This window comes from Sinobaca sp. TMA16-18, from assembly GCF_059510535.1.
Window position 1 is genome coordinate 1 of sequence record NZ_JCAKFM010000004.1, and the last position, 112576, is coordinate 112576.

At 44.2% G+C, this 112576-nt stretch carries 124 protein-coding genes, 2 pseudogenes and 1 riboswitch (1 of these 127 cut by a window edge); of the genes and pseudogenes, 42 read left to right on the plus strand and 84 right to left on the minus strand.

All coding sequences use genetic code 11. The features are described from left to right. The first annotated feature begins 441 nt into the window (after positions 1-441). Positions 442-798, plus strand: coding sequence for a YgzB family protein (locus AC5W14_RS08365; protein WP_120193598.1), 357 nt, complete (start codon positions 442-444; stop codon positions 796-798). Positions 799-831: 33 nt separating this feature from the next. On the opposite strand, the gene perR is transcribed toward AC5W14_RS08365, so the two are convergent. From perR to bcp, 4 genes are all read right to left on the minus strand, one after another. Beyond that, positions 832-1269: a peroxide-responsive transcriptional repressor PerR gene (gene perR / locus AC5W14_RS08370; protein ID WP_120193967.1), complete on the minus strand. Its 438-nt coding sequence runs from the start codon at positions 1267-1269 to the stop codon at positions 832-834. Positions 1270-1377: 108 nt separating this feature from the next. Beyond that, positions 1378-1671: a cyclic-di-AMP receptor gene (locus AC5W14_RS08375; RefSeq protein WP_496060482.1), complete on the minus strand. Its 294-nt coding sequence runs from the start codon at positions 1669-1671 to the stop codon at positions 1378-1380. 12 nt (positions 1672-1683) lie between these two features. Further along, on the minus strand, positions 1684-2646 hold the full coding sequence (locus tag AC5W14_RS08380; RefSeq protein WP_496194117.1) for a D-2-hydroxyacid dehydrogenase: 963 nt from the start codon (positions 2644-2646) through the stop codon (positions 1684-1686). Further along, the gene (bcp, locus tag AC5W14_RS08385; protein WP_496060480.1) at positions 2636-3115 is read right to left on the minus strand and encodes a thioredoxin-dependent thiol peroxidase; all 480 of its coding nucleotides are present in this window, start codon (positions 3113-3115) and stop codon (positions 2636-2638) included. The genes AC5W14_RS08380 and bcp overlap by 11 nt, the downstream gene beginning before the upstream one ends. A gap of 205 nt (positions 3116-3320) precedes the next feature. On the opposite strand from bcp, the gene AC5W14_RS08390 reads away from it, so the two are divergent. Next, positions 3321-4616: a glutamate-1-semialdehyde 2,1-aminomutase gene (locus tag AC5W14_RS08390; RefSeq protein WP_496194118.1), complete on the plus strand. Its 1296-nt coding sequence runs from the start codon at positions 3321-3323 to the stop codon at positions 4614-4616. A gap of 88 nt (positions 4617-4704) precedes the next feature. Continuing rightward, positions 4705-5793 (plus strand): FUSC family protein, encoded by a 1089-nt coding sequence (locus AC5W14_RS08395; protein WP_496060478.1) that lies wholly within the window; start codon positions 4705-4707, stop codon positions 5791-5793. A 32-nt stretch (positions 5794-5825) separates the two neighbouring features. Here AC5W14_RS08395 and AC5W14_RS08400 read toward each other — a convergent pair whose 3' ends face one another. From AC5W14_RS08400 to fabL, 3 genes are all read right to left on the minus strand, one after another. Continuing rightward, positions 5826-7607 (minus strand): ABC transporter ATP-binding protein, encoded by a 1782-nt coding sequence (locus tag AC5W14_RS08400; protein WP_496194119.1) that lies wholly within the window; start codon positions 7605-7607, stop codon positions 5826-5828. Next, positions 7604-8131, minus strand: coding sequence for a nucleoside tri-diphosphate phosphatase (ntdP, locus tag AC5W14_RS08405; protein ID WP_496060476.1), 528 nt, complete (start codon positions 8129-8131; stop codon positions 7604-7606). The genes AC5W14_RS08400 and ntdP overlap by 4 nt, the downstream gene beginning before the upstream one ends. Before the next feature lie 65 nt (positions 8132-8196). Next, entirely contained in the window at positions 8197-8949 is a 753-nt protein-coding gene (gene fabL / locus AC5W14_RS08410) for an enoyl-[acyl-carrier-protein] reductase FabL (RefSeq protein ID WP_496060475.1), read from the minus strand. 145 nt (positions 8950-9094) lie between these two features. On the opposite strand from fabL, the gene AC5W14_RS08415 reads away from it, so the two are divergent. Then, complete coding sequence (locus AC5W14_RS08415) at positions 9095-10249, plus strand: aminotransferase class I/II-fold pyridoxal phosphate-dependent enzyme (RefSeq protein WP_496194120.1); 1155 nt, start codon at positions 9095-9097, stop codon at positions 10247-10249. Between the two features lie 64 nt (positions 10250-10313). Continuing rightward, positions 10314-10634 carry a hypothetical protein gene (locus tag AC5W14_RS08420; protein WP_496060473.1) on the plus strand — a complete coding sequence of 107 codons (321 nt, stop codon included), beginning with the start codon at positions 10314-10316 and terminating at the stop codon, positions 10632-10634. 101 nt (positions 10635-10735) lie between these two features. Here AC5W14_RS08420 and AC5W14_RS08425 read toward each other — a convergent pair whose 3' ends face one another. The 4 genes from AC5W14_RS08425 to AC5W14_RS08440 are packed head-to-tail and all read right to left on the minus strand — an operon-like array spanning position 10736 to position 14528. Next, on the minus strand, positions 10736-12349 hold the full coding sequence (locus tag AC5W14_RS08425; protein ID WP_496194121.1) for a gamma-glutamyltransferase family protein: 1614 nt from the start codon (positions 12347-12349) through the stop codon (positions 10736-10738). Between the two features lie 12 nt (positions 12350-12361). After that, on the minus strand, positions 12362-13120 hold the full coding sequence (locus AC5W14_RS08430; protein WP_496194122.1) for an SDR family NAD(P)-dependent oxidoreductase: 759 nt from the start codon (positions 13118-13120) through the stop codon (positions 12362-12364). Between the two features lies 1 nt (position 13121). Then, positions 13122-14216: an A/G-specific adenine glycosylase gene (gene mutY / locus AC5W14_RS08435; RefSeq protein WP_496060470.1), complete on the minus strand. Its 1095-nt coding sequence runs from the start codon at positions 14214-14216 to the stop codon at positions 13122-13124. A gap of 21 nt (positions 14217-14237) precedes the next feature. Continuing rightward, on the minus strand, positions 14238-14528 hold the full coding sequence (locus AC5W14_RS08440) for a hypothetical protein (RefSeq protein ID WP_496194123.1): 291 nt from the start codon (positions 14526-14528) through the stop codon (positions 14238-14240). 146 nt (positions 14529-14674) lie between these two features. Here AC5W14_RS08440 and AC5W14_RS08445 point away from each other — a divergent pair, with 146 nt between their 5' ends. Further along, positions 14675-15661, plus strand: a complete 987-nt coding sequence (locus AC5W14_RS08445; protein WP_496194124.1) for a metal-dependent hydrolase — start codon at positions 14675-14677, stop codon at positions 15659-15661. Positions 15662-15675: 14 nt separating this feature from the next. On the opposite strand, the gene AC5W14_RS08450 is transcribed toward AC5W14_RS08445, so the two are convergent. From AC5W14_RS08450 to recX, 3 genes are read right to left on the minus strand one after another with little or no spacing between them, the layout of a single operon-like run. Beyond that, the gene (locus tag AC5W14_RS08450) at positions 15676-15945 is read right to left on the minus strand and encodes a YfhJ family protein (protein ID WP_496194125.1); all 270 of its coding nucleotides are present in this window, start codon (positions 15943-15945) and stop codon (positions 15676-15678) included. Further along, positions 15938-16261 (minus strand): YfhH family protein, encoded by a 324-nt coding sequence (locus AC5W14_RS08455; protein ID WP_496194126.1) that lies wholly within the window; start codon positions 16259-16261, stop codon positions 15938-15940. Before AC5W14_RS08455 ends, AC5W14_RS08450 begins: the two co-directional genes overlap by 8 nt. 11 nt (positions 16262-16272) lie before the next feature. After that, positions 16273-17082: a recombination regulator RecX gene (gene recX, locus AC5W14_RS08460; protein WP_496194127.1), complete on the minus strand. Its 810-nt coding sequence runs from the start codon at positions 17080-17082 to the stop codon at positions 16273-16275. 107 nt (positions 17083-17189) lie between these two features. On the opposite strand from recX, the gene AC5W14_RS08465 reads away from it, so the two are divergent. The 4 genes from AC5W14_RS08465 to AC5W14_RS08480 all read left to right on the plus strand — a co-directional run bounded on the left by AC5W14_RS08465 (position 17190) and on the right by AC5W14_RS08480 (position 20826). Then, complete coding sequence (locus AC5W14_RS08465) at positions 17190-18095, plus strand: TIGR01777 family oxidoreductase (RefSeq protein ID WP_496060464.1); 906 nt, start codon at positions 17190-17192, stop codon at positions 18093-18095. A gap of 371 nt (positions 18096-18466) precedes the next feature. Continuing rightward, positions 18467-18982 carry a diaminobutyrate acetyltransferase gene (gene ectA, locus AC5W14_RS08470; protein WP_496060463.1) on the plus strand — a complete coding sequence of 172 codons (516 nt, stop codon included), beginning with the start codon at positions 18467-18469 and terminating at the stop codon, positions 18980-18982. A gap of 114 nt (positions 18983-19096) precedes the next feature. Then, the gene (gene ectB, locus AC5W14_RS08475) at positions 19097-20383 is read left to right on the plus strand and encodes a diaminobutyrate--2-oxoglutarate transaminase (RefSeq protein WP_496060462.1); all 1287 of its coding nucleotides are present in this window, start codon (positions 19097-19099) and stop codon (positions 20381-20383) included. Positions 20384-20439: 56 nt separating this feature from the next. After that, positions 20440-20826, plus strand: a complete 387-nt coding sequence (locus AC5W14_RS08480; protein ID WP_496060461.1) for an ectoine synthase — start codon at positions 20440-20442, stop codon at positions 20824-20826. A 65-nt stretch (positions 20827-20891) separates the two neighbouring features. Here the strand turns inward: AC5W14_RS08480 and ald are convergent, their stop codons facing one another. From ald to AC5W14_RS08510, 6 genes are all read right to left on the minus strand, one after another. Further along, positions 20892-22022, minus strand: coding sequence for an alanine dehydrogenase (gene ald / locus AC5W14_RS08485; protein ID WP_496060460.1), 1131 nt, complete (start codon positions 22020-22022; stop codon positions 20892-20894). A 112-nt stretch (positions 22023-22134) separates the two neighbouring features. Beyond that, positions 22135-23361, minus strand: a complete 1227-nt coding sequence (locus AC5W14_RS08490; RefSeq protein WP_496194128.1) for a PucR family transcriptional regulator — start codon at positions 23359-23361, stop codon at positions 22135-22137. 12 nt (positions 23362-23373) lie between these two features. Next, positions 23374-24093 (minus strand): hypothetical protein, encoded by a 720-nt coding sequence (locus AC5W14_RS08495; protein WP_496060458.1) that lies wholly within the window; start codon positions 24091-24093, stop codon positions 23374-23376. Positions 24094-24129: 36 nt separating this feature from the next. Next, positions 24130-25536, minus strand: coding sequence for a 23S rRNA (uracil(1939)-C(5))-methyltransferase RlmD (gene rlmD, locus AC5W14_RS08500; protein WP_496060457.1), 1407 nt, complete (start codon positions 25534-25536; stop codon positions 24130-24132). A 13-nt stretch (positions 25537-25549) separates the two neighbouring features. Then, positions 25550-26125 carry a DNA-3-methyladenine glycosylase family protein gene (locus AC5W14_RS08505; RefSeq protein WP_496194319.1) on the minus strand — a complete coding sequence of 192 codons (576 nt, stop codon included), beginning with the start codon at positions 26123-26125 and terminating at the stop codon, positions 25550-25552. Between the two features lie 9 nt (positions 26126-26134). Further along, complete coding sequence (locus AC5W14_RS08510; RefSeq protein ID WP_496194129.1) at positions 26135-26428, minus strand: hypothetical protein; 294 nt, start codon at positions 26426-26428, stop codon at positions 26135-26137. A gap of 361 nt (positions 26429-26789) precedes the next feature. Here AC5W14_RS08510 and AC5W14_RS08515 point away from each other — a divergent pair, with 361 nt between their 5' ends. Next, positions 26790-28325, plus strand: coding sequence for an AbgT family transporter (locus AC5W14_RS08515; RefSeq protein ID WP_496060455.1), 1536 nt, complete (start codon positions 26790-26792; stop codon positions 28323-28325). A 66-nt stretch (positions 28326-28391) separates the two neighbouring features. On the opposite strand, the gene AC5W14_RS08520 is transcribed toward AC5W14_RS08515, so the two are convergent. The 6 genes from AC5W14_RS08520 to AC5W14_RS08545 form a co-directional block, all read right to left on the minus strand. Continuing rightward, the gene (locus AC5W14_RS08520) at positions 28392-28991 is read right to left on the minus strand and encodes a histidine phosphatase family protein (protein ID WP_496060454.1); all 600 of its coding nucleotides are present in this window, start codon (positions 28989-28991) and stop codon (positions 28392-28394) included. A 2-nt stretch (positions 28992-28993) separates the two neighbouring features. Then, positions 28994-29191 (minus strand): SE1561 family protein, encoded by a 198-nt coding sequence (locus AC5W14_RS08525; protein ID WP_496060453.1) that lies wholly within the window; start codon positions 29189-29191, stop codon positions 28994-28996. 25 nt (positions 29192-29216) lie between these two features. After that, positions 29217-30581, minus strand: coding sequence for an MATE family efflux transporter (locus tag AC5W14_RS08530; protein ID WP_496060452.1), 1365 nt, complete (start codon positions 30579-30581; stop codon positions 29217-29219). Between the two features lie 32 nt (positions 30582-30613). After that, positions 30614-30994, minus strand: coding sequence for an OsmC family protein (locus AC5W14_RS08535; protein ID WP_496194130.1), 381 nt, complete (start codon positions 30992-30994; stop codon positions 30614-30616). Positions 30995-31140: 146 nt separating this feature from the next. Next, positions 31141-31941 (minus strand): VLRF1 family aeRF1-type release factor, encoded by an 801-nt coding sequence (locus AC5W14_RS08540; RefSeq protein ID WP_496060450.1) that lies wholly within the window; start codon positions 31939-31941, stop codon positions 31141-31143. Between the two features lie 83 nt (positions 31942-32024). Then, positions 32025-32495 carry a hypothetical protein gene (locus AC5W14_RS08545; protein WP_496060449.1) on the minus strand — a complete coding sequence of 157 codons (471 nt, stop codon included), beginning with the start codon at positions 32493-32495 and terminating at the stop codon, positions 32025-32027. A gap of 512 nt (positions 32496-33007) precedes the next feature. On the opposite strand from AC5W14_RS08545, the gene AC5W14_RS08550 reads away from it, so the two are divergent. Continuing rightward, complete coding sequence (locus AC5W14_RS08550; protein WP_496060448.1) at positions 33008-33157, plus strand: FbpB family small basic protein; 150 nt, start codon at positions 33008-33010, stop codon at positions 33155-33157. 41 nt (positions 33158-33198) lie between these two features. Here AC5W14_RS08550 and AC5W14_RS08555 read toward each other — a convergent pair whose 3' ends face one another. The 21 genes from AC5W14_RS08555 to AC5W14_RS08655 form a co-directional block, all read right to left on the minus strand. Further along, on the minus strand, positions 33199-33633 hold the full coding sequence (locus AC5W14_RS08555) for a ferritin-like domain-containing protein (protein ID WP_496060447.1): 435 nt from the start codon (positions 33631-33633) through the stop codon (positions 33199-33201). A 123-nt stretch (positions 33634-33756) separates the two neighbouring features. Further along, positions 33757-34185: a peptide-methionine (R)-S-oxide reductase MsrB gene (gene msrB, locus AC5W14_RS08560; protein ID WP_496060446.1), complete on the minus strand. Its 429-nt coding sequence runs from the start codon at positions 34183-34185 to the stop codon at positions 33757-33759. Next, positions 34185-34718, minus strand: coding sequence for a peptide-methionine (S)-S-oxide reductase MsrA (gene msrA, locus AC5W14_RS08565; RefSeq protein ID WP_496060445.1), 534 nt, complete (start codon positions 34716-34718; stop codon positions 34185-34187). Before msrA (AC5W14_RS08565) ends, msrB begins: the two co-directional genes overlap by 1 nt. A 100-nt stretch (positions 34719-34818) precedes the next feature. Beyond that, positions 34819-35331, minus strand: a complete 513-nt coding sequence (locus tag AC5W14_RS08570; protein ID WP_496060444.1) for a type 1 glutamine amidotransferase domain-containing protein — start codon at positions 35329-35331, stop codon at positions 34819-34821. Positions 35332-35415: 84 nt separating this feature from the next. Next, positions 35416-36414, minus strand: coding sequence for an LLM class flavin-dependent oxidoreductase (locus tag AC5W14_RS08575; protein WP_496060443.1), 999 nt, complete (start codon positions 36412-36414; stop codon positions 35416-35418). Positions 36415-36439: 25 nt separating this feature from the next. Beyond that, a complete protein-coding gene (gene rnhA, locus AC5W14_RS08580) occupies positions 36440-37033 on the minus strand; it encodes a ribonuclease H (RefSeq protein WP_496194131.1) in 594 nt (197 codons plus the stop codon). A gap of 15 nt (positions 37034-37048) precedes the next feature. Next, the gene (locus AC5W14_RS08585) at positions 37049-37432 is read right to left on the minus strand and encodes a hypothetical protein (protein WP_496060441.1); all 384 of its coding nucleotides are present in this window, start codon (positions 37430-37432) and stop codon (positions 37049-37051) included. Between the two features lie 138 nt (positions 37433-37570). After that, positions 37571-37720 (minus strand): hypothetical protein, encoded by a 150-nt coding sequence (locus AC5W14_RS08590; RefSeq protein WP_496060440.1) that lies wholly within the window; start codon positions 37718-37720, stop codon positions 37571-37573. Positions 37721-37813: 93 nt separating this feature from the next. Further along, entirely contained in the window at positions 37814-39118 is a 1305-nt protein-coding gene (locus tag AC5W14_RS08595; protein ID WP_496194132.1) for a lysine N(6)-hydroxylase/L-ornithine N(5)-oxygenase family protein, read from the minus strand. Positions 39119-39152: 34 nt separating this feature from the next. Beyond that, a complete protein-coding gene (locus AC5W14_RS08600; protein ID WP_496194133.1) occupies positions 39153-40448 on the minus strand; it encodes a Na+/H+ antiporter family protein in 1296 nt (431 codons plus the stop codon). A 76-nt stretch (positions 40449-40524) separates the two neighbouring features. Next, positions 40525-40755, minus strand: coding sequence for a hypothetical protein (locus tag AC5W14_RS08605; protein WP_496060437.1), 231 nt, complete (start codon positions 40753-40755; stop codon positions 40525-40527). A gap of 1 nt (position 40756) precedes the next feature. Continuing rightward, positions 40757-41512, minus strand: coding sequence for a TspO/MBR family protein (locus AC5W14_RS08610; RefSeq protein WP_496194134.1), 756 nt, complete (start codon positions 41510-41512; stop codon positions 40757-40759). A 47-nt stretch (positions 41513-41559) separates the two neighbouring features. After that, on the minus strand, positions 41560-42924 hold the full coding sequence (locus tag AC5W14_RS08615) for an MATE family efflux transporter (RefSeq protein WP_496060435.1): 1365 nt from the start codon (positions 42922-42924) through the stop codon (positions 41560-41562). A 38-nt stretch (positions 42925-42962) separates the two neighbouring features. After that, the gene (locus tag AC5W14_RS08620) at positions 42963-44648 is read right to left on the minus strand and encodes a M20/M25/M40 family metallo-hydrolase (protein WP_496194135.1); all 1686 of its coding nucleotides are present in this window, start codon (positions 44646-44648) and stop codon (positions 42963-42965) included. An 85-nt stretch (positions 44649-44733) separates the two neighbouring features. Further along, positions 44734-45192, minus strand: a complete 459-nt coding sequence (locus tag AC5W14_RS08625) for a precorrin-2 dehydrogenase/sirohydrochlorin ferrochelatase family protein (RefSeq protein WP_496060433.1) — start codon at positions 45190-45192, stop codon at positions 44734-44736. Next, a complete protein-coding gene (locus AC5W14_RS08630) occupies positions 45185-45955 on the minus strand; it encodes a sirohydrochlorin chelatase (protein ID WP_496194136.1) in 771 nt (256 codons plus the stop codon). Before AC5W14_RS08630 ends, AC5W14_RS08625 begins: the two co-directional genes overlap by 8 nt. Before the next feature lie 24 nt (positions 45956-45979). After that, positions 45980-47413 carry a uroporphyrinogen-III C-methyltransferase gene (cobA, locus tag AC5W14_RS08635; protein WP_496194137.1) on the minus strand — a complete coding sequence of 478 codons (1434 nt, stop codon included), beginning with the start codon at positions 47411-47413 and terminating at the stop codon, positions 45980-45982. 130 nt (positions 47414-47543) lie between these two features. Further along, positions 47544-48149 carry an adenylyl-sulfate kinase gene (gene cysC, locus AC5W14_RS08640; RefSeq protein WP_496060430.1) on the minus strand — a complete coding sequence of 202 codons (606 nt, stop codon included), beginning with the start codon at positions 48147-48149 and terminating at the stop codon, positions 47544-47546. Positions 48150-48179: 30 nt separating this feature from the next. Continuing rightward, entirely contained in the window at positions 48180-49325 is a 1146-nt protein-coding gene (gene sat, locus AC5W14_RS08645; RefSeq protein ID WP_496060429.1) for a sulfate adenylyltransferase, read from the minus strand. A gap of 24 nt (positions 49326-49349) precedes the next feature. Then, positions 49350-50054 (minus strand): phosphoadenylyl-sulfate reductase, encoded by a 705-nt coding sequence (locus AC5W14_RS08650; RefSeq protein WP_496060428.1) that lies wholly within the window; start codon positions 50052-50054, stop codon positions 49350-49352. A gap of 242 nt (positions 50055-50296) precedes the next feature. Further along, a complete protein-coding gene (locus AC5W14_RS08655) occupies positions 50297-50419 on the minus strand; it encodes a hypothetical protein (protein WP_496060427.1) in 123 nt (40 codons plus the stop codon). 248 nt (positions 50420-50667) lie between these two features. On the opposite strand from AC5W14_RS08655, the gene lplA reads away from it, so the two are divergent. Both lplA and mreBH read left to right on the plus strand, forming a co-directional pair. After that, positions 50668-51663 (plus strand): lipoate--protein ligase, encoded by a 996-nt coding sequence (gene lplA, locus AC5W14_RS08660; RefSeq protein WP_496194138.1) that lies wholly within the window; start codon positions 50668-50670, stop codon positions 51661-51663. A 149-nt stretch (positions 51664-51812) separates the two neighbouring features. After that, the gene (mreBH, locus tag AC5W14_RS08665) at positions 51813-52820 is read left to right on the plus strand and encodes a rod-share determining protein MreBH (RefSeq protein WP_496060425.1); all 1008 of its coding nucleotides are present in this window, start codon (positions 51813-51815) and stop codon (positions 52818-52820) included. A 327-nt stretch (positions 52821-53147) separates the two neighbouring features. Here the strand turns inward: mreBH and msrA (AC5W14_RS08670) are convergent, their stop codons facing one another. Further along, entirely contained in the window at positions 53148-54275 is a 1128-nt protein-coding gene (gene msrA, locus AC5W14_RS08670; RefSeq protein WP_496194139.1) for a peptide-methionine (S)-S-oxide reductase MsrA, read from the minus strand. Between the two features lie 258 nt (positions 54276-54533). Between msrA (AC5W14_RS08670) and treP the strand changes: the two genes are divergently transcribed. The 4 genes from treP to AC5W14_RS08690 all read left to right on the plus strand — a co-directional run bounded on the left by treP (position 54534) and on the right by AC5W14_RS08690 (position 59551). Next, positions 54534-55952 (plus strand): PTS system trehalose-specific EIIBC component, encoded by a 1419-nt coding sequence (gene treP / locus AC5W14_RS08675; RefSeq protein ID WP_496194140.1) that lies wholly within the window; start codon positions 54534-54536, stop codon positions 55950-55952. 107 nt (positions 55953-56059) lie between these two features. Continuing rightward, the gene (gene treC / locus AC5W14_RS08680; protein WP_496194141.1) at positions 56060-57745 is read left to right on the plus strand and encodes an alpha,alpha-phosphotrehalase; all 1686 of its coding nucleotides are present in this window, start codon (positions 56060-56062) and stop codon (positions 57743-57745) included. 17 nt (positions 57746-57762) lie between these two features. Next, entirely contained in the window at positions 57763-58476 is a 714-nt protein-coding gene (gene treR, locus AC5W14_RS08685; RefSeq protein WP_496194142.1) for a trehalose operon repressor, read from the plus strand. A gap of 115 nt (positions 58477-58591) precedes the next feature. Next, entirely contained in the window at positions 58592-59551 is a 960-nt protein-coding gene (locus tag AC5W14_RS08690) for a PD-(D/E)XK nuclease family protein (protein ID WP_496194143.1), read from the plus strand. A 39-nt stretch (positions 59552-59590) separates the two neighbouring features. Here the strand turns inward: AC5W14_RS08690 and manA are convergent, their stop codons facing one another. Beyond that, positions 59591-60559, minus strand: a complete 969-nt coding sequence (gene manA, locus AC5W14_RS08695) for a mannose-6-phosphate isomerase, class I (RefSeq protein WP_496060420.1) — start codon at positions 60557-60559, stop codon at positions 59591-59593. A 117-nt stretch (positions 60560-60676) separates the two neighbouring features. On the opposite strand from manA, the gene AC5W14_RS08700 reads away from it, so the two are divergent. Then, positions 60677-61114, plus strand: a complete 438-nt coding sequence (locus AC5W14_RS08700) for a DUF6884 domain-containing protein (protein ID WP_496194144.1) — start codon at positions 60677-60679, stop codon at positions 61112-61114. On the opposite strand, the gene AC5W14_RS08705 is transcribed toward AC5W14_RS08700, so the two are convergent. Together AC5W14_RS08705 and AC5W14_RS08710 are read right to left on the minus strand one after the other, a co-directional pair. Further along, on the minus strand, positions 61111-61662 hold the full coding sequence (locus AC5W14_RS08705) for a cysteine hydrolase family protein (RefSeq protein ID WP_496194145.1): 552 nt from the start codon (positions 61660-61662) through the stop codon (positions 61111-61113). The genes AC5W14_RS08700 and AC5W14_RS08705 overlap by 4 nt on opposite strands. A 13-nt stretch (positions 61663-61675) precedes the next feature. Then, the gene (locus tag AC5W14_RS08710; protein ID WP_496060417.1) at positions 61676-62434 is read right to left on the minus strand and encodes an SDR family NAD(P)-dependent oxidoreductase; all 759 of its coding nucleotides are present in this window, start codon (positions 62432-62434) and stop codon (positions 61676-61678) included. A 197-nt stretch (positions 62435-62631) separates the two neighbouring features. Here AC5W14_RS08710 and ytvI point away from each other — a divergent pair, with 197 nt between their 5' ends. The 3 genes from ytvI to AC5W14_RS08725 all read left to right on the plus strand — a co-directional run bounded on the left by ytvI (position 62632) and on the right by AC5W14_RS08725 (position 65507). Then, positions 62632-63732 (plus strand): sporulation integral membrane protein YtvI, encoded by a 1101-nt coding sequence (gene ytvI, locus AC5W14_RS08715; protein ID WP_496194146.1) that lies wholly within the window; start codon positions 62632-62634, stop codon positions 63730-63732. A 73-nt stretch (positions 63733-63805) separates the two neighbouring features. Then, entirely contained in the window at positions 63806-64582 is a 777-nt protein-coding gene (locus AC5W14_RS08720; RefSeq protein WP_496194147.1) for an SDR family oxidoreductase, read from the plus strand. 28 nt (positions 64583-64610) lie between these two features. Then, positions 64611-65507, plus strand: coding sequence for an aldo/keto reductase (locus AC5W14_RS08725; RefSeq protein WP_496060414.1), 897 nt, complete (start codon positions 64611-64613; stop codon positions 65505-65507). A 43-nt stretch (positions 65508-65550) separates the two neighbouring features. On the opposite strand, the pseudogene AC5W14_RS08730 reads toward AC5W14_RS08725, so the two are convergent. From AC5W14_RS08730 to AC5W14_RS08760, 7 genes and pseudogenes are all read right to left on the minus strand, one after another. After that, a pseudogene (locus AC5W14_RS08730) lies at positions 65551-66369 on the minus strand (SDR family oxidoreductase); the annotation flags it as partial. A 174-nt stretch (positions 66370-66543) separates the two neighbouring features. After that, complete coding sequence (locus AC5W14_RS08735) at positions 66544-66669, minus strand: hypothetical protein (RefSeq protein WP_496194148.1); 126 nt, start codon at positions 66667-66669, stop codon at positions 66544-66546. A 298-nt stretch (positions 66670-66967) separates the two neighbouring features. Beyond that, positions 66968-68161: an MFS transporter gene (locus AC5W14_RS08740; protein WP_496060411.1), complete on the minus strand. Its 1194-nt coding sequence runs from the start codon at positions 68159-68161 to the stop codon at positions 66968-66970. A 67-nt stretch (positions 68162-68228) separates the two neighbouring features. Further along, complete coding sequence (locus tag AC5W14_RS08745) at positions 68229-69125, minus strand: ROK family protein (RefSeq protein ID WP_496060410.1); 897 nt, start codon at positions 69123-69125, stop codon at positions 68229-68231. A gap of 25 nt (positions 69126-69150) precedes the next feature. Then, positions 69151-70524, minus strand: a complete 1374-nt coding sequence (locus AC5W14_RS08750; RefSeq protein WP_496194149.1) for a hypothetical protein — start codon at positions 70522-70524, stop codon at positions 69151-69153. Between the two features lie 103 nt (positions 70525-70627). Then, positions 70628-72040, minus strand: a complete 1413-nt coding sequence (locus AC5W14_RS08755; RefSeq protein WP_496060408.1) for a sucrose-specific PTS transporter subunit IIBC — start codon at positions 72038-72040, stop codon at positions 70628-70630. 97 nt (positions 72041-72137) lie between these two features. Then, entirely contained in the window at positions 72138-73130 is a 993-nt protein-coding gene (locus AC5W14_RS08760) for a LacI family DNA-binding transcriptional regulator (RefSeq protein WP_496060407.1), read from the minus strand. Positions 73131-73403: 273 nt separating this feature from the next. Here AC5W14_RS08760 and AC5W14_RS08765 point away from each other — a divergent pair, with 273 nt between their 5' ends. After that, positions 73404-74792 carry a peptidoglycan-binding protein gene (locus tag AC5W14_RS08765; RefSeq protein WP_496194150.1) on the plus strand — a complete coding sequence of 463 codons (1389 nt, stop codon included), beginning with the start codon at positions 73404-73406 and terminating at the stop codon, positions 74790-74792. A gap of 106 nt (positions 74793-74898) precedes the next feature. Here AC5W14_RS08765 and mnmH read toward each other — a convergent pair whose 3' ends face one another. Beyond that, on the minus strand, positions 74899-75915 hold the full coding sequence (gene mnmH / locus AC5W14_RS08770; RefSeq protein WP_496194151.1) for a tRNA 2-selenouridine(34) synthase MnmH: 1017 nt from the start codon (positions 75913-75915) through the stop codon (positions 74899-74901). 27 nt (positions 75916-75942) lie between these two features. After that, complete coding sequence (locus AC5W14_RS08775) at positions 75943-76863, minus strand: ketopantoate reductase family protein (RefSeq protein ID WP_496194152.1); 921 nt, start codon at positions 76861-76863, stop codon at positions 75943-75945. Positions 76864-76973: 110 nt separating this feature from the next. On the opposite strand from AC5W14_RS08775, the gene AC5W14_RS08780 reads away from it, so the two are divergent. Beyond that, a complete protein-coding gene (locus tag AC5W14_RS08780) occupies positions 76974-77405 on the plus strand; it encodes a hypothetical protein (RefSeq protein WP_496194153.1) in 432 nt (143 codons plus the stop codon). Here AC5W14_RS08780 and AC5W14_RS08785 read toward each other — a convergent pair. Both AC5W14_RS08785 and AC5W14_RS08790 read right to left on the minus strand, forming a co-directional pair. Next, positions 77402-77851: a nucleoside deaminase gene (locus AC5W14_RS08785; protein ID WP_496060402.1), complete on the minus strand. Its 450-nt coding sequence runs from the start codon at positions 77849-77851 to the stop codon at positions 77402-77404. The two genes, AC5W14_RS08780 and AC5W14_RS08785, sit on opposite strands and share 4 nt — an antisense overlap. Before the next feature lie 10 nt (positions 77852-77861). Continuing rightward, entirely contained in the window at positions 77862-78527 is a 666-nt protein-coding gene (locus tag AC5W14_RS08790; protein WP_496194154.1) for an MBL fold metallo-hydrolase, read from the minus strand. A gap of 102 nt (positions 78528-78629) precedes the next feature. Here AC5W14_RS08790 and AC5W14_RS08795 point away from each other — a divergent pair, with 102 nt between their 5' ends. The 3 genes from AC5W14_RS08795 to AC5W14_RS08805 all read left to right on the plus strand — a co-directional run bounded on the left by AC5W14_RS08795 (position 78630) and on the right by AC5W14_RS08805 (position 82194). After that, positions 78630-79004, plus strand: coding sequence for a DUF1499 domain-containing protein (locus AC5W14_RS08795; RefSeq protein ID WP_496194155.1), 375 nt, complete (start codon positions 78630-78632; stop codon positions 79002-79004). A 161-nt stretch (positions 79005-79165) separates the two neighbouring features. Then, entirely contained in the window at positions 79166-80152 is a 987-nt protein-coding gene (locus AC5W14_RS08800; RefSeq protein WP_496060399.1) for an ABC transporter substrate-binding protein, read from the plus strand. A gap of 2 nt (positions 80153-80154) precedes the next feature. Further along, the gene (locus AC5W14_RS08805) at positions 80155-82194 is read left to right on the plus strand and encodes an iron ABC transporter permease (protein ID WP_496194156.1); all 2040 of its coding nucleotides are present in this window, start codon (positions 80155-80157) and stop codon (positions 82192-82194) included. A gap of 29 nt (positions 82195-82223) precedes the next feature. Here the strand turns inward: AC5W14_RS08805 and AC5W14_RS08810 are convergent, their stop codons facing one another. Further along, positions 82224-83018 carry a hypothetical protein gene (locus tag AC5W14_RS08810; protein ID WP_496060397.1) on the minus strand — a complete coding sequence of 265 codons (795 nt, stop codon included), beginning with the start codon at positions 83016-83018 and terminating at the stop codon, positions 82224-82226. A 4-nt stretch (positions 83019-83022) separates the two neighbouring features. Next, positions 83023-83862 (minus strand): ABC transporter ATP-binding protein, encoded by an 840-nt coding sequence (locus tag AC5W14_RS08815; protein ID WP_496194157.1) that lies wholly within the window; start codon positions 83860-83862, stop codon positions 83023-83025. 201 nt (positions 83863-84063) lie between these two features. On the opposite strand from AC5W14_RS08815, the gene AC5W14_RS08820 reads away from it, so the two are divergent. Continuing rightward, positions 84064-84228: an SE1832 family protein gene (locus tag AC5W14_RS08820; protein WP_496060395.1), complete on the plus strand. Its 165-nt coding sequence runs from the start codon at positions 84064-84066 to the stop codon at positions 84226-84228. A gap of 83 nt (positions 84229-84311) precedes the next feature. Here AC5W14_RS08820 and AC5W14_RS08825 read toward each other — a convergent pair whose 3' ends face one another. Beyond that, positions 84312-84719, minus strand: a complete 408-nt coding sequence (locus tag AC5W14_RS08825; protein ID WP_496060394.1) for a hypothetical protein — start codon at positions 84717-84719, stop codon at positions 84312-84314. Positions 84720-84840: 121 nt separating this feature from the next. On the opposite strand from AC5W14_RS08825, the gene brnQ reads away from it, so the two are divergent. After that, the gene (gene brnQ / locus AC5W14_RS08830) at positions 84841-86151 is read left to right on the plus strand and encodes a branched-chain amino acid transport system II carrier protein (protein WP_496060393.1); all 1311 of its coding nucleotides are present in this window, start codon (positions 84841-84843) and stop codon (positions 86149-86151) included. 41 nt (positions 86152-86192) lie between these two features. Here the strand turns inward: brnQ and AC5W14_RS08835 are convergent, their stop codons facing one another. From AC5W14_RS08835 to AC5W14_RS08860, 6 genes are all read right to left on the minus strand, one after another. Then, positions 86193-86402, minus strand: a complete 210-nt coding sequence (locus AC5W14_RS08835; protein ID WP_496060392.1) for a hypothetical protein — start codon at positions 86400-86402, stop codon at positions 86193-86195. 213 nt (positions 86403-86615) lie between these two features. Then, a complete protein-coding gene (locus AC5W14_RS08840; RefSeq protein WP_496060391.1) occupies positions 86616-86939 on the minus strand; it encodes a helix-turn-helix domain-containing protein in 324 nt (107 codons plus the stop codon). A 171-nt stretch (positions 86940-87110) separates the two neighbouring features. Then, positions 87111-87233, minus strand: coding sequence for an anti-repressor SinI family protein (locus AC5W14_RS08845; protein ID WP_496194158.1), 123 nt, complete (start codon positions 87231-87233; stop codon positions 87111-87113). Positions 87234-87262: 29 nt separating this feature from the next. After that, positions 87263-87349: riboswitch (cyclic di-GMP riboswitch) on the minus strand. Between the two features lie 84 nt (positions 87350-87433). Next, positions 87434-88327 (minus strand): diacylglycerol/lipid kinase family protein, encoded by an 894-nt coding sequence (locus tag AC5W14_RS08850; protein ID WP_496194159.1) that lies wholly within the window; start codon positions 88325-88327, stop codon positions 87434-87436. A gap of 118 nt (positions 88328-88445) precedes the next feature. Further along, on the minus strand, positions 88446-88934 hold the full coding sequence (locus AC5W14_RS08855) for a hypothetical protein (protein ID WP_496194160.1): 489 nt from the start codon (positions 88932-88934) through the stop codon (positions 88446-88448). Between the two features lie 15 nt (positions 88935-88949). Continuing rightward, positions 88950-89270, minus strand: coding sequence for a DUF2325 domain-containing protein (locus AC5W14_RS08860; protein WP_496060387.1), 321 nt, complete (start codon positions 89268-89270; stop codon positions 88950-88952). 158 nt (positions 89271-89428) lie between these two features. Here AC5W14_RS08860 and AC5W14_RS08865 point away from each other — a divergent pair, with 158 nt between their 5' ends. Next, positions 89429-89935 carry a cupin domain-containing protein gene (locus tag AC5W14_RS08865; RefSeq protein ID WP_496194161.1) on the plus strand — a complete coding sequence of 169 codons (507 nt, stop codon included), beginning with the start codon at positions 89429-89431 and terminating at the stop codon, positions 89933-89935. Positions 89936-89952: 17 nt separating this feature from the next. Further along, a complete protein-coding gene (locus AC5W14_RS08870) occupies positions 89953-90960 on the plus strand; it encodes an NADP-dependent oxidoreductase (protein ID WP_496194162.1) in 1008 nt (335 codons plus the stop codon). Positions 90961-91159: 199 nt separating this feature from the next. Here AC5W14_RS08870 and AC5W14_RS08875 read toward each other — a convergent pair whose 3' ends face one another. The 7 genes from AC5W14_RS08875 to cshA form a co-directional block, all read right to left on the minus strand. After that, entirely contained in the window at positions 91160-91702 is a 543-nt protein-coding gene (locus AC5W14_RS08875; RefSeq protein ID WP_496194163.1) for a 3-dehydroquinate synthase II, read from the minus strand. 3 nt (positions 91703-91705) lie between these two features. Next, the gene (locus AC5W14_RS08880) at positions 91706-92035 is read right to left on the minus strand and encodes a winged helix-turn-helix transcriptional regulator (protein ID WP_496060383.1); all 330 of its coding nucleotides are present in this window, start codon (positions 92033-92035) and stop codon (positions 91706-91708) included. A 122-nt stretch (positions 92036-92157) separates the two neighbouring features. Further along, positions 92158-93501, minus strand: coding sequence for an ATP-binding protein (locus AC5W14_RS08885; protein ID WP_496194164.1), 1344 nt, complete (start codon positions 93499-93501; stop codon positions 92158-92160). Beyond that, positions 93491-94189 (minus strand): response regulator transcription factor, encoded by a 699-nt coding sequence (locus AC5W14_RS08890; protein WP_496060381.1) that lies wholly within the window; start codon positions 94187-94189, stop codon positions 93491-93493. Before AC5W14_RS08890 ends, AC5W14_RS08885 begins: the two co-directional genes overlap by 11 nt. Positions 94190-94304: 115 nt before the next feature. Beyond that, positions 94305-95105 (minus strand): TerC family protein, encoded by an 801-nt coding sequence (locus AC5W14_RS08895; protein ID WP_496060380.1) that lies wholly within the window; start codon positions 95103-95105, stop codon positions 94305-94307. Positions 95106-95383: 278 nt separating this feature from the next. Next, positions 95384-97252 (minus strand): ABC-F family ATP-binding cassette domain-containing protein, encoded by a 1869-nt coding sequence (locus tag AC5W14_RS08900; RefSeq protein ID WP_496060379.1) that lies wholly within the window; start codon positions 97250-97252, stop codon positions 95384-95386. Positions 97253-97381: 129 nt separating this feature from the next. Continuing rightward, the gene (gene cshA, locus AC5W14_RS08905; protein ID WP_496194165.1) at positions 97382-98854 is read right to left on the minus strand and encodes a degradosome RNA helicase CshA; all 1473 of its coding nucleotides are present in this window, start codon (positions 98852-98854) and stop codon (positions 97382-97384) included. A gap of 274 nt (positions 98855-99128) precedes the next feature. On the opposite strand from cshA, the gene AC5W14_RS08910 reads away from it, so the two are divergent. Beyond that, the gene (locus AC5W14_RS08910) at positions 99129-99353 is read left to right on the plus strand and encodes a hypothetical protein (protein ID WP_496060377.1); all 225 of its coding nucleotides are present in this window, start codon (positions 99129-99131) and stop codon (positions 99351-99353) included. A 25-nt stretch (positions 99354-99378) separates the two neighbouring features. On the opposite strand, the gene AC5W14_RS08915 is transcribed toward AC5W14_RS08910, so the two are convergent. Both AC5W14_RS08915 and AC5W14_RS08920 read right to left on the minus strand, forming a co-directional pair. Beyond that, positions 99379-100512, minus strand: a complete 1134-nt coding sequence (locus AC5W14_RS08915) for a DEAD/DEAH box helicase (protein ID WP_496060376.1) — start codon at positions 100510-100512, stop codon at positions 99379-99381. A gap of 114 nt (positions 100513-100626) precedes the next feature. Next, positions 100627-101040, minus strand: a complete 414-nt coding sequence (locus AC5W14_RS08920) for an organic hydroperoxide resistance protein (RefSeq protein WP_496060375.1) — start codon at positions 101038-101040, stop codon at positions 100627-100629. A 171-nt stretch (positions 101041-101211) separates the two neighbouring features. On the opposite strand from AC5W14_RS08920, the gene AC5W14_RS08925 reads away from it, so the two are divergent. From AC5W14_RS08925 to AC5W14_RS08950, 6 genes and pseudogenes are all read left to right on the plus strand, one after another. Next, the gene (locus tag AC5W14_RS08925; RefSeq protein ID WP_496194166.1) at positions 101212-102342 is read left to right on the plus strand and encodes an NADH-dependent flavin oxidoreductase; all 1131 of its coding nucleotides are present in this window, start codon (positions 101212-101214) and stop codon (positions 102340-102342) included. A gap of 122 nt (positions 102343-102464) precedes the next feature. Beyond that, positions 102465-102650: pseudogene (locus AC5W14_RS08930) on the plus strand (PAS domain-containing protein); the annotation flags it as partial. A 370-nt stretch (positions 102651-103020) separates the two neighbouring features. Next, positions 103021-103221, plus strand: a complete 201-nt coding sequence (locus tag AC5W14_RS08935) for a cold-shock protein (RefSeq protein ID WP_120193703.1) — start codon at positions 103021-103023, stop codon at positions 103219-103221. A 140-nt stretch (positions 103222-103361) separates the two neighbouring features. Next, positions 103362-104207 carry an SDR family oxidoreductase gene (locus AC5W14_RS08940; RefSeq protein WP_496060372.1) on the plus strand — a complete coding sequence of 282 codons (846 nt, stop codon included), beginning with the start codon at positions 103362-103364 and terminating at the stop codon, positions 104205-104207. A 12-nt stretch (positions 104208-104219) separates the two neighbouring features. Continuing rightward, on the plus strand, positions 104220-105287 hold the full coding sequence (locus tag AC5W14_RS08945) for a PQQ-dependent sugar dehydrogenase (protein ID WP_496060371.1): 1068 nt from the start codon (positions 104220-104222) through the stop codon (positions 105285-105287). Positions 105288-105308: 21 nt separating this feature from the next. Beyond that, complete coding sequence (locus AC5W14_RS08950; RefSeq protein ID WP_496060370.1) at positions 105309-106025, plus strand: NAD-dependent deacylase; 717 nt, start codon at positions 105309-105311, stop codon at positions 106023-106025. Here the strand turns inward: AC5W14_RS08950 and AC5W14_RS08955 are convergent. Both AC5W14_RS08955 and AC5W14_RS08960 read right to left on the minus strand, forming a co-directional pair. After that, positions 106022-106927 carry a cation diffusion facilitator family transporter gene (locus tag AC5W14_RS08955; RefSeq protein WP_496194167.1) on the minus strand — a complete coding sequence of 302 codons (906 nt, stop codon included), beginning with the start codon at positions 106925-106927 and terminating at the stop codon, positions 106022-106024. The two genes, AC5W14_RS08950 and AC5W14_RS08955, sit on opposite strands and share 4 nt — an antisense overlap. A gap of 54 nt (positions 106928-106981) precedes the next feature. Continuing rightward, positions 106982-107572, minus strand: coding sequence for a TetR/AcrR family transcriptional regulator (locus AC5W14_RS08960; protein WP_496194320.1), 591 nt, complete (start codon positions 107570-107572; stop codon positions 106982-106984). 109 nt (positions 107573-107681) lie between these two features. Between AC5W14_RS08960 and AC5W14_RS08965 the strand changes: the two genes are divergently transcribed. Then, on the plus strand, positions 107682-108245 hold the full coding sequence (locus AC5W14_RS08965) for a nitroreductase family protein (RefSeq protein WP_496194168.1): 564 nt from the start codon (positions 107682-107684) through the stop codon (positions 108243-108245). Between the two features lie 33 nt (positions 108246-108278). On the opposite strand, the gene AC5W14_RS08970 is transcribed toward AC5W14_RS08965, so the two are convergent. Further along, positions 108279-109145 (minus strand): SDR family oxidoreductase, encoded by an 867-nt coding sequence (locus tag AC5W14_RS08970; protein WP_496060367.1) that lies wholly within the window; start codon positions 109143-109145, stop codon positions 108279-108281. A 258-nt stretch (positions 109146-109403) separates the two neighbouring features. On the opposite strand from AC5W14_RS08970, the gene AC5W14_RS08975 reads away from it, so the two are divergent. Together AC5W14_RS08975 and AC5W14_RS08980 are read left to right on the plus strand one after the other, a co-directional pair. Continuing rightward, positions 109404-110288 carry a TetR family transcriptional regulator gene (locus AC5W14_RS08975; RefSeq protein ID WP_496060366.1) on the plus strand — a complete coding sequence of 295 codons (885 nt, stop codon included), beginning with the start codon at positions 109404-109406 and terminating at the stop codon, positions 110286-110288. A 12-nt stretch (positions 110289-110300) separates the two neighbouring features. After that, positions 110301-111740, plus strand: a complete 1440-nt coding sequence (locus AC5W14_RS08980; RefSeq protein ID WP_496194169.1) for an MDR family MFS transporter — start codon at positions 110301-110303, stop codon at positions 111738-111740. A 21-nt stretch (positions 111741-111761) separates the two neighbouring features. Here the strand turns inward: AC5W14_RS08980 and AC5W14_RS08985 are convergent, their stop codons facing one another. Next, positions 111762-112367: a DNA-3-methyladenine glycosylase gene (locus AC5W14_RS08985; RefSeq protein WP_496060364.1), complete on the minus strand. Its 606-nt coding sequence runs from the start codon at positions 112365-112367 to the stop codon at positions 111762-111764. A gap of 160 nt (positions 112368-112527) precedes the next feature. Here AC5W14_RS08985 and AC5W14_RS08990 point away from each other — a divergent pair, with 160 nt between their 5' ends. After that, positions 112528-112576 carry the 5' portion of a helix-turn-helix domain-containing protein gene (locus AC5W14_RS08990; RefSeq protein ID WP_496060363.1) on the plus strand. The gene runs 308 nt beyond the window's last position, so 49 of the gene's 357 nt are visible here — the first part of the coding sequence; it begins with the start codon at positions 112528-112530; its stop codon lies off the right edge, out of view.

Consider the following 112576-nt stretch of genomic DNA (forward strand, 5'->3'; position numbering starts at 1 on the left):
GCCAAGATCAAACTCTCCATGAAAGTTGATGCTTAGGTCATGCTGGTCTTACATTGCGCAGCAGGCCTTGCCTGCCGCGACTTGATATTTCGCGCGTTGTTTTCATTCCATTTTCAAAGGACACTATTTTTGATACTGTCGTGTTTTGGCGACTTTTATAAGATACCATTTTCAATAGTTAATGTCAATGACATTTATAAAATTAATCTGCTGTGTTTCTTTAGAGCAGGAAGCCGTTTGGCGACAATGTGTAATATACCATTATATAAAATAGATAGTCAATAGTTATTGATAAAATTATTATAGAAAAATGATTCTGAAGAATCTGCTTCTATTATATTTACTGTTTATTTATATGGCGCATCTTCTATTATCATGTGAGAAGACAGTTTTTGCAAGCACTTTCATGTGATATAATCATTATATCCGGGAGGTAATAAAATGGCGCTGAAAGCTTCAAATAAAATTAATCGTATTCGAACATTTGCTTTATCCCTTGTATTTGTAGGTATTTTCATTATGTATATTGGCATCTTTTTCAGGACTTCTCCTATTATAATGACAATCGCTATGATATTAGGCTTTATTTTTGTTATTTCAAGCAGCGTAGTTTATTTTTGGATTGGCATGATTTCTACAAGTACAGTGCAGGTAACCTGTCCCAACTGCAATAAAACAACGAAAATTCTCGGCAGAGTGGACGCATGCATGTACTGTGATGAACCGCTGACTCTTGATAAAACCCTGGAAGGAAAAGAATTTGATTCCGCCTACAATAGAAAGCATACAAAAAGCTGACCCGTCACCGGGCCAGCTTTTTGTATGGATGAATTAATGTCTCGAAATTGGTGCACAGTCAGGACATTTGCCGTAAATCTCCATACGGTGTGTGTTGATCTGAAATCCTGTGACATGTTCTGCAAGTGATTCCACTTCATCCAGACCCGGATAATGAAAATCAACGATCTTTCCGCAATCTGAACAAACAACATGATAATGATCAGATGTTACACAGTCGAAACGGCTTGAGGAATCGCCGTACGATAATTCTCTTACGATCCCTACTTCTTTGAAAACACGAAGATTATTATAAACCGTAGCAACGCTCATATTCGGGAATTTCCCTTCGAGGGCCTTATATATGTCATCTGCGGTCGGGTGGCTCATCGAATCATATAAAAATTCCAAAATAGCATGACGCTGCGGTGTCATGCGGATCTTCGTACTTTTCAATGAATGCACCACTTCCTGAAGGCGTTCGTTCGCCATCGTCATGCACCTCACTTTCTTTTATACAACAATTCTTTAATTATAATTCTTATAATTAAATATTATCCGAATGATCTATCGGTTGTCAATCATTGTCCCTTTGAGGTTTTATGAGACCGGCAGCCCTGAAGCATTTTTCGCGTCTATTAAAAAACTAATAAACCTGTGCGTCCGTTCCTGCTTTTTTCCTTTTTTCTTCTCATAGTCCAGACATATACTTTTCAGGGATTCAGTCAGCACATCTACTTCTTTTTCCTGTATTCCAAATAAAAACGTCGTGCTTCCCTTCCGTAGAAAGCTTCCACTGCTCGAAAGCTTTGTCATCCGATACCCCAGTCTTTTTGTGCGGCTTTCAATCTCATCTACATAATAATCATCTACCACACATATCATTAATTTCATAATGACTGCCCCCTAATATCCTTTTTTAACGTCTACTACATTAATCATAGATTCCGGGTGACGAAGAAATGATTTCAGGTTTTGTTCGAAGATATCCATAGCTCTAGGTATATACCCTGAAGAAATACCTGAAATATGCGGAGTGACCGTTACGTTTTCCATTTCCCAAAACGGATGACTCTCTCCCAGCGGCTCCTGATTAAATACATCCAGAACTGCGTGATGGATGGATCCCTTCTGCAGCGCATCTATAAGATCCTCTTCCAGCACAGTCGCACCTCTTCCGATGTTAATGAATACCGCTTCTTCTTTCATCGCTTCAAATACATGCTGGTCCATTATATTTTCCGTTTCCTCTGTAAGCGGCAGGACGTTCACTACATAATCAGCCGAAGAAACCGCTTCTTTGAGCTGAGAAGTACTGTACATTTTGTCAAAGTAAGAAGCCGCTCCGCCTTTTGTATTTACTCCTGTAGTATGCATGTCAAACCGCTTAACGGCTTTGGCTGCTTCTGTCCCAATCGAGCCCGCTCCGAGAATCGTTACGTTTCTGCCTTCCACCTCAACCGGTACAGCACGGCGGCTCCATATTTTCTCCTGTTCCTGCTTATAGTACTGTTTCCCCTGCCTGGCATGCTGCAGTATTGCAAAAATTGTATACTCTGCCATAGGCTTACCATGGATTCCTTTGACGTTAGTTACTTTTATTCCCTTTTGTTCTATCGCTTCAAACGGCATTTTGTCCATTCCTGCTGAAATAACCATAATCCACTGCAGGCGGGAAGCAGCAGTTATGTCTTCGGCCGTCAGGTCTTCTCCATAGGTAAGAATAATATCCGCTTTATGCAGATAGTCTCTCGCCTCTTCTATAGACTTTGACCAGACAAACACCGCCTCTGGAAAAGATTCGTTTAAATGTTCTTTAATAACCGATTTCATTTTGGTTGTCGATACGATAACTGGTTTATTTTCCATACCCAGAAGACTCCTTTAACGAATGCAGAACCTGTTCTGCGTGATTTTTCACACGAACATTTCTCCACTCTTTTATTAGAATGCCTTCTTCGTTAATTAGAAAAGTAGAGCGGACAATACCCATATATTCTTTACCGAATGTTTTCTTTAGCTGCCAGACCCCGAACGCTTCCGCTGCCGTCTTTTCTTCATCAGACAGTAAAGGGAACGGCAGTCCATGCTTTTCAATAAACGCTTCATGTTTTTTTAACGGATCCGGACTAACACCTAGTACGACGGCATTAGCTTTCTCCCATTCCTCTGATAAGTCTCTGAAATCGCAGGCTTCGGTGGTGCAGCCGGGAGTCATGTCTTTCGGGTAGAAATAGAGTACAATGTTTTTTCCTTTATAATCTTCCAGGGATATGTCTTTTCCACTGCTTGCCGGCAGAGTAACAGACGGTACTTTTTCTCCAATATGTATAGTCAATGGTTTTCCTCCTTATTAGTGGTTGTACATAAATTATTACAGCAACTTCTGCTTTTCGCAACATCGGAAGGGTGGATATGGAAAAATCTTCATTTATATATGCTTTTTCTTTTATTATATAGATAAAAAAAGGAAAAGTAAGATAAAATAGAAAGCTGAACCGTATGACTGCACACTAAAGCCATTTATCAAAAGGATGAGTAAAATGAACAAACGCATAGAATCTGAAGCATTATACAATGAAGCAAAAAATATTATTCTCGGCGGCGTGAACAGCCCTTCCCGATCTTTTAAAGGAGTCGGCGGCGGAACACCTGTGTTTATGAAAAATGGGAAAGGCGCTTATTTGTATGATGAGGATGGAAACAAATACATCGATTATTTAGCGGCTTACGGTCCTATCATTACCGGACACGGCCATCCCGCTATCACAAAGGCTGTTACAAAGGCTGCCGAAAACGGCACGCTCATTGGGGCCCCGACGAAGCTCGAAAACCAGTTCGGACACCTTCTTCGTGATGCCATCCCCTCCCTTGAGAGAGTCCGATTTGTTAATTCCGGCACCGAAGCTGTCATGACTACTATCCGCGTGGCACGTGCCTATACAGGCAAAAATAAAATCATAAAGTTTGAAGGCTGCTATCATGGACATTCCGACCTGGTCCTAGTCGCAGCCGGCTCGGGCCCTTCTACTCTGGGGTCTCCTGATTCTGCCGGAGTTACTAGAAATATAGCAGAAGAAGTGATTACCGTACCTTTCAATGACCTGGACGGCCTGAAAGCCGCATTGGAGCAATGGGGAGATGATATTGCTGCCGTTATGGTAGAACCAATCGTTGGAAATTTCGGTATGGTTATGCCTGAACCTGGTTTCCTCGAAGGCGTAAATGCATTAACCCATCAGGCGGATGCTCTCGTTATTTATGACGAAGTCATTACCGCTTTCCGCTTTATGTATGGCGGTGCCCAAAACCTGCTCGGTGTTACGCCGGACATGACAGCACTTGGTAAAATTATCGGCGGCGGTCTGCCCATTGGCGCCTACGGCGGCAGACAGGATATTATGGAAGAAGTAGCACCGATGGGACCTGCTTATCAGGCAGGGACGATGTCCGGCAACCCTGCCTCCATGAGTTCCGGCATTGCCTGCCTGGAGCTTCTTCAACAGCCTGGTCTTTATGAAAACCTTGACCGCCTCGGGGAAAAACTCGAAAAAGGACTTCAGGAGGCTGTGGATGAATACAGTATTCCCGCTTCCATTAATCGAATCAAAGGAGCCCTTACGCTTTATTTCACACCTGATAAAGTGAGAAATTACCAGGATGCCAAGCAGGGCAGTGACGTATTATTTTCCGCCTTCTTTAAAGGCATGCTTGATAAAGGGATTCACCTGGCTCCATCTAAATACGAAGCATGGTTTTTGACGACAGCCCACACAGAGGCTGACATTGATGATACGGTAGAGGCAGCCAGAGAAGTTCTTGCCTCTCTCGCCACTTGATGAAGCCGGTATTATTGTGTATAGTATCGAATGGCTGAAAAATATGCCATCAAATACAGTTCTATAAAGAAAGGAATTATGCATTCCCATGAAATTAGGGGCACGTATATTTAAAACCGGGCTCGCCATCGTTATTGCTATTTACATTTCCACCTGGGCTGGTCTGGAACCTGCTTTTTTTGCTGCCATCTCGGCCACCTTTGCTATTCAGCCTTCTGTTTTCCGATCCTACCAGACTATTCTTGAACAGATTCAGGCTAATATTATTGGGGCCGGCTTAGCTATCATTTTTGCGCTGACGTTCGGATTTGAACCGGTGATTATCGGAGTTACGGTAATGGTAACGATCGCCATTATTTTAAAAATAAGGCTTGATGCTTCTTCTATTCCCATAGCTTTAGTTACAGTTATCATCATTATGGGAAACCCGGCTTCGCAGACTAACTTTCTTATTTTTGCCGGTGAACGGTTCCTCCTTATTTTACTTGGGGTACTGTCGGCTTTTATTGTAAATTTAATTTTTCTGCCGCCCAAGTATGAAACCAAGCTCTATCACAAAATATCAGACCATACCGTGGATGTTATCCGCTGGATTCGTTTAAAAACAAGATTTGAAACGAATCATTATTCCTTGAAAAAGGATCTGCCGGTCATGAACGAAACATCTTTAAAAATAGATAATTTATTTGCACTTTATAAAGAAGAGCGTACGTACTTTTTAAAAAGCAAGTGGAGCAAGGCGCGTAAAATTGTTTTATTCAAAGAAATGATTTCCGCCCACCGCAAAGCGCTCTCCATCCTAAAAACGCTGGATAAACACGAGCACCAGCTTCAGGGCATGCCTGAAGACATGCAGACGTTTATTCAAAGGCAGCTGGATCATTTAACGGAGTATCATGACCGTATTCTCATGCGGTACGTAGGCAAAGTGAATGTGCAGCTGACCGATCGCATGGAAGAAGAAGTAGAATCAGGCGAAAGCCGCCTGACCGATTCATTCATGGACTTGTATGACCAGCAGTATGTAACGCGGGACGAATGGCTTCATCTTCTCCCCGTCGTCTCCCACATTGTAGAATACAACGAACAGCTCGATCATCTGGCGACGTTAGTAGAAAGTTTCTTTAACTATCACCAGAAAGAAAATACCGTCACAATTAAAAATCCGGAAGAATAGCAAAAAGCACGCCCCCTTAGAGGCGTGCTTTTTTACGTATGCTGCACATTATAAAGTTTGTGATACGCACCCTGCGCATTCATCAGCTCTACATGCGAGCCGCTTTCGCTCACTTTTCCATTTTCAATGACGACAATCCGGTCAGCATGGGTAATAGTCGAAAGACGGTGTGCCACAATAAATGTTGTTCTGTCTTTGGATAAAAGGCCCATTGCCTCCTGGATTAGGTGTTCGCTTTCCAAATCAAGTGCCGATGTGGCTTCATCAAATATCAGCATAGGAGGATCCTTAAGAAAAACCCGCGCAATGGCTACTCTCTGCTTTTGACCGCCGGAGAGCTTTACGCCGCGTTCTCCTACCGGAGTATCATACCCCTGCGGAAGGTTCATAATAAACTCGTGGGCATTTGCCGCTTTTGCCGCAGCTATTACTTCCTCATCCCCTGCATCGGGATTCCCCATAAGAATATTTAATTTAACCGAATCGCTGAATAAAATATTATCCTGCAGTACAATTCCTATTTTATCTCGGAGAGAATGTATCGTGTAGTCGCGGATATCGGTTCCGTCCAGCTTGATCGAGCCGCTGCTCACATCATAAAACCTCGGCAGAAGACTTACAAGCGTACTTTTCCCGCCGCCGCTCATACCGACAAGGGCGACGGTTTCTCCCATTTTCACTTGAAGGTTAATATCTTTTAATACTTCTTCTCCACCTTCTTCATAAGCGAATGTTACATGGTCAAACTGAATTTTCCCATCTGTTCTGTGGAGAATTTCAGCGTCTTTTTTATCTTTTATATCGTATTTTTCATCTACAAATTCAAAGACTCTATCCATAGAGGCGATTGACTGTGTAATGGTCGTTGACGAATTCACGAGACGGCGCAATGGGCCATACAGCCTTTCAATATACGCGATAAACGCTACCATTTCGCCTATCTGCAGCCCTCCATTTATAACAAGGTAGCCGGCTGCCAGAATAACAATCAACGGTGCAATATCTGTAATCGTATTCACGACAGCAAACGTTTTTGCATTCCATTTGGAATGATCTATCGCTTTATCCAGAAAGTTCGTGTTCCGCCTGTCAAACTGGCCCTGCTCGTAATCTTCCAGTCCAAAGCTGCGGATCACATTCATCCCCTGCACCCGTTCGTGAAGATGCCCCTGCACATCTGCGAGAGCCTGGGACCGGACTCTTGTTAAGTGACGGAGCCGGGAATAAAAGTATTTAATGGAAAGTGCATATAGCGGAAACAGTGACACAGCGACCAGCGTCAGCCAGCCGTTCATCGTCAGCATAATAATGATGACAATGATGATCGTCACCAGGTCCAGCCATACGTTCATTAACCCGGTAATAACAAAGTTCTTTGTCTGTTCTACATCATTAATAACTCTGGAAATCACTTCGCCGGCTTTTCGGTTCGAATAAAAACGGAGACTGAGTTTTTGAATGTGTGCAAACAGCTGATCTCTTATATCATAGAGAACTTTACTGCCGGTCCATTGGGCAAAGTACTGGCGGTAATACTCTACCGGAGGGCGAATGATCAAAAATACAACGATCGCACCGCCAAGCAGCCATAAAAGCGTACTTGTTTTTTCTGCATTGCTTATGCCATCTGCCAAAATCAAATCGTCAATAACATAGGCCATAATAAGAGGAGTTAAAAGAGGAATTCCAAATTTAAGCACTCCAATTAAAATAGTAAATACGATAATCCATTTATATGGTTTAACAAAGGTTAAGTAACGTCGGATACTCCCTTTGACTTTCTGCTTTTTCGGTTTGTCTGTTCCGTATTTCATCGAAAGAATAAATACCTTTCATACCACTGCTCCACAAACTGCGGGGCAAACGGGCCCTTTCCCTGGTAAATCCAGGACTGCAGCTCTCTTACCCCATTCCAGACTTTTTCATCTACCATAGGGGGATAGTTCATTGTTTTGCTGTGCTCTTTGTACTCTTCTTCATCCAGCAAATTGTACGTCATATCCGGCAGTACTTTAATATCAAGATCGTAATCAATATATTTTAATGCCTCTTCATCCCAGACGAAAGGCGTGCCGACATTGCAGTAATAATGGATACCGTCCGAGCGGATCATTCCAATGACGTTAAACCATTTTTCCCAGTGGAAGTAGCAGATGGCCGGTTCTCTCGTCCGCCATACTCTGCCGTCTGACTCATGCACAAGAATTCTATCATTGCCGCCGATAATTTCTTTAGAGGTTCCTTTTAAAATAAGGGTCTCTTCCCAAACGCGGTGCAGTGTTCCATTGTGCTTATAGCTCTGTATTTCGATCGTCTTTCCGGTTGCGGGGAATTCCATGCATTTCTCCTTCCTATAGCCTCCATAATTATATTTGTCCTTTGTTTATTGTTGGCCGAAGGACTTTATGTGAGAAGCGATATACCTCCATCAACAATAATAGTCTGCCCGCGGATCATTGAGGCCTGCGGGGAAAGCAGGAACATAACTCCGTTTGCAAGGTCTTCTTTATCTACCATCCGTCCGGCAGGTGTTCTTTTCTTAGCATCTTCAAGCATTTCCTCTTGATTCGGGAAATGATTTAAGGCATCTGTATCGACTACGCCGCCGGATACAGCATTGACTACGATGTTTTTTGAAGCAAGTTCAACCGCCAGATAGCGGGTGAGCGATTCAACCGCCGCTTTGGATACGCCGACCGCTGTATAGTTATCAAGCACTCTCTGGGCTCCAAGTGAACTGAGGCTGACGATAGAGCCGCCGTCGTTTTTTTCCATCAGCTTTGCTGCCTCCTGGCCGCAGAATAAAAGAGCCTTGCTGTTAATACCCATCGTCCAGTCCCAGTGGTTTTCTTCCAGCTCCATGAGCGGCTTTAATACACCGGACGCCGCATTATTTACAAATACGTCCAGCCTTCCGAAATGCTCATCAATCTCTGCAAATAACTCTTTTATTTTTTCTACTTTCCCGACGTTTGCTTTAACGACAAGTACTTCTGCACCTTTTGCACGAAGCTCTTCTGCCGTTTCCTCTGCTGCTTTTTTGCTGCGGGCATAGTTAATGACGATATTATATCCCTGATCTGCCAGCTTATGGGCAATATGCTTTCCTATTCCCCTGCTGCTTCCTGTTACGAGCGCTACCTTATGACTGTTCATCTTTTCTCCTCCATTTTACAATAACACTTTATCCTTACACAGTATAACGTATTTCCTCTTCAAGCAAAAACACCGTCTTTTCGCTTCCTTATTTTTATCATTTTCTTTTATACTGAATGCAGTATGTAAAAGGAGGAGCTTTATTATGATACAACCAGCTGAACGAACAAAATCACTCGGAGCCAGCGTATTTACTGAAATGGCCCGTCATAAGGAAAAAGCAGTCTCTAAAGGCATCGATATGATTGATCTAAGTGTCGGAAGCCCGGATCTGCCGCCCCCGGCCGGTGTCCGTTCTGTTTTATCTGAAGAAGCGGAGCAGGAACACAATTACGGGTACGCGCTGCAGGGGCTGAATGCATTTAACGAAGCAGCCTCAAGCTATTGCAGAGACCGTTTTGATATATCTGTTCACTCCCATGAAGTGCTGCAGCTGCTCGGCTCCCATGACGGCCTGTCGCACCTGGCACTGGCCTATTTAAATCCCGGGGATTATATTATCATTCCCGATCCCGGTTATCCGATTTATTCTGCCTGCGCAGATCTTGCCGGAGCCTATACATACTCTGTGGCACTTAATGAAGAAAATCAGTTTATGCCTGATATAACTGCCGTGCCTGACCATATTCTGGAACGGACCAAGATTCTTATTATGAATTATCCCGGCAATCCCGCTTCTGCCCGGGCAACAAAAGACTATTTTGAGAAAGTCATTCAGCTGGCACTGAAGCACTCTATCCTCGTTGTTCATGACTTTGCTTACGCAGAGCTCGATTTCACTGAAAATAAACCGCTCAGCATCTTTCATATAGACCAGGCAAAAGAAACAGCGCTTGAGTTTCACTCCCTTTCAAAAAGCTTCAATATGGCCGGGGCCCGTATCGGGTTTGTTACCGGAAAAGAAGAGTTCCTTGAGCCGCTGGCAGATATTAAATCCAATATTGATTACGGCGTGTTTTACCCTATTCAAAAAGCCGCTATTCATGCGCTGCTTTACGAGCAGCCGTTTCTCTATACGCAGAAACAAACATTCAGACACCGCCGCGATGTATTCTGCAGCGCACTTCATGAACAAGGATGGAACGTGACTGTTCCGGATGGCGGGATGTTTGTCTGGGCAAAGCTTCCTTCTCCCATTACATCAATGGCATTTGCGCTGAAGGCTTTGGAGGCCGGCGTCGTCGTAACGCCGGGCCACGCTTTTGGCAAGGCAGGGGAAGGATATGTGCGGATCGCATTGGTTCAGGAAGAAACCCGGCTTAAAGAAGCGGCTGAACGCCTTACTTCTATTATTTTGTAGTGTATATTTCAGCTTCGATGGGTAAAGAAGGAATAAAGCGCTTTACTTAAAAGGAGAGAGACAAATGCAGAAGAAACGTTATTATGTGGAAATGGAACAGTCAGGTATGGGGCTTTCTGAAGTACAAACCGGCGAAAATACGATACAATATGCTGTCGATGTTACACCGGAAGAAAAAGAAAAACTCGAAAAGCAGATTGATGAAATAAAGCATGAAAATGCCTCCAGCGGAGACATTGTAGCTAGAGCCGTGAATGAAAGAAACGCAGACGCTGCCAAAGATAAGATGCAGGGAAAAATGGATAACCTGTATATTATGATATTTGAATTAGGAACACCGGAAACAAAGGATTTCATTCGTGAAATCCGAAGCGACCTCGTGTAACATGGAAAACCAAATTTCTCTGCCAGCTGAAAAAAACCTATAAAAACGGCCCCCACTATTAGTGGGGGCCGTTTTTCAGCTGTTAACATCTATCTTTCTTGCTACCAGGCCGAAATACTGCCGTCGGTTCTTGATTCTGTTCCAGCTGCATAAACCCCGGAGTCTTTATCCCTCCAGATAATCTGGCCGCGGCCGAAACTGCCCGAATGGTGCGCTGTCTCCATTTGATGCCCTCTGGCTGCAAGCTGTTGGATCGTAGAGGCTGGAAACGCATGCTCAATGCTTACCTTTTTCCCGCTCAGCCACTGCCATCTCGGAGCATCAAGCGCAGCCTGCGGATTCATGCCAAAATCTATCGTATTCATTACCACCTGCATATGGCCCTGCGGCTGCATAAATCCTCCCATTACTCCAAAAGGACCGACCGCTTTTTTCCCTTTTGTGAGAAAACCGGGAATAATCGTATGGTATGTTTTCTTCCCGCCTTCCAGCGCGTTATCATGACCGGGATCCATGGAGAAATTATGCCCTCTGTTCTGCAGAGCAATTCCTGTATCCGGCACAACCGTGCCGGATCCGAATCCCATGTAGTTACTTTGAATGAACGATACCATATTGCCCTCATTGTCAGCGGCGGCCAAGTAAACGGTTCCTCCTTTTGGAGGGATGCCTGCCTGAGGATCCACTGCTTTTTCTCCAATCAGACCGGTTCTTTCTTTTATATAGGCTTCAGATAGAAGAGCGGCAGTGCTTTTTTTCATTTTGGAATCATCTGTAATATATTCCAGACCGTCAGAAAATGCCAGCTTTAACGCTTCTATCTGTTTATGCAGCGTCTCTTCGTTATCTCTTTCTTTTAAAGAATGGCTTTCGATCATTTTCAAAGCCTGCAGTGCGACAAGGCCCTGCCCGTTTGGCGGGATTTCCCACACCTCATATCCTTTATAGGAAACATGAATCGGATCCACCCACTCCGCCCGGAAAGAGGCCAGGTCATCTTTTGAAAGAAAGCCGTCATGGGCAGCGGAGAAATCTGCTATTTCTTCTGCTATACTGCCTTCATAAAACGAACGGTCTCCATCTTCAGCCAGGCGCTTCAGCGTCCTCGCGTGACCCGGTGACTTCCACATTTCCCCGGCCTGAGGCACTTTTCCTCCCGGCATAAATACACGGAACCACTCATCGAACTCTTTGCCTTTCAGCTTTTGTTCAAAAGAAGCCGCTCCTTTCCCCCAAAACTCGGCCAGAACCGGTGACAACGGATATCCATTTTCGGCGTACTCGATCGCCGGCTGCAGCAGATCGGAAAATGGCAGCCTGCCAAAACGCCGGGAAAGCTCTCCCCAGGCAGAAGGTGCGCCCGGAACGGTAACAGGAATCAATCCGTGTACAGGGATTGCTGACAATCCTCTTTTTTTCAATGCAGCGATGGATAAAGAAACTGGCGCCGGCCCGCTTGCATTTAAGCCGTGTAGTTTGTCTTTTATCCACACCAGGGCAAAGGCGTCCCCGCCGATCCCATTTGAAGTCGGCTCTACCACAGTGAGACATGCCGCTGTCGCAATAGCAGCATCAACTGCGTTTCCGCCTTTTTTTAATATGTCCAGGCCGGCCTGCGAAGCAAGCGGCTGGGAGGTAGCTACTACACCATTTTTGGCATAGACCGTAGAACGTTTAGACGCATATGGATTATAGTTCGAATCAAATGTAAGCATATTAGTCCCCTTTTACATATTCATATTTGACTGGCCGCCGTCTACATTAATGCTTGCCCCGATGATCCAGGAGCTTTTTGGCGAAGCAAGAAACAAAGCCGTATTGGCAATTTCTTCTACCGTCCCGAAGCGTCCGGCCGGTATTTCCTGTTTAACAAAAGCCTTCATTTTCTCCGGATCCGCATCTATTCGCTTCTGCCAGTTTCCGCTTGGATGAAGGATAGAGCCGGGAGCAATCGAATTGACACGAATTCCTTTTTTTACAGCTTCATCCGCCAGAGATTTCGTAAAGCTTATTAATGCGGCCTTTGCGTTATTGTATGTAGGCTTTCCTCCTGACTCCCTTCCGAAAATAGAAGTAATCTGCAGGATCACCCCTTCCTGCTTTTTTATCATCTGCTTATAAGCAAGCTTGCTTAAATGGACAGCGGAGAAATAATTCCATTCCATCGCATGGTAGAAGTCCTCCATATCGGTCTCCAGAACAGAAGTGCCGTTACTGCCTCCCAGATTATTCACAAGAATATCAATGTCTCCCGCTTCATCCAGAAAAGCCTGAAACACATCTTCTCTCTGCTTTTCTTCTGTTAAATCCCCGGTTAAAGGAATAATTGCTGCCTGCTTTGCCGCCATTTCATTTAAGATGTCCGTTGACCGGGCCACTGCCCCAACAATGGCTCCTTCTGCAGCAAATGCCTCTGCAATACCGCGGCCGATTCCTTTTGAGGCACCTGTGACGAGTACTTTTTTTCCTTTGAGCTCCAGATCCATGTTACTTCCCCTCTCCTTTTTGCTGATGCAGTATTTTTTGGTGGGAAACAGGAAAAGCATAGGCCTCCGCTTCTTCCAGCGTCATCCACTTCCAGCGTCCTTCCGCCGGTGTTGTCACTTCACTTTCCACCGTTTCTGCTTCATAAACCGTAATATTCCAGATCAAATGGGAAAAAGCGTGCTCCACATACTGAATAGGTTCTATATTAATGGCTTGCGCACCTATATGATCATTAATAAATACCTGAACCTGTTCTGCCTGCGGTTCTTCTTGTTTTGTTCCTGCATTTGGAAACTCCCACATTTTGGCGAGCAGCCCTTTTTCTTCTCTTTGGTGAAAAAGAAAACGTCCGTCTGGTGATTTCAGCACAACCGCAGCCATTTCCCGGGCTTTCGCCGCTTTCTTCTTTTCTTTAATTGGGAGGATTTGTTCTTTCCCCTGCATCCGGGCTTCACAGAATTCCTGAACAGGACAGAGCAGACAGCCGGGAGAACGGGGTGTACAAACCATCGCCCCAAGTTCCATAACCGCCTGGTTAAACTGGGAGGGCGGCACATTTTCTAAAAAAGGGGGAAGAGCGGATTCAAATATTTTTCTCGTTTTCGCTTTGCCGATATCTTCTTCAATACATAACAGCCTGGAAAACACCCTCATTACATTGCCATCCACCGCCGGTTCCGGCAATTCATAGGCGATGCTCATAACGGCACCTGCAGTGTAGGGACCCACTCCTTTTAATGAAGAAAACAACTTCGGGTCTGCCGGCACCCTGCCCTCGTATTTCTCATGTACTTCTTTTACAGCATGATGAAGATTACGAACCCTGGAATAATAGCCGAGGCCTTCCCACGCTTTAAGCACCTTTTCCTCTTCTGCTTCCGCTAAATCTTTAATAGAAGGAAATTTCTCCATAAAATTATTAAAATAAGGAATAACCGTGTCTACTTTTGTCTGCTGAAGCATGACTTCAGATACCCATATTCTATAGGGATCCTGGTTTTCCCGCCAAGGCAGAACTCTTTGATTGTGCCCGTACCACTCCAGCAGCTGCTCCTGAAAATTTCCTATATCTATACTATTCCATTTTTCTGTCATTATATCCTCCTGCTGTTGCCATTACTTTTTATTCAGCCGGGAAAATGCCCAGCAGTTCATCCCTGCCGCCCCTTTTTCAAGTAAAGGCAGAAGCCCCCCGAATGTTGTATCCGCTGGATCCCTGCGCCTTTCTTTTATGTATTCATACTCCTTCATGGAAGAAACTTCTATCATTTCTACATACAGCCCCTGTTGATCTGCGGCTTCGTACCATTCCACAGTTCCCGATTCCAGAGCGTCCATTTCCTTTACTACTTTTTCCATTTCAGCCAGGTAGGTTTCCCTGCTTTCTTCCTTTATTTTATACTCCATGAAAATTACAATAGGTTTCTGCATAAACCCCTGTCCTTTCTGCATGCTAAGGCATGTCATCTATAAAAGATCATGTTATAATTTTTAAATAGACTTTTCACATTATATGAACGTTCTTTGAGGAACTGTTCCTGAAGGAGGTACCCTTGGATACTGCAACGCACGTTGTTATGGGTGTAGGAATCGGCGGTCTGGCTACTATGGATCCCGTGATCGCCGAAAATCCTGCTGCTCTTCAAACCGTAATGGCAGCCGTAATTATAGGGTCACAGGCTCCTGATTTCGACACCATACTTAAGCTGAAAAATAACGCGGTCTATATAAGGTATCACCGCGGACCTACTCATTCCATTCCGGCTGTTTTAACATGGCCGCTTCTTATATCCGGCTTCTTTTATATGTTTAACCCGGAAATTTCGTTTCTGCATTTGTGGCTGTGGACATTTTTGGCAGTATTTCTGCATGTGTTTGTGGATATTTTCAATGCATATGGCACTCAGGCTTTGTCTCCGTTTAACAAAAAGTGGATAGGCCTGGGCGTGATTAACATCTTTGATCCGTTTATTTTCTTTGCTCATATTTTTGGCTTTATTGCATGGAGCTATGGCCTCGATCCCGGATGGACCTTTCTTGCCATTTATGCTGTTTTAATTATTTATTATATATGGCGGTATAGAGTAAGAAACAATGTGCTTATAAAAGCCGCCCATTTCCATCCGGATGCTACTCATTTCTTCATATCCCCTACGTACAATTGGAAAAATTTCCATTTGGTCGTACGGACGAAAGAAAAGCTTCACGTAACAGAATCAAAAGACAAGGTACTCCGTTATTTGGAGAGCTACCCGTTCGAACCGATTCCATCTGATCCGGTTATTAATGCAGCACTGGATGACCGCAACCTTTCTTCCTTTTTATCTTTTTCGCCAACCTACAGATGGCTGGTCAAAGAACTCGATAACGGCTGGGAAGTGAAGTTTATCGATCTGCGGTACCGGAGCAAAGGCTTTTATCCGTTTGTAGCTGTCGTACGGATGAACAAAGAGCTGATTCCTTATACGTCTTACACCGGCTGGATTTTTTCTACAGAAACACTCGAAAAAAAATTAAAACAAGGAGAGCGGCTGCTGTAAAGCGTCGCTCTTTTTTAATGCTTTGTACCGTCAGGCTCATTTAACATTCCGGAAAATTTCTGGTTTGTTGGATTATAGTTGTGCAGGTGAGGGCCGTATTGGCTGATCCACTGAAGCACAATTTTTTCCGTCATTTCTTTTCCCTTGTAATCTCTTCCTGATTTGGCTCTTGTTGCTTCAAAATCTTCCCACAAGTACTCGACCCACATCTGGGCTTTTGCTGTCGACAGCTTCTCATTTTTACTCAGCAGTACATTTGTCAGCCTGCTAATATGATCATCCATTGTGTTCCACCTCTCTTCCAAGCAGTGATAAAGGAAGTGCTTCTAATTCTTCGCTGCCTTTCCTGAATCCCCAGGCAAACACCCCATTAAAATACTCAATATAAAACGTGGTGTCTTCGTTTTTTACTTCGTAGGCACTTCCTTTAGAGAAGTCTTCAGGATTTATCATATAGGCTTCCGCCAATGTTTTCTTTCTTTCATACACGGCAAGTTCACTGACCATCCCCATCTGTTCGGCTTTTTTTGCTTTTTCGTTCAGATCGGCGATCGCCGATCTTATTTCGTGCTCTGTCATCTGACTGTATCGTTTTTCCACTGTTTACTCCCCTATTCTCCGGATACTTTCTGATCCAGAAATCGCTGTATCAGCTGCATGTTAAAGCCTTTTCTATAAAGCTGTTCCTTTACTTTCTGCTGAAGGGTGCGTCCTGTTGCTTTCTTTTCCCATTTACGGAGAATCTTATCGCCGTGAACTTCGAGTCTTTCCCACTCTTCCTCTTCGTCTGGTACAATATCCGCCTCTTCCCAGGCGATAGTAAATATTTCACTGTCGTAACCTTTTTGGCGGAGCGCATCCATCATTTTCTTTTTAAAAATAGTGTGCGCATCTTTCTGCCGCGCTGCTTTTTTTTGAATGATCTTCACGCCTTTATCAATCTGCTTTTCTTTTGTGAATTGTACCAGGGCTTTTTCAGCGAGCTCGGAACCAATTCCTTTTTGTCTCAGGTCACCGGTAATAATTTTCGGTCCTTTATCCGTTGTGTTTATTTTGGTGCGCACAAAAGCTTCCGCGAATGCTTCATCATCCAGAAACTTATAATCCAGAGCCCGGTTTACCGCTTCTTCTACTGCAGCCGGTGCATATTCTTTCTCAAATAAATACTGCTCCACCTGCCATTTTGTCCGCATGGAAAACGATAGATAGTGAAGAACTGCATTCCATGCTCTTCTCTTTTGGTCAAATGCTTCAATCGCTTCAAGCTCTGTATCACTGAGTTCCACTCCCTTTTTCAGGCCAAACTCGACAATAGCAGATTCATCCACACTGAAGGCATATTTTTCTTTCCCGTGCTCTTCTGAAAATATGTTATAACGCTGGCTGTTTTTCTGCTGGGTTGTGATTTTTGCAACTTTCATTTCCCACCTCCACTGGCTGTATAGTGATTAACCTATTTCATTAAAGGGTAACTGTTGTGTAATATCCTTTTCGTTTACTATAAATGATGAAGAAATGAGGGTTCCACATGAATATTGCAATAAGCGGCGGAACCGGATTAATCGGATCGGCATTGACCGGTTATCTTACTGCCCAGGGACACCATGTATATATCTTAACAAGAAATACAGAAAACAAACAAAATAAAGAACGTATTACGTTTGTAGAATGGCTTGGTTCTTCCAGTACGCCGGAAAAAGAGCTTCCCGGGCTCGATGCCATCATTAATCTGGCCGGCGCCTCCATTCAAAAGCGCTGGACCGATGACCACAAAAAGGCTATCCTTCAAAGCAGGCTTTCCGCCACACAGGAAATAGAGCGCATAATCGGTGCTTTATCTTCCAAGCCTGAAGTTCTCATAAACGCTTCTGCTGTAGGATACTACGGCATATCCGAGGAAACTGTATTTACAGAATCCAGCAAGCCGGCCGAACGGAATTTCCTGCAGGAAGTTACCGAACAGTGGGAAGAAAAGGCACGCACGGTTGAAAAACACGGTGTACGTCTCGTCCTCGCCCGCTTTGGTCTTATTCTCGACGGTGAAGAAGGAGCACTTCCAATGATGATGCTTCCTTATAAACTATTTACAGGCGGTCCGATTGGAAATGGCCGGCAGTGGTATTCGTGGGTACACCTGCGGGATGTTGTGGAAATGATTGAATTTGCTCTTGAAACAAAAAAAGTAACAGGGCCTATGAATGTGACCGCTCCGGAGCCTTTGCGCATGGATGAATTCGGCCGGACTCTCGGCGCCGTTATGGGAAGACCGCACTGGCTTCCGGTGCCGGGCATCGCTCTTCAAAAAGCGCTTGGTGAAATGAGCGTCCTGATTGTCAACGGACAGAAAGCTCTGCCGGAAAAAGCCATGGAGGCCGGATATACCTTTTCCTACTCTAAATTAGAACCTGCACTTAAGGATCTCTTAAATAAATAAGATGAAAAGCTTCTCTATTAAGAGAGGCTTTTTTTGTCCATTTCTTCATAATACTCTTGTAATGCATACTATACTGAAGGAATCTATAAGCGCAGCCCACTCTATACTCTTCTATCCCTCATAAGCAGGATTAATACCGTTTAATCGCAGCCATTGCCGTTTGATCTTTCCCGGAAACATCCGTATGATAAAATTATACTAATAGAAACGGTAAATATCGCATTGTGGCTTGGCCCCGCCAAGTCATATTTTGTGAGATTTCCTGCTGAAAACCTCTAAAAATGGCACAAAAACACGAGGTTTACGTTTGAAATAATCAAGGTATAGGAATATAAGGCAACTACTAACTTTAAATAAGGGTGGTATACGAAATGGAAGCTAAAATGACGGAGTCGGCTAATGTGATTGATTCATTAACTTTTGATAAACCAATGGTCGAAGATGGAGCGGACATGTGGGAATTAGTTAAAAACTCTACACTTGATCTAAACTCTTCTTATAAATATATTATGATGTGCGAATTTTTCGCCGAGACCTGCGTGGTCGCAAAAGAAAATGATGAATTAGTTGGGTTTGTAACAGCTTTTATCCCGCCTGAAAAGCAGGATACGGTATTTGTATGGCAGGTTGGCGTGGATCCTTCCCAAAGAGGAAAAGGCCTCGCTGTTAAACTTCTTGATGCGGTGCTTGACAGAGAAGCATGTAAAGACGTTAAATACATGGAAGCTACAGTCACTCCTTCCAACGAAGCTTCAAAAGGGTTATTTAAAAAAGTTGCAAGAACACATGAAACAAAATATGAAGTCTTTGAAACGTTCGCTGAAGATCTATTTCCGGACGATGAACATGAAGCAGAGCTTACATTTAAAGTAGGACCGCTTAAATAACAGTTTTTCCCTTCTGCCATTTCTAAAATGGAGAAGGTAACATATATTGAGGTTTCAGAATAATAAGTTAATACTAATCTGAACGATACCCTTTAAGGAGGAGTAATAAAAAGCATGAATACAAATGACTTGAGTACTTTTAATAATTACGAATCTGAAGTAAGAAGCTATGTTAGAGGATTTCCTACTGTTTTTCACAAAGCAAAGGGCTATAAGCTCTGGGATATGGACGGTAAAGAGTATGTAGACTTCTTTTCCGGCGCAGGGGCTTTGAACTATGGCCATAATGATGAAAAAATGAAACAGAAAGTGCTTGAATATATTCAGGAAGACGGCGTGATTCATTCACTTGATATGGCTTCAAAAGCAAAAGCTGAATTTCTTGAAGCCTTTCACGACATCATCCTTAAACCACGCAGCCTGGATTATAAAATAATGTTCCCCGGGCCAACTGGAACCAATACAGTGGAAGCTGCTTTAAAGCTTGCACGCAAAGTTACCGGCAGAACCAACGTAGTCAGCTTTACTAATGGATTTCACGGTATGACTATTGGTGCCCTTTCTGTAACTGGAAATGCATTTAAGCGTAAAGGTGCCGGAATTCCGTTGAACCATACGGTATCTATGCCTTATGACAAGTACCTCGGTGCAAACGATCTTGGTCTTGAATACTTTGAGCGTTTCCTCGAAGACAGCGGAAGTGGTTTGGATAAGCCGGCTGCAGTCATTCTGGAAACAGTCCAGGGTGAAGGCGGACTTAATGCTGCACGCATGGAGTGGCTAAAAGAAGTAGACCGTATTTGCAAGACGCATGATATCCTTCTTATTATTGACGATGTACAGGCAGGAGTTGGCAGAACCGGTACGTTCTTCAGCTTTGAACCGGCAGGCATTACCCCGGACATTATCTGCCTTTCTAAATCCATTGGAGGGAACGGCTCTCCACTTGCCCTTACTCTTATTAAGCCGGAATATGATAAGTTTGCTCCAGGCGAGCACAACGGAACATTCCGTGGAAATAACCTGGCATTTGTAGCAGCAACTCAGTCTTTCCAGTATTGGAAAGACGACGCCCTTGAAAAAAATGTCCAGACAAAAGCTGAACGTATTCACGCGTTTCTTGAAAAAATGATAGGTGAATATCCTGAGCTGAAAGGTTCTCATAGAGGACGCGGCTTCATGCAGGGCGTTTTCTGCGATGTAGAAGGCATTGCTGATAAAATTACCGATAAGTGCTTTGAGTACGGCCTGATTATGGAAACAGCCGGGCCGAATGACGAAGTGTTTAAACTCTTCCCGCCTATCACTATTGACGATGAAGGGCTTGAAAGAGGATTGAAACTGCTTGAGCAGTCAATTAAAGATACAGTATCCTCAGATAAAGATGCTGTTACTTCTTAATTCTTTACGTGTTAATAAAGTAATAAATAATACCAACATTAATGGAGGCACTAAATATGAAAGTAGTAAAATTAGAAGACGTACTTGGAACAGATCAAGAAGTAGATGACGGCAACTGGGTCAGCCGCAGACTTATTTTTAAAAATGACAACATGGGCTACTCTATTAACGATACTATTATTCGTGCCGGCACCGAAACACACATCTGGTACCAGAATCATCTTGAATCAGTATACTGCATCGAAGGCGAAGGTGAAGTAGAAACAATCGCTGACGGCAAGGTCCACCCTATTACAGCCGATACATTGTATGTACTTGATAAAAATGATGAACACCTGCTCCGTGCATCATCAGACATGAGAATGGTATGCGTCTTTAATCCGCCGCTTACCGGACGTGAAGTACACGATGAGAACGGTGTGTACCCTGTAGACAACAGCTAATACTAATAACAAAAAGAGACTTCCTTTGCGGGAAGTCTCTTTTTGTTTATATTTTTTTTGCTGTTTTATGAATGGGTTTGAAGGTTTAATGCTTCATAAGGGTCCGCATAGGTATAGCCGAGGTCTTTTGCCACCGCTTCATACGTCACAAAGCCGTTGGCTGTATTGACGCCTTTTTTCAATGCATCATTTTCTTTAACCGCCTGTGCGATACCTTTGGATGCAATTTGAAGCGCGTATGGCATGGTCACGTTTGTAAGAGCCTGGGTGGATGTTCTTGGTACGGCTCCCGGCATGTTGGCTACAGCGTAATGTACTACCCCGTGCTTAATATACGTTGGATCGTCATGGGTCGTGATTTTATCGGCTGTTTCAATAATACCGCCCTGATCAACTGCCACGTCAACAACCACAGACCCTTCACTCATCGATTGGATCATCGCTTCTGTTACCAGCTTGGGTGCTTTTGCACCGGGAATAAGCACTGCTCCAATAACCAGGTCGGAGCTTTTAACAGCTTCCATAATGTTCAACGGATTGGACATTAACGTCTGAATGTCTCTGCCATACAAGTCATCAATTTCGCGGAGCCTTACCGGACTCAAATCGATAATTGTAACGTCCGCGCCGAGCCCGACCGCAACTCTTGCAGCATTCAACCCAACAATTCCTCCGCCTATCACGGTCACTTTCGCCCGGTGCACGCCCGGAACGCCGGAAAGAAGAATTCCTTTTCCGCCTTTTGTTTTTTCTAGAAACTGTGCTCCGATTTGAGTAGCCATTCTCCCCGCTACTTCACTCATCGGTGTTAGAAGCGGAAGCGTATGATTGATTTCGACCGTCTCATAGGCTACTGCTGTCACTTCATGTTTTACAAGCGCTTCTGCAAGCTCAGGTTCTGCGGCAAGATGAAGATACGTGAACAGGAGCAGACCTTTTCGAAAATACTGGTATTCCTCCTGAAGTGGTTCTTTTACTTTCATCACCATGTCTGCCTGGTTCCATGTATCTGCTGCAGAACGCACGATTTCCGCTCCCGCTTCCTGGTAATCGCTGTCTGTGAATCCACTGCCTTCTCCTGCTGTTGTTTCGATTAAGACGCTGTGGCCGCTTTTTATCAGGCTCATAACTCCGGCTGGGGTAATCGCCACTCTGTTTTCATTATTTTTGATTTCTTTAGGTACACTGATAATCATAAAAGGACCCCCCTAAGATATATTTTGTACATCTAGTATATCTATCAATTCATGAAAAATCTTCGTGTACAGTTGAAAAGAAAAAGCCGCTCGTTTGTGAAAAAACACAAACTCAGCTGCTTATGTACTCCCGCAATGTAAATTCCATCAATAAAGAGAGTTGTTCATGAGGTTTTTTTGTATTCATGCCCGTAATTTCTTCGATTCGCTTGATGCGGTAGGCCATTGTATTAGCATGAATATGCATAAATTCTGCAGCTTTATTTACGCTGCAGGACTGCAGAAAAATGTAGAGGGTATTTAAAAGGTCTGTATTATTTTTAGTATCATACACGACCAGTTTGTTGATTACCGGATGAGACCGGCCCTGGTCTGCTGCATGTTCTTCCACTGCTGCTTCCAGGTATTTTAAATAGCCCAGCTGTTCAAACGTATACAAATTCTGCTCTGTCCAGGAAAGACGCCGCTGCATTCTAATAACGACCTGGGCCTCTTCGTAACTCTTTTTTATTTGAGTCAATGATACCTCACGGCCGCTTCCTATAAATTGACGGGCAGTAAAGCGGTCTTTAAGCAGCTGCAAAAGTTCATCCATAAAGTACTGTTCTGTATTTAAGAAAGAATCAGCAGCAGGTTCAATCAGCAGAATAACCTGGTCATTCGTTCGGGTCTGCAGCCACAGCTTCACTTTCTGAGAGCCGCGGACTAAATACATAACTGACCGAAACATAATGTCATCGATAGCGTCTTCTGATTCCAGCACCACGATCAATGGACGGGCCGGAGCTTTACCATACCAGCGTTCGAATTGTTTTGTAATAGACGGCGCATCTTTAATATCTTCTGTTAACAGCCTCCAGAAAAACTCTTCCCTGCTTTTCTCCTGCTGCTTGTTCTGCATATGCCGCTGCTGCAGTTCATTCGCAGCTTTCTCCGCAGCCATTTTAAGCAGTCTTTCCTGTACCGGTGAAAAGGCATTATTGCCTTCGATAACCCAGATATAGCCCATGATTTCCTGTTTCCGCCTGATCGCTATAGCCATTCTATTTCCAAGACCAATATCTTGTATACTTGAAATGACGACCGGATCCTGTTCTTTATGAAGCGAAGGAATAACACCGTCTTTCCAGAGCTTGTTTATAACGTTTTCCGGCACACGCCTGCTCATAATAGTAGAGACCCTTGCTTCATCTGAATAATCACTGTGCGTGCTGTAGGCTAAAAGCCGGTGCCCCGCATCTTCAATCGTTACAGGGCCGCCCAGGAGTGTACTGATATAATCGGCAAACTCTTCAAGCGACTGGAACTTTTTTTGAAATAAGGAAGCGTGGTCTTCCATCCTCTGCCTCCTTTATGTCTGGATTGGATGAAAGTGAGAACCGCAGAGCTGGTATATTTCATCTTCTTTATGCTTATCATAGCTGATGAGAATCGCTGATGAAGGCCCGCAGGATACATATAAATTAACGGTGGAAAACGGAATGTCTTCCGGGACTGTCCCTTCTCTTTCAATGAGCCTCTGCCAATCGTAAGCTATCCCCTTCGATCCTCCTGGCACGACGTCCCATACGTGGTCGTTTTCAACGAGTACTTTAAACATGTGAAGAGGAACCATATGATCGCTCAGTTCTATGACATCGTCTCCTGAGAGCGGCTCTCCAATAACAGCAAAACCGAGGTTCTCAATGGACGGCCTTTCACGCCCCGCCATGCGGCTGTTGCCTTCCCCTATTACTGTAATACCCAGAGAAGACTCCTGCAGTTCTATATTGGACTCTGTGCTCCCCGTCAAAACAATATCCGGGTAGCCAAGCGCTGTAGATGTTTTTGTTATTTCTTTTTCGATTGTCTTCCAGGTATCTTCATAACACCCGTTCGCTATCGTAACGGCAAAAGGAGAGCCTCCCCCGCTCAACATTTCCATAAAAACCACTCTTGTTGTCATGGAAGCTAGCAGGTCATAGGAGCATTTAACTTTGTCGCCTTCTTTTTCCCCAATTCCGGCGGCAAAGTCTGAACTGATTGCTATCTTTTGGCCTGCCGGGGTATCTGCATATTGAAAATTTCTCATGATAAGCCCTCCTTGTATATCTCTATTATACTCTTTCTATTGTTCTTTTGAAGAGGAATAAAATGTGGTTACTGCTTCTACCTGTGCCGTTTGTGGAAACATATCCACAGGCTGGACTTCTCCTATAGAGAAACCTTTTTTTAGAAGAGTTTCGGCATCTTTTGCCAACGTAGACGGATTACAGGAAATATAGACAAGCTTTTTAGGCTTTATTTGAATAATCGTTTCCAAAAAAACAGCATCACAGCCTGTACGCGGAGGATCTACGAAGACAACATCCGGCTGCCAGCCTTCCTGCTGCCATTGAGGAAGGAGCTTTTCCGCTGCTCCCTGATAGTATTTAAAATGACTGTATCCGTATGCGTCTGCATTTTTAGAAGCATTGTTAATACTTGCCTGTTCAATGTCCATTCCACGGCCCTCTTTTGCTTGATCTGCCATCCATATTCCGATGGTTCCGCTGCCGCAGTAAGCATCTACAATCCGTTCTGTCCCCGTCAGTCCGGCTGCCTTTTTTGCTTCGTTGTAGAGAACGACCGTTTGTTCCGGATTAAGCTGAAAGAAAGCCTGGGGGGAGAGGGAATAGGAATAGCTTTCCAGCGTTTCCGTAATCGTTTTTTCTCCCCAGAGATGTTCTGTTTTCTGACCGAATACAGTAGATGCCCGGGAAGGCTGGACGTTTAGAAAGACAGACACTACTTCAGGTATCTCCTCTCTCAAGCGGGCAATGACTTTCTTCTTGCTCGGCAGGTCATCGCTTGAGGAAATAAAAGTAAGCTGGGCTGTGTTTTCCGCGGTAGAAATCCGGACTGCTATCGTGCGCAGCCCGTTTTTCTTTCGTTTGGCGTCATAAATAGGCAGATCAAGCTCTTTAATGATCGCGGCTGTTTTTTGATTAATCATTTCTACAAGCGGATGTTCCACCATACACCCCGGACCGGTTAGATCGACGAGGCGGTGACTGTCCAATGAATAAAGACCGGCCGCTGTTCTGCCTTCTCTTTTTTGAAGCTGCCATTGGCTTTTGTTTCTATACTGCCATGGGTGTTTCATTCCCTTAACTTCCTTAACCGTAACCTTATATTTTCCGGCGTAGCGCTCAAACGCCTGAGCGACTATATCCTGTTTGTTTTTCAGCTGTCCTTTATAGGAAATATGCTGAATCTGGCAGCCGCCGCATTTATCGTAAACCGGACACGGCGGGGAGACCCGTTCCGGCGATGCTTTTCTGATTGTTTTTATGACGGCTTCAGTATAATTCGACTTTACGAGGCTTATCGCTGCAACAATTTCCTCCCCTGGGAGTGCACCGGCAACGAAAACCGCTTTTCGTTTAAAAAAGCCGATCCCTTCTCCATTTATGCCTAATTTTTTAATAGTCAACGGAATTTCATCATGTTGTTTCAAAAGTACTTCTTTGGACGTCCGCTCATTTTGTTTCATTCTTCTCACTCCATTAAGACACTGATTCGGTGCTCAGCCATAAATATAAAGCAGCATAGCTTTCGTAAGGAGCCCATTTCAATGCTCGTTTTCTGATCTCTTCTTCTGAAGGCTTACTATCCAGTTCCAACAGCTTCTTTAATCCATTTTGTATTCCAATGTCTTTGGCAGGCATTAAATCCAGCCTTCCCAGTCCGAATAACAGAAAACATTCTGCGGTCCAGGGACCAATCCCGCGGACTGCTGTCAACTTTTTTATAACATCCTTGGACGCTTCTGTTTCCATCCGCTCCAGGGATAAGGATCCTTCTGCAATCTGCCTGGAAGTATCAATCACATATTCCGCTTTGCGTCTGCTGAACTGCAGGTCCATCAGCTCGGCGGTGGAAAGCTCTGCTGTCTTTTCAGGAGACGGATAAAACCATGCCCCTCCCAGTGTTTCTCCGTAGCGCTCTACAAATCTTGTGGACAACGTATAGGCAAAGGCCATATTCAGCTGCTGATGAATAATTGTTTTTATCAGGCATCCATAAAGCTCCGGTTCTCTTACTAATGGAACCCCTTTATACGTCTGAAATAAGGGAGCGATTTCTGTATCTTAAAAATGCAGTGAAATATTTTCTAATTCCGCATCGAGCGCAAAGGCACTATATACAGCATTCACGGCACGATCTTTCTCTTTACATGTGCCTCTGATCGTTATCCGGTTTTCTTTATTCATTGTTTTAAAAGAAATATCGAGCACTTCTTTGCTGCCCTGCTCTTTATAAGGAAACAGTATTCGATTGTTATACAGATCAACAGAATGAACAGGATCAGCTCCTACTCTCTGCAGCATTCGTTTGTAATTATATACAGGTTCAATTGCTGTCTCATATACCCATCTGCTCATTGCCATTCCTCCAACAATCCATTGTCCTATATTATAACATTTATCCTGCTTTATTAAGGCTTTGAAACCATGCTTGTGTTATATAATATCTTTAATACTTTATATCAATAAAATAATTTGATAATTCTGTTTTATTAGACTTCTTGTTTTATTTTAAAATATAACGCTTACTATACTGATAACAGTAGATCTTATTTTGTACGTTTATTTCCTATGGAAGAAAATCAGTCATAATTATTATGAATAAATGTTTCAATTATAATAAATTGCCGCTATAATGTACGTTGTGTGTTACTAAACATGCACAAATTCTGAATATTTCTATATATTCAACAACTACTTATTTAGGGGGATATTACATATGGCAGATCTTGCTAAGAAACGCGGCATGCTCCAGCGTTTCCTGGATATTGTTGAAAAATCAGGAAACAGGCTTCCGCATCCAATTACTCTGTTTGCAATCCTGGCAGTGATTGTTATCTTTCTTTCGGCCATTCTTTCTGCAACTGGTATTTCTGTAGAAGATCCAGCAGCACCGGGAGAAATGATCACGATTACGAGTCTGTTGTCCAGCTCGGGAATTGTCTATTTATTTGAAAGCATGGTCGACAATTTCATAAACTTTGCTCCTTTGGGTGTAGTACTTGCTACCATGATTGGTATCGGTATTGCTGAGCGTACTGGATTAATCAGTGTTCTGCTCCGCTCATTTGTTTTCTCTGTTCCAACAAGACTGCTCACTGCAGCGTTGGTATTCGCCGGTATCATGTCGAGTGTCGCATCGGACGCCGGTTATGTCGTGCTTCCGCCGCTTGGAGCGATGCTGTTTGCAGCTTTAGGACGTCATCCATTGGCCGGTCTCGCTGCAGCATTTGCCGGTGTGTCCGCAGGTTTCAGTGCCAACCTGCTTCTCTCCGCCACCGACCCGATGCTTGGAGAGTTAACTATGCAGGCAGCAGCAACCATTGACCCTGCGTATGCAGATACGATGAACAACGCCATGAACTATTATTTCATTATCGTTTCTACTTTTTTCCTCACAATTGTTGGTACAATTGTTAGTGAAAAAATTGTGGAACCCCGCCTTGGTGAGTATAAAGGAGACTACCGTGAAACGATCGGCAGGGCAACTTCTGAAGAGAAAAAGGGCATGCTGTGGGCCGGCATTTCATTTATCGTCACCGCTGCTCTACTCGCTTTTCTGGTTGTACCGCAGAACTCGCCGCTTCACGGGGAGCCTGGAAACTTTGTCGCAACTTCACCATTTATGAGCTCTCTTGTTGTAGCTATTTTAATTTTGTTCTTTATTCCCGGAGTGGTTTACGGGATTGTCACGAAAACGATTCGTAACGATAAAGACGTAGCCAACCAGCTTTCTGATACGATGGCTTCCATGGGAATGTTTATCGTTCTTGCCTTTACCGCCGGACAGTTTGTGGCCTACTTTAATGAAACCAACATGGGATTAGTATTAAGCGTGTATGGCGCAGAGTTTCTGCAGACCATTAACCTGCAGGGTATACCACTTCTCCTCGTATTTATATTGATTACCGGTTTTATCAACTTATTTATCGGTAGTGCCTCAGCTAAATGGGCCATTATGGCGCCTGTATTTGTCCCAATTATGATGCAGCTGGGCTATTCTCCTGAACTTACGCAGATGGCCTACCGTGTTGCTGATTCATCAACAAACATTATTACTCCGCTTATGACATATTTTGCGATTATAATCGCTTTTGCCCAGAAGTATGATAAGAAAATGGGAATCGGTTCGCTTATATCCGTTATGCTTCCGTACTCCCTTGTTTTCTTGCTCACCTGGTCCGTCCTTCTCATTGTCTGGATGCTGCTCGGCCTGGACTTAGGACCCGGCTCGCCGATCAATTATGATGGATAACTTCTTTATTTATACACGCAGTACGATTAAAAGAGCAGCCCGGTTCTACCGCGGCTGCTCTTTTTTCTATAGTAAATGAGGACGGTTATTTAAATAGTCGACATGCAGCGCATTATCGGTGCGCACAATTTTTGTAATGCCGGTATTGTCCATACGAAACGGCCGTTCCACCCGGTGCCACTCTTCTCCAAGAATAAGATACATAAGGAAAATTGTAAGAAATCCACCATGGGAAACGATAGCTGCCTTATTAAAATCGGCTGCCAGAAGCATGGTTTTAAGATCTTTACATCTTTTTGTAATATCTTCTACCGTTTCTGCTCCATCAAGGCCACTGCAAAGCAGATCTTTTTCTTTCACCTCAGGAAATTCTTCGTAAATTTTTTCTCTCGTTTTGCCTTCCATCGGTCCCAGATTTATTTCCCTGAACAGCTCTTTTGTCTGTACCGGGAGATCCTGCTCTGCCCCGATTGCTTTTGCTGTTTCATGTGCCCTCACTAAATCACTGCTGAATAGTACATCCAGCGCATGGCGGCCGGCCCAGAAGTCTCCGAGCTTTGCTGCCTGGCTTTTGCCTTTATCCGTCAGGTCGAAATTCATACAGCCCTGCAGTGTTTTTGATCGATTTCCTTCCGATTCCCCGTGACGGACGAGATACACTTCCATGTCTATTCCTCCTGCTCTTTCCAGTCCGGTTTAAACTGCTGAATTTTGACCATAATATTATCAAGCATTTGTTCAAGGCGCTCCAGGTCTTCTATACCTGCCTCATCTGAGGGCATCCCTGTAATCATCTGCTGCATTAATCCAAATCGATTTTGTAAATAATTGAGATGCTGTTCTTTCGTGTGGATAGGGGTACTCATGTTTAACTTGTTCCTTTCTGCTTTATCATTTAGCGGGAGCTTCTTTTTCTTCTTTAAAAATATCAATTTTGTTCCATTTTCCATATTTGTAGTAGGCGGCAGCAAACACGCTGCTTATTAAAAAGCTTAGTCCAATTCCAATTCCAATGCCAATTTCCCCGTACCATTCCGAGAAAATCCAGGCCAGCGGGAAGCGGAGCAGCCAGAACGATATAATATTAAGCACGAGCACCTGCATCACCGCACCGGACGCGCGGACGATACCATTTAATACAAAATTAATACCTAAAAATGGGTAACAAAACGCAACAATCCGTAGATACTGGGCGCCGAATTCGATCGTTCCGGGATCACTTACAAACAGTCCCATTAGAAATTCAGCTAAAATAAATACGATTGTGCTGATAACAAGAGACACAGAAAAAATAAGAATAAGTCCGCTTTTGGCGATTTCTTTTACTCTATCCCACTTTTCAGCACCGATATTCTGACCGGCGATGCTCGTAATAGCGGACCCAAGCGTAAGAGATGGGAGCATAATCACACTGTCGAGCCGCTGGGCTGCGCCGAACCCGGAAACGGCTGTTTCCCCGAACGAGGTAACTACCGTCATTACGGCAAGAACACCACCGGAGATGGCTACCATAGAAAAGCCGGAAGGCAGCCCTATTTTAATAATACGCCTGCATTCTTCCATCGCAGGAATATACGGAATGGAAAAAGGAACTCCTTTTTTTACGATAGAATAAATAATTCCGAATAAAAATGCGATTCCCTGGGAAATAACAGTCGCATAGGCAGCACCGCTGATTCCAAGGTCCAATACATGAATAAATAAAGGATCAAGAACGATGTTCAATGCTACAGCCAGCATAATAAAGCGTAGAGGCGTTTTGCTGTCCCCTACAGACCGAAGCACAGTGCCGATGAAATTATATCCAAACAAAAACAAAATACCAATAAAGTTAATTCGCAGATACGTAGAAGCCATCGGCATAATCGATTCCGGCGTTCCCATGAGCTGCAAAATATATGGGGACATAAAAAAGCCAACTACTCCAAGCCCTACAGCTAATATGCCCAGCACCGTTACAAATGCGTTCAGCGAGCGCTTTAATCCTTCATTGTCGCCTGCTCCTATCCGCTGCGATAAAATAGTCAGCGTCGCGCTGTTAATTCCTATAATAAAAGATAGAATAGTAAAAATGACAGTGCTTGAGAGCGTAACCGCCCCGAGAGCCTGTGCTCCAAGAAGGTTACCCACCCAGAGGCTGTCTACAATCTGATAAGAACTCTGCAGCACATTGCCCAAAAAAATAGGCCAGGAAAAGAGAATCATCTTCCTCATAATGCTGCCTTCTGTAAAATCCATGCGGGTGCTTGCTGCCATTTGTTTCTCCTCTTTTTGCTCTCGAGCCTATTTTATTTCCATTCGTACGTTTCTTCTACTTGTATGCTGTCTTTAACAGATTGCACCATGGAGCAGTATTTTCTCGTTAATTCCATGTTTTTCTGCATTTTTTTATCGTTTTTATGAACAGAGTCTACAATAAAATGAATGGATACTTTCGTTATTTCATCTGCTTCTGTACCACTTCGTTCCACGTTAGTCCGGATCGCTATATCCTGCACATCCATGCGCTGTTTTTGCATTATTTTTTTCAGTACGCCGCCGCTGCACACAGCTAAAGATGCGGTCATCAGCTGATAAGGACGGAATCCGTATTCTTCATCACTCGAAATATGAAGCGTTCCATAATTTGTTTCAGTCGTAAATCCATGTTCAGTCATTGAAAAATCCATCTGCACGCACCCTTTCTATCAATCGTCTCTTCTGCATTTTAATCTAGTGGCGCTGCTTCGTCCACTCTCCAAGCTTTTTTTATGCCCAGCGGCTGCCCGTTGACAGCACAAAAAACTCTGCTGATAAGAGTATCAGCAGAGTTTTTTTAACGGACGATTTCCCCGTATACTTCGTTTACAATTTCATGAGCAGGCTTGGATATTAAGTTTTTAGGAATCGTATCCAGGATCTTTGCTCCTAAATGCTGTTCCAGGTCTTTGACGTACTCTTTGCTTCCGACAAGGTATACACCTTCCAGGCCGCGCTTTTTCACTTCTTTATCCAGAGTAGGCGCCAGCTTCTTGTACCATCTTTGCTGGTTTTCCTCAAACCGCTGCTGCAGTTCATCAATGTGCGTTGAACCTGAAGCAGTTTTAGCTCGTGCGGCCGTTCCCTGGTACTGCTTCCAGTCTTCGGATTCAAGTTCCCAGCTGAATTTACGCTGATCGCGTATTTCTCCTAAAGCGGTATCGAGCAGAATAACATCTCTTTGCTGCACGAGCATAATGGCCGCAGCAGGATAGTCTTTCTGCAGAAAGTCCAATTGGTCTACAACAGGCTGCTTTTCCCATTGGAAATCCGTTTCAATCGGCACCTGCAGTATTTTCTCGAGCAGCACGCTGCCTTCCGAGTTAATAATGAGGATGAGTCCTTTCTGCATGTCTGCCTGAAGATCATGTATATGTCGATCTGCTTGATCGGCTATACTTTTGTATGTTTTCAGCTCATCTTTTGATCCGCCCGCTTCAGCATATTCTTTTAATTTTTTTAAGCCGTTCTTTAAGCGGATTTTCCATTCGCCGCCCTGCTGATTTCCTTCTGTAAAATCAGTGTTAAGGTAAATAGAGAGTATGCCGTTATCATCTTTCATATTGGATAATTTTTTTATATTTTCTACTTCACTCACGTTGAATCCCCCTTGGAAAAGTCTCTTAGAACCTGTTTTTCCTAAATTGGGTAGTAGTAAACATAAAATTTATCATTTTTATTTTAGATGGACTCTTTTCCTCTTGGAAGTGGGTGTACATTGCTTTCATCAGCTGAAGCTTCTTCGTTTGAATCAGAGGCAGCTGGTGCAGATGGTACTTCTTCAGACAGTTTGGAAACCGTTTCTTCTTTAATTTCTTTCATTTCCTGTGCTGTTTTCTTCGTTGTATCTTTAATATTCATTGTCGTTTCTTTCAGGTTGCCGGCTGTTTCGGAAATCTTTTGTACGTCTTCATTCGCTGCCTGCAGGAGCTCTGAAATTTGATTGGAGGCTTTCTTTAATGTATCGATAATTTCTTCTCTGTTCTGTGAAATATATTGAGTAGCCCCATTAACTTTAGAAGCGGTCGTTTTTGTGCCGCTCGTTACTTTCTCTCTGGACGTCTTATTGCCAAGCACTACTGCTAAGAGTGCTGCAATTCCAATCCCAATCCCTATTCCCAGTCCTTTTTTGCTTTTATTCTGTTGTGTCATTGATACATCCACCTTTCAGGCAATTTTATTTGATATAACATTAACATACCACTTTTCCCTGTTCTTTACTCCTCTTTGTAAAGAAAATTTGCTCCGTATCTGCTGATTCGGCTTTCCTATTGTTTTTCATTAAAATATAAAAAAAGAAGCTGAATGTATCAGCTTCCTGCTTATTTATCAGCCATTATATACTTCTGTCATAAAGAAATCCGTTTCGAGCATTTCAAATCCTTCTTCTTCTACTGAAAATTGGAATTCTGCTTCTTTTCTCTCTCCCGTCATCTCCCGCACTCCTTTAATATAATATTCTGAAAATACTTAGTGAGCGTTTGCTCACTTTCTCTATAAAATGAATTGATACACATCGTAACAGGAAAAAATCAGATTGTAAAGGAAATAAACTATATTTTTAGATAATACAAAGTTTTCAAAAAATAGTAACATTTAAGGCCGCTATTCTTAGTAAAACACTACTATACTGGAATTAGAGAATAGAAAAGGAGAGAGATAGTATGAGAAAACCAAACAGATTAACTTTAGAGGAACTGATAAATAAAAACCGCGAAGCCCTGTTGAATGACCCTGAAGCAATGAAGGCAATCGAAGACCGGATCGATGACAAAACATCCCAGAGCGCACAGCCCTCCACCTCTGCTATATAAAAGAAAAGACCAGAGCCTCCAGGGCTCTGGTCTTCTTTTCTTTAATGCATGCGTGGGTCTGTTAGTAATCTTTCGATTTCTTCCATATGGCCCGTTTCATCGGAAATTAAGTCTTCGAGTTTAAGCTGCAGTTCGATTAAACCAAGCTCTTCCGCCTGCTTTGCTCTTACTTTATAACGCTCGATGGTGTCTTTCTCAGACTGCTTTGCGTTCTCGAGCATCTGTTTTACATCGCTCGTCTGTTCTACTTTAGCAGGAACTGTGGTTGGAGTACCTCCAAGTATACTGATTTTTTCTGCCAGATAAATGGCGTGGGACTGCTCATCAGCTACTTCTCCTTCAAAAAACGGCTTCAGCACCTGACGGTATAGTCCGGATACAACAGCAGCGTTATTGCTGTACATAATCATCGCTGCATATTCATTAGCCAGGTCTGTGTTTAGTCCTTCTACTAGTTCTTGTGTTTTTTGGTCCATCGGTAATGTCCTCCTTGGATAGCATTTAATAGTATAATAGGTTCCCGCAGATCTTTTATCTGCTCTATAGGCACATAGTTAGTACACTACAAACTATTCCCTTTTCTTTTTTGCTTAAACCTTTTATTTGAACAACTCTGCGTATTCACTGTAGCCTTCTTCTTCGAGCTTGTCTTTCGGAATAAAGCGAAGAGAAGCAGAGTTAATGCAATAGCGAAGGCCGGTTGGCTTCGGACCGTCATTGAATACGTGGCCCAGATGGGAGTCGGAATTTTTGGCACGTACTTCTGTGCGGCGCATTCCAAATGTCGTATCAAAATGCTCTGCTACTTCCTTTTCTTCTAAAGGTGCTGTAAAACTCGGCCATCCACAGCTTGATTCAAATTTTTCCTTTGATGAAAACAAGGGTCTGCCTGAAATAACATCCACGTACAGTCCATCTTCCATTAGATTCCAATATTCATTTTCAAACGGGCGTTCTGTTCCGTTGTTTTGTGTTACTTCAAATTGAATAGGAGTCAGCTTCTTTTTTAGTTCTTCTTTATCTGCCATTAATTATTCCCCCAATGTGTTTCTATAAACCCGGCTCTTCCGGATCCGCGCTTGTACATATTATAGTGATAGCTGTTTTTTTTATGGTACTCCTGATGCCCTTCTTCTGCTCTGTAAAAAGTTTTTGCAGGACGTATAGGGGTAACTATTTTCCCTTGAAACGGTCCTTCTTTCTGCAGTTTTTCTTTAGATGCTTCTGCCTGATGCTTTTGGTTTTCGCCGTGATAAAAGATGGCTGTTCCATAGGATTCTCCGCGGTCATTAAACTGGCCGCCTGCATCCGTTGGGTCAATTTGGCGCCAGAAAATTTCAAGCAGTTTGTCATACGTTACTTTATTCGGGTCAAATTCTATCTGTACCGCTTCTACATGCCCGGTTGTATCGGTGCATACTTCCTGATAGGTAGGGTTTTCCGTATGTCCGCCGGTATAGCCGGAAACGATCGTATGAACCCCTTCTTCTTGTTCAAAAGGCCCTACCATACACCAAAAACAGCCTCCGGCAAACGTAGCCAGTTCTGTCTTTTCATTCATTCCAAATCAACTCCTCGTTTTCCATTATATCACTGCGGCATACTGCCTTCTTCTTATTTGCTCAAAAAAAGGCAGACCCGACTGGATCTGCCTTTACTGCTTATTTCAGCTGCTTTAGTGATTCTCTGTTAAATGCAGGCAGATCGTCCGGCGTTCTGCTTGTTACCAGGTTGCTGCAGACAACAACTTCTTCATCGTGTACTTTCGCTTTTGCATATTCCATATCCACATGAATGGAAGTAAAGCCGGTTACATCTCTTCCTTCCAGTGCTTTAGCGGTAATGAGAAGCTGTGGTCCGTGACAGATAGCAAATACGGGTTTGTTTTCATCCATAAAAGACTTTGCAAATGAAACAAATTTATCGTCTCCGCGAAGAAGGTCAGGAGAAAATCCGCCCGGTATAAACAATGCGTCAAAATCAGAAGGCTTCACATCATCGATAGATGCATCCACCTTTACTTTTGTTTCCCCCTGCTTGCCTTCAATCGTTTTACCTTTTTCTGATTCTATTACGGTTAGTTCGTGGCCCTCTTTTTCGAAAGCCTGCTTTGGATCTGTATATTCAACATCTTCAAACATGTCTGTCATTACTACGGCAATTTTTTTAGCCAATTCGATTCACTCCTTCAAACAGATTTCGTCTACATTGTTTGGTTTACCCTCTCATTGGATACATTTAAACATCCTATGAAAAATTTATGAAAAAGCATCAGCAATCAGCTGAAGGGAATGGATCTTCTGCGCAGAGGAAGGAGCGAGAGAAACGATCATAATTTCTTCTGCACAATACCTGTTTCCGATATCCTTCAGCGCAGCAGCTGCTTTTTCCGGCGTTCCCACTGCCATCCGCGCCCGGTTATAATCGATCCGTTTCTTTTCATATGATTCATATGTTACAGAGGCGATAGATTCTAAAGAAGGAATACCGTTCAATGGTTTCCCCTGTTCCCCGGATAAAAGCACATGATCCATCACACGGCCTATTTCTTCGGCTTCTCCGGCGGTGGAAGCAGCCGCTGCAAAAACAGCCGTAATCACTTTCGGCTTCTTTAAAATGACAGACGGCTGGAACTGTTCCCGATACAGCCTCGTCGCTTCTTCCCCATCTTCTGCATTGATAAAATGCGCATAGCAGTAAGGCAGGCCGTATTCTGCCGCAAGAGCTGCGCTGCCAGCGCTTGATCCGAGCATCCAGATCTCCGGAGGCGCCTCTATTCGGGGTGTTACGTGAAGATCCTTAAAAAAATGATCTTCGGGCAGCGAATCATGAAGGTAGCCTATTAAATCTTTTACCTGTTCCGGATAACGGTGGGTCTCCCGCTTTCTTCTGTCGTGCAGGGCCATCGTTGCGATCGGCATGCCGCCCGGAGCCCGACCGACGCCCAGATCGATCCGACCCGGATAAAGATTTTCCAGCACACTGAAATTTTCGGCTGTTTTGAACGCACTATAATGAGAAAGCATAATTCCGCCGGATCCTACTTTTATGTTTTTTGTCCGGCTTGCTATGTGTGGAATCAATACTTCCGGACTTGCCCCTGCTAGATTGGCTGCTGCATGGTGTTCTGACACCCAAAACCTGGAGAGACCCAGCCGATCGGCTTCCTCTGCCAGTTCTACCGTATCCTGCAGTGCTTCTGCATGGGTTTTCCCTTCTATTACCGGAGATTGATCAAGCACGCCTAGTTTCATCATTGTAAGACCGGCCTTTCCGCAGTGATTATTTTCTTCCGTAATCCGCTTTGATTTCGCCCCATTGTTTAGTTTCCCATTTGATTAAAGGGTTATTCCAGCTATTCTCTTTAAGCCATGTCTCTGCATGGTCGACAGCATTCCATATTGATTCTGACTCCCTGTCACGTCCGAGAGTGGACTTTATCTTTTTGTCTTTTACCCACTTTAAGGCAGTCATGGAATCAGAATAAACCGGAATCGAGCTGTTTTTTTCTTTTAAATACTGCAGGGCGTGGACAATCGCTAAAAACTCTCCCATATTATTGGTCCCTTTAGGAAAGCCGGGATGTTCAAACAGCACCCCTCCCGTTTTTGTATACACACCTTTATATTCAACCGGCCCCGGGTTTCCTCTGGAACCAACATCCACCGATACGCTTTCTTCAATGTAACTGCTGCTTCCCGGAGCTGGCGCTGCTTCAGATTCCCCGGCAAAAGCCTGTTCTGCTTCTGCCTTTCCAGGAAATGATTTAAAGCGGGCGCCGGGATAGCCCTTTACCTGCTTCTGGCATTCCGGCCAGGTGCTATAAATGCCCGGCTTTCTGCCTTTCCATACAACATAAAATTTTGTTTTTGCCATGCTGCTCCCACTTTCTTATCGAAACAAACCGCTTCTTCTTTTTAAATATACAATGTTGTCCGTCCGGCTGCTGACCGGGTAGATCCAGGAACGAAACAGCCTGGAAGCCGCTATATAAAGAAGCAGAATGACAGGAAGGGGATAAACATAAGCATACAGTGTCATTGTCAGCCAGCCTGTTTCCGTGATCTTTTCCAGCACAAGTCCATAAAAAACAATACTTGTTGTTCCCCACATCATTATCGTGAAGGCGATATTCACAAAATGAAAAACCGAATACGCCTGCCGATTATTAACCTCTTTTTCCAGCAGCCACTTCATGATTAAACTGACTACTATCGTGATAGATGCGATAACAACAGGCAGCAGGATTAAAAAAGCAAGAGTCAGCCAAAGCATAACCTCTCCTCTTTTCCTATAAGCTGGGCTTCCCGGACGGTTAGTATAGTAGCATCATTTTATCATGGCGGCTTCCTGCTTCAAAGATAACTGCATTACAAAATAAAAAAACTCTCCCGGAAAGGAGAGTTTTCTATATTACATCTCTTCATCTTCAGCTGGTTCTTCTTCCATTTCAGGTTCTTCGTCCATAGCGGGATCTTCTTCCGTGTCCGTTCCTCCACAGGCTGCCAGCATACTGACAGTCAGCGCGCCGGAAAGAGCTGCATAAAGCATTTTTCTGCTCATCGTCATACCCCCTTCAAAAATTGTCCTATTCGTCCATTTCCTGAAAGGGTTTACTTAAAACGACTTGTGTTTTTTTTACATATTTTCACATAATTACTCCGGAAAAAACTGTTGAAATACAGTATCTTTCTGAACTGGAAAACGATCATAGCCGCAGATGGCATTAATAATAGATTGATTTCGAAGAACGGATAACGTTAAGTTGGTCGCCGCCGTTCCGTGTGAATGGTCAATATTAACGAGTGTAAACAAAGAATGCTCTCTATTGTCTTTAAACTTAAGCCGGTAATGATCATCCACTTCGAAGTGGTTATCATCTTCCCAGGAGAGTTCCTCTCTCATTTTATCGAGCCATTCCGGAAGGCTCGGCTTGTATCCGGTGCCGAGTACCAGTTTATCAGTGGGATGGTAAAAGGTTTTTTCTTTTTGCCACTGGAAACATTCCACTACATATGAATACTCTTCGGCTTCGGTAATGCCTTTCATTTCCGTCATTGCCTGCAGCGTGACTTTTGGATCGTCACGCTCAATCGAACGATGGTAAAGCAGATCATAGATTTTATAAAGAATATCCTGCTCTATTCCTTTTCTCGCCTGATCGAGATTAGGAAGACCTTTCATTCTTGTGTCAAAATCAAGCGAGCGGAAATAGTTCACATAATCCGGAGAGAAAATTTCGCGTGCTACTTTAGCATTCTCGGCCTGAAAAAACTGCGGTGACCTCGTAAACCAGGACAACCGGTAGTCGAAGTATTTCTGATCCTGAAGCAGATCATAAAATACTTCTGCCGCGCTCTGGCCGGAGCCGATAATTGTTACAGCTTTGGCATCACGCAGTGTTTCTTTATTGAAGCTGTAATTTTCCGTGTGATAAATATCTTCCTGATTGGTGCCTTCCAACCCCGGTGGAACGATCGGGGTGTTTCCGACTCCCAGTACTACATGCTTTGCATAGTAAATATCTGTTTTCTGCGTTCCTGCCTGCTTTACCTTTATTTCATAACAGCCTTTTTCTTTTACTTCTTCTACGTTGCTTACTTCGTATCCAAACCGGCAGGAAGAAAGCTGTTCAGATACCCACTTTCCATAAGCATCGTACTCGCGGCGGGGCACCTGCATTTTTTCATTAAAATAAAATTGAAACAGCCGGTTGTGCTTATGAAAATAATTAAGCATGCTGTACGGGCTTGTAGGATCAGCAAATGTTACCAGATCAGCCAGAAAAGAGGAATTAAGCACGGTCCCTTCAAGCAGCATCCCCGGATGCCACTCAAACTGACTCTTCTGCTCAAAAAACAATTCATCCACTTCTTCTACCTGATCCAGCAATGCGGCCAGTCCCAGATTAAAAGGACCAATGCCAATGCCGATAACATCATAAATTTTCTCTGTATTCATCTGCACACTCTTTTCTTTCTAAAAGTTGCCTTATTTAAAGAACCATGGCTGCGATCAGTCCAAATATAAACAATGGAATATTGTAATGAAGAAACGTCGGTACACATGTATCCCAAATATGATTATGACGGCCGTCCGCATTCAAACCGGAAGTTGGACCGAGCGTCGAATCAGAAGCAGGTGAACCGGCATCTCCCATTGCACCTGCTGTGCCGACGATGGCAGCTGTTGCGAGAGGAGAAAATCCGACACTCAAGCAAAAAGGTACAAACAGCGCAGCTAAAATAGGTATCGTTCCAAAAGAAGTACCAATACCCATGGTAATAATAAGCCCTGTAAGCAGCATAATCGCTGCTGTCAGTACCGTTGCACCGGTAGAATATTGAATAGTCTGATCGACCATCTGCTCCACGGCTCCTGTTTCCTGAAGAACGTTTGCAAAACCGGAAGCAATCAGCATAACAAACGCAATCATGCCCATTAATTTAATTCCTTCATTTACAACACTGTCACCATTCTTGAAAGGCACTACAACGAATAAAAACATTAATACAATTCCTGTCAGTGCACCAAGAATTAATGAATCAAAATATATCTGTGAACCAAGAGCTGCCACGATCGCAATAATCGTCAGCAGATGCTGCTTCGTAAACGTAACTTTTTCCATTACAGGTGCATCAACCGATTCATTTTCAGGTACAGTATCCCTCGGTTTTCTGTAAGTAATGAACAGCGCAATCAATAAACCGATAATCATGCCGATGCCCGGGAGCAGCATCGCTTTCCATATTTCAGTATTGGCAATATCCATACCGCCTGCCGTCATTTCAACCGCTATCGTATTATGAAAAATATATCCATAACCAAGCGGAAGCATCACGTAGGGTGCTTTCAGACCAAAAGTCAACGCTGCAGCTACAGCACGCCGGTCTACTCTCATCCGGTCAAACAAAGATAAAAGCGGCGGAATCAAAATAGGTATAAACGCAATATGCACCGGCACCACATTCTGGGAAAGACAGGCAACCCCTGCAATTGTAAGCAGAAGCACTCCCCGTTTTCCTTTGAGGGTTTTAATTAAATACTGCACGAGCACATTGGTGATACCGGAGTAGCCGATCATAATTGCAAATACGCCGAGCATAATATAGCTGAGAGCCGTATTTGCCTGGCCGCCCATTCCTGCCACCAGCAGTTCAAGGGAAGATGTAATATCCATCCCTGCAAGCATGCCTCCTGCAATGCCCGCAATAAGTATAGCCAGCACCACATTTACACGGAGCAGGCTTAGAATAATCATAATGAGTACAGACGAAATAACAATTAACATATAGAATCCCCTTTATTATATTAGCACTCTGCCAAAGTAAAGTATAAAGGGGATCTACCGTTTATTCAACGTTGATTTAGAGGTTTCTTCCTTTCGGCGGTTTTTCCAGCCCTGCCGGATCATCTGTTGGGTTTATTTCTCCTTCTTCCAAATACGCCTCCTGGTCATAAAGACCGTTTACCTGGCCTTCTGAGAGTTCCTCTTCTTCAAGTTCCTTTAATTCTTTAATATACGTGTATACTGCTTCTGCTTCTTCATCTGTTAAGTGATCCACCATTTGATGAAGTTCTTCTCTTGTTACGGCCACACTATCTCACTGCCTTTCTTTTACTTTTCCAAAGTTCCCACACACCAAATGCCAGAATACCAAGTGCGGCAATAAACGCCACTGCGGCCAAAAATGGATGTGCTTCGTTTCTCTCTGCGAAAATCCCAAAATATGCCCATACAAAAACAAGAAGGTAAATAATATCCTTTTGTCTTTTCATGACATAGATAGGTACCGCTGCACCAAGGATAACGACCAGTCCTGTCCAGAAAGAGCCGGGAAAGATAAATCCATCAATTCCCAACGTCACAAAGACAATCCCGACATTTACGATGAAAGCAACCGTCACCCAGCCCGTATAAAGGGAAAAAGGCAGTTTCTCCAGAAAAGATGCCTTTTGGGCGCTGAGACGCCGGTAAATGACTAAAAGACTTACCAACAGTCCTGTCATTGCAACAAATGTAAGCAGGAATTGTTCGTAATGAAACATAAACAGCCAGAATATATTAAAAAAACTGCTGATTAAAAACCATGGGCCAATGCCCGTAAAAATATACTGCTGTTTTCTTTTTACGAGAAAGGATGCAATAATCCATCCCAAAAGCGCTAGATAAATGACTCCCCAAATCGAAAACACATACCCGGCCGGTGTAAATAATACATTCAGCCTGTCGGAGATGTCGCCTGTGCTGTTATTGTTCAAAGGAAGCGCATTAGCAAGTCCGTTCATAATAATAACGACCACAAAAGCTACAGCGTTTGCTATTCTAAGCGTGTTTGGTTCTAATTTATTCAAATAAACTCCCCCATTTCTATATGGATGTAATACCCGTTATACGAACGTTATACACGTTCCGGATGGAGTTTTTCTTTTTTGTTCTGGATGTTTCTTAACCGCACAGCAAGCGTGGAGGCAATTACAGCAAGAGCCGCTATCAGTCCCACCCAATAGCCGAATGGGCCAAGTGCAGTGAATCTGGCCAATACAATTCCTAAAGGCAGGCCGATGATCCAAAAAGCGATAAAAGCGTACAAAAACGGAATATTAACGTCTTTATGCCCGCGGAGGATACCTTGAATTGGAGTAGCAATAGCATCAGAAAGCTGGAAGAAAATAGCATAAATCAAAAACACGTTCATCCATTCCGCTACTGTACTGTCCGTCGTATACAAAAAGATAACGGGACCTCTTGTTGCATAAATAATGATGGAAGCCGCTACTCCCATGGCGAGTGCTGTAAGCATGCCCAATCTCGCATACGTTCGGGCATGGCTGTAGCGCCCGGCCCCCACTTCATGTCCTACTACGATTGTTAAAGCAAACGCAATACTAAGCGGCAGCATATAAAGAAGAGAGGCAAAATTCAATGCAGCCTGATGGGCGGCAATAACGGCGGTACTGAACTCACTCATTAAAAGCGTCACGGCTGCAAAAATACTTGTTTCAAAGAAAATAGTACAGCCGATAGGCAGGCCAATAAATAAAATTTCTTTCCAAATGGCGGGAAGCACACGGTAACTCGTGCGGAAAATCCGATATTCGCGGAAAGGCGTCACTTTTGCAACAAAATAAATAGTAACAAACAAAATGAACCAGTAGGTAACAGCCGACGCATAGCCGGCTCCAATTCCGCCAAGCTCCGGAAAGCCGAAATGACCGAATATCAATACATAGTTCAATACCACATTCACCGGCAGGGCAAGCAGCGTAATTACCATCGTAACTCTTGTATGGCCCAGTGAGTCAATAAAGCCCCTTAATGCCTGTTGGATGAATAAAGGCAGAATACCAAATGAAAGGCCGATTAAATAATGTTTGGCAACGTGGGCCACCTGTGGCTCCAATTCCATTAATCCGATAATAGGATTGAGCGTAAAGGCTCCCACCGCAAGAATGAGAAGAGATAAAGCAACAGCCAGGTATGCTCCCTGTATTACCTTCATGGAAACGACGCTTTCTTCTTTTGCGCCGATATGCTGCGATAAGATAGGCGGCAGCGCCATCATGATGCCCATGATACCTGTCGAAACAGGCAGCCAAATGCTCGATCCTATTGCCACGCCGGCCAGTTCCGAAGCCCCGGCACGCCCTGACATCATCGTATCAACTAAGTTCATGCCGAATAAACCGAACTGTGTGATCAGAATCGGCATCATAATAAAAATAAATAAACGAAATTTTTCCCTGGTTGTCTTTGTTTCATACATAACTTTCCCTCTGTTTCATGCACACACTCTCTGTGCTCTTATAAAAATTCCTGTACAACCCTTCTGATAAAATAAGGAAGGATCTCAAAGCTGTAGGGCTTATAAAGCCTCTCTGTATACTGATGAGCGTCCCGTCCATAAACACCAAGGTTAATCCCTGGAATTCCAAGCGTTTTCATAGCCTGCAGTGGCAGCTGGTGTGTTTTAAATCCCCCCGGCATATGAGGAACAGAAGCCTCTTCACTGGAGGAAAGAAACCGGCTCTCCAACGATAAAAAACTGCTGTCTGATAAAAAAGGAAAGTACTGTTTGGAAGCAATCGGAACATGATATGTTTTCTCTGTATCTTCCAGCGCTCTTTGAATTTTTTCCTGAACATCCGGGTTTCTGATCGTCACGGGAGGAATAAGGGGTGCGGTCAGAAATAAAAGAATCAGAGGAGATTTATCCAAATCTTCCTTTCTCAGCGCTTCTGCTATGTAAAAGCTTTTTTCTCTTTTATCCAGCAGTCTGGACTCCTTTTCCGCTTTTTCCACAAGAGCTTTCACCTGCACTCCGTCATTTTCCAGCTTTTCACAATATCCGTCCCATGTTTCGACCCGTATTTCCCATGAAGGAACAGTATCAGGACGTGCCCCCGTTTTCTGCAGAAACGAATCATATCTTTTTTTCATATCCAAAGCAATATCTCTGCTTACTTTCTGTGCTTCTTTAGAAAGCTTCTGTACAGCTTCTTCAATAGTTTCTTCGTACAAAAAATAATTAAAATACAGACGGGCGCTTTCAGGCGTCTGCACGTTATAGCCCTGCTTGGTATCTTTTTGCTGAAGACAGACTGGCGGAAGAGTAAATTCCCCGGGAAGCACTTCCATAAATTCTGCATTGTAGCTGACTGCCTGATTGAGTGCAGAAGAGATAAACGTAGGATCGAGCCCTGCCATTACTTCCCCGGCATGCACCGGCCGGCCGAAAATAGAAAAACAGGCAAGCATTTTCCCGGCGGAGCCTGTATATGCGTAATGATTCAAATCTCCCTCCTGCAGAGACGTCGTATAATCATTGTTTACAGCCAGTCTGTAGCGCAGACCTCTTTCCTCCTGCAGCCGCAGCCACTCTTCTGCTGCCGCTTTCATACCGATATGATCGTTCTCTTCCCCCGCATTGAGCAATAGCACTATGTTCCCCGTCCACTCGTTTTCATGCGTACTGTAGTAAAGAACATTCAGAAGGTGGACCGCCATACCGCTTTTCATATCTACCGAGCCTCGTCCGAAAAGCCAGTCCTCTCCTTTGGCGTCAGCCGCAGCCTTTGTACGGGGCTGCTGTTCGGAAAAATATTCTTTCAGTTTGTCCGGTTCCCCGGCAATATGCTGCACGTTGCCATAATCCGTTATTCCCACCGTGTCATAATGCGCATGAAAAATAACCGTATCCGACGACGGTTCTGCACTGGAAATAAGCGCGAAAATATTTTTCCGGTGCAGATCATCTCCCGGGATCGCCTGTTTCCATAAATTCTCCGGATTTCCTTTAAAGCAGGGAAACTGTAGGAGAAATCGATATAAATAAGAAGAAATTTCGTTTTCTCCTTCTGTATCCGTCACGCTTGTAATACCCATTAACCTTTTCGTGACCAGCTCCAACTGCTCTGCAAGTGATTTTCCATTGAGCTGGTTGTACAGCTCTTCCGGAGAAAGGCCTGTTTCATAGTCCGACTGCAGCATTTAATCCTTCCCCCATTCATTTTCTTTATTGTATCGCATGATCTCGTTTTTACAAAAACAGAAAAGCATCCTTAAGCTTGAATGCTCAAAGATGCCGAAGCTGGTTTTTTATAGAAATAAGGTGGTTTTTTATCGCTTTTGCCAGGCGGGGAGACCGGCCGCCGGTGGAAACTGCTATATGAAATTCCTTTTCTTTAATCGCAGCCGGAAAAGCCGTGTTTCCGAATGTTTTATCATCTGCCCCATTAATGAGCTGATTGGAACTGTGATGGGCCTTTATCATTTCTTTTGCCTCAAGGCTTCCAGAAGCAGAAATAATGAGAAAAGCACCTTTTATATGTTCCGGCCGGGCTTTATCTTTTATCTTTTTAATATTTTTTTCCTGCATCCACTGTTCAAAACCGGCATGGAATTCCGGTGCCACTACCGTCATGTCCGCACCGGATTCTTCTATTTTCACCGCCTTACGAAAGGCAATCTTTCCTCCGCCTATGACGACCACAGGCATCCCTGTAAGAGAGAGAAAGACCGGGAAATCATACATATGGAATAACGTCTCCTGTAAAAACCGGCCGGGCCTTTGTATCTTCGACTCTTTCGCAGAGTATTTTTACTAAGTCTTTATCAAATCCCAGCGGGTCGCATAAAATAATGGGAATATTCATTTCACGGGACTTTGCAGCAATTTTTTCGTTTAGCTCTTTCATAAGCATGCCTGTAAATAACAGATAAGGCAGAACATAAACAGCCTGCGCTTCTGAAGAAGAAATAGACTCCAGTCCTTCATCAAATGTAGGCAGTGCGGCCGCCAGGTAGGCTTTTTCCACCCGCTTCGCTTTGGTTCTATTCTGCAGGTGCGTACACATTGCGCTGAAATCACGAAGGGCGCCGATATCACTGCTGCCTCTTCCAACCATCAAAAAGTCTGCATCGTCTCCCTGTTTCCACCCGGCTTCGGTCAGCCTTTTTTCAAGTACATGCAGTATTTCTTCATGTACACCAAACGGCTTTCCAAATTTAACAGGAACATCCGGAAAATGTTCCATTGCTTTAACCAGTTCTTCGGGAATGTCCACTTTCATATGGCCTGCTGAAAATAACAGCACGGGTACAGCGAGAATAGAGGCAGCACCTCTTTCCACACAGCGCTTCATTCCTTCTGTGATATCAGGCGCCGCTAATTCTAAAAAGCAGATTTCCTGAATATCACAGTCTACAGCCAGCTTGGCTTTTTCCACAAAATCCTTCATTTGTTCATTTCCGGCTTTAACACGGCTGCCGTGGCCTACATATAGTATGGCTTCCATAAAAAACGACCTCCTTTTAAGCTGTTAAACGTAATGCAGTGCCTGCACCAGGTGGGCAAGTCCGGGTTGATCCAGTGTTTTGTCACTATGCCAGCCTTTTTCTTTAAGAGCTTTTTCTGTGGCAGGCCCAAAGCAGATAACGTCTCTTTTTTTCAGCCATGCTTCCATTTTCACTCCAGTCCGCTCCAATTCTTCGCCCAGCACGGAAACCGATTGGGCAGAAGGTAAAATGACCGTATTAATGTAGTCTTCGTCAAAGATGTGACCTGCGACCTCTTCTGCCGAAGCGGCTCGTTTGATCGAATGCGAGATCCACGTTCCCGCTGCTTCATCCGGGATCTTTTCTGTTTTTTTATCAGGACCGGCATGAAGAATATAACGATCTTCCAGTCCAGTAAGTCGTTTTGGGATAATTCCATAGTTTTTAAGTTGCTCGTTTGTTCGTTCGCTTTCGCTTCCGAGAGAACATTTTATCGAGCGGATATCTTTTCCTGCCTGTTTAAGCGCCTGAAAAAATATCCGCACACTGTCCGGGGAGTGGAAAAGAATCTGCTCTACTGTCTCCGGGATTGCCGGGAAGTCTTTATTTTCCCATTCTATCGTATATCTGGGATATTCCAATACTTCTGCTCCGTTTTCCCTTAATTCCGTTGTAAATCTGCCGGCCCCCGGTGCTGTTTTCACAATCCAGGCATACCTTCCTTGCAGGGGCTTCTTTTCAAACCAGTTCAGCTTTTCGTACAAAGAAGAAACATTACCGATCAGGGTAATGGCCGGATTATGCACCTCATATTTTTCAGCCTGTTCTACAATGTCAGCAAGCGTTCCGGACACTGTTTTCTGTCTTGCTGTCGTTCCCCATTCTACAATCAGCACTGATGTTGTTTCCGGCTTTCCGTGCTCGATAAGTTTTTTTACGATGTGAGGCAGATTTTTCACCCCCATATAAAACGAAATCGTATCGATTTTAGCAAAGGCAGCCCAGTCCACTTCCGGCTCTCCGGTCGTTGATTTAGAATGCGCCGTGACCGCAGCAAAACTGCCGGAAAAATCACGGTGGGTAACCGGTACACCGGCATAGAGAGGCGCCGCAATACCGGAGGTAATTCCAGGAATCACTTCATACGTAACGCCGTTTTCTACGAGAGCGGCGGCTTCCTCACCCGAACGGCCAAACATGCCGGGGTCGCCCCCTTTCAATCGAACAACAGTCTTATTCTCTTTTGCTTTCTGCACCATTAACTCCTGAATAGCTTCCTGCCGCAGATGATGCCGGTCCGGTAGTTTACCGCAGTAAATCGTTTCAGCGCCTGCTTTTGCATATGATAGTACAAGCGGGTTAACGAGCCGGTCATATAAAATGACATCTGCTTTTTCCAGGCATTCCCTTCCCCTGATAGTCATAAGGCCGACATCTCCGGGACCTGCCCCTACTAAATATACAGTACCTGATTCCATGGTTTTCCTCCATTTACGCTTTCCTGCTTTTTTTACGTTAGTGTTCATTGTATAGAAAAAAGCCTATATATGCAGGGAAGGTGCTCCTGCAAGAGGAGCACCTTTCCATGTCGTGTATTGGTGTATCTTTTTAAGAGCGGATGAGGTTTCTTTTCTCAAGCTCTGCAATCACAAGATCAGCAGCTTCCTCAATGCTGTTATTCTCCGTATCTACTACAAGTTCCGGATCAGCTGGTTCTTCGTAAGGAGAAGTGATGCCGGTAAATTCCGGAATTTCTCCGCTTCTTGCTTTTTTATACAATCCTTTTGGATCTCTTTCTTCACAAACTGCAAGACTTGCCTTTACAAAGACTTCCATAAACTCGCCGTCTTCAAGCAATCCCCGGACCTGGTCCCTGTCTGCCTGAAAAGGAGAAATAAAAGCAGTGCTTACGATATGGCCGGCGTCTACAAACAGCTTTGCTACTTCGCCGATTCGTCTTATATTTTCTGTTCTGTCTTCATCCGAAAACCCGAGGTCTTTATTCAGGCCGTGACGGACGTTATCTCCATCCAGAACATACGTATTTTTCCCTGCTTCAAACAATTTACGGGACACAACGTTTGCCACCGTGGACTTGCCGGAACCGGATAAGCCGGTAAACCAGAGAACCAGGCTTTTATTTCCTGTTGCTTTTTCCCGCTCCTGTTTGGAAACAGATGCCTGATGCCATACGATATTTTGATTTTCACTCATTTTCCATCATTCTCCTTCCGCGCTTTTTGTTTATTTAGATGCCGGTTCCTGCATGCCTTCGATCAGAACCGCTACTACTTCCGGACGGCTGAACTCTGCTGGAGGCATGTCTCCATTTTTAAGCATCGCGCGTACTTTTGTGCCGGATAAAATGACGTGATCTTCTTTATCATGTGGACATGTTTTTGCTGAAGCCATGTTTTCACATTTCTTGCAATAGAAGCTGTGTTCAAAAAACAGCGGTTTAATGCCAAGTTCTTCCTCTGTAAAGTGCTTAAAGATATGCTGGGCATCATACGTACCGTAATAATCGCCGACACCTGCGTGGTCACGTCCGACAATGAAGTGGGTACAGCCATAATTTTTGCGAACCATCGCATGGAAAATAGCTTCTCTTGGTCCTGCGTATCTCATCGCTGCCGGAAATACGGCAAGATATGTACGGTCTTCCGGATAATAATCTTTTAACAGAACTTCATAGCTTTTCATCCGGACGTCTGCAGGGATATCATCAGATTTCGTTGCGCCGACAAGCGGATTCAGGAAAAGGCCGTCCACTGTTTCAAGGGCTGTTTTTTGAATGTACTCATGTGCACGGTGAACCGGATTTCTCGTCTGAAATCCAACGACCGTTTCCCATTGCCTTTCATCGAATTCCGCTCTTGTTTCAGCTGGATCCAGATAATACGTATCGAACTGGGGATGAACAATTTCTTCCACTTGAATGATTTCACCGGCTACATAAACTGCCGGGCGGTCGTATACTTTTTTGACACCGGGATGTTCGCTGTCCGTCGTTCTGTATACATGCTCTGCTTCTTTTTCTTTATCAGGCGAATACACTTCTTCTACATTAATAACGCCGTACGTTTTTCCATCAAAAGTAAGCAGCGCTTTTTCGCCGGGCTGCAGGCTTGCTGCAATCTCATTTTCCACTGGAAGTGTGATAGGAATACTCCACACTGTACCATCAGCAAGCCGCGTGTTTTCCACAACGGACTGATAGTCTGCTTCATTTAAAAATCCAGTTAACGGGCTGAACGCGCCGTTGGCAATAAGCTCCAGATCAGACAACGCTGTTTCGTCCAATGGAATGCTGTGGGTAATCGAGCTTGTATCCATTCCAAGTTCTTTTTTGTTAATTAATGTTCCGCCGTGCGGGATACTCTTTGACATGTTGTTAACTCCTTTGATTTTGCATTATTTGTGCAGGCCGCATTCTGTTTTTCCAGTCTGGGACCAGCGTCCGCTGCGAAGATCTTCTCCATCCTTTACTTTAGCTGTGCACTGCACACAGCCGATGCTTGGATATTCCTGGTCATGAAGCGGGTTGTACGGAAGGTTGAAACCTTTAATGTACATCCAGACGTCGTCCCACGACCAATGAATGAGCGGACAGATCTTTACAGAAGAAAAGCGTTTGTCTTTATTAACAAACTGCGTATCTTTTCTTGTTAAAGACTGGGAGCGCCTTAACCCGGATAACCATGCTGTATGCTGATTCAAAGCTCCTTCCAGCGGAACAAGCTTCCGGATCGAACAGCACTTGTCCGGATTGGTCTTCCACAGCTCCGGACCTTCCTGTTCCTCCTGCTCAGCCGGTGTCATCGGCTGCAGCATGTCCACTCTAAGCTTCGGGTAACGCTCTTTCACTTCTTCAATTAAATCATATGTTTCTTTGAAATGAAAATTAGTATCCAGGAAAATAATTTTCGCATCGGGTTTCACACGTGTAATTAAATCGATAAGCACCATACCCTCAGCCCCGAAGCTGCATGCGTAAACCAGCTCATCGCCGTACTCGGCATAGGCCCACTTGATAACGTCTAAAGCATCTTTTCCAGCCAGCGTTTCTTTATTCACCTGATCAAGCTGATCCTGATCGAGCGTAGGGAATGTTATCATGCTCCACCGTCTCCTTTTTTAATGATATCTATTAAAACACGTTTAATCCTCAGTAAGTTTATCGATATTATATGTTTACTCGTTAACGTCATTTTAGTGAGTATTTGCAAAAATGTCAATCTTCCTGTTACTATTATTCTTTTTATATTCTCAGAATCATTTCCCAGACCTTCTGGAAATACCTATACGAAAGAAGCAGAACCCTCGTCCGGCTCTGCTTTCTACATATGTACACTATAGATTTACTGTGATTCTTCAACCGTGATTTCTTCCGATTCATTGGTGTTTGTCAAGCTCTGGTCATCCTGAAGCTGCATAATAAAACCTAAAAATATAGCGCAGGGAATAAGAAGCAGTCTTTTCATGGCCATCCCCTATTCTCGATTATTTATTTCTCTATTATATGATGTTATCTCCGGCAGACCAACACGCTGTGCCTGCATTGAGCATGGGTATGAAGCGGGAAATGACGATAAGCCCGCTTAATGCCTTTCTAATGTATATATACTCGCTATATAAGGTTAAGATTCATCCATGCATATTTTTTATCCGATATACGCAGGAGAATGTAGTAAAATAATAGAATATTTATTAATAAGGCAGGAGGCATACTATGAAATTTATTGATAATGAAGGAATCACCAATCCACGTATTAATCTGGCTATTGAAGAATATGCCTTAAAAACAATGAATCTGGATGAAGATAATATCTACCTGCTTTTTTACGTAAACGAACCTTCTATTATTATCGGTAAAAACCAGAATACAATAGAAGAAATTAATACAACGTATGTAGAAGAAAACAATATTCATGTTGTCCGCAGGCTTTCCGGCGGCGGAGCCGTTTATCATGATCAGGGCAATCTAAACTTCAGCTTTCTCACAAAAGATGATGGGGACAGCTTCCATAATTTCAAAAAATTTGCGCAGCCGGTTATTAATGCCCTTCATGAGCTTGGAGTACCAGCAGAAATGTCAGGCAGAAATGATATTCAAATAGATGGAAAGAAAATATCAGGAAATGCCCAATTTGCCACTAAAGGACGGATGTTCAGCCACGGCACGCTGATGCTAGATTCAGAAATAGAAAACGTCGTTTCCGCCTTAAAAGTAAGAGATGAAAAAATCAAATCCAAAGGGATCAAATCGATACGCAGCCGTGTCGGCAATATTAATGACTATCTTGATAAAAAGCTCACGGTAGAAGAATTTAAGGAGGTTATTCTGCAGCATATTTTTTCCGGCCTGGAAAACATTCCTTCCTATAAGCTGACAAGTGACGACTGGAAAAAAATCCATGCTATATCTGAAGAACGTTATGGAAACTGGGATTGGAATTACGGCAGATCCCCTTCCTTTGATGTAGAAAAATCATATAAATTTTCTTCCGGCCTTATTGATGTCCGCTTCAATGTAAAAAAAGGCGTGATTCAGGAATGCAGGATTTTCGGGGATTTTTTCGGAACCGAAGATATCCAGGAAGTAGAAAAAGTGCTTGCCGGGACAAAGTACACTAGAGAAGCATTGGAAGAAGCCTTATCCGGCTATGACTTAACAAAATATGTCGGGAAAGTGGACCATGGTGAATTTATTAAACTGCTGCTTTAAAATATGATCTCATCTAAAATCACCTGGAAGAGCCGGGCTCTGGTCCTTCTCTTTTAGGCTTTATTAGAAATTGTTCCTTCTGGGTGAACATGGTATTATAAATTGTAGCAATATTTACATAACGAAATAATAATAAGAAGGTGAAAAAAATGTTTACTTCAACTGAAATTGGTATAGATTTAGGAACAGCTAACATTTTAGTCTATACGAAAGAAAAAGGAATTGTCTTAAACGAGCCATCTGTCGTTGCGTTAAATACAGAAACCAATGAAGTGCTTGCAGTCGGCCAGGAAGCAAAGGATATGGTTGGAAAGACACCAGGAAAAATCATTGCTATCCGTCCATTAAAAGAAGGTGTTATTGCTGATTTTGATATTACGGCTACTATGCTTAAACACGTAATGAAAAAAATCAGCAGAACATCCGGCATCTCAATGAGAAAGCCTAAAGTAATCATCTGCACTCCGTGCGGATCCACTTCCGTTGAACGCCGCGCTATCCGCGATGCCGTGCTTGCATTCGGTGCAAAAACCGTTCATCTTATTGAAGAACCGGTCGCAGCTGCCATTGGAGCAAACCTGCCCGTCGAAGAACCAGTTGCTAATGTAATCGTTGATATCGGCGGCGGTACGACAGAAGTCGGTATTATATCCTATGGTGGCGTTGTGTCCTCCCAGTCTATCCGGCGCGGAGGCGATCATTTTGATGAAGATATTATCCAGCACGTCCGCAAAAAACATAACCTGCTTATTGGGGAACGCACAGCCGAGCAGATAAAAATAAACGTCGGCAGCGCCAAAGCAACTCTCCGCGAAGAAACCCTCGAAATTAGAGGACGTGACCTCGTTACGGGCCTGCCTAAACCTATTACGGTTACTACTGAGGAAATTCATCAGGCGATTAATGAAACACTTCAGCAGATTCTGGAAACGATCCGCAGTACCCTTGAAAACTGTCCGGCTGAATTAAGCGGAGACATCGTAGACCAAGGTATTGTCCTTACCGGAGGCGGCTCTCTGCTGCACGGGATGGAAGAATGGCTGAATGAAGAAATTATCGTTCCGGTCCACCTTGCAGATTCCCCGCTGGAAGCAGTGGTTATCGGCACCGGCAAATCACTTAAAATTATTGACCGCCTGCAAAAAGCAAGCATATAACAACAAAGGGGCTGTCTCAAAAGTACATTTGAAAAATGAACCCCCTTAGACTCTGAAAAAAATAGGCAGAGGTTTATCCAGGCGGAGGCTTTCGGCAGGCCGTGCTTCAGCTAGAACACTCTCTTTATCTTCAGCGATGGCCACCCTCCCTGAGCCACCGCCTGGTCCTTTTTTATGGTTTTGTTTTCAAAAAAGATAACCATCGCTGTATTTAAAAACCCTCGTATTCCTTTCAAAAGGAATACGAGGGTTTTCGTTTGTCTTCTCTTATCATTAGTAAAACGAAGACTAAAATCTACGGAGTACGTTTTGAGACAGCCTCTTGTTTTAGTTAAAGTCAGCCACATAGGCTTCGTATTCGGTTCCTTCCAGTTCGTCCACCGGAATAAATTCCATCGCAGCTGAATTCATGCAGTATCTGAGACCGGTTGGTTCAGGGCCATCCTGAAAGACGTGCCCTAAATGCGAATCGGCATGTTTACTGCGCACTTCCACGCTTGTACCGAAAATACCGCTGTCTTCTTCATACGTAATGTTTGTCAGTTCAAGCGGCCTCGTAAAACTCGGCCAGCCTGTGCCGGAATCATACTGGTCCTGCGAGCTGAATAAAGGCTCTCCCGACACAATATCCACGTATATTCCTTCTTCTGTATTGTCATGGTAGATGTTATCGTAAGCTGGTTCCGTGCCATCTTCCTGCGTTACTTCATACTGCATGCTGTCTAATGATGCCACCACCGACTCTTTATCTTCCAACTTATATAGAGAGCCCGAACTTACCTCATACTCTTTGTCATCCCCCCATACTTCATTCAAATAGGCATCGCGGCCGGAGTTGGCCCGGTAAAATTCATACCTTCCTTCGTTTTTCTTATAATAATCCTGATGGTATTCCTCTGCTTCATAAAATGTATCGTATTCTTCAATCGAAGTAACAATCTCTCCGTCAAACCTGCCGGATTCATCCATTTCCATTAAAGACGATTCCGCAGCCTGCCTTTGCGCTTCATCATGGTAAAATACTGCCGATAAATAAGGCTCACCTTTATCTACAAACTGTCCTTCGTCATCGGTCGGGTCAATCTGGCGCCAGAAAATCTGCAGAAGGTCTTCATAGCTGATCTGCTCCGGATCATATGTTATCTGCACCGCTTCCTGATGGCTTGTCTGCTTACCCGCTACTTCTTCATAAGTTGGGTTTTCTTCTACGCCTCCAGTGTATCCGGAAATGACGCTGACAACACCAGGCTGTGACTCAAAAGGCGGCTCCATGCACCAGAAACAGCCCCCCGCAAATGTAGCCTGCTCCAGCCCTTCTAAATCTCCCTGCACTTCCGTCTGTTCGGTGGCAAGTACTTCTTCATATTCAGAATCTGTAAATGATTGATACACAAACCAGGCGCCTGCCAGTAAAATTACTGCCGTTATGCTAACAAGCCATCTTTTTTTGTTCACTTTTATCCCCCCGTATCAGATCTCTGCTTTTATTATAACGAAAAGTAACAAGCTTTAAAATCATTACAGCTTTTAATTCTCTGCTGTAAAAAGCATACGTAAATAATCTCTGATTAGTTCATACTATTTATTTTTAATTACTGATTGACTAATTTGTATATACAAGCTAATATAATTGTAAGCGCATTACTTGTATATACAAGCTATTGCAATTTTTATTTTTCATAAAAAATGAGAACGTTTACCAGGAGGGATCTTATGGCTAAAGTAACAAAAAAATCCGTAGAAGAAATTGTTTCAGCGGTAGGCGGCGCAGACAATATTCAATCTGTTACCCATTGTGTGACGAGGCTTCGATTTATTCTTCATGATGAAGCGAAAGTCGATCAGGAGACGCTCGAAAACATTGATATTGTAAGAGGCTCATTTTCATCAAGCGGCCAGTATCAGGTCATTATCGGCCAGGGGGCGGTAGAAAAAGCCTACGCATTTCTACAGGAAATCACCGGCAAAGAAGGTACTTCCAAGGAGGAAGTAAAAGAACAGGCAGGGAAAAAACAAAATGCTTTTCAGCGTTTTATCCGCATGCTCGCAGACATATTCATCCCTATTCTTCCAGCCATCGTAACCGCGGGTCTTCTGCTGGGGATTAACAATATTCTCACAGGACCGGGAATCTTCTTTGATGAACAATCCATCATCGATGTGTATCCTCAGTGGTCAGGCATAGCCGCAATGATCAGCGTCATCGCCAGTGCAGCTTTCGTGTTTCTGCCGGCATTAATCGGCTGGTCTGCGGTAACGAAGTTCGGAGGCAGCCCGCTGCTGGGTATTGTGCTCGGATTGATTCTCGTACACCCAGACCTGCTTAGCGCTTATGCTTATGCAGACGCAAGCGCAGCCGGTGAAGTGCCGGTTTGGAATTTATTTGGACTTGATGTAGAAAGTATTGGTTACCAGGGCCAGGTTCTTCCTGTGTTATTAGCATCCTACGTTCTTGCTAAAATAGAGATTTACTTAAGAAAACGGGTACCGGATGTTATTTCCATGCTCGTCGTAGCACCGGGTGCTCTTCTCATTACCGGTCTGCTGGCTTTTATTATCATTGGCCCTGTGACATTCGCCATTGGTAACGCCATTACAGATTTCTTTGTGGCAACGTTCGATTCATTCGCGCTGCTCGGCGGTCTATTATACGGCCTCCTGTATGCGCCGATGGTTGTAACCGGTCTTCATCATACGTTTTTAGCTGTTGACCTTCAGCTGATTGGATCTACCGGAGGTACCTTCCTGTGGCCGATCCTGGCATTATCCAATATCGCCCAGGGTGCTGCAGCGTTTGCCATGATTCTTGCTACAAAAGATAAGAATCTCCGCGGACTTGCAAGTTCGTCCGGCATCTCTGCATTTCTCGGCGTAACAGAGCCTGCGTTATTCGGGGTTAACCTGCGCTTTCGCTTTCCGTTTGTCTGTGCCATTATAGGCTCTGCCATGGCATCGATGTTTATTACAGTAAACGGAGTCCTTGCCACTTCAATCGGGGTTGGAGGTATTCCCGGCGTCTTCTCGATTTTCCCGGAAGACTGGATTCCTTTTATTATCGGCATGGTCATAGCAATTGTCGTTCCGTTCGTTCTTACTATTACGTACGCTAAAGTGAAAAAAGTAGAAGTATAATCGTCTGCCGAACAGACTCATAAAAAAACAAAACTGGAGCATTTCCCTTATTTATACTAAAGTAAATAGGGGAAATGCTTATTATTACAGCAAAGGTGGGTTTCAAGATGGCAGATTGGTGGAAAAAATCAACGGTTTACCAAATATATCCAAAAAGCTTCAATGATACGCAGGGTAATGGACTTGGAGATATACAAGGTATTATCGAAAAACTGGATTATCTAAGAGATCTGGGTGTAGATATTCTATGGCTCACCCCTATTTATGAATCACCCCAAAAAGATAACGGCTACGACATCAGCGATTATTATTCCATTTATTCAGAGTATGGAACGATGGCTGATTTTGACCGCCTTCTCCACGAAGCACGGCGCAGGGATTTAAAAATCATTATGGACATTGTGGTTAATCATATCTCCACTGACTCTAAATGGTTTCAGGAAGCCCAGTCATCGAAAGATAATAAATACCGCGATTACTTCATCTGGAAAGATCCCGTTAATGGAGAAGCCCCAAACAACTGGAAATCAAAGTTCGGCGGCTCCGCCTGGGAATATGATGAAGCCTCCGGACAGTATTACCTTCACCTTTTTGATAAAACTCAGGCTGATTTAAACTGGGAAAATGAAAATCTGCGTGAAGATATTTACCGGATGATGAATTACTGGTTCCAAAAAGGAGTCGACGGCTTCCGTCTTGACGTGATTAATTTAATTTCAAAGGATCAGTCTTTCCCGAGCGACGATGGTTCTGTACCACCCGGCGACGGGAGGAAATTTTATACGGACGGACCGCGCGTGCATGAATATATGAGAGAAATGAATGAACACGTATTTTCTAAATACAACAGCGTCACGGTAGGCGAAATGTCTTCCACAACGATTGACCACTGCATCAAATATACGAATCCGGAACGTCGTGAGCTTGATATGACATTTAACTTTCACCATTTAAAAGTAGACTATCCCAACGGGGAAAAGTGGAAGCTTGCACCGTTTGACTTTTTGGAGCTGAAACGGATTTTGTCCACCTGGCAGAAACGCATGAATGAAGGCAGCGGCTGGAATGCTTTATTCTGGTGTAACCACGATCAGCCGCGGATTGTCAGCAGATACGGAGATGACGGCACCTACCGAATCGAATCCGCCAAAATGCTTGCAGCCACTATCCACATGCTTCAAGGCACTCCTTATGTGTACCAGGGAGAAGAATTCGGCATGACCAACCCTGGTTTCAACCGCATTGAAGATTACCGCGATGTGGAAACACTTAATGTGTACGAAGAGCTTCTTACTTCCGGCCTGACAAAAGATGAAGCATTAACGATCATTAAAGAACGCTCCCGTGATAATTCCCGTACGCCTGTGCAGTGGAATGCTTCAGAACACGCAGGCTTTACAAACGGTACACCATGGCTCTTCCCTGCTTCCAACTATAAAGAAATTAATGCGGAGCAGGCGGTCGCTGATGAGAACTCCATTTTCTATTTTTACCAGGCGCTCATTAAGCTTCGAAAAAAGTATGACATTATTACAGAAGGCGACTTTACGCTGCTTTTGAAAGAAGACCCGTCCATTTTTGCTTATGTGCGATCGACGGAAAATGAAAAACTCGTTGTTGTTAACAATTTTTACGGTACCGAAACGAAGGCGCTATGGAGTACAGAGGAGAAAGAACACTTGAAAGGCAGTGCAGAACTGCTTTTATCCAACTACAAAGATAGTGCAGCCGTACCTGATAACATATCGCTTCGTCCTTATGAAACAGCGATATACAGGATAATAAATGAATAAGACGAGCTGGTGATAGCATGAAAAATAAATACATTCTTATTTACGATGAGCTGGCTAAAGAAATCAGCAGCGGAGTATATCAGGCTCAGGAACTTCTCCCTTCTGAATCCGAACTGACCGAAAAATACAGCGTTTCAAGAGAAACCATCCGCAAAGCGTTAAAGTTATTATCAGAACACGGCTATATTCAGCGGATTCAGGGCAAAGGATCTGTGGTGCTGGAAATAGACAAAGTAAACTTTCCTATTTCCGGTCTTGTAAGCTTTAAGGAGCTTGCCGATAAGCTGGGGCAGAGAGCCTCTACCTCTGTCATGAAGTTTGAAACGATTCTTCCTACTCCTTTTCTTGAAAAAACGCTGGATATTGATTCAGAGGAACCGCTCTGGAACATTTCCAGAGTAAGGGAAATTGACGGGGAACGAATTATCCTGGACAAAGATGTCATTCTTAAACGGACGGCTCCTGCACTCACAAAAAAAATCTGTGCCTCTTCTATTTATGAATATTTGGAAGATACGCTGGCGCTTACGATCAGTTTCGCTAAAAAAGAAATCACTGTCGAAGAGCCTACAAAAGAAGATCGGGATCTGCTGGACCTGGATGGCTTTTCCACGATTGTCGTCGTTAGAAACTATGTTTATCTCGATAATGCCCTGCTTTTTCAATATACCGAATCAAGGCATCGTACCGACAAATTTCGTTTTGTTGATTTCGCAAGACGGAACAGATAATAGTTCAGGACCCTGTTAAATGGGTCCTGTTTTTTGTTCAGACGTGCTGCGCCCTTTCAAAAGGTGAAATATACGCCTATCCTGTGATACGATAGGAAGGAAAGCAGGTGAACATATGTTTGAAATTAAGCCTTATCCTGAATTTTCCTGGTCTCTTTCCAGACACAAGACACTGCTGAACTGTGCAAGGCAGTATGCCCACCAATACTACTCGGCTCACAACGGCTGGCTCCGTCAGGCGGAAGAGTCGCAGAAGCATGCGTACCGGCTGAAAAATATTACGAACCTGGAAATGTTTTTCGGCTCGCTCGTGCATGATAAAGTTGAACATATAATCAATGAGTTCTATAAAGGAAATCCTCCTGCAGATGAAGAAACGTTAAAAAAAGAAATACGCAGTGAGCTCAACAACGGGTTTCTCGAAGCGGTTAACGAAAAAGAAATATGGTGGAACCGTCCTAAGAGAGGGACGATGTTTCATGAAATATACTACGGGGAAGCACCGGTGCTTCCTAAAGAAAAAATCGAAAAAATAAAACAGCGCCTGGAACTGGCATTTGCTCATTTTTTTACAAGCAAAACGTATCGGGAAATAAATGAACACAAAGAGTCGGTTCATTTCATGGAGGCGGAACAGTTCAGGACCATTCAGCTGAACGGGGAAAAAGTCTACGTCGTTCTTGACTTTCTTTATCATCATAAAGAAACGGATGTATGGACAATCGTGGACTGGAAAACCGGGAAAAAGTCAGCAGAGGATCCTCACCAGCTCGCATTATATGTGCTGTACATTCTGGAAAATTACCCGGTCCCGGACATTGACCATATTGTTATCCGCAATGAATATCTGCTGGAAGGCACGCACGAAGAGCATGTATTAACGAATGAAGTGCTCGAAGAAGTCCAGCAGTTAATGAAAACAAGCGTCATCCAAATGAAAAGTTACCTGGAAGACCCTTCCTTAAACAAACCGCTCCCTGTTGAGCAGTTTCCGCAGACAACAGAGTATCAGCGGGCCTGTACGCGCTGCAATTTCCATGAACTCTGCTTTCCCGGAAAAGTTCTTTTTAAATAGGATCAAATAAACAGCCGGATTTTCGTCCGGCTGTTTTTCTTACAGCAGCGGTTCAGGGCTGCTGACAATCATCTCTCCCCTGCCTTGAAGTACCACATTTTTGAGGGTCGCAGGCAGAATAAAATGATCTCCTTTTTCTGCTTTAACTGTCTTTTCCGCTGTTTTTATATCCACATGTCCTTCAGTCACGCTTACCAGCTGATAACTTGAGGCAAAATCAGGCTCGTATGCTCCATTTACCCGGAGGTGAAGCACAGAGAAGAATGGAGACGACACGAGCTGTTCCACTTCAGCCTTATCTGTCTGCACGACTTTCTTTCGTTCCGGCTGCGTGTTTTCGTGAGGCGTTTTTGTTACATAGATTGATTTTTCTGTATGAAGCTCTCTTTTGCTGCCATCCGGATTCTGCCGGTCATAATCATACACCCGGTACGTCGTGTCCGAACTCTGCTGGGTTTCCAGAATAAGCGTTCCTCTGCCGATGGCGTGAATGGTCCCACTCGGCACATAGAAAAAATCACCTTTTTGAATAGGGACTTTATGCAATAGACGCTCCCATGCACTCATCTTCATATATTCACTTAATTCTTTCTTTGTTTCGGCATGGTGGCCGAGAACGAGTTCTGCCCCTTCCTCTGCTTCAAGGACATACCAGCATTCTGTTTTCCCGTAAGCTTCTCCCCGTTCAAGCTCCTGCGCCTCGGTGTCATCGGGATGAACCTGAACGGAAAGATCTTCCGCCGCATCCAGTATTTTTACTAGTAAAGGAAATGTTTCTTCTTTAGGATGCCCGAATAATTCCGGGTTCTCCGACCAGAGGCCGGAAAGTCTGCTTCCTTGAAGCGGGCCGTTTTTAACATAACTTTCTCCGTTAGGGTGGGCGGAAATCCCCCAGCACTCCCCTGTTTTATTTGATGGGATATTATACCCGAATTTGGTGTGAAGCTGTTCCCCTCCCCAAATACGTTCCTGAAAAACCGGTTCCAGAAAAATCGGTTCATTATACATAGGTGCCTCCTTTTGTCTGCTGCTGTATTATGTACTTATTCATTGTAAAAAAATTCGGAAGAAAAGAAAAGCCGAAACCAGGCTTTCGGGCTCTGGTTTCAGCATGGAGGTCATACTATGAAAAAAATTGCTGTGATTCCGTGCGGCAAAAAGAAAATATGGGATATCGATCCAAAGGCAGGTCCTGTTTACGCAAAAGAAGCCTACCAGGGAGCCCTCCATAAAAAATGCGCGCGATACGCCCGCTTTCATCATCTGTATCCTGTTATTCTTTCAGCTAAATACGGCTTTCTGCAGCCTGAAGATATAGTGCCGGGTAATTATGATACCGGATTTCAGCATCATACCGGCGTCATTAGTGATGCTGCTCTCGTCTCGCAGTGGCACATGAAAGGTTTTTCCAGAGCAGATACTATCGTCGTGCTGACCGGCAAAAAACATCAGCGTGTCCTGAATCGGGTCGTTGACACACCACACGAGTGGGGATTTCCCTTATCCGATGCCCGCGGTATTGGCGAGATGCTTCAAATACTGGATCGATCGGTACAGCGTTAACGCTGTACGTCAGCTCCGAGCGTGTTTTTAAAGTGGCTCAAAGCCCATTCATGGCCGGTTTTATTAAAGCTTGCGACATGCGCCTGGTCCACTTGAATACGAAACCCTTCGTTATAGGCGTCCACTCCAGTATGGAGAATGCAGATATCGGTACATACGCCTGCCAGCGCAACCGTATGAATGTCTTTTTGGCGGAGCAGCAGACCGAGCGGGGTTCCGGCGAACGCACTGTATCTGGTTTTGTCCAGCCAGTGCACGTCCGGTCTGTCTTTAATCGATTCATACAACCTTTTCACTTCCCCGAACAATTCCCGGCCCTGCCCCCCTCTTATATTGTGAGGGGGGAACAGCTCGGCTTCCGGATGATCCGGTTCTTCTTTTTCATGAAGGTCTACAGCAAAGAAGATTTCCTCTCCTCGTTTCACTGCCTCCTGTATCCGTTCAACGACCGCCCCTTCAATTTCACGTCCGGGAGCGCCGCACGTTAACGCTCCGTTTTCTGCTACAAAATCGTTCGTATAATCAACAACCAGCAGTGCTTTAGACATAGCCGCCTCCTTTTTATAACCTCATAGCCCCGTCAATACGGATAATTTCCCCATTCAGCATAGGGTTGCTGATGATATGCTGGACCAGGCTTCCGTATTCTGTAGACTTTCCAATCCGGTTCGGAAAAGGAACTTTTTCTCCCAGGCGTTCCAATGCTTCTTTCGGAAGCGGATCATAAAGAATCGTTTCGAATACGCCGGGGGCGATAGTCATCACTCTTACTCCGTACCTTGCCATTTCCCGGGCGGCCGGAAGCGTCATGCCGGCGACTCCGCTTTTCGAAGCGCTGTAGGCAACTTGTCCAATACGGCCTTCCAGTCCTGCGATAGAGGCTGTATTTATAATAACGCCCCGCTCTTTATCTTCATTAGGCTCATTATGGCGCAGCTTGTCTGCTGCGAGCCTCATCATATTGAATGTGCCTACTAAATTAACTTCGACGACTTTTTTAAAATGATCAAGCGAATGAACGCTTTTCTTGTTTAGTATTTTTTCTGCTACTCCAATTCCAGCTGCATTTACAAGGCCATGAAAGCCGCCAAAGTAATCTGCGGTTTTTTCCAGGCTTTCCAATGAATCCTTTTCCGATGTTACATCCGTTTTTAGGAACAAGGCGTTCTCCCCCAGCTCTTCAGCCAGCTGTTTTCCTTTTTTACTATTTGTATCAATAATGGCCACTTTTGCACCGTGCTCCACCAACACTGTTGAAGCACCCCTGCCGAGGCCGGTAGCTCCCCCTGTTACGACAAACACATGATCTTTAATATCCATTTGTATCCCTGCTCTCTATGTAGTATCCATACTATATGCATCTTCTCCTTTAATATTGGCTGTTTATATGAAAATACCTTTTAAATAAAAGAATAATTTTTAAAAACGTAAAAGAAGGGAACGTGTTATTTAGCGGCAATTGAGCTAAAATAAGAATATCTACACATAAAAGTCAGGATAAGGCAGGTGAACAGGCTATGAAAAAACAAACAGCTTGGATGATTATCCGTCTGCTGCTAGTAATGGGAACAGTTGCTACGGTTCTGTGGGCGACGGCCTTTATTTTTTCTCTTACTTATCCATTTTGGATTGCTGCTTTTTTTGCCTGGATTCTTAAGCCATTATCTACATTTCTGCAGACAAAGCTGCGCTTTCCCGCCGGTATCGCTGCAGTAACCACTCTATTGTTCGGCATCGCTTTCATAGGCGGCGTTATTACCGGCATTACATTTCTTGTTATTGATCCTATTCAGCGTTTCGCCGAGCGCGCACCTGCTATTATGGAAGATGCTTTTTATCAAATCCAGGATTTTCTGGACACCACTATTCTGCCATTTTGGCAGCGTATCAGCGGAATTGCAGATGGGATCGGTGGAGCAGGCGGCGGCCTGCCTGAAATTGGAGCGGAACTCGGCGCCGGTCTCAGCCGCCTTGCTCAAAGCGCCGGTGATACTGCTACACAGCTTGCTTTAAGCATCCCTACTTTCCTGGTGGCATTTCTGTTTGTACTTATTGCTATATATTTTATTGGGAAAGACTGGGGACGAATGTCAGACGGGATTCGAAAAGCTCTTCCTGACCAAATTGTTCTGAAAATGAAAGAATTTTATAAAGCGATGTGGGTTCGGGTCTTTGGCTATATAAAAGCCCAGCTTATTTTAATGTGCATCACAGGAATTATCGTATTTATCGGCCTTCTTGTACTACAGGTGGATAATGCCGTTCTGCTTGCCCTTATTATCGGGCTGGCTGAATTTCTTCCCTATCTGGGTACCGGTACTATTCTCATCCCGTGGGGTGTGTACTTGATTATTACCGGTAATTTTGGTCTTGGCATCAGCTTAATCATTTTATACGTGATCATTCTTGTGGTCCGCCAGGCTGTTGAGCCGAAAGTTCTCTCCTCCAGCATGAATCTCAACCCTATCGCTGTTCTCGTGTCTTTATTTGCAGGACTTCAGCTGTTCGGTGCTTTAGGGTTTATTATCGGCCCTGTTATTCTCGTGATTATCGTAATCTGTATTGATATTGGCGTCTTTAAAGCGCTGAATCGTTTTATCAGGGAAGGATTTGTATAAGAGAATTGTTTTTAGGGGCACAGAGAAGGGTATTGGAAGAAAACGACTATAAGTAGAAGCGGAGAGAATACAAATGGGACTATTGTCAAATAAAATTGCTGTTGTAACAGGGGCAGCTTCAGGTATCGGGCAGGCTACTGCCATTAAATTCGCACAAGAAGGAGCAAAAGTAGCGCTTATTGATCTGCAGGATACCCAGGAAACAAAGCGTTTAATAGAAGAGGCCGGCTCAGAAGCCCTCTGTTTTGAAACAGATGTTTCCGACCCCGGGCAGATGGAGGAAAGTTTTTCGGCAGCTGCAAAAGAATGGGGCCGCATTGATGTAGTCCTTGCCAATGCAGGAATGAATGGTACTGTAGCCCCGATTGAGGACATGGAGCCGCACAAATGGGACAAAACCATTGAAACCAACCTGCGCAGTACATTCTTATCCGTGAAATACGCGATTCCCCATATGAAAGAACATGGCGGCAGTATTATTATTACCAGTTCTGTGAACGGAAACCGCACTTTTTCCAATATGGGCATGACTGCGTATTCTTCTTCCAAAGCAGGACAAATGGCATTCGGCAAGATGGCCGCGCTCGAGCTTGCCGGTTATAAAATACGTGTTAATATCATGTGTCCGGGCTATGTGGAAACCAACATATTTGACCGTACGTATACAGAAGGCATCGAAAAAATTGAACTTCCTGTAAAAACAGAAATGGATGAATCTGCGGATACATTGTTAAACCAGCCTGCGAAAGCAGAAAAAGCCGCTGATTTAGTATTATTTTTAGCTTCGGAAAATTCTTCCCACATCTCCGGATCTGAAATCTATCTGGACGGCGCACAATCTTTAATGTAATTCAAATAACAAAGGACTGATTTATTCTATGGAGTTAACAAATAATGAAATTACAGCCATTCAAAACCAGGTACAGAATCATACCATTACTCTTCCGGACGGAACGGTCCTTCCAAGTCTCGGTCAGGGTACATGGCATATGGGCGATGACCCTGAACGTGAGGCGGACGAGATACAAGCGCTTCAGCTCGGATTACAGCTTGGCCTCCGCGTGATTGATACGGCGGAAATGTATGGAGATGGCCGTGCTGAAAAAGTGACGGCAAAAGCGCTGAAACATTCCCGGGAAGATGCTTTTCTTGTTTCTAAAGTTCTTCCTTTCAATGCCGGCAGAAAGCACCTGCAGGCCTCTTTGGAAAAAAGCCTCTCCAGGCTGCAGACCGATCACCTGGATCTTTACCTGCTTCATTGGCGGGGGAGGGTTCCTTTGCAGGCAACTGTAGAGGAGATGGAAAAAATGAAAGCTCAAGGTTTGATTAAACGCTGGGGCGTATCAAATTTTGATACTGCAGATATGCAGGAGCTCAATCAAGTCACCGGCGGGCAGGCATGTGCGGTGAACCAGGTGTTGTATCACCTCGGCTCCCGCGGCATCGAATACAGCCTGCTGCCCTGGATGAAAGAGCGTGCGATTCCTGCTATGGCTTACTGCCCGCTTGCACAGGGCGGAAACCTCCGCCGTCAGCTGTTAACCAATCCTTCTGTAAAGAAAGTCGCTGCCTCTCACCAGGTTACAGAGCTGCAGATTTTACTTGCATGGAGCATCCGCTCCGGGCATGTGCTTAGTATTCCTAAAGCCGGCAGACAAGAACATGTTCTGCAGAACGCCCGGGCAGCCGGCATTAACCTGACAGAGGAAGACATAGTGGCGCTGGACAGCGCCTTCCCTGCCCCATCCCGTAAAGAACCACTGGATATTGTATAAAAACAGGCCCGCGCTTTTTAAAAAGCACGGGCCTTCTTTTTTCTTCTGTCGTTTCTTTCCAACCTTTTTCAAACAGCATTTTGCCGGGCCATGTATAGGCTGTTAATCCTCCGTCGCCTGTAATTGTTTCTCCGGTTACAAACGAGCTGTCTTTTGAAGCTAAAAATAAAGCGATAGTCGCCATTTCTCTTGGATCACCAAGCCGGCCCATAGGTGTCACCCATTTCTGAGCTTCCCGGAAAGCTTTTCCGCCTTCCTCATTTTCTGTACCTGCCAGTTCCGATACTAATGGCGTTTCTATCGTACCGGGAGCAATTGCATTTGCTCTGATTCCTTGACGCCCGTAATCAATGGCAATGGCTTTTGTTAGATTAGTAACGCCGCCTTTAGCTGCATTATAGCCGGAACGATCCAGATCAGCGGCTGAACCGGACATGGACGAGTTATTTATAATAGATCCTCCCTTTTCCAGCATAAGCGGAATAATATATTTACTCATCAAAAAGGTACCGCGCAGGTCCACGTTGATAATCTCATCAAACAGCTCCACTGGATACTCGTGCAGCTTTCCACCTTCCCGGTCGATGCCGGCGTTATTAAACAGCACGTCAACTGTTATATACTGCTTTTTTACTTTTTCCGCGAATTCGATTACCTCTTTATCTTTAGACACATCCAGCGCATATGCCCGGGCTCTGCCTCCAGCCTGCTGTATTTCTTCAGTCAGTTCTTTGACCTGATCTTCGTTCTTATCGGCACACAGCACTTCTGCTCCTTCTTCTGCGAATAATACCGCCGTAGCACGACCAATACCCGTAGCCGCTCCGGTAATAACTGCTGTATAATTTTCCAGTCGTTTCATAATGTATACCCTCTTTTCTGTGGATTGCGTATGCTCTTTATTCATACCACTATCCACGGATTATAAACATGTCACTGCAGCTGTAATCGCTTACTATCAGGGGTTTTATACTTTTTTGTATATTATCAATAAAACCGGCATGAAGTGCTCTGCCATAAAGAATAAGCTCTTTTTTTAAGATGGGAAAATGGGAATACCAAACACAAAATGAAGAACAGCAAACACAATAATAATGAAAAGAACACTTCCTATAATCATATAAAGCGCTTCTTTTCCCTCACGGTAATCCTGCTTTGCCATGAGCCTCCCTCTTCCTTTCCTCCGCTTCAATCTATGCGTTCACTATTAAAAAAAGAGCCTTTACCCCGGCTATCAGGTAAAGGCTCTTATCTTTCATAGAAAAAGGGCTTTACCTGGATTAACAGGCAAAGGTCTCGCAAACAACATAATGCTGCCAGTCAGGCCGGCGGCACCTCAGCGCCACGTAATGACGACATAACTGTAAGCTACTCCCCTTTGGTATGACAAACATAGATTGTTAGATAATAATAGGCAAAAATCTACTTTCTGTCAATAACTAAATGGACGATTTTGGATCTTAAGAAGAAACAGCATTTTTTTCATATGCTCTTACTTTCCACATAGCAGCCATCCCTAGAATCGGTCCTATGCTAAGAATAGCAAACACCCACTCCCACCCCATCCACGTCTGAAAAATCGGAATCAGATTAATGGAAATAACCGATATTAAAAATCCGATGCACATTTGAAAGGTTAATGCAGTCCCCGTATATTCCGGCTCAGCAAAATCGGAAACAGCGGCGGAGAACTGGGCGGAATCAGCTATGACCGAAGCGCCCCAGATGACTGCCAGTATAATAGTGAGCCAGACAGCAGAACCAAATGTCCAGCCAATGCTTATCGCGCAGGCAGCGCTTATCCCCATCGCTGCAATAGTAAGTAAGGATCTTCCTATTTTATCTGCAAGTAAGCCCCCTGCTATGCATCCCACCGCCCCGGCCGCTCCAATAGCTGTAAAAGCAGCGGCGATGCTCCATTCATCCGGAACAGCAGACTGGGCAAAGCTTGCAGCCAGAAAGGCAGGCAGCCATGTCCACATGCCGTACAGTTCCCACATATGACCAAAATAGCCGTAGTTGGCCAGCATAACCGGCCGGTTTTTTATTACGTTGGATAAAAGCCTGATTGAAAAAACAGAAGGATTCGGTTTCACCGGTGCTTCCCCTAACGCTGCATACATCAATACGGCAGCCGTAAACGCCAGTGTCGAACTTAGAATCAGTACCATCCCGGCATCAGCACCGGCTGTAAATAAAAATAGGGCATGCGGAAGAGAGGTACCGAGGGTCAAAGCCGCAATCAAAATACCAATAGCTAAGCCGCGCTGCTTTGGAAACCATAAAGAAATCAGTTTCACCGCCGGCGGATATACGCCGGCAAGAGCCGCGCCGGTAAGCATTCGTAAAAGCAGGCCGATAAAAATCGTATCCGTAAATAAAAGCAGTATATTCAATATACCTCCTGCCAGCGCAGACAGGGCAAATAGTTTTCTTGTATTAAAACGGTCGGCCAGGCCAAGCAGAGCGCTGACAAAAGCTCCGGCTACAAACCCAACCGGGACGGCTGCAGAAAGCCAGCCCTCCATTAACGGGGTCAGCCCCCACCGCTCTCTTAAATCTTCTGCAATCACTGAAGCACTAAACCATAGACTTAAGGAAAAGAAAACAGACACAGAAATAATAAGTAAAGCGTACCACCGGTTTTTTTTCACCGCTGCTCCTCCTTCCGGTACGAATCAGGCAAAAATGAAACACCTTGTCTGCACAAGGTGCCCGGATTCACCCTAAACGTTCAGCAGAGGAAAGAAGACCGGCTCCAATCACGCCTGCGTTTCCTTCTAATTCTGCCTGTACCACCAGACACCTGCCTTTTAAACTTTTATACAAATACTCATTTATTCTTTGTTCCAGAACCTCTACAAGAAATGGATTGTACTGGATGACTCCTCCTCCAAGCACGATAAGCTCCGGATTTATCGTTAAATAAATATTGGCTATCCCGACCGCCTGGTATTCAATAATGGGATTCAGTGCCTGTACTGCTTCTTTATCGTTTTTCCAGTACGCCTCAAATAGTTCTCCGGCATGGCTCTTCTCCCCATAGAGTTCTATAGCTTTTTCCTTCAGAGCTGTGCCCGAAGCCGCCTGCTCCCAGGTTCTATCCTTCGGGGAAGGATGCTCTGTACGCCCCATTCTCATAAAGCCTACTTCTCCGGCAGCACCGAGCGCCCCGGAAAGAAGTGAATTGCCGATAATAATACCAGCACCAATGCCGGTGCTGATGGTAACGTATATCATACTGTCTGCCTGTCTCCCTGCGCCAAGTTCATGTTCAGCAAGCGCTGCAGCATTTGCATCATTATCGAGCGTAACAGACAGACCTGTTGCGTTTTCCAATTCTTTTTTAAACGAAAAACCATGCCATCCCGGAAGATTCGGCGGATCCAGAATCGTTCCACTCCAAGGATCAAGCGGCCCGGGAGCCCCGCATCCAATCGTTTGAGCCTGATGGTCTCCAAAAGAATCTATCATTTCCTTTATTTTCTTTATACCTTCTTCGGCTGTACCCGGAGTAGTACTGGATTCCATCTGCTTTATTATTTTCTTATCTTCGATAAGGGCGGTACGAAGACTCGTACCTCCCAGGTCGATGCCAATTTGATATGTGCGGGTCATATACAGCTGTCCTTTCTACACTATATTACAGCAGTAAATATGCTATAAGCGTTCCCATTCCTCCATATAACAGAGCAAATGGCATATTTCGATAGGTGATTTTATAAGGGTTCTGCATCGTGTTCTGCGCAGTCATCGTTACTGTTATTCCAAACGTACCCACAGTAGCTGTCGCCAACCCGCCGGTAATTAATACGATCCCAATACTTAATGGGTTCATCGTTTCATAAAGAGGCGGCAGGATCTCCATAAGAATGCCTATCGTGGCGATTGGATGGACACCGACCATTGATAACCCTAAGTACGTAAACTGGATCAGCAGCAGGATCGCAAGTGGAAAGCCCGAGGCGGCTTCAAAAGGAGTCTGCATCAACGTCAGTACAGGCGTTTCATTTAAGCTGCTTGAAAACAGTCCCAAAGCAAGAAACAACACAACAAAATTCTGCATGTTCGTTGTTCTCTGTTTCCACATCGACCAGCCGACGATACGGAATGTGCGCCATCTCCGAATCACAAAGGCCCAGCAGACAGAAAATGGAATCAGTACAAGAGTTACAGTTAATATGAAGTTAAACCCTGTCCAATTGCCGATTAATAGAACAGCCAGCAGAAACACAGACAGCGCAGCAAACAATTCAATAATTTTAAAAATCAGCGTTTTCCAGTTAATTGATTCATTCATTACTTTCTGATTGGCCGGCGTGTAAGGATGTTTCCTGAATTCCATCCGCCCCCACAGCATTTCAATTCCCAGAACCAGAAGGGAGCAAAGCAAAAGCCAGGGAAGGTAGGCTACGTACCCTACACCTGTTGCATCAATTGTAATCGCAACCATAATTTCCATCGGACTCCAGGCAAGAGCTATTGCGAATGCCCGCAGTGTCGTTCTGCTGACGAAAGACTCTCTTAGCTTTTTCGACACAGCTGACAAATTATCCTGCAGAACCTGCTGGGAAAAAGGGAGCGCTGACAAGTTAATAAAACAGACAAGCAGGTAAGAGGTAAGCGAGCTTCTTGCGTACAGCTTTCCCAGGTCATCTACATCTGCTCTTAAAAGCTGGCTGATCTTTCTGTCGAATCTTCCTGCATGGACGACACTGTTCATCCACGGCAGCACAGCCAGGAAAGCCAGCAGCTGCATGTTCGATGTTAAAAAAATAGGAATTTGGGCAGCACTTTCTCCACTAACGACAAATAAAATTATACCTGCGCTGATAAAAAAAGTTCCCAGAATTTTAAACAGCCTCGAAGCAGCCGCAAACGATATAATAAATACCGGTATCGCTATAATGCCTGCTGTATAAAGCAGGATGTTATGATCAAGAAATATGTTTACGAGATAAATCCCAAGCATCAGGGTATAAATAATATATCGATTTTCATTAACTAAAGCTTTCATTCATAACGTCCTCTCTCCGTCGCAGCGCTCCTTTAGTCTGCCACAGGAAGGATATTTAGACAATAAAAAACACCAGCCGTTTCCGGCTGGTGTCTGCGCTGTATTATGCTGCCTTATCTAATTCTTCTTTCATTTTATCTGAGTAGCCGAATAACCATGTTAACGTAAAGGCCACTGCTGCTGAAAGAAGGTTAACGACGATATAGAGAAGAATTTGTTCATTCAAGTAGAGCAGGGTACCCGGAACTACTGTAATTGCCATACCTGTGGCTTCCATCTGGAAAAGAGACGCTGTAAAACCACCGACACCGCCCCCAATTAATCCCATAAGGAAGGGCTTTACATAACGGAGGTTAACACCAAAGATGGCAGGCTCCGTGATTCCGAGAAAAGCGGAAAAGGAAGATGGCAGAGCCAGTGCTTTCAGCTTTTTCGATTTGGTTTTTAAACCCACTGCCAGAGCGGCACCGCCCTGAGCCGCAATACCACACGTAATAATGGCATTAAACGGGTTGGAACCGAACTGCTCGAGGAGCTGAATCTCTAAAAAGTTAAATACATGGTGCACTCCTGTAATAACGAGAACCTGGTGGAAGAAGCCAATAATCAGGCCACTGATGCCAAACGGCGCCTCTAACAACGCTACTGTTCCTGAAAGAACAAGATTTTCCAGGCCGTGCATTACCGGTCCAATAAGGAAAAGTGATAGGAAAATCATGACGAGTAGTGTTAAGAATGGTGTGACAATTAAATCCAAAGCTTCCGGAACTCTTTTTCTAAGCTGCTTTTCAAACAGTGCTCCAAGCCACCCGGCAATAAAGGCCGGCAGAACAGAGCCCTGATAACCGATTACCGGGATGAAACCGAAAAAGGTAAGCGGATCTGCCACGCCCTCTCCTACTTCATAAGCGTTAGGAAGAGAAGGGTTGACGAGCATGAGTCCCAATACAATACCGATGATTGGGCTTCCTCCAAACACCCTGAAGGCAGACCATGCTATCAAAGCCGGAAGAAAGGCAAATGCTGTATCAGTCAACACTTGTGTAAACGTTATCAAATTAGCCGGTACGTCGTCAGGCGTCAGCCCAAACCATCCAAGCACAACTTCCTGCAGCAGAAGCCCTCTGAGTCCCATAAAAAGTCCTGTTGCTACAAGTACCGGGATGATAGGAACAAATACATCCCCAAACGTCCGAATTGCACGCTGAAACATGTTTCCCTGTTTTTTTGCTTCCTGCTTCTGTTCAGAACTCGTGCTTTCCGTTACCCCAAGCTTAGAAGCTTCTTCATACATTTTATTTACCGTTCCGGTGCCAAAAATCACCTGATACTGGCCCGAGTTATAAAAAGCGCCTTTTACTTTATCAATATTTTCTACACTATCCTGGTCAATTTTCTCTTTATCATGAACCATTATCCGAAGCCTTGTTGCACAATGAGCGACGGAAGCAATATTCTCTTTTCCCCCTACCGCTTCAATCAGTTCTTTTACAATAGCCTTATTATCAGCTGCCATTTTTCACCCTCCTGTTTCCGTTTGAGCTTCTTTGGAATCGATTCCAAAAAGAAGTAAAATGATAGTCGACCCCTCTTTGGAATCGATTACATTCTTATCATAAGCTATTTCTTTCTATAAGTCCATACTTTAAAATATTTTTTTTATTCTTTTTAACAGCTGGATTTTCCATTTCTTCCAGTAAGGTTCTGGCCGCTTCTATCCCGGCCTGTTCGTTGTAATAATCCACTGTAGTGAGTGCCGGCTTCGCATATTGAGACAACTCTGATGCTCCAAATCCTGCAATGCCTACATCACCCGGCATGGCTGCCCCGATACGAGCAAGATAATCCGCTGCCCCGATCGCCATCCTGTCTGTTGCACATACTACACCATCAGGCTTTAACTCCGAACGTTCCCAAATGGTTTTCATTGCACTATAGCCGGACTCAATAGTAAATGCGCCTTCTGCCTGCCAGTCTTTTTCTACCGGAAGGCCTGCTTCTTCCAAGGCTTTTATGTATCCTTTTTTTCTCCAAAAACCGACGGCTTCATCTGTTTCATCTACGCTGATTAACCCAATTTTCCTGTAGCCTTTTTTTATGAACAAGTTTGTTAAGTCATACGCTGCCCGAAAGTCGTCGTACATGAGGCAGATTGCATCGGGGAACTCCTGTCCCACTACAATGACCGGTACTTTTGCTTCCGACACAGCTGTTTTTATCGGATTGAGAGTGTTCGTTGCCAGAAGAATAATGCCATCTACTCTTCTGCTTTCCAGCAGCTTGATATGCTCGACTTCTTTATCTATATTAAGGTCCGAGCTGGCAAGAAGGATTTGAAAGCCTTGTTTCCCTAACTCTTTATCTATACCCGATACTACACGCGTAGTCGTTTCCGTGCTGAGTCTCGGCAGGATGACCCCGATAACTTTCGTTTTTTTCGTCCGCAGTGATTTCGCGTTTTCACTCGGAATATACCCGGTTTCTTCTATTATCCTGTGAACCCGTTCTCTGGCTTCTTTACTTACAGCAGTAGATTCATTGAGTACCCTGGATACTGTAGTCCTTGAAACATTAGCCAATCTTGCAATATCCTTTATTGTTGTCATATTACCACTTTCCTTTTCTTCTCCCCGGAGTTTGCGTACTTTCTATATTTTATCCCCATTTTACCAGTTACTACAGAGTTTTTCCTGACTAATATTATAGTTTTTAAAATATTGTGGTTCAATTGCACAGATTACACGGAGATTTCAATTCGTTTAAATGGGCGATTTGAGGTTGCGTAGAAAGAAACCCGGCTGATAAGATGTGAGAGGTCGAGAGTGAACAGTGAACAGAGAAGAAACAGAATTACTATTATTAAATGGAGGTTTTACATTTTGAAATTTCAACCAACACTAAAATCATGGACTAAGCTTGGCGTACCAGCCGTAGCAGCAGGATTTATTTTCTTTGCAGGTCCAGTCAATTCAGAAGCAAATGAACTCGGAAACGATCTTATACAAAAAGGACAGGAAAACTCACAGGTAGAAAGCCTCCAGGAGCTTCTAAGTGATAAAGGAACATTAAACGAAAGCGCAGTATCCGGTACTTTTGGTAAAGAAACCAAAGCTGCTGTTACTGCTTACCAGGAAAAGCACAGTCTTGCAGTGGACGGTATTGCCGGACCGCAGACAATTGGTGCACTTGAAGTCTTAAAGCATGGATCTACAGGTCAGCCTGTTGAAAACCTGCAGGAAGATCTAAGCGATCTTGGACTATATACTATTGAAGTAGACGGCATTTATGGAGATAAAACAGAAAAAGCTGTTAAAGAATTCCAAAGCAAAAGCGGAATAAGCGTTGACGGCCTTGCAGGTCCTGAAACGTTTGGTGCTCTCCATACAGTAAATACTAAAGCACCTTCATCAACTGAAGTTGCTGCAGCACCAAAAGCATCAGCTTCAACAGCTGATTCTAAAGAAAAAGCACCTGTAGAAGAGAAATCATCTTCTGAAGACACTGCTTCTGAGGACACTTCTTCTGAAGACACTAGTGCACAGGAAGCAGCCCAGGCTGAAGAAGCCGCTGCTGAACGTCAAGCCGCACAAGAAGAAGCTGCCGCTCAAGAGGCTGCCGAGCAGGAAGCTGCTGAACGCCAGGCTGCTGCTGAACAGGAAGCTGTAGAGGCTGAATCTGCTGAAGCGGAAAACGCTGCCGAGCAGGAAGCTGCACAAGCCGCTGCCGCTGAAGAAGAGGCTGCTGAACAGGAAGCTGCACAAGCCGCTGCCGCTGAAGAAGAAGCTGCTGAACAGGAAGCTGCACAAGCTGCTGCCGCTGAAGAAGAGGCTGCTGAACAGGAAGCTGCACAAGCCGCTGCCGCTGAAGAAGAGGCTGCTGAACAGGAAGCTGCTGAAGCTGCACAAGCTGAAGAAGAAGCTTCCCAGGAAGTAGTTGAATCATCCTCTTCAGAAGCCAGTGCTGATTCTGAAGCATCCGGTGATTCATTTACAGCTGAAGCTACAGCTTACACTGCTTTCTGTACAGGATGCTCAGGTACTACTGCAACAGGCGTAGACCTTCGTGCCAACCCTAACCAGAATGTTATCGCTGTAGACCCTAATGTTATCCCACTTGGCTCAACTGTTGAAGTTGAAGGCATGGGTACATTTACTGCTGCTGATACTGGTGGAGCAATCAATGGCAATAGAATTGATATCTTCATGGAAGATCGCAGTGACGCTGTATCATTCGGTCGTCAAAACCTTGAAGTAACTGTAATCAACTAATATATTTAAAACCCTTGAGCCGTTTAATGGTCTCAAGGGTTTTTTACTTTTGCATCTTTTTCAACAACCTGAACAAGCTCTCGGCCAAATGGCTGAGAGCTTGTTTTTATACTTTTTCTTTTTGAATGCTTTCTATACAGCGTGCTACTTCCTTTTTTGCTTCATCAATATCAGCAGCAGTGACAAGCATTGGTTCTTTCTCATACTGGGCGTATGCATGATCATAGCGTGGATCATAATAATGCTCCAGTAAAAGAGAGGCGACTCTATCATAGCGTTCTTCCTGCATAGCGGTATGAATGCTTTCTTTCGATTCCTCTGTGAGTTTACTTTCGATTTTTTCAATAGCAGATTTAATTTCCTGGTGGTACAGTTTTGGATCGTACGTTCGAAGCAGTACTTGTTCCCTTTCTTTCATTGGAAGCTGCACATCAATACGGTGTCCATACCATTTCCCCTTTTGAATAAAATCCGGAAGATGAATATTTCCTATCCGCCGGCTCTCTCCTTCAATGATAAAGAAAGGAGCATCTTCGAGTTCTTTTACTCTCATCCAAAGAAGGAGTTCAAACTGCTTCTGACTTCTTTTCTGAAGCCCTATAGATCCAAAAGCCGATCCCCTGTGATTTGCAAGATGCTCCAATGAAATAACCGGATAGCCTTCTTCTTCCAATTGATCCAGTATTTCTGTTTTTCCAGTACCGGTTCCTCCGGACAGCACAATGTATTCTCTTCGTCTTTCTTTTTCCTTTTGGAATGTTCTTTCCATTTCTTTTCGAAAAGACCGTATCCCACCTGGAAGCCTGGAACAGGAGATCCCCATCATATTCATAAAAGAAACAAAAGAACCGCTCCGCATGCCGCCCCGCCAGCAGTATACTTCCACTTCCTGCTCCCCTTCACTAATATCACGCATCAGCCGGTACATGGAAGGAAGTTTTGGTGATAGTATTTCCAGACCAAGATCCATTGCTTTTTCTTTTCCTTGTTGTTTATACGCTGTACCTACCATGGCCCGTTCCTCATCGTCAAAAATAGGAATATTAATGGCTCCAGGAAGTGAATATTCTTCGAATTCTTTAGGGGACCTTACGTCAATATACTGTTTGTTTTTCGATAACATTCTATGAATCCTCTTCCCTTCTCTGTTTTATCTATTAAAAGCCTTTGGCTTTATTATGCTGTACATGGTAAATAAAACAGGTGACGCTATATTGTGCTTTTCTGCAAGCTTTAACGCTTCGCCCTGCAGGTGCTCTACTTCTATTTCTCCCCCACGGAGAAGGTCATTATGCATAGAGGATGTCGCCTCTGTATTCAATGACTGCATCTGCTTTAACGCTGTCTCAGCGTGTTCTGCAGTTATTCCGCCATTTTCTGTATTGGCAATGTCTTTCATTTCCATCAGCATCGAACGTATTGTCATACACGCTTCTTCTGAACGGACGACAGGACCTATCGTTAAGTCTGCAGCCGTTGTAATGCCTGAAAAAGCAGTAATAAACATATATTTTTTCCACATGTCATGCCATACGTTTTCGCTTCTTTTCGTTTCTGCATTGACGGCCTCAAATAATTCTTCTATTCTATCCACTGCCGGTTCCTGCTCCGGCAGAAGTGCTCCATAAATGATTCCATGCTGGCTGCTTGTATGGTGCACATGCCCTTTTTCATCTAATGCTGCAATGATAAATGCCAGTCCGCCGATAATCCGGCTCTCCGGGATCATTTGTTTCATTTTATCAATATGAGAAGTTCCGTTAAGTAAAGGTAAAACCGGCGCTTCTGTTTTTTCAGCCAGTTCAGCCAGCTGCGGAAGCGCTTCATCTATATGGTACCCTTTTACCGCCCATATGATTAAATCTGCGCCTTCAGCTTCTTCGGTTGACGTGATAGTGTTTACCTGTGGTATGTGGAAGTCGCCTGCTGTACTATGCAGGGTCAATCCATATTCTTTTAGCTGATCACGGCGGCCGGACCTGACGAAAAATGTCACTTCATGTCCGGCTTCGATAAGACGTGCCCCTATATAGGCTCCTACTGCGCCGGCTCCTTGCACTATAACTTTCATGTGTAACCTCTCCTTTGTTTTCTTATCTCATTGCACAATCAACTATAATTAGATATGATAGCCAAGATGAATCACACAGTTAATTTCCGTGACAATCAGGAGATGAAAATATGAAATGGATCACCGCAATTAGAGAATGGAATCCCGTCTATACAATAAACCGCTGGATTGGACGGGGAGACGGCAGCAGAGCCGGGTCTGTCCAGGAATCTTTAAGCCGTATGGAAAAAAGACGCCAGGAAAAAGAGTCAAAAACAGACAACCGTTTTTATCGTGCCTCTCTTTATGCTTTTTTCACCGTTTGTGTACTGCTTCTCCTTATGCCTATTGTATATTTTCTGCCCTGGCCTCAGGTTGCACTTTGGGTAGCTGTTATTATCCTGCTGGCACTGGGTGTATCGTTTACTTTGTCAGCTATCACCATTAAAAAGCAGTCAAAATATGTTCATCTGCCCTATATGTGGGGTATTCTTTTATTTGCTGTCCTGCTCTTTCTATTTTTCCTATTTATCATTATTTATTTTCGTTTTCTGCTCGGTTAATTATCCGAGCTTATTTTTTTCCATATAGCGTAGGGGTCTTGTTCTCCCATATCAACCGGCTTGTGATAGGAAGTATAAGCCGGCGCCTCATCTCCCGGAGAAGGTGCAAGCCCTGCCTCTCTTGCGTCCTCTAACGTCTTTCCCATATAAACTACAGGTATCTTACTCCAGTTAATGGCAGCCTCGCACATCGGGCATGGTTCACCGCTCGTATACAGCTCGCAATCACTTAGATCAGGAGACCCCTGCTCTCTTGTTGCCTGCCTGATTGCTTCCAGCTCTGCATGGGTCGTCGGATCATTTGTCCGGTGCAGCTGATTGGAAGCCCGGGCTATTATTTTTTCATCTCTTACGATAACACACCCGAAAGGCTCTCCTCTGCTTTCTTGTACTGTTTCTGCTGCCAACAGCAGAGCTTCTTTCATAAACTCCTGCTTATATCCCATATCTCTCACCTCATTGTTTTGTATATTTCTGCAGATAGGCCTGCAGCTGATCCTTTGGCTGTTCAATGTCTTCCCCGTGGCAGATGCTGACCCGTTTCGGATTAAGTTCTTCCAGCAGACGGCTCGACTCTACAGCTTCGTTTATATCAGCTGTAAAAGCCTTTATCGGAGGAGTGAGTTTTCCTCTTTTGGAAGTAAACAGATCGCCGCTGATCAATACGTTATCTTCTTTATGATAAAAAACGGTGTGCCCAGGTGAATGGCCGGGCGTCAGATAAGGAACTAAGTTCATCATCGTATGAAGATTATTGTTTTCATCTTCCGGCAGCGGTTTAACGATACCGGGCGTGATGCCTCGTTCCGGTTTTTTCCGCTTCGGGTATGGTACTTTTCCTTCTATATATTGGATTTCATTCGAATGTGCATATACCGGTACTTTTCTTTTGCGTAGAATGGAAGACAGCCCTCCTACATGATCGGAGTGTCCGTGGGTAAGCAGAACCATCTGCAATGGTGCTTTTTCTTCAGCAAATGATAACAGCGAAGAACCCATAAACGGAAGACCCGTATCAATAATAATCGTATAGTCGCCCTCTTTTACAACCCAGGCGCTCATTTTAATTCCCATCCATGTTTCGCCTTTGTATATATGAGGGGAAATCTGTTTGAATTTCATATTTGTCTCTCCTTTTCTAAGGAATGAATGATTAATGGTTACCTTAATAGGGAACTGTCTAACATGACAATTACATCATACCATTTGAAAGGGGTTCCGTTCATGAAACTTCCACCTTGTCCCAATTCCCCTAACTGTGTTTCGACTATGGGAAGCTCTGAAGACAAACAACACTACATGGACCCAATTGCTTTCAGCGGCGAGCCGGAAGAAGCAAAACGCATCGTCCGGTCTATTTTGAAAAAAGATCCACTCGCTGAAATCGAGCACGAGGACGTCGATTATATGAAAGCTGTTTACAAAGTAAAGCTCCTGCCTTTTAAAGATGATGTGGAATTCTATTTCGGTCAGCAGGGATTTGTTCATTTCCGCTCTGCTTCCCGGGTCGGCTATTCAGACCTTGGGAAAAATAAAAAAAGAATGACCTCCATAACAAAGCAATTTCGTGAGGAATATAATAAGCAGACAGCAACATAGAATAGGAACGATGGGTTTTGGCACCCATCTTTTTTATGTTTTTCTACAGCATTCCTTTCTGCTTTTACATATACCAATCAAAAAATATATTGATTTATAGCATCATTCATAGTAATATTTTAATTGCAAATGATAATCTTTATCAATAAGGAGATGGACTGATGACAAAGAAATACATATGGATTCCTGCGCTTGCAGGGCTGCTTGCACTGGGTGCCTGCAATGCTTCAGATACAGAAGAAAGTGGCAGTGAAGAAGAAAACGGCGGCGGGGAAACAACTACTGTTCAAGGAGCTGCAGAAGAAGTAGAGCTTGAAGAAACGCCCCAGAATATTGTAGTCTTAGAGTGGGTTTATGCGGAGGACTTATTAGCACTTGGCGTAGATCCTGTCGGTATTGCTGATCTGGAAGGATATAATCAATGGGTGAACGTAGAGCCTGAACTTCCTGAAGATATTACTGATGTAGGCACAAGACAGGAACCAAACCTGGAGGCTATCGCCCAGCTTGAACCGGATCTGATTATTACTGCCTCCTCTCGTCATGAAGCTATTAGTGATCAACTAAATGATATTGCTCCAACCGTTATGTTTGAACCGTACCCGGAAGAAGGCGAAGGCGATCAGTATGAGGAAATGGAAACCACGTTCCGTGAGATCGCTTCTGCTGTTGATAAAGAAGAAGAAGCCGACCAGGTGATGGAAGACCTGAACAGTTCCTATGAAGACGTGGCAGCTGAAATAAGCGACGGTGGATATGAAGGAAACGAAGTTCTTTTATCACAGGCTTTCAGCGCGAATGACACTGCTGCTATCCGTCTTTTTACAGATAACTCCATGGCCGTAAAGATTATGCAGGAAATCGGCCTCGAAAATGCATACGACGGCGCGGAATTTGAACTTTATGGCTATACAGAAACAAATGTTGATGCTCTTGAACCATATCAGGATAGCGATTTCATGTATATCGTACAGGAAGAAGACAATGTCTTTGAAAACCAGCTCGCAGGAAACGAAGTATGGGAAGGCTTGAGCTTTGTGGAAGAAGACCGTACTTACGCACTTCCGGGAGATACCTGGACGTTTGGAGGGCCTCTCTCTGCTGAAGTATTCGCCGAGCAGGTTTCAGACTCACTGACAGGAGAATAAATATGAAGCATTTGCATAGAAAAACAAAGGCTGTCCTTATCTTCGGAGGGGGGACAGCCCTCTTGTTTTTTTTGTCATTTTTACATTTATATCAAAGCAGTCAGGCCATGGGCTGGACCGTTGTGCTCCAGGCACTGCAAAACGAAGGCGAAACCGTTCAGCATAGTATCGTCAGGTCTGTTTACCTTCCCAGAATTGCACTCGGCCTCCTTGCCGGCGCCGCGCTTGCAGCTGCCGGGGTTATTTTTCAAACGCTGACAAAGAATCCTCTGGCCGCGCCTAGTACGCTTGGCGTTCATGCCGGGGCTTATTTCTTTGTAGTAGCCGGGGCAGCTCTTGGGTCAAGCGGCCCCGCCTGGCTCTTTGGCAATGGGTTTTTGTTTGCCTTTCTGGGAGGCTCTCTGGCTGCTGTGCTTGTATTTGCGCTGTCCGGAGGCATCAATGCCACCCCGGTCCGCATGGCGCTTGCAGGGCTTGTACTCAGCTTAATGTTTTCTTCTTTCACTGCTGCTCTGCAGATCTTTTTTGAATATGAAACAGCCGGTTTATTCCTATGGGGAAATGGTTCTCTCGTACAACAGGACTGGAGCGGCGTACTATTTGCCCTCCCCTGGACCGCAGCTATTACTATCGTCATCTTTATGATCAGCCGACAGATGGATATTATGCTGCTTGGCAGCGACCAGGCAAAAGTTCTGGGTGAAAAAACAAAAAGAGTTCAGGTTGTTATGTTCTTTCTCGCTGTCGGCCTCTCCGCTCTTACTGTAAGTGTAGCGGGTCCTATAGCTTTTATCGGCCTTATCGCCCCCCATTTAATGCGGCTGGCCGGCTTCCAGCTTCACAGCCTGCTTATTCCCGCTTCTATGCTGTGGGGTGCTAATATTTTAATTGGGGCAGATATACTCGGACGCTTTCTGGATCCATCTCTTACCGAGATGCCCGTAGGCTCTGTTACCGCATTAATTGGTGCGCCGTGGCTGATCTGGCTTGTGTTGAAACACCGCGGCAGCTTTTTCGGAGCGGGCAGTAGAGAAAGCATATCGGGGAGCCGTCTTTCTTTTATGCTTCCCTATCCGGTTGTATTAATCGGTTCAGGATTTCTCTTAGTACTCGTATTTTTTATAGGGATGGCTGGAGGCAGTACCGGTTTTGAATGGATGGAAACCTGGCGGGCCCTGTTTACAGATGAAGCATCCGGACAACGGTTCATTATCTTTGATCTGCGGCTTGGAAGAATGCTTGCGGCCTGTGCAGCCGGCATGCTCCTGGCAGCAAGCGGTCTTTTATTCCAGGGAATACTCCGTAATCCTCTGGCAGACCCTTCAGTTATCGGTGTAACGGCAGGAGCGGGTGTTGGTGCTTTAAGCGTATTGTTCTTTTTTTCATCGCTCTCAGCCGCCTGGCTCCCGGCCGGTGCGATTGCCGGTGCTTTTCTAACCGTAGCTGTTGTTTTATTCTTTTCATGGAAAACCCAGTTCCATCCGGCCGTGCTTGCCTTAATGGGTATCGCCATATCAGCTGCCGGAGGAGCGGTCACCCAGATTTTAATTGTTCGTTCTAATTTAAATGCCGCTTCCGCGCTCACCTGGCTTTCCGGCAGCACGTATGCAAGCGGATTTAATGAACTGCAGATGTTTCTTGTCTGGCCGCTTGTTATTCTTATTCCAGCGTGTTTCTTTCTTTTGGGCTCACTGAATATTCTTGCGTTGGGAGATAACAATGCAATCGGCCTGGGTGTTCCATTGACAGCCGTGCGTTGGTTTTCGATCATTTTAGCTACCTTTTCTGCTGCTATGGCAGTAGCTGCGGTAGGCACCATCGGATTTATCGGCCTTGTCGCTCCTCATCTGGCCAGGCTGCTTGTAGGAGAGGATTACCGGAGGATCTTTCCTGTCGCGTTACTGCTTGGGGCTGCCCTCCTCGTCGGAGCCGATGCGGCAGGAAGAATAATCATTGCTCCAAAAGAAATTCCATCCGGGCTCGTAGCCGCTATTATTGGCGCTCCTTTTTTCTTATGGCTAATGAGCCGGACCAAAAAATAATATTCCAGAAAAAAGACAGGATAGCGTATTTACGCTTCCTGTCTTTTTGTTAACTTATTGTATTTGGCATTTCGTTCTTCTTTTTTCATTCTTGGGCACCGGTAACAGTATGAACTGCTGCCTTTAAAAGCCAGACAGCACGTCGGCTTTGTATAAATTTTCTCTTCCCCCGCCGGGTTTGGTATTTCCATACAACGGAATGCAAATGGCGGCTTGGCACGCCCAAAAATGTTTCCATCTTCAAAGTCCAGTACATCCTGCCAGCTTTTCCTCAATGCCTGTTCGGTTTCTGGACTTTCCGTCACTTTCGCAAGGTGAAGAAAGTAAGGTACGGCATGATAGACCTGTCCCCAAAGTTCTTTTATACGTACTCCCGCCGTTTCTGAAAACTTCAGAAACAGAGGAGTGACATGCTCTGCATAATACTCGGCAAGCGCCTGCTTTGTGTCCGATGCGTCGGCAGGGCTGTTTTCCAGTACTTCCCGGTCAATCAGGAATTGGTACACCGGCTCATCGTATTCACCCGGCACTAAATAAACTGTACATCTGCTGGAAATGGTGTTCATATCCAGACCGTGGACAATCGCCCAATGGCCGAATGCGATAAAGCGGCTGAAGCGGTTCGCCCAGAAGGCGGCACTCATATCGAAGCTCGGCGCCTCAATATATGTTCCATACTGCTCTAAAAATTGTCTGCAGGACTCTGTTTCTTCTGCTGCCCATTCTTTTAAAGAATGCCGGCACTCCCACTGCTTCGGCTCTTCATGAATAACAGAAAAAACACTTCGTATTTGGGTAGCGTTATGACGGATAACAGCCTGCATAAACCTACACCTGAGCTAATCTAAGTTCGGCTTCGCTCATAGGAGCGTCAATTGTATCATTTGTTACAAGATCGTATGTCATGCACAGAGGCTTTCCTGTTCGGGGATCTGTTACAACATAAGCGTCAATTCCAAATACTCTGCGCAGGACCTTCTGGCAGACTACTTCATGCGACGAACCGTAATGCTGGATTTCTCCATTTTTAATAGCAATTAAATGATCGGAAAATCTAGCAGCCTGATTCAGGTCGTGAAGCACCATAACGATCGTACGGTTTTCTTCCCTGTTCAGCTTTTGAAGAAGCTCGAGTACTTCGAGCTGATGCGCCATATCAAGATAGGTTGTCGGCTCATCAAGAAGAAGCAGGTCGGTCTCCTGGGCAAGTGCCATCGCGATCCAGGCCCGCTGACGCTGCCCTCCGGAAAGAGCATCGAGCGTGCGGTCCTGAAATTCTGTCATTCCTGTATCAAAAATTGCTTTTTCAATCGCTTCTTTATCCACCGGAGTCAGTCCGCCTACTCTTTTACGATGAGGATAGCGGCCGAAAGCTACAAGCTGCTGCACCGTAAGAGTCTGCGGTGTCTCGGGTGACTGTGTAAGAATAGCCATTTCTTTTGCTACTTCTTTTGTTTTCATATCATGTATATTGCGGCCATTTAAATAAACAGCTCCGCTGTTGGGTTTCAATGTTCTGGACATAGCTTTTAGTAAGGTGGATTTTCCGCAGCCATTGGGACCGATAATAGAGGTAACCTGACCTTCTGGTATCTCTACTGTCATTTCCTTTATAATGTTATTTTCCTGATATGAAACTGCTATCTGCTGTGTGGTTAAGTTTGACACACTGGAAACCCCTTTCATGCTTTTCGTACATTTATATAATCTTTTCATCACTAACATTGATAATCATTTTCATTTAAAGTATAAATCTTTTTTTTGAAAATATCAACACGAACAAAAAGACTTTTCTGTATTTTATGTTTTCCTCTCCTCCATTGAGTATGCTACATTGTAATTAACCAGAGAAAAAGGAGCTGCCATTAGATGGATGAAAAAACAAAAGAAGAACAACTGGCATGGCTGAAAAGCGAATATGTGAGAGTGCAGGGAGACCTGGAAAAGCTTGAATCTGTAGGCAGAAGCCCGGAGGCTGCGCTTAACCAGCTTACTGAACTTGAAGAACAGATTGCAGAGACAAGAAAAAAATAGGATTTCCGTTGTCGGCTTCATAAAAAATATCTCAAAGCGATGAACGCTTTGAGATATTTTTTATGGAATTAAAGAAATCGATTCTATTTTTCTACAAAATATTTCACATATTCCGTTTCCCCGGCTGGAATATCAGGATGCCTGACTAATTCCACTCCAAACAGCCCATCTTCATTTATATCGAGCAGGCATTCCTGTTCCAGCATTTCTGAAGCTTCCATGTCAGCATGAAATTTAATTTCAATATACTCTTCTGCGTCTTCGATGCTTGCGGTAAACAACGGGTATTCGATTTTTTTTACTTTCGGAATGGAAATCACGTAGTTTTTGTTATTGTAAATAGTACGCATCACCCTGTAGCCAAGCCAGTTTCCTCTCTTATCATACAGCATGTATCCACTCACATCAGGGTACGCCCCGAGCGGTGACGTCCTGGTGGCTTTATGCTGCAGGTAAATGTAAATTAATTCGTCTTCCATTGTCACAAGCATACTTCTCCTCCTCTGCATTAATCTCTTTTTCTCTATTTTAACAGGTAATATAAATACCTTTACAATTTACTTATGCAGCGTTAGGATAATGGAGGTTTATTTTATTTCAAGGGAGACAATCATGAACAGACTAACATGGAAAGATAACTTTTTTATAGGTTTAATGCTGTTTGCCTTATTTTTTGGAGCAGGCAACTTAATATTTCCTCCATTTTTAGGTCAAGAAGCCGGAACGTCCTACCTTCCCGCTATTATCGGCTTTGTGATTACCGGCGTAGGGCTTCCTGTTTTGGGAATAATCGCGGTTTCCCTCTCCGGCCAGAGCTTTCAGGGGATTGCGGAAAGAGTAAACAAACCGTTTGCATTCCTTTTTATGATTATTTTATACGCAGCTATCGGTCCTTTTTTTGGTATTCCAAGAGCAGCGAACGTTTCTTATGAAATGGGCATCGTTCCTGTTCTGACGGATGGCGGTTCAAACACAGCATTATTTTTGTTTTCCATATTGTTTTTTGGCCTTGTATTTCTGCTGAGCCTCAACCCTACTAAGCTTGTCACAACGATAGGGTATGTTATTACACCCGCTCTGCTTCTTTCTATTGTACTGCTGGTCGCTGGAGCTTATGCCACCGGTTTTATGGGAGGAGGAGGCCCGCCATCGGATGAATATACTTCTCAGGCAATTGGAAGAGGTTTTGTTGAAGGGTACTTAACGATGGATACCATCGCAGCTTTAGCCTTTGGCCTGATTGTTGTGAATACATTGAAAGAAAAAGGTGCATTGGACCGACGCGAAGTAAGACGGTCAGCGGCTTCGGCAGGCATCATTGCAGGTATTGGTCTTGCCGCTGTATATATTGCTATTGGATGGCTTGGAGTGCACAGCGGGCCCCGTATGCTGATGGAAAACGGCAGCGAAATCCTTACTTATTCTGCAGGTGAATCTTTTGGTTTTACCGGTACTATTCTCCTCGGCTTAATTGTTACATTAGCCTGCCTTACCACCTGCATTGGATTAGTAACAGCGTGCAGCCAGTATTTTCACCGCTATCTGCCTTTCCTGCCGTATTCGGTGCTGGCTTTACTATTAACTATACTCAGCCTTCTCGTAGGCAACCTGGGGCTGAATACCATTATTTCTTTATCGGTTCCGCTTCTCGTCGCCATTTATCCGCTTGCGATTGTGTTAATCCTGCTCGCTTTGATAAATGAGAAAATAACGCTTCATCAGTCCCACTATATTGGAGCTGTTGCCGGTACTATTATTGTAAGTGCCTATGACGGGTTAAAGGAAGCAGGCTTAGTGCCTTTGGAGGGCATTGGCCTGTATTCCTACCTTCCATTTTTTGAACTGAACCTGGGCTGGATACTGCCGGCTCTGGCTGGACTTGTGATTGGTCACTTCTTCAGATCAAGATCGATCCCTTATTAAAAAAAGCGGGGCCGCTGGATACTCTCCAGCCCCTCGCTTTTTTATATTCTTACATAGACCATTGTTGCGTCTTTACCGCTTTGAAAAATATTGTCTCCTGTGTACATGAGCGTGACATTATTCAGACGATCTTCCATCTCTTTTATTTTTTGCTTTGCCACATCAAACGCGCAGTATCCCAAAAAATGACCGTTCACATAAAGGGAGCATTTATTGTTAGTTAAGTAAACAAGCTTAATATGTCTGTTCATGATATTAGTATAATACACACCGCCCCTAAGTCTTACCAAATCGTCATCCTCCGTTCTATATTGTTCTTTTTAAAGAATTAAATACATTATATAACGAAAAAACGGATTTGAAAACACTTATTTGAAAGAAAAATACATTTTAACGAACATTTTTTGTTCTTTATATAGAAATTAGTCAAAATAAAAAAAGGATCGTATGACACGATCCTTTTTTTAATTTTTAATTCTCCATTTGTTGAACTCAAGAAATTCCTTGAACTGATCTTTGGAAACTCCCGAATTCATTGCTTCTTCGACTATTTCCAGCCACTCATTATCGAGCTCTTCTTCATTAATTTCTGATTGCTCTTTAATTAAAAGATCAACCGATATGTTTAATACCTTAGCAATCTTCTCTAAAAACTGGATCGATGGATTTGTTTGAATATCTCTTTCCAGTGCACTAAGATACGACTTCGCGACTCCGGCCTGATTCGCCAGTTCTGTCAACGATAAGCCTCGCTCTTTTCGAAGCAGTTTCACCCTTTCACCAATCATCGCTTGAACCCCTTTGTATACTGTAGTTTGTGCTTTGCTGTAATTATAACATATAACGAATTGCAGTATGTTATAGTGAACGACATTTTTTTAAATTGCACACTTATGCCTATACTTATATTTACATAAATTAAAAAAATAAGCCATACGAAATGGCTTATTTTTTCCTGATTATTTGGTTTGTCTTAAGAATTCTTTAACCTCACTAGGGGTTAAACCAGCTTCTTTAGCCTCAACCATTAAATGCAGCCAATCTTGATCAAGCTTTTGTACTTTTGGAATTAATAATTCCATCAACCCTCACCCGCCTTTAGGAAATTTCCCCAGGCAGTTCAGCCGTCTTAGCTATAATAAGCCTTAGACCTGTAACTTTGCGAGACTGCTTTTCAGCAGCGTTGCCTTTTTCTGAAGGTTGCTTGTTAGTGTTTTTATCTTACTACATTTTCCAAAAAAATGTTAAAAAATTCCTAAAAGAATAATTATCAGAATCTTCTTTAATTATTATCCACCTGTATTTCTCCAAACAAAAACGGTATCTTTTTTGGCAGAATCTTTATATGAACCGGCGTTTCTTCATACACTTCTCCATCCGTGTCTGCTTTCATTGCTTTTTCCGTTTCCAGTTCCACCTCGGAAGCCTGAATATACTCAATAGAACTTTGTTCTAAATTGTACATAAAAGGATTTTTGGAATTAAAAAACTCTTTCAAAAGCGGTGCTCCGCTTTCTTTTATAATGTATACATCTATAAGTCCATCATTCAGGGAAATCTGATCACCCGGAAGGCGGTTTGTACCAATAAAATAACCATTTGCAAATAAGATCATTACAGCATCGTCCTTGTATTCTTTTCCATCTGCTTTTAGCGTAAATGTAAACGGCGAAGCATTATTAAACGTTTGGAGTGCACTGATAAAATAGCTTACTTTACCAAGCATTCCTTTCAGCTGATCATCGATATTTTCAGACGTTTCTGCGATCAGGCCGATGCCATAAAAATTAGAAAAATAGCGATCGTTCATTCTTCCGATATCGATATACTCTATATGGTTCTGTTCTACTACTGCAGCAGCTTTTTTTAAATTCTGCGGAATCATTAAAGATCTAGAAAAGTCATTGCAGGTGCCTGTGGGCAGGATACCGGTAACGGGAGGGGTTTCCAGCGTGGCCAGGCCGTTAATAGCTTCATGTACAGTCCCATCCCCTCCCATGATCATAATGATATCAAACTCGTTTCCCTGTTCACGGCAGAGCTGTTCTGTATGCCCCTTTTCCTGCGTGAAGGTAATAGTAAGCTCTTTTGTCTGCAGAGCCAGCGTGCTGACGGTCGCATCCAGGTTCTTCTGGATTTCATTATTGCCGGACGCACCGTTTATCAATAACCACATCTTATTATACATATTTACCATTCCTTCATTCTGTAGCGTTCTTACCCATATTCTATACCCTATTTTCTCGTATCACACGCTTTTTTAAAACCCCTGCCTGAGATTCGGCAGGGGCTGGCTATTTCTTTTTATATAAAGAAGGCGCATGACGGTATTCACTCATAGAATACTGCATCTGTTTACTATCAAGCATATACAATCTCCAGTCTTTATTGGGATACTGCTTTTGTAAAAAAGAAGACGCTCTTTTCATCTGCAGTGCCGTATATTCTGATGTTACCGCGTAGGCAGCTATATTCCCATCCGCCTCTAAATCTATTCCACTTATAATAAACAATCCGTCTGCTTGTGCCTCCCATTTCTCTTCCAGCCTTTCGGCAAGGGATTTGATTTCTCCAAGACGCTTCTGCAGAAGTTTCAGTCTGTGAATAAACTCTTTCACATTTTTAAATTGATTCGGGTTAATATATTTCCAGCGTCGTTTTATTGTTAAAGAAAGTTCTGCATCATCACTGAACTGCCTATATGCAATACTCCTCAGCATATAAATTGTAAAATCAAATACGGAGGAAGACTTTTTTAATACATATCCCTGCTGATTTTTCACCGTTTCTGCCTCCTGTTATCTGGCTTTTTCCAGTAATGGACATTGTTCGCACACTTCATTACAGGCCGACAATGCTTTATAGATAGAACACCAGGAACGTTTTGCATAGCAGACAGGAATTTCTTTTTCCTTCGCCCGTTCTTTCAGCTTACTGCTCACATTATGATTTATAAAATCTGTCAGTACCAGTACGAGATCTATGTTTTCAGGTATTTCGCGGTGCACCATTTTTACTTTTCTTCCGCTTATATGCATAATGTCCGAAAATCCCAGCTCATTCAATCGATCCGGGATGGCACCCAGCTTGTCTGCTCCTACTATTAATAACGAATTCATCTGAAGCCCTCCCGTTCTCATTGAAAATCATTCTCATTTAATATAATGTAAGTGTATTGAAAATCATTCTCATTGTCAAATGTTTTTAATATTTAGAAAATCGGGAATAGATGCATATAAAAGCATTCACTCAATACAAATAGATATGGAGGTATAAAATGATTAATAAGCAGCCTGACAGCGTTCAAAGGCTATTTTTCGATGATAATGGAAAAATACCTAATAACCCGTCCCTTCCCGTACTTCTTTACTCTGTTAAAGAACACTACCTTTCCGAATTAGAACAGACTTTTCGACAGAATGGATGGATCAACGCCTGGTACGGAAGTGTATTTACGTATCATCATTTTCACAGTAACAGTCATGAAGTGCTGGCTGTCATTAGAGGAAACGCATCTCTTCATTTAGGGGGGCCGCAGGGAGAAGCGGTGCATGTTACGAGCGGGGACATTCTGCTGATTCCTGCAGGCGTCGGCCATCGACTGCTTGACTCTGATGATATCTTTCAAGTGATGGGTGCTTATCCGGACAGCCGGGAGATAGACCTTTATACTGGAGATGAAAACAATCATGAGGTAGTATGTAGAAATATTCACCATGCAGCGCTTCCTTCGCTTGATCCTTTTTACGGCGAAAGCGGCCCTCTGCAAAACTATTGGAAATAAAGGAGACATACTCTACTATGGCATCATCAGCACATTATCAAATACTGCTTGCAGAACGTCCAGAAGGCATCCCTACGAGAGATACCTTTCATTTTGACAGAGTCTCTACAGCTTCCCCGGAAGCAGGAGAAGTATTATTAAAAACACTTTATTTGTCCGTTGATCCCTACATGCGCGGACGAATGAATGAAGGCAAATCCTATATCCCGCCTTTTGAACTTCATGAGCCTATTGCCGGAGGCGGCATTGGAGAAGTTATAGAAAGCCGCTCTTCCTCTTTAAAAGAAGGGGATATTGTGATCGGAAACCTGACCTGGGAAGAATATTCTGTTGTTGCTGCGGATGCTGTCCGTAAAATTGATCCTTCCCTGGCTCCGGTTTCCACCCACTTAGGTATTCTCGGCATGCCCGGACTCACTGCTTATTTTGGAATTAATGACATCTGCCGGCCAAAGCAGGGAGAAACAGTCGTAGTATCCGGAGCAGCCGGTGCCGTTGGCTCTGCTGCTGGTCAAATTGCTAAAATTTATGGGGCACGCATTGTAGGAATTGCCGGTACGGATGAAAAAGTCCGCTACCTGAAAGAGGAGCTTCATTTTGATGAAGTGATTCAATACAATACAACAGAAGATATGACAGCCGCCCTGGAGAAAGCCTGCCCCGACGGTGTCGATGCGTATTTTGACAACGTAGGCGGCGCCATTTCCGAAGCGCTTTATCCCCTATTAAACAAATACGCCCGTATTGCCCAGTGCGGCGCTATTTCAACCTATAACTCCATCGGAGAAGATGTTGGGCCAAGAGTGCAGCAGTACCTTGTGAAAGCGAGCGCCCTGATGCAGGGATTCATCGTAGCCGATTTTTCCAGTCGTTTTCAGGAAGGCTCTGAGAAGTTAGCCGAATGGCTTGAGCAGGGCTCTATAACCTACCGTGAAAACATTGTAGAAGGCATCCAGCAGACCCCTGACGCCTTTATTGGTTTATTTAAAGGAGAGAACCTTGGAAAACAAATTGTAAAACTTTAAAATGCTACATGAAAAGGAGAAAAATAAACAGGGGGGACTCCTGCAGAACAGCCACAGGAGAAGATAAAGAGGCGTTTTCCCCTCTTTAGCTGAGGCATGGCCTGCGGAAAGCACCCCTGTAAAGGTTTTGTATAAAAATACCTATATTTTGTCTTTTTCAAAAGCCTGAAAAAGGAGAAACCCGCTGGGTTTCTCCTTTTTATTTTTCTTCTATATATTCTTCGATCTGTTCACCTAAGTGCCGGCCCGGCTCGTCTGCAAAGCCCTGTACTTTATCTCCTGGCTTTAAATCGATGACAGGTACTCTTTCCCCTGATTCTCTCATTAAACAGACGCTGTCTGCCTGCTGAAGTACAGCCGTTATTTTTTTATTCTCAATAAATCCGGATACGTGCAAAAGGGGACGATGTTCCCATTTAGCCCGTCCGACAATTTTCCGGGACCATTCGCTGCCGTCAAATACATCAACAGTATGACCGCCTTGTATTTCCGAGGCGTAAACCGTATTGTCGGTCTTCCGAATATAGTGGTGAATCCCCCCGGCATTGACCCGGAATACTCTAGGTGGATAGGTATCCGTTTCATTGTTTTCCGAAAGCACATGAAAGTAGCCGCTTCCCGTGCTGCCGATGAGAAGTCCTTCTGTTGGAGACAAGCAGTCTGCCATATCAATACAGACTCTTGTCCCGGCTCCTGCTTCTGTCACTTCTTGGATTGTGATAACTGCTTTGCCCTCAACCATTCATTACTTCACTTCTTCCTGTTTACGCTGTCGGTGCTTTCTTCCCCAGTCTTCCATATGGTGCAGCAGGTCTTTGATGGATTCGCCATACTCCGTTAAAGTATACTCCACCCGCGGAGGTACGACAGGATAAGACGTCCGCTTCACCAGTTCATCTCTTTCCAATTCCTTCAATTGCTTAATCAATGTCTGATGGTTGATACGCGGAAGCCGTTTTTTAATTTCATTGAACCGAAGTGTTGTCCCCATCAATTCCATTAAAATAACAGCTTTCCACTTTCCACAGACAACCTCCAGCGTTTCTTTTATGTCTTCAGGTGTTGTCTCATTCATTAATTTTCTCCCCAGTCTCATCATAGTCTTCTTCAGCAGGAATTATTCACCACATTAATATATAGTATTAATATCCTTTTTAAGGAACTTGTAAACCTTAGCTGAAGCGGGGAACACCGTTTTCACCAGTTCGGAAAATGGAAAATAAAAGCAGCACCTTCACCCGGTTCACTTTCTACCTTTATTTCGCCTCCAAGAACTTCGGACAAACGAAAAGCGATGGAGAGACCCAGTCCGGTTCCACCGGTTTTTCTGCTTCGGGCTTTATCCACCCGGTAAAATCGGTCAAAGATCTTGGCCTGTTCCTCTTTACTCAGCCCTTCTCCAAAATCGATCACTTTAATACAGGCTGTATCGCCGCCCTCCACTTCTATAACGACGTTTTCTTCACTGTATTTTAATGCATTATCCAGCAGAATATATAAAAGCTGCTTTAATTTTTCTTTATCGGTTACTACTTCTGTATCTTCTGTCTTTTTCACGACAATATCCCGCTCGTACGTTTTACTGAAAGCATGGGATGCTTCTTCTGCCAGATCAGACAGGTCTACTGTCTGTTTTTTTATTTCCCGCATGGATTCATCCCTGGCAAGCGTCAGCATCTGTTCTGTAATGCTTTTCATTCTCTCAGACTCTGACAGAATAGCATCAAGTGCTTCCTCGCGTACTTCAGGCTTTTCTTTTCCCCATCTTTTCAGAAGCCCCGCATAACTGGCAATAATGGAAAGCGGGGTTTTTAATTCGTGGGAGGCGTCGGATACAAATTGATTCTGTTTTTCAAAATTGCTCTCGAGCCGTTCCATCATATGATTAAACGTCTCTCCCATTTCATACAATTCATCTTTGGAATTCCCCTTCAGCGTAAGCTTTTTCAATTCCCCCCGCTGCTGGATATCTTTCATCGTACGAATTAGTTCAAGAATAGGACGCAGCAGCAAATTGCCGAGCAGCCGTCCGCCAATAACTGTCGGTATAATAATAAGCAAGGTGGCGATTAATAACGCAATCTGAAGAAACCTCATGTTTTCTTCAAGTGCCTGCATATGCTCTGTCACTTCAAGCGTCACAATACTCCCATCCTGCCAGATAATCGGTTTCTCCACAGCTGCAAACCTTTCGCCGTTCCCGGACTGAAAGGTTCGCTGGGATTCGCCGGCCGAATACTCCGCCGGGAGCTGACGGAAACGGTCTTCCGTTGTTTGAATAGAGAGCACTTCCTCCTGCCCGATAATCCGAATCATGCCGTTCGCCGGTAAAAACGCCTGCAGAAGCGCCTCCGATTCCGCTGTATTTCCTTCAGTGGAAAGCAGGGATTCTGTAATGGACTCGGATTGATTCTGCAGCCTCTCCACTTCTGCATTAACCGATAACCGGTCAAATAATAAATAAATAGATATATTGACAATAATGACGATAAGAAGCATCCAGATCGTTGCAAACAGCTGGATTTTTGTTTTAAGCTTCATGACTGCTTCCTTTGATAGAGTAACCGACTCCGCGGATCGTATGAATCAGCTGGATTGGAAATGGTTTATCCACTTTCTGCCGCAGATAGCGGATATACACATCCACTACGTTTGTGTCGCCAAAATAATCAAACCCCCATACCTGCTCAAGCAGCTGGTCTCTCGTCAGAACGATATTGTTGTTTTTCATCATATATGTGAGCAGATCAAACTCTCTGGGCGTCAGCTCTATACTGACTCCTGCCCGCAGCACTTCCCGGTTATCCAAGTTGACCTTTATATCTTCTACTTCTACTACATTATGTTTTTTTCCCTGAGTCCTGTTTTCTGCGTAACGCAGCTGTGCCCGGATTCTTGCGAGCAGTTCTTCAATCTGAAAAGGCTTGGTCATATAATCGTTAGCTCCAAGGTCGAGTCCGCTCACTTTATCGGGCGTCTGATCTCTTGCGGTAAGTAGAATAATCGGCGTTACGTTATTTTCCTTTCGAAAACGGCGTAGAATTTCCATCCCGTTTAAACTGGGAAGCATCACATCCAGCAGAATTAAGTCCCACTTCTTTTCTTTTGCCCGCTCCAGCCCTTCCAGCCCGTCGTGTATGATTTCTGTCTGGTATCCCTCATACTCCAATTCCAGGCTTGTTACCCGTGCAAGCTTTTCTTCGTCCTCTATAATTAGAATCTCCTGCATGCCGCGCCCCCTCTCTTCTCCTGTTCTTCTCTAGCTTATCCAATTTCTTATTAAAAAAAAAGACTGAATCCATTAGATTCAGTTAGAGTTTGAAAAATAAATTCCATTTTTATATTTATACAGACCGTTCTTTTCGCACCGGTTTTTCCTGAGGTACTCCTTTATCCTTGGACAGTATCCAGCCGGCGGCTCCGATACCGACCAGCACGATATAAAACGAAGCTTTCCAAAGAGTGGATTCGGCGAAATGTTCCGGCAGGATAGATAAAGCCGGATGAGAAAGAGTATGGACCACCAGCTTCACTCCGACCCAGCCAACGATAGCAAACGCAGCAATTTCCAGCCCCGGCCTTTTTTCGAGCAGCGTCACAAACCAGCCGGCTGCAAACCTCATAATTACGACCCCTATCAGCCCGCCTGTTAGAATCACAAGGAACTGCCCTCCATCCATCCCGCCTATCATCGGAAGGCTGGTACGGGGAAGAGTAACAGCCAGAGCAACTGCGGCCAGAATTGAATCCACCGCAAACGCGATATCTGCGATTTCCACTTTTGCTACGGTGCGCCAGAATCCTGCAGGATTTTCTGCATCATGTTCTGTCTTTTTCTCCACCGTGCTTTCCTTATGAAACCATAATTTTCGGACAATATGGTTGATTGCGATAAATAACAAATATAGGGCACCAATTGCCTGCACCTGCCACACATCAATTAATAACGAAATAATAAACAAAGAGGCAAAACGAAAAATAAACGCCCCGGCCAGTCCATAGAACAATGCTTTTTTTCTTTTTTCCGGCGGAAGCCTTTTAACCATAACGGCCAGGACAAGCGCATTATCTGCAGCAAGGACCCCTTCAAGCAGTATGAGAACGAGCAGCACCCATCCGTATTCCATCAGCAGACTAAGTTCCATGTTTATCTTCTCCTTTTCCAAGATAAACCCGGTACCCTGCAGCGATAGTTATTCTGTGCAAAAGCACAAAAAACCTTCACCACGGAGGCGGTGAAGGCATGAAAAAGCCTTTACCCGTCTCATAGGTAAAGGTCTCGCAAACAGCATAAAAGCTGCCAATAAAACCGGGGATTGCTCCCGTCCTGACGATTTTATTGAAAAAGCTACTCCCCTTTTTCCAAAGGATATCAAGTTATTTCTTATAATGTACTCCTCACTGCCGGTATTGTCAATCTTATTTATTCCGGGTTCATTTTCGTGGAGAGTTCTTCCCAGCGCTCAAACAGATACTCTGTCTGTTCCTCCAGCTTCTGCTTTTCTTCCATCCACTTCTGAATATTTTCGAAATCACTGCCGGCTGCATCTATCTTTTTCTGGATTTCTCCGCTCTGTTCTTCTGCTTCCAGAATATCCTCTTCAATAGATTCCCATTCTTTCTTTTCGTTATAGGATAATTTGACTGCTTTCTTTTTTTCCGGAAGTTTTTTTGCTGCAGAGACCGCTACCGATTTTTCTGCCTGCTCCGTTAAAAAGTCGGAATAACTTCCCTGAAACCGTTTGACTGTCGACGTACTGTCGAAAATAAGCAGGTAATCCACAACCCGGTCCAAAAAATAACGGTCGTGGGATACAGTAATGACGCAGCCGGAAAAAGCAGCCAGGTATTCTTCCAAAATCCCAAGCGTCTGGGTATCAAGGTCGTTGGTCGGCTCATCCAGCATTAATACGTTTGGTTCCGTCATTAAAATACTCAGTAAATAAAGCCTCCGTTTTTCTCCTCCGGATAAACGGCTGATATAGTTCCACTGCACGGTTCGGTTGAATAAAAACCGCTCCAGCATTTGTTCAGCGGTAACACTCTGGCCGTCTTCTGTCTGCACTACTTCCGCAATGCTTCTAATATATTCGATAACCCGCTTGGATTCATCCAGTTCCTCATGGTTTTGCGTATAGTATCCTATTTTGACTGTTGTACCTGTATCCACTACTCCACTATCCGGCTGTTCCCGTCCTGCCATTATATTAAGGAGCGTTGATTTCCCGCTTCCGTTTTCTCCGATAATGCCTATTCTGCTGCCCGGCTGCACGAGCAGATTAAAGGAGTCCAGCAGCTGCCGGCCGGGAAACGCCTTCGAGATATTCTCGAGTTCCATCACCTTTTTTCCTAACCGCTGTGATCCTACAGCAAAAGAAAGCTCTTCTTTTGAGGTGTGCTGCATCGTTTCTTTTGTATGATGAATCCGCTGCACTCTTGCTTTTTGTTTCGTGCCGCGTGCTTTAGGTCCTCTTCGCAGCCATTCGAGTTCACGTCTCATCGTATTCTGAAGCTTTGTATTTCTGTTTTCTTCGTTTGCTTCGCGTTCCGCCTTTTTTTCCAGGTACATTTCGTAGTTGCCGCTGTATTCGTAAAGGTTTCCTTTATCGAGTTCAAATACACGGTTGGTTACGCGATTCAGAAAGTACCGATCATGCGTAACGACAATAAGCGCACCCGGAAAAGTGGCCAGGTATTTTTCCAGCCATTCGATTGACTGATGATCCAAATGGTTCGTCGGCTCATCCAGAATCAGCAGGTCCCCCGGCTGAATTAAAGCTTTTGCCATTGCGACACGCTTTTTCTGGCCGCCGGAAAGATCTTTTGTCTTTTTTAAAAATTCAGTAATGCCAAGCTTTGTCAGTACTTGTTTAGCAAGTGTGCTCGCCTCCCAGGCATCTTCTTCTTCGATCCGCTGCTGTACAGCTATCATACGCTCCTGGATCTTCGCGTCGCCGGGAGCTTTTTCAAGCTCGGCTTGTACTTTTTCATATTCCCGCATCGTTTTCATTTTTTTAGAGGCACCAAAGTATATTTCATCGAGTACCGTGGCCTCTCCGTCCAATACAGGTTCCTGGGGAAGGAACGCCTGCTCAAAGGAATTAGCATGATACACTATGCCCTCTTCTGGACTTTCTATACCGGACAGGACTTTCAACAGCGTTGATTTGCCTGTTCCGTTTACTCCAATTAATCCGATTCTATCCTGGGGCTCAATAGAAAAGGAAATCCGGTCAAATATTGTTTTTTCACCATATGATTTATACAGGTCTTCCACTCGAATAATACTCATCACGCATTCCTGCCTTTCTCTTTCTGCCGTGCTATTATATCATACGCCCGCGTATTTTCTCACCTGCTGCAGCGTGTCAGCCGGCTCTATCCATACAAAAAAACCGCCCGAAGGCGGTTTGTTTTTGTTTTATGAGTTTGCAGGACGTTTTGGATTTCTTCTTGTTCTTGCATAACTCTCTTTACGCTGCGTTGACTTGCCGTAAGGTTTCTTACCGCCGCCTGCGCCGCGGGGGCCATCGTTTCTCTTACGGTAGTTACCGCCGCCGCCTTGTTTTTTAGAGCGGAGTGGTGCTTCTTCCGTCAGCTTGACTGTTGCTTTTTCAGCTTCTTTTGTATTGACCTTAAGGGCCGCTGCTACGAGCGTTACCGCATCGTATTCACTAAGAAGATTTTCAGCCGGGCCTCTAAGAGCGTCCAGTCTTTCTCCTTTTGCTGCTTTTTCAAGATCTTCTACAGCCTGATGAACGCGTCCTTCCATTGCGTCTTCAAAGGTAGGAAGCTCTTCTCTGATCATTTTCGCTTTTGTTGTATCTTCAATATACTTCAAATGGCTTTTTTCTTTTGGCGTTACAAAGCTGTAAGCCAAACCATTCTTACCGGCACGGCCGGTACGGCCGATACGGTGAACGTAGCTTTCCGGATCCTGCGGCAGGTCAAAGTTGTAAACGTGCGTTACGCCCGTTACATCAAGCCCTCTTGCTGCAACGTCTGTTGCGACAAGTATATCAATAGTAGATTTTTTAAATTTGCGGATTACTTTATCGCGCTTTTCCTGCTTCAGGTCTCCGTGGATACCTTCTGCAGCATAGCCGCGCTGGGAAAGAGCTTCAGCAAGCTCGTCTACTCTTCTTTTTGTCCGGCCGAAAACGATAGCCAGATCAGGAGGAGTAATATCAAGCTGATGGCAAAGCGTGTCAAACTTCTGCTTTTCCGGTACTTCGATATAACGCTGCTCGATGTTGGAAACCGTCAAGCCTTTGCTTTTTACTTTAATGGATTCTGGATCTTTCATAAACTTGCTCGTTACTGTTCTCAATCTTGTAGGCATAGTTGCTGAGAACAACAATGTTTGACGGTCTTCCGGTGTTTCACTGAGAATTGTTTCAATGTCTTCAACAAATCCCATGCTGAGCATTTCGTCCGCTTCATCCAATACAACCATTCTCATCGTGTTGGGACGGATTGTTTTTCTTCTCATATGGTCCATGAAACGACCTGGAGTTCCTACGATAATCTGCGGGGATCTTTTCAACGCTTTAATCTGGCGTGAAATATCCTGTCCGCCGTAAATCGCAAGGGACCAGATGCCTGCGTACTTGCCCAGGCGGTTGATCTCTTCAGATACCTGAATAGCTAATTCTCTTGTAGGAGCAAGAATTAAGCCCTGTGGTGCTTTTTCTTCTTTATTCATGTTTTCAATAAGCGGAATACCAAATGCTGCTGTTTTACCTGTTCCTGTTTGTGCCTGGCCGATGATATCCTTGCCTGCTTTCAGCTTAGGAATAACCTCTGATTGGATAGGTGTTGCTTCTTCAAATCCCATAGCCTCAACGGCTTTTAAGATTTCCGGGTTGATATTTAGTTCTTTAAACAAAGTCAATAAAATAATCTCCTTTATATTTCATATTTCTTATTATTTCCGCAACAAAATAGTGTGGCAGATACTTTTACTTTGAAAGTTCGCTTAACTAGTTCATTCCATAACCTTAATATTATACCATATTTATTGATCTTAAAACATCATTTTCATTAATATTTTTTTACAATCATTAAAATACAGTAACATTATCTTTATATATGGCAGATTGATTTACTCCATTATTAGGTATAAAATAAGGGCAGTTCCTAAAACTATTTTTTAAGGGGGCCCTGGAATGAATAAGCCTTATGCTTACATCTTTGATGAAAAAATTCAGCAGGTAACCGCCGGAACATCAGCCGATATTGAAATAATTGCCAATAACCGCCGGAATATCCATTACTTCGCTTCACAGCACGAGATGGCTGAAGCCGTGAAACATTACTACCATAAAGAATGTATCATTACGCTGGCTACCCACTTGAACACTTTTGAAAAAGAATTGTTTGATACTGTTTAAAAGCCGTTCCTTCGGGGGCGGTTTTTTATGCTTCCACTAATTCCCCGCCTCGGATCGCAGCTTTTACCGCGTGAACATCCGCCTCTTTTGCAATGCGCTTAAAGATGGATTCTTCCCGGGGAGTACATAGGGTAATCACAAGACCTTCTCTTCCCATCCGTCCTGTTCTTCCGGCACGGTGGGTATACTGTTCTTTTGTAAAGGGAAGATCAAGTGAAATAACGCAGGGCAGTTCCTCAATATCCAGCCCCCGTGCTGCAACGTCTGATGCAAGAAGCAGCCTGATCTCTTCATTTCTGAACGCTTTTAATGACTTTTCCCGTTCTTCCTTGGAGCTCTGCGCATGAAGCGTCCTCGAAGACCAGTTTCTGTAGTTCATTTTCCCGGAAGCTTCTTCCAGTTTATCCGCGTTGTTAACGAAAACGATTGCCTGCTTTCCAACGGCGTTTACAATTTTTCTCATCTGATCGATTTTATCCCGCTCATCAGACACAATGTACAAGTGGGTAATTCTATCTTTTTCTTCCTGCGTAAATTCAACACTGAATAATTGATAAGGCTCCATTGTCCGTTCGGCGAATGCCCGGACTTCTTTTGTTACGGTAGCCGATGTGTAAACCAGCTGGGTTTCCCGCTTCACATCTTTAAGCAGTGACTGCATATATTTCGTATTTTCTTTTTGCAGCAGTTGATCCGTTTCATCCGCAATAAACGTCTGCAGCGCGTGCAGCTTCAATTTCTTTCTGCTTTTCAGCTCATCCAGCCTTCCGGGTGTGCCTACGACCACATGAACGGTTTTCTTGAGCTTGTCGAGCTGACGCTGGATATTGGCTCCGCCGATAAATGCTGCGGATTTAATTCCGGATCCCTGCGTCCATATTTTCACCTGCTCTGCTACCTGCATCGCCAGTTCTCTCGTTGGTACGACAATCAGAACCTGCGTTTGTTTAACAGATTCATCTATTTTATGAAGAGACGGCAGCAGATACGCTACTGTCTTTCCTGTACCGGTCGGGGAATGAAACAATGCGTTTTCGCCGTTTAACAATGGCGGAATTACTTTTTCCTGGATAGGGGTCCATTCTGTATAACTGCTTTTCTCCCAGTTATCTTGTATATAAGAAGGGAACGCATCCAATGCCGGACTTTCGTTGTTCATGTAATATCTCCTTTTACGCTTATCTATTCAGTAATATCTAGTTTAGCATAAAATAATATAGATTTAGAGATAAAAAAAAGAACGGCCGCTGATGCAGCCGTTCTTTTTACTCTATTATTCCGCTTTTGTAGTAATTGTTACGTCAATATTTCCTCTTGTTGCTTTGGAATATGGGCAGAACTGATGAGCTTTTTCCGTTAATTCTTCCGCTTCCTGCTGGGAAACACCGGAGATATTAACCGTCAGCTCTACGCTGATTTTAAAGCCATTGTCTGCTTCGTCTTTATTTAAACTAACAGCTGCTGTTGTTTCTGAAGTAATATTCTTTTTTTCATTTTTGGCCATCAGGTTCAATGCCCCGTCGTAGCATGCGGAATAACCTGCTGCAAAAAGCTGCTCAGGATTTGAGCCTTTTTCCGAACCGGATCCCGGCTGTACCAAATTCACATCTATAAGTCCATCGTCCGATTTAACGTGGCCTTCACGACCGCCTTGTGCTGTTGCATAAGAAGTAAATATTGTTTCCATTATAAATTCCTCCTTAGTTAGTAGCAGCATTTCTACTGCTGTGAAATTCTAGCCATTACTTAATTTACCCCGCCTGTTGAATCATCAAACATCCATAAGCTAATTTAGTTGCTTTAGTTATTAATCATTATCTAGAATATACTTTGTAACTTAAATAGAGGAGGACATGATATGACTGCATCACATAACTATTCATTTTTACAAACATTCACTCTCCCCGGCGAACTGGAACTTAAAAACCGGGTCTTCCTGGCTCCGATGACCAATTTTGCATCTATGCCAAACGGCGAGGTCAGTGATGAAGAAATAGCTTATTACGAAAGACGATCCGGCGGTGCTTCTGTTGTTGTAACAGCCTGCGCAAATGTCACAGAAGACGGCAAAGGCTTTAAAGATGAAATAGGCGTCCACCACGACGATTTAATTCCAGGACTTACAAGACTTGCTGATGCCATCAAAGCAAAGGGTTCCAAAGCGGTTCTGCAGATTTTTCACGGAGGAAGAATGTGCCCGCCCGAGCTTGTCCCTGACAATATGCCGGTGAGCGCAAGCGCGGTAGCACCTGTCCGTGAAAACGCAGTGACGCCGAGAGCGTTGGAAAAAGACGAAATCATTCATATTATTCACAGCTTTGGCGAAGCAACAAGAAGAGCCGCTGAGGCCGGATTTGACGGGGTAGAAATCCACGGAGCCAACACGTATTTGATTCAGCAGTTCTTTTCCCCACATTCTAATAGAAGAGAAGACGAATGGGGAGGCAGTTTTGAAAACCGTACCAGATTTCCTCTGGCTGTCACTGAGGCGGTACTGGAAGCAGCTAAAACCCATGCAGATGATTCATTTATTGTCGGCTACCGCCTTTCTCCTGAAGAAGCAGAGAATCCAGGTATCACAATGGAAGATACGTTGACTCTTTCTGAAATACTGGCTTCACAGACGCTCGATTACATTCATGTTTCTGTGCAGAATTTCTGGTCGGGTTCTATGAGAAATGAACACGATACTGCTTCCCGGGTGTCGCTCATTCAGGAAAAGATCGGCTCGCGTATTCCTGTTATTGGAGTAGGTTCTCTTCACACACCAGAAGAGGCGGAAAAAGCAATGGCTTCCGGCGTTCCGCTTATTGCTCTTGGCCGGGAATTCATTATGGAGCCGGACTGGATTGAAAAAGCAGCGGACGGACAAGAGGATGCGATTCAAACAACGCTTTCCGTTAACGACCAAAGAAAACTTGTCATTCCTGATGCCCTCTGGCAGGCTATTATCAATACGCCGGGATGGTTTCCGGTAACAGATAAATAACACCTTAGACTCCTTTACCGGCTCTGCTGCCGGAAAGGAGTTTTTTTCTATGCATTCATAAAAAAATGATACTATTATGAACAGAAAAAAAGCTACTACATAATAAAGGAGCCCTTCACAACATGGGTAGTCATTTCCCTATTGATCTGCCCGCAGCTTCCATCCTTCTTGAAGCGATAGACCACACCCGGGCAGGTGTTATTGTTTCCGATCCGGCACTTAAAGACAACCCGATCATTTATACAAACCAGGGGTTTATGCAGATGACCGGATACAGCTATGAAGATATTCTTGGAAAAAACTGCCGTTCGTTCAAAAGAAGTTCATGCCAGCCTTAATTCTTTTACAGCATTTAAAACGGTAAAAGACGCTGTAAACTATAAACAAAAAAATAATTAAATTTTTTTCGCTTTTTCATCATTTTCCTAAAAACCGGCGAAACTACTATTCTGAAAGCATTTACAACTTTTATATTTCTTTATTTATTCGTATAAAAAGCTGATCATGCAGAAAATATGATTAATTTATCCATCAGGTGGTTGCAAAATCTAAAAATCGATGGTATTCTAAAGTAGCTATTTTGTCCGGTACAACTATTAACAAATAGGGTATCGGTTTGCAAGATAAGTAATACTATTAGTGCGCAACAGATTATTACGCACGCAGGAGGAACATCACATGGAACAAGGTACAGTTAAATGGTTTAACGCAGAAAAAGGTTTTGGCTTCATCGAGCGCGAAGGTGCAGACGACGTATTCGTACACTTCTCCGCAATTCAGGAAGAAGGCTTCAAAACACTTGAAGAAGGCCAGCAAGTTAACTTCGAGATCGTTGAAGGCGACCGTGGACCACAAGCAGCTAACGTAACTAAAGCATAATTAGCCGACACCAATGAAAAACCATAATGAAAAGAGCTTCCCTTCGGGGGAGCTCTTTTTTGCATTCTTTGCCTCCTTCCCTTTTGTTTCCGCCCGGCTCATATTGGGAATAAGCAAGGTATACAAAGGAGGCAGTACATATGAATGGGAAACGGGTATTAATTACCGGTGGAAACACCGGTATGGGTCTTGCTTCTGCCAAGGCGCTTGCTAAAAAAGGGGCTCACGTTATTATTACATCAAGAAATAATGAACGGGGTATAAATGCTATTCGCGAAATTAACAACTACAGCGGCTGCTCTTCTGCGGAAATGATGATCTGTGACCTGGCTTCTTTGGAAAGCATCCGTTCTTTTTGTCAGGCTTTCACCTCCCGGTGGCACTCGCTCGATGTTTTAATCAATAACGCCGGCGTGATCGAGACAAAAAGAAAAGAAACGGCCGATGGTTTTGAAAAAACGATCGGCGTTAACCACTTAGGTCCTTTTTTATTAACGAATCTGCTTCTTGACGTAGTAAAAGCCGCGCCGCAGGGGCGGATCATTATGGTCTCTTCCGGTGCCCATAAATGGGGCCGCATGGATTTTGAAGACCCTCATTTCACAAAAGAATACAGCATCTGGAAAGCATACGGCCAATCGAAACTCGCAAATATTTTATTCGCCCTTTCTCTCGATCAGCGTCTTTCCAATACACCGGTCACCATCAACAGCCTTCACCCCGGCGCCGTCAGCACCAGTCTTGGCGTAAACCGGGAAACTGGATTTGGCAGAGGCATTCATGCTCTTCTCCGCCCTTTCTTTCAGACGTCGGAAGAAGGAGCTGCAACTGCCGTTCACCTCGCTTCTTCTCCTGAAGCAGCTTCGGTTTCTGGCAAATATTTTGAAAACATGCAGCCGATCGTTCCTTCCAACACGGCTCTCGATCGTGATCTTGCGGAAGATTTGTGGAAATGGAGCGAAAAAGAAATCATTAGTGCCAACTAAGGAGGTTTTTTTATGTATAAGAAACCATTATTTTTTCTGGGCAGCGTCTCCCTGCTGCTCACAGCCTGCGGCAACGAGGAAACCGATAACAGTTCAGAAAATAGTGCCGACAGCTCGGCCTCAGCAATTACGATCGCTGAAAACCTTGATGTCCCCTGGGCAATCCAGCCGCATGCGGACGGATTTTTCGTCAGCGAACGACCGGGAACCATTGCATGGATTGATGAAAACGGCAGCGTCACAAGAACCGAACCGGACTTATCGGATGACGTCGCTGCAGAAGGCGAAGGCGGGCTTCTCGGCTTTGTACTTGACCCTGAGTTTGACGATACTAACCAGACGGCCTATGCCTACTATACGTATGAATCCGATAATGGCCTGGCCAACCGTATCGTCTCTCTGGAACGCTCAGGCGATGAGTGGACCGAGAACGAAGTGCTCCTCGACGGAATACCCGGAGCTTCCATTCATAATGGCGGTCGGCTGGAAATTGGTCCGGATGGCATGCTTTACGCCACCACCGGTGACGCAGACGTTGAAGACAGCTCTCAGGATCCCGACAATCTGGCAGGGAGCATTCTGCGAATGGATACGGATGGGATGATTCCTGAAGATAACCCTATGGAGAGTTCGTACGTATACTCCTACGGGCACCGTAACCCGCAGGGGCTGGCCTGGAACGAGGAAGGCATCATGTACAGCTCGGAGCACGGTTCTTCTGCCGAAGATGAAATCAACCAGATTCAGGCAGGAGAAAACTACGGCTGGCCGGAAATCACCGGTGACGAACAGGACGATACGATGCAGAGTCCTCTCTTTCACTCCGGCAGCGATACATGGGCACCTTCCGGTATGGATGCGGACGACAACGGGGATTTATTTGTAACCGGCCTCCGCGGCACACAGCTGATGCGATTTAATATAGAATCAGAAGAAATGACTGTCATTTACAGCGGAGAAGGCAGGCTTCGTGATGTGTGGGCAGAAGAAGACCGCCTGTATATCGTAACGAATAACGGTGATGGACGGGGCAACCCATCCGATAACGATGATCGCCTTATTGAACTGACGGACTATTAAATAAAAGGAGCTGTTGGAAATATGAAGAACATAGCGGATTTACTAAAAGCCTCTTCTTATACTACTGTAATGACAGGAGCCGGTATGTCCACAGAAAGCGGGCTCCCGGATTTCCGGTCCCAGCAGGGACTCTGGCAGAAGTATGACCCCGTGAAAATGGCCAGCACTGAGGCTATGCACAACAACCGCTCTTCGTTTGTTTCCTTTTATCAGAAACGAATCGAAGCTCTGCAGAGCGTATCTCCAAATGACGGGCATATTCTCCTGTCGGAATGGGAGCGTACCGGCTTTGTCCAGCAGATTATCACGCAAAACGTAGACAACCTCCATCAAAAAGCAGGAAGCCGTTCTGTATCTGAACTCCATGGGTCTCTGGCATCGCTCCGCTGTAATGACTGCGGAACCCGTGAAGATACGTCTCTTTATGTAAAGGCAGAAACAGCCTGCCCTTCCTGCGGCGGACTGCTCCGCCCTGATATTGTTCTATTTGGGGAAATGCTTCCTTCCAAGGCATTGGAACAAGCAGAGAAAGCCGCTCTGCAATCAGATCTTTTTATCGTACTGGGAACAAGCCTCACCGTAGCGCCGGCTTCTTATTTTCCTGAAGATGCAAAACAAAACGGTGCCTCCCTGGTTATAATCAATGAAAGCGAAACAGAACTGGACCATTTGGCGGACCATCTGTTTACCGGTCATACAATTTCAGAAACGATCCGTTCAATCCATTCCTACCTTTAAATAGCCCAGTACTTATCTGCCGTAAAAGTGATGGTTACCCACTTTCCCATGTCCACCTGCTTTATGCCCGCCTCGAAATCCCTGCGGAGAATATCCATTTCCTTTACGTTCTGAATGTCGGACGTATCGTCAATAATATAATCAATATCAATATACAACGTCTGCCCTACTTTGGTTGTTCTTACAATCATATCCTGCATGTTGTACTTCACTAATAACTCTTCTGCTTTCGCATGAATAAGAGCTGCTATGTCCGGTGCCGGGACCATTCGAATTAATTCTCTTCCATTACTGCGAAGAAGCCGGTACGGCATTTTTAAAAAATACAAGCCGATCACAAGTACCATCAATGGATCCACGTAAGGTATCACAGTTTGAAAACCGGCGGCCTGCAGGATAAAAGCCAGCAGAAATCCTGCCAGCACTCCCGCACTCAGCAGGGTATCCATCAGCCACTGGGCTGATTCTGCCTGGAGAAAAGAGGAACTCTCCCCTGCCTCCCTGCCCCGGATCACACCATATACCCCGCCGCATAGAATCGTACTTATTACGGCATACACAAGAGCGCTGCCGAGCGCAATTTCTCTTCCACCGTTCCATAACGCGTAAATAGAAGAAGCGATAGCACCTATACATAAGAGGGTAATTACTAAAGCTTTAAATGAAACAATGAGCGGCTCGATCGATTCTTTTCCGTATTGAAACTGCTTAAGGTTTTCTTTTTTCATAAAATAATAGGCGCTGATCGACATAAAGGAAAGTCCGAGGCTGATGAGGGAATACAGTCCGTCAAACAGTATCATCTGGGAGGCAGCAGAGATGCCCCAAATGATACCCATAACAGAAAATAATAAAGCCCCCGTCACAGATAAACGAAGCAGCGTTGATTCTTGTAATTTCACGATTAACTCTTCTCCTTTAATGAATGAATGTCAGTCATTTTGACTGCCAGGAATTTATTTCAACCCCTGGGTAATAAATAATTTAAGCTCTTCCCGATATTCCGTACTGCCATCATAGTGTTCATCAAATAAATACACCTGTTCCGCTGACTCTTCCATGACGCCGATCAGCATCTTGGAAGTAATCCTTACCCGGATACCCGGACGAATTTCTTTTTTCCGGATGGCACCTTCAAGAAGCTCGTCCATCCAGCGGTAATAAGGTTCATAAATTTTTTCCCATTCCTGCAGGGCCCCTGATAAAGAAAGACCCGAGTAGCATAAGGCGAGTACATCTTTATATTCCGCAGTAATTTCAAATGTAGCATCTACAATAGCTGCTATTTTCTCTTCAAACGTCTGACCTGCAGTAATTTTTTCTTCCATAATTGTTAAAATATCATCAAGCAGCTTTTCTGCTATCGCAGGAATTAATGCATATTTTGAAGGGAAATATAAATAAAAGGTCCCCTGGGCTATTCCGGCCTGCTTAACAATATCGGCTACTTTTGTTTTTTCGAGTCCCTGCTCGGAGAATACGTTGATGGCACTTTGCAGGATCCGTTCTCTTTTTGTGGTGTCTATAATGTATCCCTCCTGAAAAATGAATGACTATCAGTCATTTCTAATTGTAACATGTTATCTTTTGTTCTTCCAGTCCGTTTATGCTACGATTAATGAAAATGGTTCTCAGTTAAGAAAGGATGACTTTCCCATGATTCAAACGCAGCGTAAAGACCTTGCCGGTATTATTACAGAAAGACGATCCATCAACTCTTTTTCGGATGAGCCAGTATCCGAAGAAATGATTATCGACCTGCTGGAAACAGCAAAGTGGGCACCGGACCACGGCGTACGGGAACCGTGGCGCTTTATTCTCTGTCTCGAAAATGGAAAGGAAAATCTGCTGGAGGCAATGCTTGCTTACAACAGCCAGTGCAAAAAGCAAAAAAATCCTGATAAAATACGCGCAAAAATAATGGGACCTTCCGCTCATCTGCTTGTCATCAATGCTGCCGAAAAAAACCGCAAAAAATGGGAGGAAAATTTCGGCGCTTCCAGTGCACTTATCCAAAACTTTCAGCTTTGTGCCTGGGAACAGGGAATCGGCATGATCTGGAAAACCGGCGGCTATGTTGACAGTGATGTATTCAAGGAAGCGATGCACATTGATACTGAAGAAACGATTGTCGGGCTTATGCAGATAGGTTATCCGGATCATATACCTGCTGCTAAGCCAAGAACTTCCGTGCTGAATAAAATAACGACATTAAAATAAAAAAACTCCCGGCCACGGCCGGGAGTTTTGCTGTTACGAGGACATAAAGTCGCCGCCGTTAATATGAATACACTGGCCGGTCATGTAGGAAGATTCATCAGACGCAAGCAGTACGTACGCTCCTACGTGCTCAGAAGGCTGTCCGGGACGTCCCATCGGGGTGTCTGTTCCAAACTTTTCCACCGACTCTCCGTCAAATGTAGAAGGAATTAACGGCGTCCAGATCGGGCCCGGGGCTACCATGTTAACTCGTATCCCTTTATCGACCAGGCTTCCTGCCATACTTCTTGTAAAACCAACAATCGCTCCTTTTGTTGCGGTGTAATCAATCAGAACAGGATTTCCTCTGTATGGATTAATGGATGTCGTGTTGATAATCGAGCTTCCATTTTTTAAATGCGGAACAGCAAATTTAGTTACATGGAAAACAGAATAGAAGTTTGTCCGGAATACTTTGTCGAGCTGTTCAAACGAAATATCCTGAATGTCGTTCTGCGGATATTGAATAGCTGCATTATTTACTACGATGTCCAGCTTCCCCAGTTCACTGACTGTTTTCTCCACAATATCTTTGCAGACACTCTCTTCCGATACATCTCCTGGAAGCAGTACTGCTTTTACACCCTCCTGCTCTACCAGGCGTTTTGTTTCTTCCGCATCATCGTGCTCATTGTAATAGCTGATTGCTATATGCGCACCCTCTTTGGCATAAGCCATTGCCACAGCACGACCAATGCCGCTGTCTCCTCCTGTAATAAGAGCAACTCTGTCTTTAAGCTTTTCTGCTCCTTTATACTGATCCGGCTGGACCGGATGGGGATCCATTTTCGATTCTACACCCGGCTGTTCCGGCTGTGTCTGATTCGGCTGTCCTTCTGTCTGTCTTTTCGAGATGTCCATATATATCCTCCTGCTTGATTTTATTTAAATGACTTGCTGGCAATACTCCTCCTCTTCCCCCTCCTCTTCTTTTAAAACACAAACCAGCCAATTTCTTCATTATTTATCCAAAAAATGGATCAAAATACACATGTATATTTATTTCGGAAACTGAAACATTATTCTTGACTTTGTCTATTGGGTTCGATAAGATAAATCATGGCAAAAAACTTGAACGTTTTATAGAAACCAATCAGTTTTAAGGAGAAGAATGAATTTATGATCGAAGAGAAAAAGCAGTTCATACTCACTAAAAGCATGCATTTATTTTCAGAAAGAGGCTTTTATAAAACATCGGTTCAGGATATAGCTGAAGCGTGCCGTATGTCCAAAGCCTCTATTTATAAGTATTTTGAAAACAAAGAGGATATTCTCTTAAATATTGCTACACACAACCGTGATCAAATGATTGCCAGGTCGGAAGCAATCCAGATGGATACTTCGCTTACACCCAGAGAAGCGTTTAAAGCAAAAGTAATGGAGGAAATCCGCGGGTTTATCGGCAAGCGGGAATTCATTTATATGCTCCAGCAGGCAAAACCCCAGCAGTCACGCAGAGTTAATGAGCTGATGAATCAAAGCTACGGCATTCTGCTGAACTGGCACAAAAACATGCTTCTGGAAGGATTCGGAAGTGATGTTCAGGCGAATATCTGGGATCTGACTATTTTATTTAAAGGCTTTACCCGGGAGATCACGCTTCTTTTAGATAAGAAAAAAGAAGAGCATGTCGACTACGAAGCAATAGCAGAGTTCGTTGCCTCCAGCATTGAAGCAGTCATTGCTTCCCGGAAATCGAAAGAGCCGTTGTTTACTTCTGCGTATATGGCTCCCTTTATAGAAGAAGCAGAAAAAGAACAGCACCAGCCTTTTGAAAAAAGATGGAACAACAGCCTGCTTGAACTTCAGGCTGCCATTAAAACAAAACTGCCGGAGGAAAAGCACGAATACTTTCAGCAGGCTGTCCGGCAGCTGAAAGAAGAAATGGTTCGAACGAATGTAAATACGATTATTGTGGATGCGCTTTTCACTCACTTACGTCAGCAGAGCGAAATTGAAAAAGAGACCATCCATGCTGAGCGTATTTACCGCTCAGAGCACTAGGAGGAAAGGGAAATGACAGATACTACAACCGGAAAAGAAATTAACACAAGAATTATTGTATCTATTTTAATTACAGGCGCTTTCATCGCGGTGCTGAACCAGACACTTCTGGCCACCGCCATTCCAACCATTATGGGAGATTTAAATATTAATGCATCCCAGGCCCAGTGGCTTACTACTGTATTCCTGCTTGTTAACGGTATTATGATCCCCATTACAGCTTTTTTAATTGAAACGTTCACGACCCGGCGCCTTTTTATGGCTGCTATGGGGCTGTTTGCTATTGGTACCCTTATTGCCGCTGTGTCGCCTGCATTCAGCATCCTCATCGTCGGACGTATCGTGCAGGCCATGGGGGCAGGAATTATGATGCCGCTTATGCAGACCGTGTTTCTGCTTATTTTCCCTATAGACAAACGCGGAGCCGCTATGGGGCTTGTCGGTATGGTTATATCATTTGCACCCGCCATCGGCCCTACTTTATCAGGCTTAATTGTTGATAACTATTCATGGCGCCTGCTTTTTTATATTATTTTTCCTATTGCCATGATCAATTTAATTGTGGCCTATTTTAAGATGACAGACGTTACGACATTAAAGCACCCGAAAATGGACAGCCTTTCCATTATTTTATCCACCTTCGGCTTCGGAGGCCTGCTTTACGGATTTAGTACAGCGGGTTCAAGCGGCTGGGGGGCACCGGTTGTCACCATCACCTTAGCCATAGGGGTTGTCTCCCTCGTAGCCTTTATTACGCGGCAGCTTAAACTGCCTACCCCTATTCTTGAATTCAGGGTATTTAAAAACCCAATATTCACTTTAACTACCGTTATTACGATGATTGTTTTTACAGCTATGATCGGGGCGGCTACTATACTTCCTTTGTACATTCAGGACGCCAGAGGGTTCACCGCCCTGCAATCCGGGCTTATTCTCATGCCGGGCGCTATAGTGATGGGAATCTGTTCTCCTATTACCGGCCGTATTTTTGACAAGGTCGGGGCAAGATGGCTGGGCCTTATCGGCATGGCATCACTTGTCGGAGGTACGATTCCATTTATCTATTTTGACAACATGACTTCGTTAACCGCTATAGCTACGCTGCATGCATTCCGCATGCTTGGCATGGCCATGGTCATGATGCCGATGACTACCGCAGGCCTTAATCAGCTGTCGGAGGATTTAATTCCCCACGGCACCGCCATGACGAATACGATGCGTCAGGTGGCAGGCTCCATCGGCACGGCTGTCCTGATTACTATTATGAGCAGTGTTGCGGCAGGCTCTGCTTCTGCTCCATCGACTGCACTGATCGAAGGCGTCAATACGGCCTTTCTCGTTACCGCCGTGATTTCTCTATTGGGACTTGTCTTATCCTTTTTTATTAAAGGAAATAAGAAACCAAGCGAGGCCTTCCAGCCGGCGTCCGAAAAAGGAAACTCCCCTTCATAGAATAAAAAAGCCAGACACTCCTCATGGAGTGTCTGGCTTTTTTCTGCTTTTTGAGACATATGGACTACTTGAATCCCAAAACCTCCACGGATAGTCTACTGCTTCTCCGCTGTTGTCAATGCCAACCCGCGGTCCCGCTTCAATATTTCCCGGTATTCTGCCTTCCAGCAGATAGACAGAGGTGTCATCACAGCAGTGCCTGCCATAATCCTCCATCGAGATTCCTAGCGCTTTGGTTAGTTTTCCGGGACCATTGGTCCATTCCAATTCCCTGCGACCGCTTCTGCGGCTTTCCATCAGGTCCTGTCCGGATAAGGGCTCGACCGCTCTAATCAAAACGGCCTCCGGGCTGTTTTCCGGCGCGGATACAATGTTAAACAAACAATGGGTATGCATCGTGTACGTGTATACATGCCCCGGGGAAGCAAACATAATTTCTGTTCGTTTTGTACGTCTGGCTTTGTAACTGTGGGCAGCCCGGTCTTCCGGGCCTATATAGGCTTCCGTTTCCACAATTCTGCCTGTCGTTCTGCCCTCCGGTGTTTCTTTTACAAGCGTCTGTCCAAGCAAAGCTCTGGATAATTCCAGGGTCGGCAGATGGAAAAATTCTTTATCAAGGCGTTTCAATAGATTTCCTCCTCTATATTAGGGATAAAATAACCGAAAATAGTTACTTCGACTCATGATTAGAACAATATAAAGAACTATAATGTTCTATATAACGTATATCTATTTATTCATTTATTTATTTATGCATTCATTTTCTTATAGGGAGGGTAAACCGTACATGATTGGTGAAAACATACGAAGGTACCGAAAACAAAAAAGAATGACAT

Coding starts and splice junctions, on each gene's coding strand:
- AC5W14_RS08825 (WP_496060394.1), bottom strand. CDS start 84,719: ATGCTTGTGACAATGGAAGACGAATTAATTTACATTTACCTGCAGCAT.
- AC5W14_RS08910 (WP_496060377.1), top strand. CDS start 99,129: ATGAATAAGCCTTATGCTTACATCTTTGATGAAAAAATTCAGCAGGTA.
- AC5W14_RS08615 (WP_496060435.1), bottom strand. CDS start 42,924: ATGTATGAAACAAAGACAACCAGGGAAAAATTTCGTTTATTTATTTTT.
- AC5W14_RS08530 (WP_496060452.1), bottom strand. CDS start 30,581: ATGGCAGCAAGCACCCGCATGGATTTTACAGAAGGCAGCATTATGAGG.
- AC5W14_RS08365 (WP_120193598.1), top strand. CDS start 442: ATGGCGCTGAAAGCTTCAAATAAAATTAATCGTATTCGAACATTTGCT.
- AC5W14_RS08495 (WP_496060458.1), bottom strand. CDS start 24,093: ATGAGAAATTTTCAATATGCAGATACCCCGGCAGGCCAAAAGATAGCA.
- AC5W14_RS08415 (WP_496194120.1), top strand. CDS start 9,095: ATGATACAACCAGCTGAACGAACAAAATCACTCGGAGCCAGCGTATTT.
- AC5W14_RS08450 (WP_496194125.1), bottom strand. CDS start 15,945: ATGGATGATCATATTAGCAGGCTGACAAATGTACTGCTGAGTAAAAAT.
- msrB (WP_496060446.1), bottom strand. CDS start 34,185: ATGGCAGATAAAGAAGAACTAAAAAAGAAGCTGACTCCTATTCAATTT.
- AC5W14_RS08780 (WP_496194153.1), top strand. CDS start 76,974: ATGAAATGGATCACCGCAATTAGAGAATGGAATCCCGTCTATACAATA.
- AC5W14_RS08865 (WP_496194161.1), top strand. CDS start 89,429: ATGATTAATAAGCAGCCTGACAGCGTTCAAAGGCTATTTTTCGATGAT.
- AC5W14_RS08625 (WP_496060433.1), bottom strand. CDS start 45,192: ATGTATGATTTCCCGGTCTTTCTCTCTCTTACAGGGATGCCTGTGGTC.
- AC5W14_RS08490 (WP_496194128.1), bottom strand. CDS start 23,361: ATGGAAGACCACGCTTCCTTATTTCAAAAAAAGTTCCAGTCGCTTGAA.
- AC5W14_RS08655 (WP_496060427.1), bottom strand. CDS start 50,419: ATGAAAAGACTGCTTCTTATTCCCTGCGCTATATTTTTAGGTTTTATT.
- AC5W14_RS08925 (WP_496194166.1), top strand. CDS start 101,212: ATGACTGCATCACATAACTATTCATTTTTACAAACATTCACTCTCCCC.
- mreBH (WP_496060425.1), top strand. CDS start 51,813: ATGTTTACTTCAACTGAAATTGGTATAGATTTAGGAACAGCTAACATT.
- AC5W14_RS08860 (WP_496060387.1), bottom strand. CDS start 89,270: ATGAATTCGTTATTAATAGTAGGAGCAGACAAGCTGGGTGCCATCCCG.
- AC5W14_RS08550 (WP_496060448.1), top strand. CDS start 33,008: ATGAGAAAACCAAACAGATTAACTTTAGAGGAACTGATAAATAAAAAC.
- mnmH (WP_496194151.1), bottom strand. CDS start 75,915: ATGTTATCGAAAAACAAACAGTATATTGACGTAAGGTCCCCTAAAGAA.
- AC5W14_RS08970 (WP_496060367.1), bottom strand. CDS start 109,145: ATGGACATCTCGAAAAGACAGACAGAAGGACAGCCGAATCAGACACAG.
- AC5W14_RS08810 (WP_496060397.1), bottom strand. CDS start 83,018: ATGCAGGCTGTTATCCGTCATAACGCTACCCAAATACGAAGTGTTTTT.
- AC5W14_RS08380 (WP_496194117.1), bottom strand. CDS start 2,646: ATGGAAAATAAACCAGTTATCGTATCGACAACCAAAATGAAATCGGTT.
- perR (WP_120193967.1), bottom strand. CDS start 1,269: ATGGCGAACGAACGCCTTCAGGAAGTGGTGCATTCATTGAAAAGTACG.
- AC5W14_RS08535 (WP_496194130.1), bottom strand. CDS start 30,994: ATGGATTTTTCAATGACTGAACATGGATTTACGACTGAAACAAATTAT.
- treP (WP_496194140.1), top strand. CDS start 54,534: ATGGCTAAAGTAACAAAAAAATCCGTAGAAGAAATTGTTTCAGCGGTA.
- AC5W14_RS08390 (WP_496194118.1), top strand. CDS start 3,321: ATGAACAAACGCATAGAATCTGAAGCATTATACAATGAAGCAAAAAAT.
- msrA (WP_496060445.1), bottom strand. CDS start 34,718: ATGAATGAAAAGACAGAACTGGCTACGTTTGCCGGAGGCTGTTTTTGG.
- AC5W14_RS08875 (WP_496194163.1), bottom strand. CDS start 91,702: ATGGTTGAGGGCAAAGCAGTTATCACAATCCAAGAAGTGACAGAAGCA.
- brnQ (WP_496060393.1), top strand. CDS start 84,841: ATGAACAGACTAACATGGAAAGATAACTTTTTTATAGGTTTAATGCTG.
- ntdP (WP_496060476.1), bottom strand. CDS start 8,131: ATGGAATTCCCCGCAACCGGAAAGACGATCGAAATACAGAGCTATAAG.
- AC5W14_RS08900 (WP_496060379.1), bottom strand. CDS start 97,252: ATGAGTATTATTCGAGTGGAAGACCTGTATAAATCATATGGTGAAAAA.
- ectA (WP_496060463.1), top strand. CDS start 18,467: ATGGAAGCTAAAATGACGGAGTCGGCTAATGTGATTGATTCATTAACT.
- AC5W14_RS08590 (WP_496060440.1), bottom strand. CDS start 37,720: ATGAGCAGAAAAATGCTTTATGCAGCTCTTTCCGGCGCGCTGACTGTC.
- treR (WP_496194142.1), top strand. CDS start 57,763: ATGAAAAATAAATACATTCTTATTTACGATGAGCTGGCTAAAGAAATC.
- AC5W14_RS08400 (WP_496194119.1), bottom strand. CDS start 7,607: ATGAAATACGGAACAGACAAACCGAAAAAGCAGAAAGTCAAAGGGAGT.
- AC5W14_RS08420 (WP_496060473.1), top strand. CDS start 10,314: ATGCAGAAGAAACGTTATTATGTGGAAATGGAACAGTCAGGTATGGGG.
- AC5W14_RS08750 (WP_496194149.1), bottom strand. CDS start 70,524: ATGAAAGCTTTAGTTAATGAAAATCGATATATTATTTATACCCTGATG.
- AC5W14_RS08975 (WP_496060366.1), top strand. CDS start 109,404: ATGATCGAAGAGAAAAAGCAGTTCATACTCACTAAAAGCATGCATTTA.
- ald (WP_496060460.1), bottom strand. CDS start 22,022: ATGATTATCAGTGTACCTAAAGAAATCAAAAATAATGAAAACAGAGTG.
- rlmD (WP_496060457.1), bottom strand. CDS start 25,536: ATGAAACAAAATGAGCGGACGTCCAAAGAAGTACTTTTGAAACAACAT.
- AC5W14_RS08935 (WP_120193703.1), top strand. CDS start 103,021: ATGGAACAAGGTACAGTTAAATGGTTTAACGCAGAAAAAGGTTTTGGC.
- AC5W14_RS08425 (WP_496194121.1), bottom strand. CDS start 12,349: ATGCTTACATTTGATTCGAACTATAATCCATATGCGTCTAAACGTTCT.
- AC5W14_RS08395 (WP_496060478.1), top strand. CDS start 4,705: ATGAAATTAGGGGCACGTATATTTAAAACCGGGCTCGCCATCGTTATT.
- AC5W14_RS08525 (WP_496060453.1), bottom strand. CDS start 29,191: ATGAGTACCCCTATCCACACGAAAGAACAGCATCTCAATTATTTACAA.
- AC5W14_RS08720 (WP_496194147.1), top strand. CDS start 63,806: ATGGGACTATTGTCAAATAAAATTGCTGTTGTAACAGGGGCAGCTTCA.
- manA (WP_496060420.1), bottom strand. CDS start 60,559: ATGTATAATGAACCGATTTTTCTGGAACCGGTTTTTCAGGAACGTATT.
- AC5W14_RS08440 (WP_496194123.1), bottom strand. CDS start 14,528: ATGGAGTATAAAATAAAGGAAGAAAGCAGGGAAACCTACCTGGCTGAA.
- AC5W14_RS08710 (WP_496060417.1), bottom strand. CDS start 62,434: ATGGATATTAAAGATCATGTGTTTGTCGTAACAGGGGGAGCTACCGGC.
- sat (WP_496060429.1), bottom strand. CDS start 49,325: ATGTCAAAGAGTATCCCGCACGGCGGAACATTAATTAACAAAAAAGAA.
- AC5W14_RS08920 (WP_496060375.1), bottom strand. CDS start 101,040: ATGGAAACAATATTTACTTCTTATGCAACAGCACAAGGCGGTCGTGAA.
- AC5W14_RS08515 (WP_496060455.1), top strand. CDS start 26,790: ATGGCAGATCTTGCTAAGAAACGCGGCATGCTCCAGCGTTTCCTGGAT.
- AC5W14_RS08465 (WP_496060464.1), top strand. CDS start 17,190: ATGAATATTGCAATAAGCGGCGGAACCGGATTAATCGGATCGGCATTG.
- AC5W14_RS08745 (WP_496060410.1), bottom strand. CDS start 69,125: ATGACCCGCACATATCAAATTGGCATCGACCTGGGAGGTACGAGTCTT.
- AC5W14_RS08785 (WP_496060402.1), bottom strand. CDS start 77,851: ATGGGATATAAGCAGGAGTTTATGAAAGAAGCTCTGCTGTTGGCAGCA.
- AC5W14_RS08880 (WP_496060383.1), bottom strand. CDS start 92,035: ATGAATGAGACAACACCTGAAGACATAAAAGAAACGCTGGAGGTTGTC.
- AC5W14_RS08520 (WP_496060454.1), bottom strand. CDS start 28,991: ATGGAAGTGTATCTCGTCCGTCACGGGGAATCGGAAGGAAATCGATCA.
- AC5W14_RS08795 (WP_496194155.1), top strand. CDS start 78,630: ATGAAACTTCCACCTTGTCCCAATTCCCCTAACTGTGTTTCGACTATG.
- AC5W14_RS08940 (WP_496060372.1), top strand. CDS start 103,362: ATGAATGGGAAACGGGTATTAATTACCGGTGGAAACACCGGTATGGGT.
- recX (WP_496194127.1), bottom strand. CDS start 17,082: ATGAAAGTTGCAAAAATCACAACCCAGCAGAAAAACAGCCAGCGTTAT.
- ytvI (WP_496194146.1), top strand. CDS start 62,632: ATGAAAAAACAAACAGCTTGGATGATTATCCGTCTGCTGCTAGTAATG.
- AC5W14_RS08840 (WP_496060391.1), bottom strand. CDS start 86,939: ATGATTGGTGAAAGGGTGAAACTGCTTCGAAAAGAGCGAGGCTTATCG.
- AC5W14_RS08575 (WP_496060443.1), bottom strand. CDS start 36,414: ATGATGAAACTAGGCGTGCTTGATCAATCTCCGGTAATAGAAGGGAAA.
- AC5W14_RS08585 (WP_496060441.1), bottom strand. CDS start 37,432: ATGCTTTGGCTGACTCTTGCTTTTTTAATCCTGCTGCCTGTTGTTATC.
- ectB (WP_496060462.1), top strand. CDS start 19,097: ATGAATACAAATGACTTGAGTACTTTTAATAATTACGAATCTGAAGTA.
- AC5W14_RS08870 (WP_496194162.1), top strand. CDS start 89,953: ATGGCATCATCAGCACATTATCAAATACTGCTTGCAGAACGTCCAGAA.
- AC5W14_RS08820 (WP_496060395.1), top strand. CDS start 84,064: ATGGATGAAAAAACAAAAGAAGAACAACTGGCATGGCTGAAAAGCGAA.
- AC5W14_RS08890 (WP_496060381.1), bottom strand. CDS start 94,189: ATGCAGGAGATTCTAATTATAGAGGACGAAGAAAAGCTTGCACGGGTA.
- AC5W14_RS08480 (WP_496060461.1), top strand. CDS start 20,440: ATGAAAGTAGTAAAATTAGAAGACGTACTTGGAACAGATCAAGAAGTA.
- cysC (WP_496060430.1), bottom strand. CDS start 48,149: ATGAGTGAAAATCAAAATATCGTATGGCATCAGGCATCTGTTTCCAAA.
- cobA (WP_496194137.1), bottom strand. CDS start 47,413: ATGGAATCAGGTACTGTATATTTAGTAGGGGCAGGTCCCGGAGATGTC.
- AC5W14_RS08965 (WP_496194168.1), top strand. CDS start 107,682: ATGATTCAAACGCAGCGTAAAGACCTTGCCGGTATTATTACAGAAAGA.
- AC5W14_RS08805 (WP_496194156.1), top strand. CDS start 80,155: ATGAAGCATTTGCATAGAAAAACAAAGGCTGTCCTTATCTTCGGAGGG.
- AC5W14_RS08545 (WP_496060449.1), bottom strand. CDS start 32,495: ATGACACAACAGAATAAAAGCAAAAAAGGACTGGGAATAGGGATTGGG.
- AC5W14_RS08690 (WP_496194143.1), top strand. CDS start 58,592: ATGTTTGAAATTAAGCCTTATCCTGAATTTTCCTGGTCTCTTTCCAGA.
- AC5W14_RS08725 (WP_496060414.1), top strand. CDS start 64,611: ATGGAGTTAACAAATAATGAAATTACAGCCATTCAAAACCAGGTACAG.
- AC5W14_RS08630 (WP_496194136.1), bottom strand. CDS start 45,955: ATGGAAGCCATACTATATGTAGGCCACGGCAGCCGTGTTAAAGCCGGA.
- AC5W14_RS08950 (WP_496060370.1), top strand. CDS start 105,309: ATGAAGAACATAGCGGATTTACTAAAAGCCTCTTCTTATACTACTGTA.
- AC5W14_RS08945 (WP_496060371.1), top strand. CDS start 104,220: ATGTATAAGAAACCATTATTTTTTCTGGGCAGCGTCTCCCTGCTGCTC.
- AC5W14_RS08790 (WP_496194154.1), bottom strand. CDS start 78,527: ATGAAATTCAAACAGATTTCCCCTCATATATACAAAGGCGAAACATGG.
- treC (WP_496194141.1), top strand. CDS start 56,060: ATGGCAGATTGGTGGAAAAAATCAACGGTTTACCAAATATATCCAAAA.
- AC5W14_RS08885 (WP_496194164.1), bottom strand. CDS start 93,501: ATGAAGCTTAAAACAAAAATCCAGCTGTTTGCAACGATCTGGATGCTT.
- rnhA (WP_496194131.1), bottom strand. CDS start 37,033: ATGGCAAAAACAAAATTTTATGTTGTATGGAAAGGCAGAAAGCCGGGC.
- AC5W14_RS08620 (WP_496194135.1), bottom strand. CDS start 44,648: ATGCTGCAGTCGGACTATGAAACAGGCCTTTCTCCGGAAGAGCTGTAC.
- AC5W14_RS08755 (WP_496060408.1), bottom strand. CDS start 72,040: ATGGCAGCTGATAATAAGGCTATTGTAAAAGAACTGATTGAAGCGGTA.
- fabL (WP_496060475.1), bottom strand. CDS start 8,949: ATGAACAGTCATAAGGTAGCGCTCGTAACAGGAAGCAGCAGGGGAATA.
- AC5W14_RS08650 (WP_496060428.1), bottom strand. CDS start 50,054: ATGATAACATTCCCTACGCTCGATCAGGATCAGCTTGATCAGGTGAAT.
- AC5W14_RS08775 (WP_496194152.1), bottom strand. CDS start 76,863: ATGAAAGTTATAGTGCAAGGAGCCGGCGCAGTAGGAGCCTATATAGGG.
- AC5W14_RS08555 (WP_496060447.1), bottom strand. CDS start 33,633: ATGGACCAAAAAACACAAGAACTAGTAGAAGGACTAAACACAGACCTG.
- AC5W14_RS08510 (WP_496194129.1), bottom strand. CDS start 26,428: ATGAGCAGATGGGTATATGAGACAGCAATTGAACCTGTATATAATTAC.
- AC5W14_RS08735 (WP_496194148.1), bottom strand. CDS start 66,669: ATGGCAAAGCAGGATTACCGTGAGGGAAAAGAAGCGCTTTATATGATT.
- AC5W14_RS08800 (WP_496060399.1), top strand. CDS start 79,166: ATGACAAAGAAATACATATGGATTCCTGCGCTTGCAGGGCTGCTTGCA.
- mutY (WP_496060470.1), bottom strand. CDS start 14,216: ATGACAGAAAAATGGAATAGTATAGATATAGGAAATTTTCAGGAGCAG.
- AC5W14_RS08845 (WP_496194158.1), bottom strand. CDS start 87,233: ATGGAATTATTAATTCCAAAAGTACAAAAGCTTGATCAAGATTGGCTG.
- AC5W14_RS08705 (WP_496194145.1), bottom strand. CDS start 61,662: ATGTCTAAAGCACTGCTGGTTGTTGATTATACGAACGATTTTGTAGCA.
- AC5W14_RS08915 (WP_496060376.1), bottom strand. CDS start 100,512: ATGAACAACGAAAGTCCGGCATTGGATGCGTTCCCTTCTTATATACAA.
- AC5W14_RS08595 (WP_496194132.1), bottom strand. CDS start 39,118: ATGAATACAGAGAAAATTTATGATGTTATCGGCATTGGCATTGGTCCT.
- AC5W14_RS08895 (WP_496060380.1), bottom strand. CDS start 95,105: ATGGAACTTAGTCTGCTGATGGAATACGGATGGGTGCTGCTCGTTCTC.
- lplA (WP_496194138.1), top strand. CDS start 50,668: ATGAAATTTATTGATAATGAAGGAATCACCAATCCACGTATTAATCTG.
- AC5W14_RS08430 (WP_496194122.1), bottom strand. CDS start 13,120: ATGGATCTGGAGCTCAAAGGAAAAAAAGTACTCGTCACAGGTGCCTCA.
- AC5W14_RS08700 (WP_496194144.1), top strand. CDS start 60,677: ATGAAAAAAATTGCTGTGATTCCGTGCGGCAAAAAGAAAATATGGGAT.
- AC5W14_RS08980 (WP_496194169.1), top strand. CDS start 110,301: ATGACAGATACTACAACCGGAAAAGAAATTAACACAAGAATTATTGTA.
- AC5W14_RS08850 (WP_496194159.1), bottom strand. CDS start 88,327: ATGTGGTTATTGATAAACGGTGCGTCCGGCAATAATGAAATCCAGAAG.
- AC5W14_RS08835 (WP_496060392.1), bottom strand. CDS start 86,402: ATGAACAGACATATTAAGCTTGTTTACTTAACTAACAATAAATGCTCC.
- AC5W14_RS08375 (WP_496060482.1), bottom strand. CDS start 1,671: ATGAAATTAATGATATGTGTGGTAGATGATTATTATGTAGATGAGATT.
- AC5W14_RS08760 (WP_496060407.1), bottom strand. CDS start 73,130: ATGACAACAATAAAGGATATTGCAAGATTGGCTAATGTTTCAAGGACT.
- AC5W14_RS08600 (WP_496194133.1), bottom strand. CDS start 40,448: ATGTTAATTGTTATTTCGTCTGTACTCATTATGATTATTCTAAGCCTG.